The sequence below is a fragment of the Kitasatospora sp. NPDC094019 genome (genome assembly GCF_044764505.1).
GTDB lineage: Bacteria > Actinomycetota > Actinomycetes > Streptomycetales > Streptomycetaceae > Kitasatospora.
Window position 1 is genome coordinate 1 of the sequence record NZ_JBIWIF010000022.1, and the last position, 115343, is coordinate 115343.

At 75.1% G+C, this 115343-nt stretch carries 93 protein-coding genes and 1 pseudogene (1 of these 94 running past the window's edge); 42 read left to right on the top strand and 52 right to left on the bottom strand.

The window, feature by feature from the left end:
* Window positions 1-539, bottom strand: a 539-nt coding sequence (locus ACIQ9P_RS33545; RefSeq protein WP_402364917.1) for a cupredoxin domain-containing protein, incomplete at its 3' end; no start/stop codon positions are given.
* Window positions 540-852: 313 nt separating this feature from the next.
* Entirely contained in the window at window positions 853-1731 is an 879-nt protein-coding gene (locus ACIQ9P_RS33550) for an ABC transporter ATP-binding protein (RefSeq protein ID WP_402364919.1), read from the bottom strand.
* A 291-nt stretch (window positions 1732-2022) separates the two neighbouring features.
* Here ACIQ9P_RS33550 and ACIQ9P_RS33555 point away from each other — a divergent pair, with 291 nt between their 5' ends.
* Complete coding sequence (locus tag ACIQ9P_RS33555; protein WP_402364922.1) at window positions 2023-4185, top strand: AMP-binding protein; 2163 nt, start codon at window positions 2023-2025, stop codon at window positions 4183-4185.
* Window positions 4186-4267: 82 nt separating this feature from the next.
* On the opposite strand, the gene ACIQ9P_RS33560 is transcribed toward ACIQ9P_RS33555, so the two are convergent.
* Window positions 4268-5707, bottom strand: coding sequence for a hypothetical protein (locus tag ACIQ9P_RS33560; RefSeq protein WP_402364925.1), 1440 nt, complete (start codon window positions 5705-5707; stop codon window positions 4268-4270).
* A 198-nt stretch (window positions 5708-5905) separates the two neighbouring features.
* Between ACIQ9P_RS33560 and ACIQ9P_RS33565 the strand changes: the two genes are divergently transcribed.
* Complete coding sequence (locus tag ACIQ9P_RS33565; protein ID WP_402364928.1) at window positions 5906-7498, top strand: M4 family metallopeptidase; 1593 nt, start codon at window positions 5906-5908, stop codon at window positions 7496-7498.
* Window positions 7499-7625: 127 nt separating this feature from the next.
* Here the strand turns inward: ACIQ9P_RS33565 and ACIQ9P_RS33570 are convergent, their stop codons facing one another.
* A complete protein-coding gene (locus tag ACIQ9P_RS33570; RefSeq protein WP_402364931.1) occupies window positions 7626-8588 on the bottom strand; it encodes a D-2-hydroxyacid dehydrogenase family protein in 963 nt (320 codons plus the stop codon).
* Window positions 8589-8733: 145 nt separating this feature from the next.
* Between ACIQ9P_RS33570 and ACIQ9P_RS33575 the strand changes: the two genes are divergently transcribed.
* From ACIQ9P_RS33575 to ACIQ9P_RS33590, 4 genes are all read left to right on the top strand, one after another.
* Window positions 8734-9468 (top strand): response regulator transcription factor, encoded by a 735-nt coding sequence (locus ACIQ9P_RS33575; RefSeq protein WP_402364934.1) that lies wholly within the window; start codon window positions 8734-8736, stop codon window positions 9466-9468.
* The gene (locus ACIQ9P_RS33580) at window positions 9465-11030 is read left to right on the top strand and encodes a sensor histidine kinase (protein WP_402364937.1); all 1566 of its coding nucleotides are present in this window, start codon (window positions 9465-9467) and stop codon (window positions 11028-11030) included. The genes ACIQ9P_RS33575 and ACIQ9P_RS33580 overlap by 4 nt, the downstream gene beginning before the upstream one ends.
* 125 nt (window positions 11031-11155) lie before the next feature.
* Entirely contained in the window at window positions 11156-11608 is a 453-nt protein-coding gene (locus ACIQ9P_RS33585) for a hypothetical protein (RefSeq protein WP_402364940.1), read from the top strand.
* Window positions 11605-11814, top strand: coding sequence for a hypothetical protein (locus tag ACIQ9P_RS33590; protein ID WP_402364943.1), 210 nt, complete (start codon window positions 11605-11607; stop codon window positions 11812-11814). The genes ACIQ9P_RS33585 and ACIQ9P_RS33590 overlap by 4 nt, the downstream gene beginning before the upstream one ends.
* 145 nt (window positions 11815-11959) lie before the next feature.
* Here the strand turns inward: ACIQ9P_RS33590 and ACIQ9P_RS33595 are convergent, their stop codons facing one another.
* The 4 genes from ACIQ9P_RS33595 to ACIQ9P_RS33610 all read right to left on the bottom strand — a co-directional run bounded on the left by ACIQ9P_RS33595 (window position 11960) and on the right by ACIQ9P_RS33610 (window position 18889).
* Window positions 11960-16468 carry a caspase family protein gene (locus ACIQ9P_RS33595; protein ID WP_402364946.1) on the bottom strand — a complete coding sequence of 1503 codons (4509 nt, stop codon included), beginning with the start codon at window positions 16466-16468 and terminating at the stop codon, window positions 11960-11962.
* Between the two features lie 9 nt (window positions 16469-16477).
* Complete coding sequence (locus ACIQ9P_RS33600; protein WP_402364949.1) at window positions 16478-16630, bottom strand: hypothetical protein; 153 nt, start codon at window positions 16628-16630, stop codon at window positions 16478-16480.
* A gap of 192 nt (window positions 16631-16822) precedes the next feature.
* Window positions 16823-18304, bottom strand: coding sequence for a glycerophosphodiester phosphodiesterase (locus ACIQ9P_RS33605; protein WP_402364952.1), 1482 nt, complete (start codon window positions 18302-18304; stop codon window positions 16823-16825).
* A gap of 120 nt (window positions 18305-18424) precedes the next feature.
* Window positions 18425-18889 (bottom strand): MarR family transcriptional regulator, encoded by a 465-nt coding sequence (locus tag ACIQ9P_RS33610; RefSeq protein WP_402364955.1) that lies wholly within the window; start codon window positions 18887-18889, stop codon window positions 18425-18427.
* Between the two features lie 63 nt (window positions 18890-18952).
* Between ACIQ9P_RS33610 and ACIQ9P_RS33615 the strand changes: the two genes are divergently transcribed.
* Window positions 18953-19954 (top strand): alpha/beta fold hydrolase, encoded by a 1002-nt coding sequence (locus ACIQ9P_RS33615; RefSeq protein ID WP_402364958.1) that lies wholly within the window; start codon window positions 18953-18955, stop codon window positions 19952-19954.
* A 209-nt stretch (window positions 19955-20163) separates the two neighbouring features.
* Here the strand turns inward: ACIQ9P_RS33615 and ACIQ9P_RS33620 are convergent, their stop codons facing one another.
* The 4 genes from ACIQ9P_RS33620 to ACIQ9P_RS33635 form a co-directional block, all read right to left on the bottom strand.
* The gene (locus tag ACIQ9P_RS33620; RefSeq protein WP_402364961.1) at window positions 20164-20403 is read right to left on the bottom strand and encodes a hypothetical protein; all 240 of its coding nucleotides are present in this window, start codon (window positions 20401-20403) and stop codon (window positions 20164-20166) included.
* Window positions 20404-21671: 1268 nt separating this feature from the next.
* Window positions 21672-23849, bottom strand: a complete 2178-nt coding sequence (locus ACIQ9P_RS33625; protein ID WP_402364964.1) for an acyltransferase family protein — start codon at window positions 23847-23849, stop codon at window positions 21672-21674.
* Window positions 23850-23993: 144 nt separating this feature from the next.
* A complete protein-coding gene (locus tag ACIQ9P_RS33630; protein WP_402364967.1) occupies window positions 23994-25838 on the bottom strand; it encodes a glycosyltransferase family 2 protein in 1845 nt (614 codons plus the stop codon).
* 162 nt (window positions 25839-26000) lie between these two features.
* Window positions 26001-26588: a GNAT family N-acetyltransferase gene (locus ACIQ9P_RS33635; protein WP_402364970.1), complete on the bottom strand. Its 588-nt coding sequence runs from the start codon at window positions 26586-26588 to the stop codon at window positions 26001-26003.
* Between the two features lie 266 nt (window positions 26589-26854).
* Here ACIQ9P_RS33635 and aroA point away from each other — a divergent pair, with 266 nt between their 5' ends.
* Window positions 26855-28099, top strand: coding sequence for a 3-phosphoshikimate 1-carboxyvinyltransferase (gene aroA, locus ACIQ9P_RS33640; protein ID WP_402364973.1), 1245 nt, complete (start codon window positions 26855-26857; stop codon window positions 28097-28099).
* A 33-nt stretch (window positions 28100-28132) separates the two neighbouring features.
* Here aroA and ACIQ9P_RS33645 read toward each other — a convergent pair whose 3' ends face one another.
* Window positions 28133-28918 (bottom strand): DUF4239 domain-containing protein, encoded by a 786-nt coding sequence (locus tag ACIQ9P_RS33645; protein WP_402364976.1) that lies wholly within the window; start codon window positions 28916-28918, stop codon window positions 28133-28135.
* Between the two features lie 310 nt (window positions 28919-29228).
* Here ACIQ9P_RS33645 and ACIQ9P_RS33650 point away from each other — a divergent pair, with 310 nt between their 5' ends.
* The 3 genes from ACIQ9P_RS33650 (at window position 29229) to ACIQ9P_RS33660 (ending at window position 34212) form a co-directional block, all read left to right on the top strand.
* Window positions 29229-29576: a rodlet layer protein gene (locus ACIQ9P_RS33650; protein ID WP_402364979.1), complete on the top strand. Its 348-nt coding sequence runs from the start codon at window positions 29229-29231 to the stop codon at window positions 29574-29576.
* 549 nt (window positions 29577-30125) lie between these two features.
* Window positions 30126-30998, top strand: coding sequence for a lysozyme (locus ACIQ9P_RS33655; RefSeq protein WP_402364982.1), 873 nt, complete (start codon window positions 30126-30128; stop codon window positions 30996-30998).
* Between the two features lie 181 nt (window positions 30999-31179).
* On the top strand, window positions 31180-34212 hold the full coding sequence (locus ACIQ9P_RS33660; RefSeq protein WP_402364984.1) for an NACHT domain-containing protein: 3033 nt from the start codon (window positions 31180-31182) through the stop codon (window positions 34210-34212).
* A 117-nt stretch (window positions 34213-34329) separates the two neighbouring features.
* Here ACIQ9P_RS33660 and ACIQ9P_RS33665 read toward each other — a convergent pair whose 3' ends face one another.
* Window positions 34330-34920, bottom strand: a complete 591-nt coding sequence (locus ACIQ9P_RS33665) for a TetR family transcriptional regulator (protein ID WP_402364987.1) — start codon at window positions 34918-34920, stop codon at window positions 34330-34332.
* A gap of 291 nt (window positions 34921-35211) precedes the next feature.
* On the opposite strand from ACIQ9P_RS33665, the gene ACIQ9P_RS33670 reads away from it, so the two are divergent.
* Complete coding sequence (locus ACIQ9P_RS33670) at window positions 35212-35958, top strand: ScbR family autoregulator-binding transcription factor (protein WP_402364990.1); 747 nt, start codon at window positions 35212-35214, stop codon at window positions 35956-35958.
* On the opposite strand, the gene ACIQ9P_RS33675 is transcribed toward ACIQ9P_RS33670, so the two are convergent.
* Complete coding sequence (locus ACIQ9P_RS33675) at window positions 35929-37161, bottom strand: MFS transporter (protein ID WP_402364993.1); 1233 nt, start codon at window positions 37159-37161, stop codon at window positions 35929-35931. The genes ACIQ9P_RS33670 and ACIQ9P_RS33675 overlap by 30 nt on opposite strands.
* A 187-nt stretch (window positions 37162-37348) precedes the next feature.
* Here ACIQ9P_RS33675 and ACIQ9P_RS33680 point away from each other — a divergent pair, with 187 nt between their 5' ends.
* Window positions 37349-37732, top strand: coding sequence for an ArsR/SmtB family transcription factor (locus ACIQ9P_RS33680; RefSeq protein WP_402364996.1), 384 nt, complete (start codon window positions 37349-37351; stop codon window positions 37730-37732).
* Window positions 37733-37882: 150 nt separating this feature from the next.
* Window positions 37883-38782: a class I SAM-dependent methyltransferase gene (locus ACIQ9P_RS33685; RefSeq protein WP_402364999.1), complete on the top strand. Its 900-nt coding sequence runs from the start codon at window positions 37883-37885 to the stop codon at window positions 38780-38782.
* A gap of 33 nt (window positions 38783-38815) precedes the next feature.
* Here ACIQ9P_RS33685 and ACIQ9P_RS33690 read toward each other — a convergent pair whose 3' ends face one another.
* A complete protein-coding gene (locus tag ACIQ9P_RS33690; RefSeq protein ID WP_402365002.1) occupies window positions 38816-39445 on the bottom strand; it encodes a TetR/AcrR family transcriptional regulator in 630 nt (209 codons plus the stop codon).
* 305 nt (window positions 39446-39750) lie between these two features.
* Between ACIQ9P_RS33690 and ACIQ9P_RS33695 the strand changes: the two genes are divergently transcribed.
* Genes ACIQ9P_RS33695 through ACIQ9P_RS33705 form a run of 3 tightly spaced genes read left to right on the top strand, consistent with a single transcriptional unit; the run spans window position 39751 to window position 42424 of the window.
* Window positions 39751-40509 (top strand): SDR family oxidoreductase, encoded by a 759-nt coding sequence (locus ACIQ9P_RS33695; protein WP_402365005.1) that lies wholly within the window; start codon window positions 39751-39753, stop codon window positions 40507-40509.
* Window positions 40506-41417, top strand: coding sequence for an SDR family oxidoreductase (locus tag ACIQ9P_RS33700; RefSeq protein WP_402365008.1), 912 nt, complete (start codon window positions 40506-40508; stop codon window positions 41415-41417). Before ACIQ9P_RS33695 ends, ACIQ9P_RS33700 begins: the two co-directional genes overlap by 4 nt.
* Entirely contained in the window at window positions 41414-42424 is a 1011-nt protein-coding gene (locus ACIQ9P_RS33705; protein WP_402365011.1) for an NADPH:quinone oxidoreductase family protein, read from the top strand. Before ACIQ9P_RS33700 ends, ACIQ9P_RS33705 begins: the two co-directional genes overlap by 4 nt.
* A gap of 113 nt (window positions 42425-42537) precedes the next feature.
* Here the strand turns inward: ACIQ9P_RS33705 and ACIQ9P_RS33710 are convergent, their stop codons facing one another.
* Both ACIQ9P_RS33710 and ACIQ9P_RS33715 read right to left on the bottom strand, forming a co-directional pair.
* A complete protein-coding gene (locus tag ACIQ9P_RS33710) occupies window positions 42538-43197 on the bottom strand; it encodes an NPCBM/NEW2 domain-containing protein (RefSeq protein WP_402365014.1) in 660 nt (219 codons plus the stop codon).
* 394 nt (window positions 43198-43591) lie between these two features.
* Window positions 43592-44458: an NAD(P)H-binding protein gene (locus tag ACIQ9P_RS33715; protein WP_402365017.1), complete on the bottom strand. Its 867-nt coding sequence runs from the start codon at window positions 44456-44458 to the stop codon at window positions 43592-43594.
* Between the two features lie 123 nt (window positions 44459-44581).
* Here ACIQ9P_RS33715 and ACIQ9P_RS33720 point away from each other — a divergent pair, with 123 nt between their 5' ends.
* The gene (locus ACIQ9P_RS33720) at window positions 44582-45007 is read left to right on the top strand and encodes a winged helix-turn-helix transcriptional regulator (RefSeq protein ID WP_402365020.1); all 426 of its coding nucleotides are present in this window, start codon (window positions 44582-44584) and stop codon (window positions 45005-45007) included.
* 42 nt (window positions 45008-45049) lie between these two features.
* On the opposite strand, the gene ACIQ9P_RS33725 is transcribed toward ACIQ9P_RS33720, so the two are convergent.
* The 3 genes from ACIQ9P_RS33725 to ACIQ9P_RS33735 all read right to left on the bottom strand — a co-directional run bounded on the left by ACIQ9P_RS33725 (window position 45050) and on the right by ACIQ9P_RS33735 (window position 48868).
* A complete protein-coding gene (locus ACIQ9P_RS33725) occupies window positions 45050-46375 on the bottom strand; it encodes an alpha/beta hydrolase family protein (protein WP_402365023.1) in 1326 nt (441 codons plus the stop codon).
* Between the two features lie 177 nt (window positions 46376-46552).
* A complete protein-coding gene (locus ACIQ9P_RS33730; RefSeq protein WP_402365026.1) occupies window positions 46553-47764 on the bottom strand; it encodes an acyl-CoA dehydrogenase family protein in 1212 nt (403 codons plus the stop codon).
* A 3-nt stretch (window positions 47765-47767) separates the two neighbouring features.
* Window positions 47768-48868 (bottom strand): phosphotransferase family protein, encoded by a 1101-nt coding sequence (locus ACIQ9P_RS33735; protein ID WP_402365029.1) that lies wholly within the window; start codon window positions 48866-48868, stop codon window positions 47768-47770.
* A 153-nt stretch (window positions 48869-49021) separates the two neighbouring features.
* Between ACIQ9P_RS33735 and ACIQ9P_RS33740 the strand changes: the two genes are divergently transcribed.
* Window positions 49022-50119, top strand: a complete 1098-nt coding sequence (locus tag ACIQ9P_RS33740) for a hypothetical protein (RefSeq protein WP_402365032.1) — start codon at window positions 49022-49024, stop codon at window positions 50117-50119.
* A 223-nt stretch (window positions 50120-50342) separates the two neighbouring features.
* Here the strand turns inward: ACIQ9P_RS33740 and ACIQ9P_RS33745 are convergent, their stop codons facing one another.
* Window positions 50343-50759, bottom strand: a complete 417-nt coding sequence (locus ACIQ9P_RS33745) for a VOC family protein (protein ID WP_402365034.1) — start codon at window positions 50757-50759, stop codon at window positions 50343-50345.
* 10 nt (window positions 50760-50769) lie between these two features.
* Window positions 50770-51234: a helix-turn-helix domain-containing protein gene (locus ACIQ9P_RS33750; protein WP_402365167.1), complete on the bottom strand. Its 465-nt coding sequence runs from the start codon at window positions 51232-51234 to the stop codon at window positions 50770-50772.
* Between the two features lie 49 nt (window positions 51235-51283).
* Between ACIQ9P_RS33750 and ACIQ9P_RS33755 the strand changes: the two are divergent.
* Window positions 51284-51445 (top strand): annotated as a pseudogene (locus tag ACIQ9P_RS33755) (DUF2199 domain-containing protein); the annotation flags it as partial.
* An 82-nt stretch (window positions 51446-51527) separates the two neighbouring features.
* Here the strand turns inward: ACIQ9P_RS33755 and ACIQ9P_RS33760 are convergent.
* Window positions 51528-52427, bottom strand: a complete 900-nt coding sequence (locus ACIQ9P_RS33760; protein WP_402365036.1) for a Gfo/Idh/MocA family protein — start codon at window positions 52425-52427, stop codon at window positions 51528-51530.
* A 220-nt stretch (window positions 52428-52647) separates the two neighbouring features.
* Window positions 52648-53322 carry a DedA family protein gene (locus tag ACIQ9P_RS33765; protein WP_402365168.1) on the bottom strand — a complete coding sequence of 225 codons (675 nt, stop codon included), beginning with the start codon at window positions 53320-53322 and terminating at the stop codon, window positions 52648-52650.
* A 489-nt stretch (window positions 53323-53811) separates the two neighbouring features.
* Here ACIQ9P_RS33765 and ACIQ9P_RS33770 point away from each other — a divergent pair, with 489 nt between their 5' ends.
* Window positions 53812-54768, top strand: coding sequence for a hypothetical protein (locus ACIQ9P_RS33770; protein ID WP_402365038.1), 957 nt, complete (start codon window positions 53812-53814; stop codon window positions 54766-54768).
* A gap of 110 nt (window positions 54769-54878) precedes the next feature.
* On the opposite strand, the gene ACIQ9P_RS33775 is transcribed toward ACIQ9P_RS33770, so the two are convergent.
* Window positions 54879-55712 (bottom strand): class I SAM-dependent methyltransferase, encoded by an 834-nt coding sequence (locus ACIQ9P_RS33775; protein WP_402365040.1) that lies wholly within the window; start codon window positions 55710-55712, stop codon window positions 54879-54881.
* 137 nt (window positions 55713-55849) lie between these two features.
* Window positions 55850-56791 (bottom strand): spermidine synthase, encoded by a 942-nt coding sequence (locus ACIQ9P_RS33780; protein ID WP_402365042.1) that lies wholly within the window; start codon window positions 56789-56791, stop codon window positions 55850-55852.
* Between the two features lie 170 nt (window positions 56792-56961).
* On the opposite strand from ACIQ9P_RS33780, the gene ACIQ9P_RS33785 reads away from it, so the two are divergent.
* On the top strand, window positions 56962-57921 hold the full coding sequence (locus tag ACIQ9P_RS33785) for an alpha/beta hydrolase (RefSeq protein WP_402365043.1): 960 nt from the start codon (window positions 56962-56964) through the stop codon (window positions 57919-57921).
* Between the two features lie 147 nt (window positions 57922-58068).
* A complete protein-coding gene (locus ACIQ9P_RS33790) occupies window positions 58069-59502 on the top strand; it encodes a selenium-binding protein SBP56-related protein (RefSeq protein WP_402365045.1) in 1434 nt (477 codons plus the stop codon).
* A gap of 60 nt (window positions 59503-59562) precedes the next feature.
* Here the strand turns inward: ACIQ9P_RS33790 and ACIQ9P_RS33795 are convergent, their stop codons facing one another.
* The gene (locus ACIQ9P_RS33795; RefSeq protein WP_402365047.1) at window positions 59563-60888 is read right to left on the bottom strand and encodes a globin domain-containing protein; all 1326 of its coding nucleotides are present in this window, start codon (window positions 60886-60888) and stop codon (window positions 59563-59565) included.
* A 394-nt stretch (window positions 60889-61282) separates the two neighbouring features.
* Window positions 61283-62242 (bottom strand): helix-turn-helix domain-containing protein, encoded by a 960-nt coding sequence (locus ACIQ9P_RS33800; RefSeq protein ID WP_402365049.1) that lies wholly within the window; start codon window positions 62240-62242, stop codon window positions 61283-61285.
* A gap of 127 nt (window positions 62243-62369) precedes the next feature.
* Between ACIQ9P_RS33800 and ACIQ9P_RS33805 the strand changes: the two genes are divergently transcribed.
* Window positions 62370-63533, top strand: a complete 1164-nt coding sequence (locus ACIQ9P_RS33805) for an NAD(P)-dependent alcohol dehydrogenase (protein ID WP_402365051.1) — start codon at window positions 62370-62372, stop codon at window positions 63531-63533.
* 163 nt (window positions 63534-63696) lie between these two features.
* On the opposite strand, the gene ACIQ9P_RS33810 is transcribed toward ACIQ9P_RS33805, so the two are convergent.
* From ACIQ9P_RS33810 to ACIQ9P_RS33820, 3 genes are all read right to left on the bottom strand, one after another.
* A complete protein-coding gene (locus tag ACIQ9P_RS33810) occupies window positions 63697-64197 on the bottom strand; it encodes a DUF6114 domain-containing protein (RefSeq protein ID WP_402365053.1) in 501 nt (166 codons plus the stop codon).
* A 113-nt stretch (window positions 64198-64310) separates the two neighbouring features.
* Window positions 64311-64967 (bottom strand): DUF6230 family protein, encoded by a 657-nt coding sequence (locus ACIQ9P_RS33815; RefSeq protein ID WP_402365055.1) that lies wholly within the window; start codon window positions 64965-64967, stop codon window positions 64311-64313.
* A gap of 138 nt (window positions 64968-65105) precedes the next feature.
* Entirely contained in the window at window positions 65106-65855 is a 750-nt protein-coding gene (locus ACIQ9P_RS33820; protein ID WP_402365057.1) for a TetR/AcrR family transcriptional regulator, read from the bottom strand.
* A 515-nt stretch (window positions 65856-66370) separates the two neighbouring features.
* On the opposite strand from ACIQ9P_RS33820, the gene ACIQ9P_RS33825 reads away from it, so the two are divergent.
* The 3 genes from ACIQ9P_RS33825 (at window position 66371) to ACIQ9P_RS33835 (ending at window position 69698) form a co-directional block, all read left to right on the top strand.
* A complete protein-coding gene (locus ACIQ9P_RS33825) occupies window positions 66371-67045 on the top strand; it encodes a Tat pathway signal sequence domain protein (protein ID WP_402365059.1) in 675 nt (224 codons plus the stop codon).
* 236 nt (window positions 67046-67281) lie between these two features.
* Window positions 67282-68154 (top strand): AAA family ATPase, encoded by an 873-nt coding sequence (locus ACIQ9P_RS33830; RefSeq protein WP_402365061.1) that lies wholly within the window; start codon window positions 67282-67284, stop codon window positions 68152-68154.
* The gene (locus tag ACIQ9P_RS33835; RefSeq protein ID WP_402365063.1) at window positions 68151-69698 is read left to right on the top strand and encodes a VWA domain-containing protein; all 1548 of its coding nucleotides are present in this window, start codon (window positions 68151-68153) and stop codon (window positions 69696-69698) included. Before ACIQ9P_RS33830 ends, ACIQ9P_RS33835 begins: the two co-directional genes overlap by 4 nt.
* 151 nt (window positions 69699-69849) lie before the next feature.
* Here the strand turns inward: ACIQ9P_RS33835 and ACIQ9P_RS33840 are convergent, their stop codons facing one another.
* The 3 genes from ACIQ9P_RS33840 to ACIQ9P_RS33850 form a co-directional block, all read right to left on the bottom strand.
* Window positions 69850-70845, bottom strand: a complete 996-nt coding sequence (locus ACIQ9P_RS33840) for an alpha/beta fold hydrolase (protein ID WP_402365065.1) — start codon at window positions 70843-70845, stop codon at window positions 69850-69852.
* A gap of 143 nt (window positions 70846-70988) precedes the next feature.
* Window positions 70989-71204 carry a hypothetical protein gene (locus tag ACIQ9P_RS33845; RefSeq protein WP_402365067.1) on the bottom strand — a complete coding sequence of 72 codons (216 nt, stop codon included), beginning with the start codon at window positions 71202-71204 and terminating at the stop codon, window positions 70989-70991.
* Between the two features lie 10 nt (window positions 71205-71214).
* Window positions 71215-72570, bottom strand: a complete 1356-nt coding sequence (locus tag ACIQ9P_RS33850; RefSeq protein ID WP_402365069.1) for an MFS transporter — start codon at window positions 72568-72570, stop codon at window positions 71215-71217.
* A 428-nt stretch (window positions 72571-72998) separates the two neighbouring features.
* On the opposite strand from ACIQ9P_RS33850, the gene ACIQ9P_RS33855 reads away from it, so the two are divergent.
* From ACIQ9P_RS33855 to ACIQ9P_RS33890, 8 genes are all read left to right on the top strand, one after another.
* Entirely contained in the window at window positions 72999-74378 is a 1380-nt protein-coding gene (locus ACIQ9P_RS33855) for a D-alanyl-D-alanine carboxypeptidase family protein (protein WP_402365071.1), read from the top strand.
* Between the two features lie 51 nt (window positions 74379-74429).
* Complete coding sequence (locus ACIQ9P_RS33860) at window positions 74430-74855, top strand: PPOX class F420-dependent oxidoreductase (protein ID WP_402365073.1); 426 nt, start codon at window positions 74430-74432, stop codon at window positions 74853-74855.
* Window positions 74856-75113: 258 nt separating this feature from the next.
* On the top strand, window positions 75114-77477 hold the full coding sequence (locus ACIQ9P_RS33865) for a lamin tail domain-containing protein (protein ID WP_402365075.1): 2364 nt from the start codon (window positions 75114-75116) through the stop codon (window positions 77475-77477).
* A gap of 273 nt (window positions 77478-77750) precedes the next feature.
* A complete protein-coding gene (locus ACIQ9P_RS33870; protein ID WP_402365170.1) occupies window positions 77751-79865 on the top strand; it encodes a TerD family protein in 2115 nt (704 codons plus the stop codon).
* Between the two features lie 227 nt (window positions 79866-80092).
* Entirely contained in the window at window positions 80093-80251 is a 159-nt protein-coding gene (locus tag ACIQ9P_RS33875) for a hypothetical protein (RefSeq protein ID WP_402365077.1), read from the top strand.
* A 62-nt stretch (window positions 80252-80313) separates the two neighbouring features.
* Window positions 80314-82590, top strand: a complete 2277-nt coding sequence (locus ACIQ9P_RS33880; RefSeq protein ID WP_402365172.1) for a heavy metal translocating P-type ATPase — start codon at window positions 80314-80316, stop codon at window positions 82588-82590.
* A complete protein-coding gene (locus ACIQ9P_RS33885; protein ID WP_402365078.1) occupies window positions 82587-83096 on the top strand; it encodes a copper chaperone PCu(A)C in 510 nt (169 codons plus the stop codon). The genes ACIQ9P_RS33880 and ACIQ9P_RS33885 overlap by 4 nt, the downstream gene beginning before the upstream one ends.
* Window positions 83097-83435: 339 nt before the next feature.
* Window positions 83436-84656, top strand: a complete 1221-nt coding sequence (locus ACIQ9P_RS33890; RefSeq protein ID WP_402365080.1) for a hypothetical protein — start codon at window positions 83436-83438, stop codon at window positions 84654-84656.
* A gap of 115 nt (window positions 84657-84771) precedes the next feature.
* On the opposite strand, the gene ACIQ9P_RS33895 is transcribed toward ACIQ9P_RS33890, so the two are convergent.
* Together ACIQ9P_RS33895 and ACIQ9P_RS33900 are read right to left on the bottom strand one after the other, a co-directional pair.
* Entirely contained in the window at window positions 84772-85818 is a 1047-nt protein-coding gene (locus ACIQ9P_RS33895; RefSeq protein ID WP_402365082.1) for an Acg family FMN-binding oxidoreductase, read from the bottom strand.
* A 1071-nt stretch (window positions 85819-86889) separates the two neighbouring features.
* Window positions 86890-87762, bottom strand: coding sequence for a universal stress protein (locus tag ACIQ9P_RS33900; RefSeq protein ID WP_402365083.1), 873 nt, complete (start codon window positions 87760-87762; stop codon window positions 86890-86892).
* A gap of 779 nt (window positions 87763-88541) precedes the next feature.
* Here ACIQ9P_RS33900 and ACIQ9P_RS33905 point away from each other — a divergent pair.
* Window positions 88542-90239 carry a GAF domain-containing protein gene (locus ACIQ9P_RS33905; protein WP_402365174.1) on the top strand — a complete coding sequence of 566 codons (1698 nt, stop codon included), beginning with the start codon at window positions 88542-88544 and terminating at the stop codon, window positions 90237-90239.
* 501 nt (window positions 90240-90740) lie between these two features.
* Here the strand turns inward: ACIQ9P_RS33905 and ACIQ9P_RS33910 are convergent.
* From ACIQ9P_RS33910 to ACIQ9P_RS33945, 8 genes are all read right to left on the bottom strand, one after another.
* The gene (locus tag ACIQ9P_RS33910; RefSeq protein WP_402365085.1) at window positions 90741-91118 is read right to left on the bottom strand and encodes a hypothetical protein; all 378 of its coding nucleotides are present in this window, start codon (window positions 91116-91118) and stop codon (window positions 90741-90743) included.
* 118 nt (window positions 91119-91236) lie between these two features.
* Window positions 91237-91692: a pyridoxamine 5'-phosphate oxidase family protein gene (locus tag ACIQ9P_RS33915; RefSeq protein WP_402365087.1), complete on the bottom strand. Its 456-nt coding sequence runs from the start codon at window positions 91690-91692 to the stop codon at window positions 91237-91239.
* Window positions 91693-91785: 93 nt separating this feature from the next.
* Entirely contained in the window at window positions 91786-92532 is a 747-nt protein-coding gene (locus ACIQ9P_RS33920; protein ID WP_402365089.1) for a response regulator, read from the bottom strand.
* A 232-nt stretch (window positions 92533-92764) separates the two neighbouring features.
* Window positions 92765-93208 (bottom strand): nuclear transport factor 2 family protein, encoded by a 444-nt coding sequence (locus ACIQ9P_RS33925; protein ID WP_402365091.1) that lies wholly within the window; start codon window positions 93206-93208, stop codon window positions 92765-92767.
* Between the two features lie 107 nt (window positions 93209-93315).
* Window positions 93316-93855: a hypothetical protein gene (locus ACIQ9P_RS33930; RefSeq protein ID WP_402365093.1), complete on the bottom strand. Its 540-nt coding sequence runs from the start codon at window positions 93853-93855 to the stop codon at window positions 93316-93318.
* A 121-nt stretch (window positions 93856-93976) separates the two neighbouring features.
* The gene (gene ctaD / locus ACIQ9P_RS33935) at window positions 93977-95854 is read right to left on the bottom strand and encodes a cytochrome c oxidase subunit I (protein WP_402365095.1); all 1878 of its coding nucleotides are present in this window, start codon (window positions 95852-95854) and stop codon (window positions 93977-93979) included.
* 364 nt (window positions 95855-96218) lie between these two features.
* Window positions 96219-96644 carry a pyridoxamine 5'-phosphate oxidase family protein gene (locus tag ACIQ9P_RS33940; RefSeq protein ID WP_402365176.1) on the bottom strand — a complete coding sequence of 142 codons (426 nt, stop codon included), beginning with the start codon at window positions 96642-96644 and terminating at the stop codon, window positions 96219-96221.
* Between the two features lie 110 nt (window positions 96645-96754).
* On the bottom strand, window positions 96755-97558 hold the full coding sequence (locus ACIQ9P_RS33945) for a sigma 54 modulation/S30EA ribosomal C-terminal domain-containing protein (protein WP_402365178.1): 804 nt from the start codon (window positions 97556-97558) through the stop codon (window positions 96755-96757).
* Window positions 97559-97874: 316 nt separating this feature from the next.
* On the opposite strand from ACIQ9P_RS33945, the gene ACIQ9P_RS33950 reads away from it, so the two are divergent.
* From ACIQ9P_RS33950 to ACIQ9P_RS33965, 4 genes are all read left to right on the top strand, one after another.
* Window positions 97875-98519, top strand: coding sequence for a class I SAM-dependent methyltransferase (locus ACIQ9P_RS33950; RefSeq protein WP_402365096.1), 645 nt, complete (start codon window positions 97875-97877; stop codon window positions 98517-98519).
* A gap of 627 nt (window positions 98520-99146) precedes the next feature.
* The gene (locus ACIQ9P_RS33955; RefSeq protein WP_402365098.1) at window positions 99147-102224 is read left to right on the top strand and encodes a type 2 lanthipeptide synthetase LanM family protein; all 3078 of its coding nucleotides are present in this window, start codon (window positions 99147-99149) and stop codon (window positions 102222-102224) included.
* Between the two features lie 220 nt (window positions 102225-102444).
* Window positions 102445-102636 (top strand): hypothetical protein, encoded by a 192-nt coding sequence (locus ACIQ9P_RS33960; protein WP_402365100.1) that lies wholly within the window; start codon window positions 102445-102447, stop codon window positions 102634-102636.
* 323 nt (window positions 102637-102959) lie between these two features.
* Complete coding sequence (locus ACIQ9P_RS33965) at window positions 102960-106061, top strand: AAA family ATPase (protein ID WP_402365102.1); 3102 nt, start codon at window positions 102960-102962, stop codon at window positions 106059-106061.
* A 103-nt stretch (window positions 106062-106164) separates the two neighbouring features.
* Here the strand turns inward: ACIQ9P_RS33965 and ACIQ9P_RS33970 are convergent, their stop codons facing one another.
* Window positions 106165-107085, bottom strand: coding sequence for a virginiamycin B lyase (locus tag ACIQ9P_RS33970; RefSeq protein ID WP_402365104.1), 921 nt, complete (start codon window positions 107083-107085; stop codon window positions 106165-106167).
* Between the two features lie 132 nt (window positions 107086-107217).
* On the opposite strand from ACIQ9P_RS33970, the gene ACIQ9P_RS33975 reads away from it, so the two are divergent.
* Window positions 107218-107790 carry a hypothetical protein gene (locus ACIQ9P_RS33975; RefSeq protein WP_402365106.1) on the top strand — a complete coding sequence of 191 codons (573 nt, stop codon included), beginning with the start codon at window positions 107218-107220 and terminating at the stop codon, window positions 107788-107790.
* Here ACIQ9P_RS33975 and ACIQ9P_RS33980 read toward each other — a convergent pair.
* The 6 genes from ACIQ9P_RS33980 to ACIQ9P_RS34005 form a co-directional block, all read right to left on the bottom strand.
* Window positions 107781-108995 (bottom strand): AI-2E family transporter, encoded by a 1215-nt coding sequence (locus ACIQ9P_RS33980; RefSeq protein ID WP_402365108.1) that lies wholly within the window; start codon window positions 108993-108995, stop codon window positions 107781-107783. The genes ACIQ9P_RS33975 and ACIQ9P_RS33980 overlap by 10 nt on opposite strands.
* Before the next feature lie 250 nt (window positions 108996-109245).
* A complete protein-coding gene (locus ACIQ9P_RS33985) occupies window positions 109246-110421 on the bottom strand; it encodes a winged helix DNA-binding domain-containing protein (RefSeq protein ID WP_402365110.1) in 1176 nt (391 codons plus the stop codon).
* Window positions 110418-111131: a glycerophosphodiester phosphodiesterase gene (locus ACIQ9P_RS33990; RefSeq protein WP_402365112.1), complete on the bottom strand. Its 714-nt coding sequence runs from the start codon at window positions 111129-111131 to the stop codon at window positions 110418-110420. Before ACIQ9P_RS33990 ends, ACIQ9P_RS33985 begins: the two co-directional genes overlap by 4 nt.
* Window positions 111132-111266: 135 nt before the next feature.
* On the bottom strand, window positions 111267-111716 hold the full coding sequence (locus tag ACIQ9P_RS33995) for a hypothetical protein (protein WP_402365114.1): 450 nt from the start codon (window positions 111714-111716) through the stop codon (window positions 111267-111269).
* Between the two features lie 177 nt (window positions 111717-111893).
* Window positions 111894-112310 carry a molybdopterin-binding protein gene (locus ACIQ9P_RS34000; protein ID WP_030398575.1) on the bottom strand — a complete coding sequence of 139 codons (417 nt, stop codon included), beginning with the start codon at window positions 112308-112310 and terminating at the stop codon, window positions 111894-111896.
* Window positions 112311-112723: 413 nt separating this feature from the next.
* Entirely contained in the window at window positions 112724-113932 is a 1209-nt protein-coding gene (locus ACIQ9P_RS34005; protein ID WP_402365116.1) for an ROK family transcriptional regulator, read from the bottom strand.
* 263 nt (window positions 113933-114195) lie between these two features.
* Between ACIQ9P_RS34005 and ACIQ9P_RS34010 the strand changes: the two genes are divergently transcribed.
* Window positions 114196-115343: the 5' portion of an MFS transporter gene (locus ACIQ9P_RS34010; RefSeq protein WP_402365118.1), read on the top strand. Its footprint extends 142 nt past the window's final position; 1148 of the gene's 1290 nt are visible here — the first part of the coding sequence; its start codon is at window positions 114196-114198; its stop codon lies off the right edge, out of view.

A 115343-nucleotide genomic window follows, 5' to 3' on the forward strand; every position in this document is an offset into this window, starting at 1 on the left:
AAGAGGGACTTGGCCTTCTCCAGCTCGCCGGCCTTGATCGCGGCGGCGAACGCCTCGACGGCGGGGATGGTGGCGTCGGCCTGTTCCTGGGCGTACTTGCGGTAGGCGTCGACGGCGGCGGTGAGGCGGGGGTCGCCGGGGGCGGCGGAGGCGGAGGTGTCGCCGGTGACGGTGATCTTCTGGCGGATGCCGTCGCCGACCATGCCGGGCTTGCAGGCGACCTCGTAGGAGCCGGCCTTGATCTCGGCGGTGATGGTGGCCCTGGTGCCGGGGCCGATGTTCTCGCGCTCGGTGACGATCTTGTCGCCGGCGGCGTAGACGTAGACCTCGGTGACCTTGGATCCCTTGTTGGCGATGTCGATGCTGACGTGGCCGGCCGGGAAGGTGGTCTTCGAGACCTCGCAGGCGGTGTCGGTGGCGTTGACCTTGACGGCGTCGGCCGCGGCCTTGTCGTCCTTCTTCTGCGAGCAGCCGGCCAGTGCGGCGGTCGCCACGGCGAGGGTGAGCAGCGTGGCTGCGGTGGAACGACGGGCGGACATGCGGGCTCCAGCGGTCAGGACAGGGCGTTTCAGGGCAGGGCTGAGCGCGGACAGGGAGCAACGACGCCGTCGGTACCCCCGTCCACTTAGCTAAGGCATACCTTAGGGATATCTTTTTTTGCCGTCCACCCCGGGGTCGGTCACGAAACGGTGCAGGTGGGACAAGGGCTCCGGCGTCCCGGTGGTCGGTTCACCGACGATTTCAGGCCACTGGCGGCTCGGTCGGAGGTGGCATGAATGGCAAAGAAGTGGTAAAGGGGCACGCACTGGTGGGTGCGCGCCCCCGAGCAGGCGCCTTCCGGCACCGTGGGACTCAGCCCGCCGGGGTGCGCCGGGCGGCGGCCCGCGCCGTCCAGCGGCCCTCGTGGCGGGTGATCCGGATCGGGTGGCCGAAGGTCGCGCTCACCAGCTCGGTGGTCATCACCTCGTCCACCGGACCGGCCGCGACCGTCTCCCCGGCCCGCAGCAGCAGCGCGTGCGTGGTGGACTCCGGCAGCTCCTCCAGGTGGTGGGTCACCAGGACGCTCGCCAGCTCCGGGTGCTGATGGCGGAGCAGGTCCAGGCTCTCCAGCAGCAGCTCGCGGGCGGTCAGGTCCAGCCCGGTCGCCGGCTCGTCGAGCAGCAGCAGCCGCGGACTGGGCATCAGGGCCCGGGCGATCAGCGCCCGGCCCCGCTCGCCCTGGGAGAGCGTGGTCCACGGGGACTCCGCGGCCGGCGTCATGCCCAGGGTCCCGATCAGCAGCTCGGCCCGCTCCAGTTCCTCCGGGGCGGGCTTGCGGTGCAGGTCCGGCTCGATCGTGTTGGTCACGCCGGTGAGGACCACCTCGCGCACGGTCAGCGGCGAACGCAGCGGGTGGCGCGGATTGACGTGGCCGAGGTGCGCCCGCAGCTCGCGGATGTCGACCCGGCCGAGCCGGCGGCCGAGCACGTCGACCTCGCCGCGGGTGGGGTGGGAGACGGCACCGAGCAGGGCGAGCAGGGTCGACTTGCCGGCGCCGTTCGGACCGATCAGCGCCCAGTGCTCACCGGGGTGGATGGCGAGGTCGATCCCGCGCAGCAGGTGGCGGCCGTCCCGGACGACATCCACGGCCCGGGTGCGCAGCAGTGGGGCGGTCGACTCCGAAGGCCCCGAAGGCTCCGGCGGTGCGGCGGACAGGCCGGTGGCGGGCGGGCGCGGGTCGGACGTGCTCATGCGGGCGGGCCTCCTGGGGTCCGGTGCCGGGCAGGGTCGCGGGAGCGGCGCCGCACCGGACGGGCCGCCGCCGACCGTCCGCGTGCAGAGTACAACCGTCGCCTCCGGCAACGGGTCCGGCGTCCGAGCCGTGGACAGCCGCCCGGCGCGGGCTCCGTGCGTACTCCTCTTTCGCCCGGCGGCAGTTGACGCCATCATCGGTGCGCGAACCGTGGAACCGGGGCGGACCGGCGGCTCGTGGAAGCGGTGCGGGGGCCACAGCCAGGTGGATGCGGGTGGAGGGGACGGGTCATGACGGGAACGGACACACCGCCGGAACTCGGCACCGGACGGGCCGGGACGCTTCCCGGACGCTTCGAGGAGCACGCCCGCGCCGCGCCCGGGGCCGTCGCCCTGCGCTGGGCCGGAACGGAGCTCGGCTACGGCGAACTCGACGCCAGGGCCGACCGTCTGGCCCACCACCTGGTCGAACGCGGGCTGCGGCCCGGCGACCTGGCCGCGGTGGCGCTCGGCCGGGGCGTCGAGGTGTACGTCGCCCTGCTCGCCGTGCTCAAGACCGGCGCCGCCTACCTCCCGCTGGAGCCCGGCGCCCCCGACGGGCTGCTGCGGCACGTTCTCGCCGAGGCCGGGCCGGTCCTGGTCGTCACCGAGGAGGCGCACCGGATCCGGCTGACCGACGCCGGGGCCCGGGAGCTCGTCTGCCTCGACTCGGCCCGGTCCGCCGTGGCGGCGGGGCCCGCCGGCCCACCCCGGATCGACCTCGACCCGGACGGCCCCGCGGTCGTCCTGACCACCTCCGGCACCACCCGGGCGCCGCGCTGCGCGGGGCTCTCGCACCGCAACCTGCTCGCCGTCCACCACGGCTGGCGCACGGTGTACGGCCTGACGCCCGCCGACCGGATCCTGAGCACCGCGAGCCTGGAGTTCGACGTGTTCACCGCCGACTGGGTGCGCGCGCTCTGCTCCGGCGCGACGCTGGTGGTCGCTCCGCGCAACCTCACCCTGGACCGCGCCGCCGACATCGCCGACCTCCCGCCACTGATCGCCGCCGAGCGGATCACCGTGCTGGAGCTGAACACCCGCACCGCGCGCAGGCTGACCGCCCACCTGGCGCCGACCGCCGGACAGAGCGCGCACGGCGGTGGGAGCCCGCTCGCCGGGGTGCGGGTGCTCACCGTCGGTGCCGAGAAGTGGTGGCTGGACGAGCACCTGGCGCTGCAACGGCTGCTCGGCCGGTCCACCCGGGTGATCAACGTCTACGGCCTGGCCGAGGCGGGCGTGGACAGCACCTGGTTCGAGGTCGGGGAGAAGAACCAGGTCCTGCGCGGAACGGCGTCGTCGCTGATCGGCGCGCCGTTCCCCGGCGCCCGGGTGCTCGTGCTCGCCCCGGACGGCACCCCGTTGCGGGACGGCACGGTCGGCGAGATCGCGCTCGCCGGCCCCGGACTCGGCCGCGGCTACCCCGGCCGGCCCGAGGAGACGGCCCGTCGGTTCGTGCACTCGGCCCACGACACGGACGGCCGGATACTGCTGACCGGCGACCTCGGCCGGTTCACCGCCGACGGCACGCTGGAGTTCACCGGACGGGCGGCGGGCGTGGTCGGACCGACCGACGTCCGGCTGTCCGCCACCGTCGCCAGGACCGTGGCCCTGGCCGCCCGGGCCGAGGCCCGGCTGCGCGCCCGCCCCGGGATCCGGGAGGCGGCGGTCGCCGAGGTGGAGGTGGCGCCCGGACGGCGCGAGCTGGTCGGGTACGCCGTCGTCGGGCCCGACGCGCCGGACACCGACGGCTGGTCACTGACGGCCGCACTGAGAGCCGTGCTGCCGGACGGGGAGGCCCCCGCCGCCGTGGTCCCGGTGCCCGAGCTGCCGCGCACCCGGGCCGGCAAGCTCGACCGGGCCGCGCTGCCGCTGCCCGCGCCGGCCGACCACGCCGCCCCGCCCCGCCGGTCGGGCGGCGGGAAGGGCGGCCGGAGCTGGAAGGGCGGCGGGAGCGGCGGCTCCGCCGGGGTGGACTCCGCCCTCGGCTGCGGCGCGATCGCCTTCGGAGTGCCGGCGGCGGTCGTCGCCGGGCTGCTCACGAACAGCCTCTGGCCGGGTTCGACGGACGTCTCGGCCGTTCCGGCCCCGTACGACGACCTCTTCCGGGTGCTCTACTTCTTCGAGTGCGCCTCGTTCGGACTCGGCGTGGCCTGGCTGCTGTTCGGGGCCGGGACGACGGCGCGGATGCGGCGGCCGGCCGGTCTCTCGGTCGCCGCGCACCTGGCGGTGTTCTGGCTGCTGGCCTCCTGGTGGCCGCAGGACAACCTGTACCGGACCACCCGCCCGCACGACTGGCACGCCCAGGCGTGGCTGGTCTTCGTGTTCAACATCGCCCTGATGGTCTCGGCCGCGATCGTGGTCCGGTTCCTGGCCTGGCGCCCGAAGCCGTCCCGACCGCCGAAGCGGCCCTGAGCGGTGGGGCACCGAGCGGTGGGACTCCGGGCGCCGGGGCCCGGAGTGGTGAGGCTCCGAGCGGTGGGGCCGGTCCGGAGGCTCAGCGCAGGGCTTCGAACATCCGGCCCAGCGCGTGGTGCGCCGCCCTGAGCAGGGCCTGCGCCGCGTCCAGCGCCTCGGTGCTCCGGGCCGCGAGCGCCAGGCCGACGGCCGGCTCCGGCTCGTGGCCGGCCGTCACGATCAGCGGAAGCAGCGTCACGCCGAGCCGCGCGCAGGCCGGGCGCAGTCGGTCCAGGTGGCTGTGCAGCGCCTCCTGGGAGAGCCGGGCGCCGAGCGGCATCGCGTCCACGGTGCGGACCAGATGGCCTGGGCCGCGCACCTCGTCCAGCCGGTGGCGCAGGACGAAGGCGACCGCCGGGCCGGTGAGCCGCAGATTGGCCTCGGTCGGGGCGAGCCGGCGTTCCCGGTCGGTGACGAAGTCCACGTCGTACCAGCCGCGGTGGCCCGCCGCCGCCAGCCGCTCCCCCACCGCGAGGCCGAAGCGTTCGGCGGTCGCGGCGGCGCCGGGCGGCACCACGCCCGGTCCGACCGTCACCCCCTGGTAGCGGGTGCCGTCGACCGCCATCTCGCCGACGCCGACCGGGTTGACCCGGCCGTCGGCGCCGATCACGGCGTCGAAGGTGAGGTCGCGCAGCCGGCCGCTGCCGGCCGGGCCGCCGTCCACGTACTCCTCCAGCAGCAGCGGGCCACCGGGCGGCAGGGCGTCCTCGCGCACCAGCCGGCGCAGCAGTGCCCGGGCTCCGCCGGCCTCCGCCAGCTCCGCCGGGGTGATCACGACGGTGCCGTGACCACCCACTCCGTGCGGGGACTTGAGCACCGTGGTCCGGTCCCGGGCGGCGCGGGCGGCCAGCTGCCGGGCCGCGGCCCGGGGGCTGTCGGCGAGCTCCTGCCGGGGCACCCGGACGCCGGGGTGGTCCTGCGCGAGCGCGGTGAAGAGGCCGTGCGTGGCGTCCTTGGCCTCGTAGCGGCGGACGGCCGCGAGTTCCGGACCCTCGCCCCGGTCGGGGGTGCGGCCCCAGAACAGCACGGGGCCGGGGCCGGTGGCGAGCCGTTCGGCGAGTGCGGGACGGGCGGACAGGGCCTCGGCGACCGTGCCCCCCGGGGCGATGCCGTCGAACAGCTCGACCGGGCCCCAGTCCAGTTCGCGGGCGAGCCAGTCGATCCAGGCCCGGTCGACCTCGGCGGGCAGCACCAGCGCGGCGGGGTCGGGGCTGTAGCCGACGGCGAGTCCGGCGTAGTGGTGTGCCCGGCGGAGGCGGTCGGCGCGCCGCTCGGCGGCGGTCGGCGCGGGGGCGGACCCGCCGCGGGCCGACGTCCCGACGGCCGACCTCCCGGCAAGGGGTCTTCCTACGAGGGGTCTCCCGGCGAGGAACCACCCGGGAGCGGACGGGGCGGGAAGGAACTGCTCGTTGAAGTCGGCCACGTTGCCGACGTGCACCGCACGGTGTCCGCCGGTCCAGGCCCCCACCCATCCGTCCATCCCGCGAGGGTACGGCAACCGCGTCGACGGGCCCGGTTCAAGCGTGAACAGACAACTCAAAAGTGATCACTTTTGATCAGTACAGGACACGAATTGGCAAAGTTCTGACGTTCGCTCTAGCCCTGGATGACTGCGCACCGTCAATCTCAACCCAGCTCTCATCCCTGCATCACGCAGCATCCCCCGACTGGAGTCAGAGTGAGCCCCACCTCCTCTTCTCGCCGCTACCTCGCGGCCGGAGCCATAGCGGCCACCGCCGCCCTCGTCGCCGCCACCGTCACCGCCGGGACCGCGTCCGCCGCCCCCACCGGCCGCGACGCGGCGATCGACCGGGCCCGCGCCAACGTCGCCCACAACGCGTCGGTGTTCGGCTTCGCCGACGGCCAGGACCTCCTCGTCAAGGACGTCGTGCTGGACGCCGACGGCACCCAGCACGTGCGCTTCGACCGCACCTACCTCGGCCTGCCGGTGGTCGGCGGCGACCTGGTGGTCCACCAGGACTCCCGCGGCCGGCTCAAGGACTCCTCCCGCGCGGCCGCCCACGACGCCGCCGTGCGCACGATCGTCCCCAAGATCCCCGCCCAGCTCACCGCCGGCCGCGCGCTCGACGCCGCCCCCGGCGTCGGCAACGCCACCAGCAGCCCCGAGCTCGTCGTCTGGGCCGCCGACGGCACCCCGCGCCTCGCCTGGCGCACCACCGTCGAGGGCACCGGCGACCACGGCCAGCCAGCCGGCCGGATCGTCGTCACCGACGCCAACACCGGTGACCAGATCGAGGCGTACGACGCCGAGCACCAGGCCAGCGGCACCGGCCACTCCGAGTACACCGGTGACATCACCATCGACACCACCGCGCAGAGCGGCGGCTTCTCGCTGAAGGACCCGACGCGCGGCCACATCACCAAGGACGCCCGCAACGTCGCCGCCGGCTCGCTCAACGCGAACTCCGGCACCCTCTTCACCGACACCGACAACGTCTGGGGCGACGGGAAGAAGTTCTCCACCGACCGCGCCACCGCGGCCGTCGACGCCCACGCCAACACCGCCTGGACGTACGACTACTACAAGAACACCTTCAACCGCAGCGGCATCAAGAACGACGGCAAGGGCGCCACCGTCTTCGTGCACGTCGGCACCAAGTGGGACAACGCGCAGTGGTCCGACAGCTGCTTCTGCATGATGACCGGCGACGGCGACGGCGTCACCGACCCGGAGCAGGTCGACCTCGACACCATGGGCCACGAGATGACCCACGGCGTCACCAGCGCCACCGCCAACCTCCGCTACAGCGGCGAGTCCGGCGGCCTCAACGAGTCCACCTCGGACATCTTCGGCACCATGGTCGAGTTCTACGCCCACAACCCGGTGGACAAGGGCGACTACCTGTTCAGCGACCAGTCCACCCCGCCGTGGCTGCGCCGCTTCGACAAGCCCTCGCTGGACGGCCGGTCCGCCGACTGCTGGACCAGCAAGGTCGGCCAGCTCGACGTGCACAACTCCTCGGGCGTCGGCAACCACTGGTTCTACCTCGCCAGCGAGGGCAGCGGCGCGAAGACCATCGACGGTGTCAGCTACAACAGCCCGACCTGCAACGGTTCGACGGTCACCGGCATCGGCAACCAGAAGATCGCCAAGATCTGGTACCGCGCGCTGACGGTCTACATGACCTCCACCACCAACTACAAGGGCGCGCGGGCCGCGTCGCTGAGTGCCGCCAAGGACCTCTACGGCGCCACCAGCACCGAGTACAAGGCCGTCGCGGCCGCCTGGGGCGCTGTCTCGGTCTCCTGACCGCGGCGCCCGCACCGCGGCCCGTCACCCCCGGCGCGGGGGTGACGGGCCGCTCGCCGCTCGCCGATCGCTGCTCGCCGCCGGCCGCTCGCCGATCGGAACCGGGGCCGGGGCGGGGCCGGGGCCGTCAGTCGCCCAGGACCCGGACCGGCGCCCCGGCCAGGAAAGCCGCGATGTCCTCCACCGCCTCGCCGTAGTAGCGCCGGTAGTTGTCCCGCGACACGTATCCCAGGTGCGGGGTGGCGAGCAGCCGGGGCGCCGTCCGCATCGGGTGCCCCGCCGGAAGCGGCTCCTGGTCGAACACGTCCACCGCCGCCCCCGCGATCCGGCCCGCCGCCAGCGCCGCCAGCAGCGCCTCCTGGTCGACGATCGCCGCCCGGGAGGTGTTGACCAGGTACGCGTCCGGCCGCATCAGCGCGAGTTCGGGCGCGCCGAGCAGCCCCCGGGTGCGCTCCCCGAGCGCGAGGTGCACGGAGACGAAATCGCTCTCCCGCAGCAGTTCCTCCTTCGACCCCGCCCGCCGCACACCGACCTCGGCCGCCCGCTCACCGGTGAGGTTCCGGCTCCACGCCACCACGTCCATGTCGAAGGCCAGCCCCACCCGGGCGACCCGGGCGCCGATCTTCCCCAGCCCCAGCAGCCCCAGCCGGCGCCCCGCCAGATCGGCGCCCACCGTGCTCTGCCACGGCCCGCCGGTCCGCAGCGCCGTGCTCTCCTCGACCAGCCCCCGGGCCAGCCCGAGCAGCAGCGCCCAGGTCAGCTCCACCGGCGGCGTCGACGAACTGGCCGTCCCGCACACGGTGACCCCGTGGGCCCGGGCCGCCGCGTGGTCGATCACCGAGTTCCGCATCCCTGAGGCGACCAGCAGCCGCAGCCGGGGCAGTCGCTCGAACACCTCCGCCGGAAAGGCGATCCGCTCCCGCAGCGTCACCACGATGTCGAAGTCGGCTACCGCCGCGACGAGTTCGGCCACCGAGGCCGGATGCTCGCGGAACGCCACCACCTCGACCCGGTCGGCCACCGGGGACCAGTCGGCGATCGTGGTGGCGACGCCCTGGAAGTCGTCGAGTACGGCGCAGCGGAGTCTCATGCCCCGCACTCTTCCAGATCCGCCCGGCGGCGCCGGGCCCGGCTCCCCGCTCCCTCGTCGGCCCCCGCGATCGGGTCCGGACACCCCCGGCGGCCGTCCGGCACCCCGGTGTGAGAGGGTCGGCGCCCGGACGGAGGAGGCGCCGATGCGGGTGAGTGGGACCGGGGACGCGACGGGGACCGGCGGGCGGGTGCTGGTGGTCGACGACGACGCGGCGATCCGGCGCGGGCTGGAGCGCGGACTGCGGCTGAGCGGCTTCGCGGTGGACCTCGCCGAGGACGGCGGGGCGGCGCTGGCCCGGATGACCGCCGAACCACCGGACGTGCTGGTGCTCGACGTGTCGATGCCCGGCCTCAGCGGCGTCGAGGTGTGCCGCCGCCTGCGCGCCCGGGGCGACGACCTGCCGGTGCTGATGCTGTCGGCCCTGGACGAGGCCGCCGACCGGGTCGCCGGGCTCCAGGCGGGCGCGGACGACTACCTGGTCAAGCCGTTCGCCCTGGAGGAACTCGTCCTGCGGCTGCGGGCCCTGCTCCGCCGACGGCCGCCGCAGTCGGACGACCGGGTCCTCGCCGGGCCTCTCCGCCTCGACCCCGGCACCCGTCGGGCCGACCTCGACGGCGAGGAACTCACCCTCACCCGGCGGGAGTTCGAACTGCTCACGCATCTGGCCCGGAACGCCGGACTGGTGCTCTCGCGCGAACTGCTGCTGGAACGCGTCTGGGGCTACGACGCCGAGGTGCGCAGCGACGCCGTCGACACCTTCGTCAGCTACCTGCGCCGCAAGACCGAGGCCGGCGGGAGGCCCCGGCTGATCCACACCGTCCGGGGCGTCGGCTTCGTCCTGCGCGTACCCGACGGAGCGCGGCAGGCACCGCGATGAGGCTCTCCACCCGGATCGCGCTCTGGGCGGCGGCCGTGGTGCCGCTGCTGGTGGTGCTCGCGGGCCTGCTGCTGCTGCCACTGGTCGGCCGGGACCTGCGGCACCAGCAGGACGCCCGGCTGAACGACCGCGCGGCCGCGCTGCTGCCGAGCGTCCGGGCGCTGGTGGCCGCCGACAGCAAGGGCCGGCCCAAGGTGGAGCAGAACCAGCAGCGCAAGGTGGTGGACGCCGCCCTGGACCTGGGGGTGCGGGTGACCGGGACCGACGGCGGCGTCCTGCTGTCCGTCGGGCCGCAGCCGGACGACGCGGCCGTCCTCCCGGACGGGCCGGGCGGCGGGCCGGTCACCGTCCGGGACCGCGGCACCTCCTGGCGGGTCCTCACCCGGGCGGTCGGCGCGAACGGGAACGGCGGCGGGAGCGGTGCGGGCGCGAACGGGAGCGGTGCGGGCGCGAACGGCAAGGGCGGTGGCGCGACCGGCTCCGGCCTGCTGCAGGTGATCGCCCCCACCGGGCCGGCGGACCGGCAGGCCGCCGCGGTGCGGCGGCGCGTCCTGCTCGTCGCCCTGGTGTCCGCCCCGGTCTCCGCACTGCTCGGCTTCGTTCTCGCCGAACGTGCCACCGCCCCGCTGCGCCGACTCAGCCGCCGCGCCGCCGTACTGGACCCGGCGGCGCCCACCGGGCCGACCGGTACCGGCGCCGAGGACTCACCCGGCGGCCACGGCTTCGTGCCCGAGCGGACCGGGACCGCCGAGGTCGACGAGCTGTCCTCGGCCCTGGTCCTGCTTCTCACCCGCTACGACGAGCAGGCCCGGCGGACGGCCCAGGCGCTGGACACCGCCCGGGCGTTCTCGGCCGACGCCTCGCACGAGCTGCGCACACCGCTGATGAGTCTGCGCACCAATCTCGACGTGCTGGCCGCCCACCCGGACCTGCCCGCCGCCGACCGGGCCGAGGTGGTGACGGAGCTGCGGCAGGACCACGCGCGGCTGCTCGACCTGCTCACCGCGCTCAGCACCCTGGCCCGGGGTGACCTGGTCCAGTTGGACGCGTTCCAGCCGCTCGACCTCGCCGAACTCGTCGACGCGGCGACCGAGGAGGCCCGGCGCCGCCACCCCGGCACCGTGTTCGCCGTGCACGCTCCGGCCGAACTGCGCTTCTTCGGCTGGGAGTCCGGGCTCCGGATCATGCTCGCCAACCTCCTCGGCAACGCCGCCGTGCACGGCCGCGCCGACGGCCTCCCGGCCGGCGTCACCGTCCGGCTCACCGCCGAGGGAGCGCGGGCCCGGCTCACCGTGGACGACAGCGGCCCCGGCGTCCCGCCGGAGGACCGGGCGGCCGTGTTCCGGCGCTTCCACCGCGGCCGGGACAGCCCCGGTTCGGGCCTCGGGCTCACCCTGGTCGCCCAGCAGGTCGCGCTGCACCGGGGCACCGTGGCCCTCACCGCGCCCCCCGACGGCGCCGCCGGCTGCCGGGCCGAGGTGATCCTCCCGCTCCCCCGGCCGGACGCCCCGACCCTCGAACTCCCGGCCCGCCGGGACTGGCTCTCCGGTCCGGGACGCTGAGCGGTCCGCGGGCCGGGCGGACCGGGCCGGCCGTTCCACAGGGATTCCACAAGAAGGCGTCCTACCGTCCGGTCCGACCGCACCGCACCGGGCCGTCCGGGCCCGGGCCGAAGAGAGGACGTCCCATGCCCGCAGTCAACCGCCTCCCCTCCGGTCGCCGGGCCGGCGCGCTCGGGGCCCTGGCCCTGACCGGCGCGCTGCTGGCCACCGCGCCCGCCGCCCAGGCCGCTCCGGCCGCCCCGATCTCCGCCCCGGCCGCCGCCACGTCGCCGACCGCCCGGCCGACGCCGACCGGTGACGGCGCCAGGAGCATCTGCAAGCGGCTGCCCAGCACCGAGGGACATCTCACCAAGGCCCTGAACCGCCTCGACGGGGACGCCACCGTGGCCGGCTCCGTCGCCCGGCTGGAGCAGCGGGCCGCGAACGCCAGGACCGCCGGCCACACCGAGATCGAGACCTACCTCAATGGCCGGCTCACCACCCGCAAGGCCCTGGTCGGCACCCTGAAGGCGCGGCAGGACGACCTCAAGTCCGTGGCCACGTGGTGCGCCGCCCACGGCCGCGGCGCCGGCAAGTGACCCGCCGCCCCGCCGGAGCGCTGCTCGCCGCCGTCGTCCTGGCCGGAGCGGCGCTGCTCACCGGCTGCGGTCCCGTCGTCACCCACGGACCGGCCGCACCCGGCGCGGCCGACAGCGCCCCGCCCGCGGACCTCCAGCAGAAGCTGGACGCCGCCGAGAGCGCCGCCGCGGCGGCCGACGCCGACACGGCGTCGGAGAACGGCTGATCCGGGCGGCCCGACGAGCGGTTCCGGGGAACGGCGGCGGAGGCAGTGTCGAGGTGCGCCGGGCCGGTCGTGGGGGCCGGCCCGACGCCCTTCCCGTCCTCGGGCCCCGGACGCACCCCGGTCGGCCGCCCCTCGGCCGTCGGTCTCAGGGACCCCGGCGGTCCCACCGCCACAGCCGCCGGTGGGACGGCTCCGACGGCCCCGGCAGCCGGGCCGACAACTCGCGGTCGCCCCACTGCTCCAGCCACCGCCGGACCTCGGCCACATCCTCCGAACGGCCCGAGGCGACCGTTTCGATCGCCTGCCGGAGCGTCGTCCCATCACCGGCCAGGGCCAGGTGCTGGAGGAACTCGGCGACGTGCTCCGGCGGCCGGTGGCGGCAGACCGCCACCGTCATCCGGTGGCCGAGCTCCGGCGGCATCTCCGCCTCGACCAGGCTGACCACCGCCCCGGCGATGTCCGCGGCGCTCAGGTCGCGGGAGGAGAGCGCGGTGACCAGTGTCCCGGCGCTCCCGGGCCGGTCGATCCGCAGCAGACGCCCGATCACCCTGGCCACCGAACCGCCGGCCAGCAGCCGGCGGGCCACCAGCTCGGCCACCTCGTCCGACTCGCCGGCAGGGGCTCGGTCCCTCGGCCCGTCGGCCGTCGGCGGGACCTCCAGCAGCGCGGCGACCCGGTCGGCGGTTTCGTCGGCGAGGACGTGGTCGACGATCCGCTCCGCCTCCGCCGGACGCCCGCTCTCCAGCAGGGCGCGGAGGATCGGGGCGAGTTCCGGCGCGGGCCGGGCAGCCGCGAGCAGCCGCCACAGCTCGGCCCGCTGCTCCGTCACCTCGGTCCGGGGCTCCCCGATGGGGTACGGCACCGCACTGATCCACGTCGGCGGTGGCGGCGGTGGCGCCTGGTCCGCGAGCGCCGCCAGGAGGCCGACGACGTCCGCGGGCTCCCGGTAGAGGGCCGCCGCCGTCAGGGCCGCCCTCGCCGCGCCACCCCGGGCGGCGCGTTCGGCGAGTCCACCGACCGGGCCGTCCGCGCCCGCCGCGCGCAGCAGGGCCGCGCCGTCGAGGCCGGGGACCCTCCGGTCCAGCTCCCGGTACCAGGCCACGACGGGCGTGTCCGCCGGGGCCTCGGCGACCAGGGCGGCCGCGTACCGGAACCAGCCGCGCTCGTTGCAGTGGACCCAGAGGGCGTGGCGCTCGACCGTCCGCGCGAGCACGCGGAGCACGGGCAGGCCGAACTCCTCGGCGCCCCGCCGGTGGAGGTGGTCGAGCACACCCAGGGCCAGTGGGGGCGACAGCTCCGGGGCCAGCGCGTCCAGCGCGTGTTCCACTTCCCCCCGCGCTTCCAGCGCCAGGAACAGCCGGTCGAGTTCCTCGGCCGCCCCGGTCCAGCGGGCGGCCCGCAGCACGGCGCCGGCCAGGACCTGCTGCCGACCGGCGAGCAGTTCCACCACCAGGTCCCGGCACCGGTCCGGCGCGGTCTCCCGCGCGACGTGTTCCACGAAACGCTGGACCGCCAGCCCCGGTCGCAACCGCTCCCGCCGGAAGCTGCCCAGCACCTCGGCGAGTTCCGGGGCGGGCCGCTCGGCCGCCCCTCGGCACAGCACTTCGAACGCCGCGTCGTCCCGGAGGGCCTCCAGCAGACCGGAGACGGTCCGGGGCGGGAGGAAGCGGCCCGAGCGGTCCAGCAGGAGGTCGGCCTCCAGCCGCGCGCCGGTCCGGTTCAGCTCCACCACCAGGTCGCGGAACTCCTCCACCCGAACGGGCGGTTCGCGCACGAAGGCGTTCAGCAGATAGGCCGTTCCCGCCGTGGAACCGCTCGCCCGGGCCGCCGCGAACAGCGCGGCGGCGTGCACCCGAAGCGCCTCGGTCAGCCGTTCACCGGGGCGCCGGGAGCGCAGAGCTTCGATCAGCGCGCCGGTCCGCTCCACCGGTCCGGCGTCCAGAGCGGCGCCCAGCAGGCCGGTGAGGTCGGCCGCCGCACTCGTCTCCGGCCCCCGGGCATCGAGGGCGAGGATCAGTCCGGCCAGCTCGTCGGGCGAGCCGTGCCGGGCCGTCTCGAACGGGAGGTCCCGGACCTCGGCGGCCGACGGGATCCGCACCTCGTACCGGGGCACGGGCACGGGTGTGGGTGTGGGTGTGGGTGTGGGTTCCAGTGTCGGTGTCGGTGTCGGTGTCGGTGTCGGTGTCGGTGGCGTTGGCGCCACCGGCGGGCCCTGGGGGGTCAAGAACCGGTCGAGCAGTCGCTCCCCCGGCCCCCGGTGCCCGGCCTCGGGGTTCCCGGCCCGGAACTCGGCCCGCAGAGCGTTCAGTTCCGAGCGCCGGAGCCCGGTGACGAAGGTCAGCGCCACCTCCGCCCCCACCTCCGCGAACTGCTCGCCGCCGCACACGTCGAGCAGTTCGACGAGCTGGGCCGGGTGTCGGCGCAGCCGGAGGAGCCGATGGAGGAGCGCCGGGCGGGTCGTCACCGGGAGCCCGGCCAGCGCCGTCAGCAGCTCCGCCACCGGCCGTTCGTGGACCATCGCCTCCCAGACGTCGAAGAGGACACGGGTCAGGTTTCGTTGCTCCAGCGCCCCCAGCAACGGCGCCAGCCGATCCGCCGGGTACCGCGCGCCCAGTACCGGCACCGCGGCCGCGACCGGGTCGCCCTCCGGCCGCCACGGGCGCGGAAGTTCACCGGCCCGGAGGAGGAAGGAGGCCACCCGCTCCGGTGCCCCCTCGCACAGCGCCAGCAGGAAGGGCTCGAACAGGTGGCGCGGGCCCGGGCCAGGGCCGCGGAGCAGGACGGCCAGCTCCACCGCCGCCTCCGGACGCATCAGGTCGGCCGCGCGGCGGACGACGGCGATGGCGTCCTCCTCGGGCGCCAGACCGTCCAGCAACCGGTACAGGGCCAGAGGATCCCGCAGGGCGCACATGGTGTGGAACACGTCGAGGTGCCGCGACAGGCCGGCCGCGCGGAGCGCGCTCGGAAGGCGCCGGACCTTCTGGTGCTCGGCCACCAGGGCCTCGACGACAACGGCCGCGTCCCGGTCGATGCCCTCCCGCTCGTCCCCGGACCGCAGCCAGGCGACGACCGCCTCCACCCGCCACTCCGCCACCGCCGCCAGCGCCGTCGCCCTGGCCTCGGCCGACCCGGCGCGGGACAGCACCGCCAGGAGGCCGTCCACCGACCGGGCGCCGAGCCGGGCCACCGCCGCCCGCACCAGTCGCCGGGCCTCGGCCGGCAGACCCTCCGTCTCCAGGGCGGCCAGCAGCGGCGGCAGGTCCTCGACCGGCCGCCGCTCCTCCGCCACCCGGGCCGCCTCGGCGGCGAGTCCGGCCCGGTGCAGCTCCAGTACGCAGGCCACCTGGGCGCCCACCGGCAGCGCCGCAGAAGCGCGGAGCAGCGTCACCCGCAGCGCCTCGACCGTCTCCTCCGGCAGCCGGACGGCTCCGGCGGCTCCAGCGGCTCCGGTGCCGTCGGTGCTGGCGGTGCTGGCGGTGCGGTCGGTGCGGTCGGTGCCGACGGCGGGCGGATCGGCCAGCCCCGCCAGTCCGCTGAGCACCAGCGGCAGTTGGGTCGCCGGGCGGACGGCCGCCGCCGCCAGGATCCGGTGGGCGACCTCGCCCCGGCCCGCCGCGCAGAGCGCCGCGACCAGCTCCACCAGCGGGGCGACGGGGCGGCGACGGGCGGCCGCCTCCCACATCGCGGCCACCGCCGGAGCCTCCAACCGGCCGCCGACTTCGAGCAGTTCGGCCGGCGGCCCGAACACGGCACAGTCCGCCAGCGGTCCGGTGCGCCCGTACGCCTTCCACTGGTGGACGGCACGGTCCAGCAGGCCCTGGAGGTCCGGGGCGTCCGCGAGCTCCGGAACCTCCCGAGTGTCCGGGGCATCGGCCGACCGCACGGCCGCGTCGCCGGGCGGCCCGGGCGCGGGCTCCACGCGCGGGCCCGCGACCAGGAACTCCGCCTGGTCGGCCTCGGTGAGGACGCGGATCTCCTGTGCCGGGCCCGCCTTGCCGTACTCCGTGTGGAGCGCCTCGATCCGGCCCTGGACGGCCTCGCTCAACTGCTCCAGGGTCAGTCGACCGTCGTGTCCGAGCAGCACCTCCAGGAGCGCGCGCGAGAACAGGCTGAACGAACCGCTCTCCGAGGCGACGAAGTGCGCGTACCCGCCGGGGGAACAGGCGTACAGATGGGCGGTCCGACGGCCCTCGACCGCCGCCGCCCGGCTGGTCCCCCAACCGGCCGCCCCGCCCATGGAGTCGCCCCCGACGGCCTCCCGGCCGGCATCGATCAGGAACAGCACCTGGGCGGCGCGGGTGTTCTCGACCTCCTCGCGCCAGTCGATGGCGACGCAACCCGACCAGAGCGGCTTGCGGTAGCGGTGCAGGTCCTCGGGGACCAGATAGTCCACGCCCCGCGCGTGCAGGCCGTGCCCGCTCAGGCAGATCAGCAGCGTCTCGCCCCGGCGCGCCTTCTCCAGGAAGCGGGAGACCTCGCCGTTCACGAAGTTCCAGCTGATCTGCCGGCCCGCCGCGGGCCGCTCGACCCGGAAGCCGCGCGCCCGCAGGGCCGTGTCCAGGCGTTCGAGGTCCTGGAGGACGAAGGGCAGGGGGGTGAACCCGACCCGTTCGTAGGCACTGGCGCCTATCAGCAGTGCGGCGAACCCGCCCATCCGGGCCCGCTAGTCGCCGAGGACGAAGGTGATCCCGCGGGTGCCCCGGACCTGCGACGTGCCGACCAGCTGAACGAGGACGCCCATCGCGTCGGCGTCCTCCTCGTCGTCCTCGGTCACCCGGAACTCCAGCGAGTCCAAGGACTCCACTTCGTCCGCCACTGCTCCCCCACCCCGCGCGGTCCGCGCGCGATCCACTCCCCGGGCCGACCCCGGTGTGATCCACCGCAGGGCGAGGATAGCCGCCGCAGGCCGGTGATTGAAGCGGATCCGGCGATTGGTCACGGTTGTTGACGGTGGGTCGGGAGGCGTCTTCCGTGACACCCGGGGCAGCACCGGGAACGTTCCCCGCGGCTACTGGCGGGCGGCGAGCCAGCCGGTCAGCTCGGCCGGGCGGTCGGTGATGATGCCGTCCACCCCGGCAGCGTCCAGGGCCTTCCAACGGGCGGGCGCGTCGACCGTCCAGACGTTCACCGCGACGCCCGCCGCGTGCAGGGCCGCCACCACCTCGGGGCGGGCGGCGAGGGCGGCGTCGGCGGGGTTGTAGGCGGACAGGCCGAGGTCCCGGGCGACGGCCACCGGGTCGGCGTCCAGCGAGGCGCGCAGCAGGCCGAGCGGCAGTTCGGGCGCCAGTTCACGGGTGTAGCGGAGGGCGTCGGTCTCGAAGCTCTGGACGAACACCCGGCCGGTCATGCCGCGGTCACGGACGTCCTGGACGATCCGGGCCACCTCGTCGCGGGTGTGCGGGCCCTTGATCTCCAGCAGCAGGCTGCCCCCGCGGCCGCGCAGGTCGTCGAGCTGGGCGGCCAGGGTCGGCACGCGCGCGCCCGCCGCGGCCGGGGCGAACCAGGAGCCGGCGTCCAGCGCGCCCAGCTGGGCGGCCGTCAGGTCGCGGACCCGGCCGCTGCCGTTGGTGGTGCGGTTCACCGTGTCGTCGTGCAGGACGTGGGGGACACCGTCCCTGCTGGGCTGGACGTCGTTCTCGATCCAGTCCGCGCCCGCGCGCCGGGCCACCTCGTCGGACAGCAGGGTGTTCTCGGGGGCGGCGGAGGAAGCGCCGCGGTGGGCGAGGACGGTGAGCGGCGCGCCGGGCTGCCGGAGGAAGGCGCCGGGGGCGAGCGCGGTGACCTTGAGGTCGTCGAAGGAGACCCTGGCGCCGTTGACCAGCAGGGCCTGGCCACCGTCCGCGCTCCGGGCGACCTGGGTGGTGCGCATGACCTCGCGGCCGTCGAGGATCCAGCGGGCCGCGCCGCCGTGCACCTCGACGGCGAGCCGGACGTCCCGGCCGGTGCCCGCCGCGGTGGGCGCGACGGCGGTGTCGGTGACGTTCCAGGCGTCGGCGGGGGTGCGCCGGGCGAACTCCAGGCCGTTGGCGGCGGTGCTGCCGGAACGCACGGTGGCGATCGACCAGGGGGTGGCGCCGTTCGCCGGGACGTCCAGGCCGAGGGCGGTCCAGCGGGCGGCGTCGACGACGCTCTCGAAGCGGGCGGTCACTTCGAGGCGGAAGTCGGTGAGGTGGCGGCCGAAGGTGATCCGGGTCTGCTGGTTCCAGTCGGCGGAGGCTCCGACCAGGCGGCCGTCGGCGATCCGCCACGTCCCCTCGACCGCCGTCCAGCCGGCGGGCAGGGCGGGGCCGTCGAAGTGCTCGTCGACCACGACCTCGCCGGGCGCGGGGGCTCCCGGGGCGGCGCCCGGGGCGGCCGAGGCGGCGTGGGGGGCCGTCAGCGCGACGGTGGTGAGGCCGAGCGCGGCGGCGAGCAGCGCGGCGAGCAGGCCGGAACGAGGGACGCGTCCGTTTCGCGACCGGTCCGGGCCGGCGGAGTGACTGTCGATCATGCGCGGCACGCTAGGCGATCGCGGGCCGGAGCGGAAGCCACGACGTACGAACGACCGTTCCGCCGACCGGTCCGGGGCGGTACGAGGTCACCCCGTCGGCGGGAACGGGACAGTCCGGTGTCACCCCGTCGGCGGGAGCGGGCGGCCGGGAGCGAGGTGCAGGGCGAGGGTGGCCAGGGCCTCGGTGACGGCCCGCAGGACGGCCGGGTCCGGGGCGGCGCCGTCGGGCCCGGCGAGGGCGGCCGCGAGGGCGTCGTCGACGGTGGCGGCCCGGACCTCGGCAACCCGGGCCGACGGTGCGGCGGCGGGCCGGACGAGTCGGCGGCGGCGGTCGGCGGGGTCGGGCTCCGTCTCGACCGAACCCGTCTCGACCAGGCGCGCGACGGCGGTGGAGACCTGACTCTGCGGCAGGCCGGTGCGGACGGCGATCTCGCCGACGGTCGTCCCCGGGCGGGCGACGATCTCGCCCAGGGTGACGAGGACCGAGCGGACCGAACCGCGCGAGCCGGTGGCCGGTTCGGGCATGGCCTGCTCGCCGACCTTCATCAGCGTGCGGCCGAGGAGGAAGAGCTCGACTCCGTTCATGGCCGCCAGGCTACATCGGCATCGATACATTGAAGAAGATGCATCAGATTAGATACATCTCTATTGATACATCTTTCTCGATGCTCTAGCGTCGTCACTCGGATCACCGGACGCCGGACGCCGGACGCCGGACTGCGGCACAGCCACCGAAAGGACACCCACCACCATGACCACCACCGTCGTCCCTCCCGCCCCGCCTTCGAGGGCACGCTCGCCGCCCCCGGCGCGATCCTCCACTACCGGGTCGCGGGCAGCGGCCCCGTCCTGCTGCTCTCCCAGAGCGGCGAGGGCGACGCGGACCGCACCGTCGACCTCGTCCCGCACCTCACGGACACCTTCACCGTCGTCACCTACGACCGCCGCGGCCTCTCCCGCAGCGCACTCGACCACCCCACCCGGCCGGTCACCATGGCCGACCACGCCGACGACGTCGCCCTGCTGCTCACCGAGGCCGCCCGGATCAGGGGCACCGCCCGAACCGGCGTGGCGGCCCCCGAACCGGCCCTGATGGCGGGCTTCAGCATGGGCGCGGCGATCGGCCTCCAGGTGCTGGTCCGCCACCTGGGCCTCCTCGGCACCCTGGTCGCGCACGAGCCCGTGCTGCCGAACCTGCTGCCCCCGGCGGACCGCGACGAGCACGTCGCGGAACTCCTCGCCATCCAGAACGCCCACGCCGTCGGAGGCACGGCGGCGGCCTTCCCCGCGATCACCCGGCACCTGGGCATCGACCCCCGGCACGACGCCACCGAGGAGGGCCTCACCCCGCAGCCGATGACGCCCCGCCGGCGCGCCAACTTCGACTTCTTCATCGGCACCGAGTTCACCGCCGTCACCACCGACGGACTCGACCCGGCCGAACTGGCCGCCGCCGCACGGCACTCCGGCACCCGCGTGCTGCCCGCCACCGGCCGAACCACCCGCCCGGACGTGCACACCCACCGCTGCGCGCTGGCCCTGGGCGAGCTGCTCGGCACCGAGCCGGTCGCCTTCCCCGGCGGGCACAACGGGAACACCGCCTTCCCCCGGGCCACCGCGCGGACCCTGAAGGCGCTGCTCGGCCGGTGACCACGACCGCCCGGTGACCACGAACACGACGACGACCACGAACACGACGACGACCACGAACGCGACGGCGACGGCGACCGCAACCGCTCGGCGGGCACCGTCCGGGTCGGCGGGCCGGGACCGCTCGCACGAGGTGCGGGCTCCCCGGCCCGGCCCACGGCGTCAAGGGGCCGCGTCAACATCACCCCTGCCGCGCTTCACCCCTGCGGTCAGGCTTCGCCCGGGTGCCGGGCGGGCCATTCCCACGGGCGGTCGACCCACTGGACACGGTCCGGATCGCGCGGGTCGAGGTCGGGGAAGAGCTGGTGGATCCGCGGTTCGAGTTCCTCCGGGGCGAGCGGCTCCCAGCCGTGCCCCTCGAAGCGGACCAGTCGGTACCGGCTGTCGGTGCGGAACTCGGCGACCTCGACCAGGCTCGTCGCCGTACCGGACGTGCTGTTCGTTTCCATGCCCTCAGCATGTGTCCGACCCCCGGTCGCCGCACCCGGGCTGCGGCAGCCAGCGTACGGCGGCGGCCCGGTTCCGGCGGGCGCGCTCGCGGGACCGCCGTCCTGGTCATGTCCGGCCGTCGGCAGGCTCGTTGAGCAGCGCGAGCGGGGCCCGCGACGGCCGCCGCGCGGAGCGAACCGTCCGGCCCGCCCGGCACACCCCGGCCCTCCCGGCAGGCCACGCGCGGACGGGCGGCGGTGGACGACGGCAGGAGGACGAGGACATGGGCGGACAGGCGGCAGACGGCGGTACCCCGCCGGACGGCGGACCGGCGGACAACGCACCGGTGACCGGCCCGGTGGCGGGCGCACCGGTGACCGGCCCGGTGGCGGCGACCGGTCCGGTGGCGGGCCCCGGCGCGGGCGCCGCGCCGTGGCAGTGGCCGACCCCGGCCTGGCAGCCGCCGCCGGTTCCGGTACCGCCCCCGGGCCCCGTCCCGGCACCGCCCTGGGAGGCGATGGCGGAGGCCGCCGAGGCGGACCGGCGACGACGACGCCGGACCTGGGCGGCGAGCGCCGTCGGGATCGTCGCCGGGCTGGCGGCGGTACTCGCGATGTGCGGGCCCGGGTCGGGCGAGGAGTCGTCCGGGGTCGTGGCCTTCCCCGGCCCCTCGACGCCACCGCCGCTCGCGCCCTCCCCCGCCGCCTCACCGACCCCCGGCCTGCGGCCGGTCCCGGCGCCCTCCCCCTTGCCGTCGCCGACGAGCAACGAGGGCCCGGCACCGGCCGCACCGGCACCCGCCGGGCCGGACCCGGGCCCGGTCGTCGCGGGCGGCCCCCCGGCCGGCGCCCCGCCCGGCACCGACGGCGGCGACCTCACCGGCGGCACCCGCCCGAGGCCGAACCGTTCACCGCGCCCGGCACCCACCCGGGCCACCCGCGCCCCCGCCACCCCGCCCGCACCGGCGTCCGCACCGGCACCCGCGGCAAATACCCCGGCCCCCGCGCCCGCGCACTCCCCCGCCGCCGCAGCGCCGGACGCCGCCCCGGCACCGGGAGCGGGCGGCGGCACGATCTGCGACCAGGCCGAACACTTCGGCCGCTGGCCCGCCGGCTCCGAACAGGCCCGCATCTGCCGGGGAATCTACGGCTGATCCCTCGCTCCCGCACCCGCCCGGGCGCCGTTCGACGCGCCTCGTTCCGGCATCCACGTCACCGCCGACCCGGACCGGGAACGACGGCCGCCCGCCCACCGGGGACGGTGGGCGGGCGGCCGGGTGCGGCGGGTGTCAGGAGACGGGCGCGGGCGCGGGGTCGGGGCCGAGCAGGGCGTGGTCGAGGCGCGGAGCGAGGACGCGGGCCAGCGTGTCGGTGATGTGGCCGGTGTCGCGGTAGAGGATCACGCCCTCCAGGACGGCCGGGCAGTCCGGGCCGGTGCCGGGGCAGAGCAGCGGGCCGACGTCGAGGGACCGGACCCGGTAGCGCTCGGCGAGGCCGCCGTCGAGCAGCGGGTCGCGTTCGAAGGCTGTGGCCCGGGGGAAGAAGCATTCGTCCGAACGGCCGTCGGAGCCGGCCAGGCAGGTCGGGATGTCCTTGCCGGGCATCGGGGTGTCGCCCAGGTAGGCGAGCGGCGCGCCGAGGGCGGTGAGGCGGTCGAGGGTGCGGGTCCAGCCCTCGGTGCGCTCGTCCTGGCCGCCGTACCGGTTGAGCCCCGCCATCAGCACCAACCGGGGCCTGGGACCGGAGGTGAGGCGGGTGAGGGTGTTCTCCCGCCAGCGGTCGCACTCCTCGAAGGTGCGGCCGAGAACGTTGTTGCGCACCGTCAGGGTGGCCAGCGGACAGCCCGGCTTGACCAGCACCTCCAGCGCCCACTGGCGCTGTTCGGCCATGGCCAGGGCGGCGGAGATCCACTGGCCGGCGTGGGAGTCGCCGAGGAGCACGATCCGGTCGGGGCTGGACTCGGTGCCGAACAGGCAGCGCGGGCTGTTCTCGGCGCCGAGCGGGATCTCGCACCCCTTGCCGGGCGGGAAGTCCTCGCGGGCCCGGGCCAGCGAGGGGGTGAGTGTGAGCACCCGGGCGCCGGGGGCGAGGAGGCCGGGGCCGTCCACCGCCCCGGCGGGGGCGACGGTCGCCCGGTCGGGGTCGCCGAGCGCGCGGACCGTGCCGCCGCCGAGGGTGAGTCCGGCGATCAGCGGGATGACCAGGGCGCTGGCGCCGACGGCGAGGCCCCGGCGCGGGGCCGGGCTGCTGCCGTAGCGCAGCGGCTGCTCGACCAGCCGCATGGTGAGCCAGGCGGGCACGGCGGCGGCCGCGGTGAGGGCGACCAGCGTGGGCCAGGACAGGGCGCCCCAACGGGCCTGGGCGATGGTCAGTACCGGCCAGTGCCACAGGTACCACGCGTAGGAGAGACGCCCGGCGGCCCGCAGTGGGCGGGTGGCGAGCAGGCGGCCGGCGTCGCCGGGGCCGAGCGCGCGGTGCGCGGGGCCCGCCAGCAGCACGGCGGCGGTGCCGAGGACGGGCAGCAGGGCGGCCGTGCCGGGGAAGGGCGTGTCGCGGTCGAAGCGGAGGACGGCGGTGAGGAGCGCGGCGACGCCGGCCCAGCCGAGGACGCGCAGCAGGCCGCCGCCGAGCCGGGCGCCGGGGCCGCCGCGCGCGAGCCGGGTGCTGAGGGCCGGACCGGCGAGGGCGACGCAGCCGCCGGCGGCGAACTCCCAGAGGCGGCTGGCAGTGGAGAAGTAGCCGAGCGGCGCGGAGCCGGCCGTCCAGCGGACGCAGAGCAGCAGCGAGACGCCGCCGACGGCGAGGGTGGTCAGGGTGGCGGCGGTGACGGTGCGCCGGCGGTGTCCGGCGAACAGCCGGGCGAGGCCGAGCAGGAGGACGCCCCAGAGCAGGTAGAACTGGTTCTCCACCCCCAGTGACCAGAAGTGCTGGAGCGGGCTGGGGTCGTGTTCGGCGGCGAGGTAGTCGGTCTGCTGGCCGACGAAGCGCCAGTTGGAGAACTGTCCGGCGGCGGCGATCAGGTCCCGGGCGAGATCGGTGCCGCGCAGCGGGTCGAGCAGGGCGCCGCCGGCCAGCGCGGTGGCGACCAGGACCACGGCGGCGGCGGGCAGGATGCGGCGGGCCCGGCGGGCGGCGAAGTCCCACAGGCCGAGCGGGCGGGCGAGGAGGAGGCCGGTGATCAGGAAGCCGGAGACGACGAAGAAGACGTCGACGCCGACGTAGCCGCCGGTGAGACCGGGGACGGCCGCGTGGAAGGCGAGCACCGAGAGCACGGCGACACCGCGCAGACCCTCGATGTCGGGGCGGAAGGCGCTCCGGGGGCGCGCGTCGGCGGTGGCGGGTCCGGCCGGATCGGGTTCGGCGACAGCGGGCCCGGCAACAACGGGCCCGGCGGACGAGGAGGAGAGGATGTCGGTCGGGACGAGGGCGCGTGACGGCTCGGCGCCTGGTGGTACGGCCGTGGGCACGGCGAAGCTCCTTGCAGGGGCTGGCAGCGGTGGTCGGGGCCGGCGGGCCGATGGGGCGGCCGGCCGGCAGTCCGCGCCGGTGGGGCGACGCGCAAGGAAGGGTGAAGCGGAACTATCGGGGAAGAGCGCTGAATCGACGAGACGTCAGAACATCAGCGGGTCGGCCCAGCCGGACGCCAGCAGGCCGCAGAGCAGCAGCACCGCGGTGACGGCGACGGCCTCGGCGGGCCCGAAGCGCAGGTCGGACGGGCGGCCGGGCCGCCGGTCGGACGGCCGGGCGAGGTCCGTGACGGTGGCGCCGTTGCCACCGCGGACCAGCGGCCACAGGGCCCGGATCAGCGGAACCACCGTGTAGGTGGTGAGCGCGAGCAGTCCGGCGAGCGCCCAGAAGGGCTGCCAGCCGTAGGAGTTGACGGCGCGGACGAGTCCGGCCGCACCCGCGACGACCACGAGACCGAGCCAGCCGACGCCGATCCGGGCGACGGTGCGGGCCAGCGCGGTGCCGCCGGAGACGGCGCCGGTGGGCACCCAGTCGGCGCTGCGGCGGCGCAGCGCGTGCGCGATGGCGACCACATGGCAGAGCCCGCCCAGGAGTTGGACCCGGGTGACCTCGAAGCGCCAGTGGGTGCGGGACATCGCGGGGAGCAGCACGAGCGCGACCCAGATCGGCGGCAGGAACGGCAGCACCTGCCAGGGGGCGATCTCGTCGGGGCGGAAGAACAGCATGATCAGGGCCGGCAGCGGCACGGCGAAGACGTTCACCGCGCTGGTGAGGTAGCCGAGGATGCCGTTCCAGAAGCAGAGCCGGGCCGAGCGGGGCAGCGGGCCGCGCCGGAAGTCGGGGTCCCCGACCAGGGCCAGCGAGCCGAGGCACCAGCGGTACTGCTGGCTGATGAAGGCGGGCAGGCCGGTGGGCGACATGCCCTTGGCGAGCAGCGCGGGCACGTACCGGGTGGTCCACCCGGCGCGGGCGAGCGAGAGGCCGGTGTAGAGGTCCTCGCTGTGGTCGATCTCGGCGAAGCCACCGACGCGTTCGAGTGCGGCGCGCCGGTAGAGCGCGTTGGTGCCGCAGCAGACGGTGCCGTCCTGGGCGTCCCGGGAGGGCTGGATCCAGCGGTAGAAGATCTCCTGGGTGGCGCCGGCCGCGCGTTCGAGCCAGGACATCCCGGCGTCGGTGTCGAAGCACTGCGGACTCTGCACGATGCCGATGTCCGGATCGTCGAGGTAGGGCACCAGGTGCTGCAGGAAGTCGGGACGTGGGCAGAAGTCCGCGTCGAGGACGGCGATGATGTCGCCGGTGCCCTCGACCAGGCCGTGGTTGAGGTTGCCGGCCTTCTTGAAGCGGCCCCGGTCGGGGCGGCTGCGGTACTCGAAGCCGTAGGACTCGGCGAGTTCGCGCACCTCGGGGCGGGCGGCGTCGTCGAGGACCAGGACGGTCAGCTCGCCGGGCCACTGGACGGCGGCGGTGTGCCGGTAGGCGTTGTCCAGAACGGTGAGCGGTTCGCCGGCGGTGGGCAGCAGGAGGTCGACGCCCGGGTGCCGGACCGGGCGCCAGGCCCGGACCAGCAGGTCGTGCGAGTCGCGGGTGAAGCGCCGGGAGCGCTGTCCGTCGACGACGGAGAGCAGCCAGGTGGCGGCGTTGAGCACGGTGAGGACGAGGAACGGCCAGAGCAGCGGACGGCTGAGCGCGAACAGGCCGAGTGTCGCGGTGGCACCGGCGTAGGAGAGGGTGGCGCAGAGCAGCACCCAGCGGCGCTGCGGGCCGAAGTACCAGTAGAGCTCCTCGTCGTCGGGCGGGCTCGGCAGGCGCGACCCGTCGTCGTCGGATCCGTCGGAACGCGGGTCGGGGCGCGGGTCGGGGCGGGCGCCGGGGCGCCGCTCGGGACTCCCGCCGGAGCGGCTGTCGGGTCCGCCGCCGGGTATTCGGAGACGGGGGTGGAGCGGTTCCCGGTCGGGCGCGGACACGGCGTTGCCGTGGTGTACGGGCATGCGGAATGGCCCCCTGAGCTGGGACGGAACGTGGCCTTTCGTCGGCCAGCCTCTCACGCTGGTCTGGACCAATCGATCATCGGCGGTGACCTTCGCGCATCGCCCCAGGTCAGGGAGTTGACATTGCGTCAGATTCGTACACCACCTGACGCCGCGTCACCACTACCGGACGGTAATCTCCTTGATCAGCTTCTCGAACCGCAGATCCGGACGGAGCGGGATGCCGAAGCGCTCGTTGCCGTAGGGGAACGGCGAGTAGTCGCCGGTGCGGCGGAAGCCCCGGCGCTCGTACCAGGCGATCAGCTCCGTGCGCTGCTCGATCACCGTCATCTCCATCTCGACCACCCCCCACTCCTCGGCCGCGTAACGCTCGGCCCGCGCCAGCACGGCCCGCCCGAGGCCGCCGCCCTGACGGCCGGGGCGGACCGAGAACATGCCGAAGTAGGCGCGCGTGCCGCGGTGTTCCAGCTGGCAGCAGGCGAGCAGCTCGCCGTCCAGCTCCGCGAGCAGCACCACGCCGTTCTGGTGGGTGACGGCCGCGGTCACGCCCTCGGCGTCGGTGCGCTGCCCGGCCAGCAGGTCGGCCTCGGTGGTCCAGCCGGACCGGCTGGCGTCGCCCCGGTAGGCGGACTCGACCAGGTCCAGCAGGGCGGGCACGTCCGCGGGGGTCGCGGCACGGAAGTCCGGCCGGTCGGTGCCGGCGGCCTCGGGGGCCGCGCCGGTGGTGCTCTCGGGCACGGGGATCCTCATCTCTGGCTGCCCGGACGGCAACGGCCCGGGCGGGGAGCGGCGGCCGTTCGGCCGATCCCTCGCATCGTGCCACAGCCGCCCCCCGCTCCCGACCTGCGCGGACGGCCCGCCCCGGCCGTCGCCGCCCGACCCCGCCACCGTCCGCCCACACCGCACGTCCGTCCACTACCCGGACACCCTCGCCCGGGCCGTACCGCCTCCGGCAGGATGGCGGGAGGACCACGAACCCCGCCCGGCACGCCCGGACCGCCCACCCCGGAGGCCCCATGACGACCGTCGAGATCCCCGGCTCCAAGTCCGTCACCGCCCGCGCGCTGTTCCTGGCCGCCGCCGCCGAGGGCACCACCACCCTGCTCCGCCCGCTGCGCTCCGACGACACCGAGGGCTTCACCGAGGGGCTGCGGGCGCTCGGCTACACGCTCACCGCCGGGCCGGACCGGTGGACCGTCGAGGGCCGCCCGCAGGGCCCCGCCCACGACGCCGAGGTCTACTGCCGCGACGGCGCCACCACCGCGCGCTTCCTGCCCGTGCTCGCCGCCGCCGGCCGCGGCCGCTTCCGGTTCGACGCCTCCGCCCAGATGCGCCGCCGCCCGCTCGGCCCGCTCACCGGGGCCCTGCGCGACCTCGGCGTCGACCTCCGGCACGAGGAGGCCGAGGGCCACCACCCGCTGCGGATCGCCGCCGCCGGCGTCCGGGGCGGCGCGATCACCCTCGACGCGGGCCTGTCCTCGCAGTACCTCACCGCGCTGCTGCTGCTCGGCCCGCTCACCGAGCAGGGCCTGCGGATCACCGTCACCGACCTCGTCTCCGCGCCGTACGTGGAGATCACCGTCGCCATGATGCGGTCCTTCGGCGCCACCGTGACCCGCACCGGCCGGGTCTTCGAGGTCGCGCCCGGCGGCTACCGGGCCGCCGAGTACCCGGTCGAACCGGACGCCTCCACCGCGAGCTACTTCTTCGCCGCCGCCGCGCTCACCGGCCGCCGACTGACCGTCCCGGGGCTCGGCAAGGACGCGCTCCAGGGCGACCTGCGGTTCGTCGACGTGCTGGCCCGGATGGGCGCGCGGGTCGAGGTCGGCGACGACCGGACCACCGTCGAGGGCCCCGCCGGCGGCCGGCTCTCCGGGCTGACCGTCGACATGCGCGACATCTCCGACACCATGCCGACGCTGGCCGCCCTCGCCCCGTTCGCCGACGGACCGGTGCGGATCGAGAACGTCGCCAACACCCGGGTCAAGGAGTGCGACCGCCTGGACGCCTGCGCGGAGAACCTCCGCCGGCTCGGCGTCGACGTCGCCACCGGGCCCGACTGGATCGAGATCCGCCCGGGCACCCCGCGCGGCGCGGCCCTCGCCTCGTACGGGGACCACCGGATGGTGATGTCCTTCTCCGTCACCGGCCTGCGGACGCCCGGGATCACCTTCGACGACCCGGGCTGCGTGCGGAAGACCTTCCCCGAGTTCCACGAGGTCTTCGGCCGGCTGCGCGAGGAGTGGACCACCACCGGCTGACCCGCGGCGCGACCTCCGGGAGGGGTGCCCTCGCTACCAGAACCGGGCGAGGGCACTCTCCTTGAACGGCTGTGGGGACACGCTCAGGTCCCCCGAGAACGGCCGGTCCAGCACGACCACCAGCAGCAGGCTGAAGCCGATCAGGGTGGCCGCCGTGCCGACGAACAGCAGCCGGACCCGCCGGTCGCGCACCCCGTACACGAGGGCGAGCGCGGTCATCACCACGGCACCGCCGAAGATCAGCGCCTGCAGCAGCTCGGGCAGACTCCCCCGGCTGTCGGCGAGGCGGCTGCGGCGGAGGCCGGCGACCTCGTTGAGGCTGTCCAGGGCCTTGGCGTAGAAAGCCTGCTCGGAAGCCGTTTCCGGCTGGTAGCCGACGAACACCCGGTACATCCCGTCCACCGCCCGCGTCGTCACGGCCGAGTCCCCCTGCCCCGCCCGCATCAGCGGCCACTGGTCCTCCACCACGGCGTGCACGTAGTCGTGCACGGCCGTGAGCACCGCCGCGCGGGTGGCGGGCGGGAACGCCTCGGCGTCACGCACGATCTGGGAAACGGCGCTCGCCTCGGCGGCCACGGTGTGCCCGGCGTCGTGCAGGTCGGTCCACAGGTTGACCACGACGAACGCCAGGATGATGCCGTAGATCGCGCCGAACATGCCCAGCAGCACCCCGGCCATGTCGTTGTACTCGCCCTCGGCCAGGCCGGGGAACCGGCGCAGGGCCAGCACACTGGCCGCCACTGCCGCCAGCACGAATCCGCCGACGACCAGCACGGCCAACGGCACGGTCGGCACGTGGTTCAGCAGCCACAGCTCCACCGCCTCGACTCCTCGTGGACCGGGCCCCCGACGGGCCTCCCGCAGCCATCATGGGCGCTCCCCCGGCGCCCGCCCCGCACATCCACCGCCCGGGAACGGCGTGGCGGCCCCGGCGGCCCGGGCCGGATCAGCCGTGCGGGTGTCGATGGCGGCCGATTCCGCCGGAACTCGTAACTTTCCGGACCGCCGTTCTTTGGTCAGGACAGCAGTGACTGCAACCGGTTCAGGGCGTGCACCACCTTCAGCCGGCGCCTGATCGATCATCAAGTGATCGACCAGTGCTTCGATTTCATCTTGAGAGGAATGCGAAATGTTCAAGAACTCCCTCGCCGCCGCCGGCCTGGCCGCCGCTTGCATCGCGATGTCCGCCGGTTCGGCCTTCGCCATCGCCGACGCGGACGGCGCCGCCACCTCCGTGCAGGGCAACGGCGGTACCAACCAGACCGGCACCCACGGCGACCACAGCGCCAACTTCCACACCCTCGACAACCCGAACATCTGCCTCCCGGAGGTCCACAACATCGCGGTCGGCGCGGTCATCGGCGTGGCCGTCCCGATCGAGGTCCCGGTCCTGAACAAGACCCCGAAGCAGATCTGCAACGTCGGCCACAACACCCAGTCCTCCGGCGACGGCGGTGTCTCCCACCTGATCGGCTGATCCCGCGGCATCCCGCCCGGCCCCGGTGACACGTCCCGGGTGCCGGGTGCCGATGTCCCTCGACGGACGCCGAACGCCCGGCCCGGTCTCCCGGCCGGGCGTTCGGCGTGTGCGGGCGGAGCTGGCGACATCGGGACCCGGCGACGCCCGGGCGAGTCCGCAGGTCCCACCGCCGCCCGCAGGTCCCACCCCCGCCCGGCGGCCCGCCGCGGGCCGCCGGGGTCACGCCGGTCGCGCGAAGACTGGACGACCAGTGGCCGACCGGCACGGGAAGGCCGGGCGGCGCGGGAGCGCGGACAGGCGCGTTCCCGCAGGACCCCGCCGCCCCGCCCCAGGGGAACACCCCCAGGTGACCACGGGTCCTCCGGGCACGGAGGCATCCCGATGGTCGGAACCATCCTCCTGGGACACCCGGTCGGAATGTGCCCACCGGTATCTGGCGGTGCTGGCACGTACATGGCTACCCTGCTGGCGCCGGACGCCGTCACCGGCCGTCCCGGCAGTCCGCACCCACCCCACGGGTCGTCAGCACCGGACCAGAGGAGTGTCATGCCCAGCACTTCCCGCTCCGCCAGCCCCTCCCGCACCACCGGCCTCCGGCAGCGCCCGCGACGCCGGCTCGCCACGTTCGCCGCCGTCGCCACCGCCGCCGCCCTGGCCGTCGGCCTCGCCGCCCCCGCGCACGCGGCCGGCGGCCACCTGCCGCCGATCCACCCCGAACTCGACTTCGCCGGCTCCACCGTGGCCGTCCACGAAGGCCGCGACGGCACCGCCCCTCTCGCCGCCCTCGCCGTCACACAGACACCCGGACTCGACGTCGCCAGCTACCAGGGCAACGTCAACTGGTCCTCGGTACGCGCCAACGGCGCCCGCTTCGCCTACGTCAAGGCCACCGAGGGCACCACCTACACCAACCCGTACTTCGCCCAGCAGTACAACGGCTCCTACAACGCCGGCCTGATCCGCGGCGCCTACCACTTCGCCCTGCCGGACCGCTCCTCCGGCACCGCCCAGGCCAACTGGTTCGTCGACCACGGCGGCGGCTGGTCCCGCGACGGCAAGACCCTCCCGCCGGCCCTCGACATCGAGTACAACCCCTACGGCGCCACCTGCTACGGCCTCACCCAGAGCGCCATGGTCAGCTGGATCCGCTCCTTCAGCAACACCGTCCACACCCGCACCGGCCGCTACCCCACCCTGTACACCACCACCAACTGGTGGAGCACCTGCACCGGCAACAACGCCTCCTTCGGCGCCACCAACCCCCTGTGGGTGGCCCGTTACGCCTCCGCCGTCGGCACCCTCCCGGCCGGCTGGAGCTACCAGACCATCTGGCAGCACGCCGACTCCGGCACCTTCCCAGGCGACCAGAACCTCTTCAACGGCGCCTTCGACCGCATCCAGGCCCTCGCCAACGGCTGACGCCCGGTACGGGTGCACCTGCGGCTCTCAGGGGCACCCGTACCACCCGACCACCTCGACACTCGACGGTCCCGCCCGCCTCCTCCGTGAAGCCGCACACCGTGCGCACCGGCAGCGTAGTGCTAGCTTCTCCGGAGCAGACGGTGAACGGCAGTTCCGTACATAGGCGTTGAGGTGATCGGTGACCAATTCGGCAGCAGCGACGTTCCACCGCATGGAAGGGTTCTACGCAGCGGGCGGCACCCGGAGCGTTCAGGAGAGCTTCTCGGCGCTCGACTTCGAGGTTCGCTTCCTGGCCCTCCTGGCCGCTTCCACCCTTCGTGCGACCGGCCTGCCCATGCCACCCATAGGTCGTTCACCCGGCCTGGGTGAGTGGATCTCCCTTCTTCGCGACCTCCGTTCGCGCCTCGACGGCGCCGAAGCCGGTGGCACGGCGAGCCGTGTGAGACATGCCGTGACCAGTGCGCTGGCCCGATATGACGAAGGGATACCGGGCGCTCCCTCCGGACTGCGGGCCACCAAACAACTCCGTGACCACGTGAGCCACGGCGGAGCGATACCGCCGGGCCTGTCGCACACGGTGGACGCGCTCGTCCGCGCGATCTCCGACATCGTCGCGGCCTGCCTGGCGGACGCCACGGTCTCGCTCACCGACACGGGCGACACGGAGTTGCGCCCGGCCTTCGTCTGGCCCGACACCGAGGTCGGGCTCTGGCCATTCCTCTACGTGACGACGGACGACAGTTGGCATGTGTTCTCCAGGTTCGTCGGCGACGATCCGTCGTTCCTCGCCTTCGGGACTCCGGGCTACCGGTCCACCCTCAGCGCGGGACCGATTCCGACCTCGCTCAACCAACTTCTCAAGCCTCGACACCAGTCGGACTCACAAGATCCCTTCCGGAGAAATGCCGAGAGGGACCTCAGGGCCTTTGCCGATCTGATCGCACCGCCACCGGAGTACTTCGATCACGGGCAAGGGTTCGGCTACGAATGGGGCAAGTCGACCAGCGGGGGCACGGAGCACCGAAGGGACTACTTCCGTCATGGCCCCGACGGCCCCCAGTGGCGGGACGAGAACGCCTGGGTCCCTTACCGCGACTACCTCCGACGGCTGGCCAACTGGCCCGTCGTCGCCGGTCGGCTGTCGCGCACCCTGGACCAGATCGAGCGCCGGATCACTGAGGAGGAGAGCGAGCAGCTCGGCTGGAAGCCGCAGATCGCCGCGCAGCGCGAGGCACACGTCAAGGTCACCGATTACGACGGTACGAACGCGCAGCAACAGCGCTTCGCCGAACTGATCGACGGCGTGGACGACGACCTCGGCGTGGAGAAGGGCACGACCCAGGTCGTCTTCATCAACGGCGAGGCCGGGATCGGAAAGACTCGCGCGATGGTCAAGGCCGCACGGGATCGAGCCCGAGAGGTGGAGCAGAACGAGGGCAACGCGACCGGCAACCTTCCGCTCTTTCTGTACGTGCGGTCTACCGGACGGGTCCTGGACGGTCTCGACGCTGCGGTCAACGATGCCGTGATCAGAACGGAAAACCTCAACGAGGAGCGCGTCAAGACTCTCTGCCGCAACGGCCTGGTGGCTCTGCTCATCGATGGCTTCGACGAGTTGCTCGGCGGAGCCGCCTACAGCGACGCACTCGACTCCCTCAAGGACTGGCTCAACGCGCTGGGCGGCCGGGGAGTCCTGGTGGTCTCCGCCCGCTCGTCCTACTACGTGAACCAGTACCGGTCCAGTGTCCAGCGCGCCAAGAAGCAGGGCGCGGCGGTCCGCCACCGGGTCGCCGAGGTCCTGCGCTGGACCCCCGATCAGATCCGTTCGTTCCTCGACGACTATGGCGTCCCTGCCACCCGCTTCCAGAATCTGTCGCCTGCCGACAAGGAACTGCTCGGTCTCCCCTTCTTCACCCGGGCCTTCGCCGAAATGTGCCGCGCGGGGGACTACGACCAGGAGTCCGGTACTGTCACCTCGTTCACCGAGCGACTGCTGGACCACTACATTCTGCGGGAGGAACGCAAGCTCACGCCCACCTCCGGCAACGCAGCGGGGCTCCTCGACCGCGGCGAACTGCGGCGCACGTTCGAGTATGTCGCGGAGATCATGGCCGAAAGCCATGAACGTGAGGTCGACTCCGATGAACTGGAGATGGCTGCGACGATAGCGCTGGATCTGGCCGACGTGGAGGAACTGGACAATCGGGAAGGTCTTCGGGACCGGCTTCAGGTGCTGTGCGGGCTGGCGGCCGGCGCGACGAGCAACGGACCCACCCGATTCCGGTTCCAGCACGAACTGTTCTTCGACTACTTCCTTGCCGGGATCGTCACACGTCACCTGGACGAGCGTCGGCTCGCGGCCTTTCAGCGGCTCCTGAGTCGGTCGGAGTGGCGGACGGCCACAGTGAACGCCGTGGCCGCAGCGGTCGACCCGACATGCATCGTCGAGGCACTGACCGACTTCCCACCGAAGGCGACACGCCAGGACGATGGCTTCCACGACAGCGTCCTCGCGACCAACCTCGGCAGCCTGTGGTCCGCGTTGATCCGGCACACTCGGGAAATTCCGTCGACGCCGATCCTCGGCGCCACGTTCACCGACCCGCTCGACCTCACCGACGTCAAGGCGGACAGCGCCAAACTGGTCGACTGCCAGATGGAGAAGCTGATCCTCCCGGAGACCGACGGTTGGCGCATCAAGCTCGACGGAACTCATGTCAAGAAGATCACCACAGGAGTGGGCAGGACCGACCTGACGGGGCTGAGCGGAGTCGTGCACAAGGAGGTCGTGGAACTCTACCTACGGCCCGACCGCTACTGGTCCCGTCGTCAGGAGATCCTTGAGGCACTGTTGACGTGCGAAGCAGCCGTCGTCGACGCTCCGGCACCGTCCAACGGCACCGACTCGGTGCTGGCGGAGGCATCACGCCATTACCTCAGGCATCTCATGGAGCACGCCCAGTCCACTCTGATCCTCAAGGACGACCATCAGCCCGAGGACCACCGCCTGAAGTGGACGCAGGAGTACGAGGGTGAATGGAAGCGCTTCATCAGCGCGCTTCGTGACTCCGACCTGGCCAGGTTGGAGAATCTCGCGGCCAAGGGATCCAAGAAGGTTCGACTGAGGCTCAATCTCGGCGCCGCTCTCATTCTCGACGAGTCCTCGGAAGAGCCAAGGATCCGCGCGTTCTGGGAGAGCGTGGAACGGTAGCCGTTCGCGTCACCCCCGGGCGGGGGTGACGCGAACGCCGTCACGATCCTTCGTCCCTCCGCCCCGGGAAGCCGCCCAGGGCGGAGGGAGTGGCACGGGATGGTGCGGCAGCGCGGTTCACCGGGCGGTGGTGAGGGAGTCCAGGAGGATGCGCCAGGCGGCGGTGTAGGCGGCCGGGTCGTCGGGGGTCGTGTCCGGGGGGCCGAAGGTGACGTGCGGGGCGCCGTGGAGGACGGCGAGGAGGAGTTGGGCCACCAGTTCGGGCGGGCGGGGAGCCATCGTGCCCTCACCCTGGGCGCGGCGGATCAGGACGACCAGGCCGCGCTGGACGTCCGAGAAGATGTCGGGCACCGGGGCGTCCTGGTCCGGGACGTCGGCGGCCAGGCGGAGGGCCGCGCGCAGGCGGACGTCCTCCTTCACCCGCTGCGCGAGGTCCAGGACGAGTGTCTCCAGAACGGTGGCGGCGCCGACGCCCGGGACGTCGCGGGTCAGCCGCATCTCCTCCCAGACCTGCCGGGACTGGGACATCAGGGCGCCGGCGAGTGCGAGTTTGGAGTCGAAGTGCCCGTACAGCGCGCCCTTGGTCATGCCGGTGCGCTGCGCCACCGCGTTGAGGGTCGCCCGGCTGTAGCCCTGACAGGAGAACTCCTCGGCCGCGGCGTCCAGCACCTTCTCCCGCGTCCGCCGGGCCCGCTGCTGCTTCATCATGCGTCCTCCTCGGGATCCGGAGAACATTCCGTTGCTCAGGAATGTTCTCGGGGCGGCACGGTGGCCGCCCGGTTCTGCTCAGATCCGACCGGGAACATTCATGGATGCTTCCTCCCCCGAGGTCGCGAACTCCCGCGCGGGACCGCTACATTGCGGTGCCCCCACGGGCGTGACAGCTCAGGAACCTACCTTCCGGAAGGATTGGCGTCGAGGCGGGCTTCCCGCCGCCCTGTCCGAAACGCCGTCACCCGGCGGGAGTTGCCAGCCCACCCCACCACCGAGGAGCCGACCGTGCCCGAGCTCGAATCCCAGGCCGGACCCGAGACCGGACCCGAGCACCGAGCGGAGAACAGAGCGAAGAGCAGAGCGGAGGACAGAGCGGCGGCCGGACCCGGGGGCGTCGAGGCCGCCCCGTTCCGCGTCCGGCCGATCAGCACCCGGCGGGGCCCCGACCCCAAGCAGGACCGGGCCGCCCGCACCAGGCAGCTGGTGCTCACCGCCGCGGCCGAACTGTTCGCGTCCGGGGGCTTCCGCCGCACCTCGGTGCAGGAGGTCGCCGACCGGGTCGGGATGACCAAGGGCGCGGTCTACTTCCACTACCCGACCAAGGAGGCGCTGGCCGTCGCCGTGGTCGAACAGCACTACGCCCGTTGGCCGTTGCTGCTGGCCGCGGTCACGGCCGAGGGACACGGGCCGCTGGGGACCGCGGAGCGCCTGCTGGCGGGCGCCGCCCTCGCCTTCCGGGACGACATCGTGGTGCGGGCAGGCACTCGGCTCCAGGTCGAACGCCCGCAGATCGACGCGGAGTTGCCGACCCCGTACGTGGACTGGACCGACCTGCTGGCCGGACTGCTGGCCGCCGCCGAGGCCCTGGGCGAGCTGCGCGCGGAGGTCTCGCCCCGCGCCGCGGCCCGGTCGCTGGTGGCCGCGCTCTTCGGCACCCAGCACATCTCGGACGTCCTGCACGAACGGGCGGACCTCGTCGAACGCTGGTCCGAGACGGCCGGGTTACTGTTCCGGGCGATCCGCGCCGAGTGACGCGACCGGGCGGCGGCCGGGTGCCGCTCCCGGCCGACCGGCCACCGGGGCACGGGTGCCGACCCGTACACCGGCCCGCGTACCGACCCGGGCGGTAGCGGCGGCGACCAGGGCGAGCACGGCCGCCGCGAGCGGGAACCAGCGCTCGCCGAGCAGCGCGACCGCCGCACTGCCGACCGCTCCCCCGGCGGCCGTACCCAGGTACAGGGCGCTGCTGTTGAGCGAGATCAGCAGCTGCGCGTTGCCCGGGTCGAGCGAGGCGAGCCGGTGCGGCAGCGCCACCGAGACCGCCCAGCCCGCCAGCGGGGTGACGACGGCGTAGGCGAGCGCACCGGGCATGGAGCGCCCCGCCCACGGCAGCGAGGCGAAGGCGACCGCCGCCACGGTGCTGCCGGTGAGCAGCACCCGGCGGACGCCGACCCGGTCCACCAGCCGGCCGCCCAGCCAACTGCCCGCCACCGAGGCGAGGCCCGAGACCAGCAGCACCAGGCTCAGCCGGTCCGCCCGGCCGCCGGTGGCCGGGGCGACGGCGGTGGCCAGGTAGATGTAGACGGTCTGGAAGGCGAGGAAGAAGAGCAGCGTGGTCGAGGCAGCGCCGAGCACCCGCCGGTCTCGCAGCGGCGCCAGCCGGTCCCGGAGGCCGGGGGCGGCGGCGGGTGCCGACAGGTCGCGCAGCAGCAGGGCCAGTCCGGCCAGGGCGGCCGCACCGAGTGCCGTGACCAGCCACATCGTCGCGCGCCAGTCGGTTCGCCCGATCCAGGTGCCGAGGGGCACCCCGAGCGCGGTGGCGACCGTCATGCCGCCGAGGACGGTGGCCAGCGCCCGACCGCGCCGCTCGGGGGCGACCAGGGTGGTGGCCACCGCGTTGGCGGTCGGGGTGTAGAGCGCGGCGCCGGCGGCGGCCAGCACCCGGGTGGCGAGCAGGGTCCCGTAGGAGGGGGCGAGGGCGCTGAGCGCGTTGGCGGCGGAGAACACGGCCAGCGCGGTGAGCAGCAGCCGACGGCGTGGCCAGCGGGCGGTGAGCGCGGCGAGCGGCGGGGCGAGCAGCGCGTAACCGAGGGCGAAGACGGTCACCAGCTGGCCGGCGGCGGCGACCGTGACGTCGAGGTCGTCGGCGATCGGGCCGAGGATGCCGGCCATGACCATGGTGTCGGTGCCGACGGCGAAGGTGCCGAGGGCGAGCAGGAGCAGGCGGACGGGCACGTGGATCCCCCAGGGGCGGACGTCGTGGAACCGGATCGTTGGACGGAGGTCGTCGGAAGGAGATTGTTGGACGAACGGGCAACTGTTTGACGCTCGCCAAACAGTACGGATTGGTGGATGATTGTCAAACCGTCCCGTCCCGTCGCGTCGCACCAGCGCCGCCCGAGCCCCGAGGAGGCCGCCGGCCATGACCGCCGACGAGCGGCTGCCCCAGCCCGCCGCCACCGAGATCGACCTGGTCACCGTGCTGCACGCACTCGGCGACCCGGTCCGGATGCGCCTGCTGACCAGCTACGCCGACGGCGCCGAGCACTCCTGCGACCCGCGCCACCTCGGCCTCGACCACCTGCACAAGTCGACCGTCTCGCACCACATGCGGGTCCTGCGCGAGGCCGGTGTCACCACCACCCGGGTCGCCGGCCGCAACCGCTTCGTCTCCCTGCGCCGGACCGACCTCGACGCGCGCTTCCCCGGACTGCTCGACGCCCTGCTCGCCGCGGCCCCGGGCACGGCCGTGACCCCGAGCGCGCCCCGGACCACGACCCCGACCCCGATCCCGGCCGCCGACTGAGCCGCACCCGGCCCCCGGCCGTCGACCGGGCCGCACCTGCCCCCGGGGGGCCGCCCGTCCGGCCGCATCGGACCGGCGGCCGCGGCGGCCGCTCGGTAGCGTGGCCGGGACGGCGAGGGCGCGGACCAGCGGAGAGGCCGGACGGGCGCGATGATCGGTGAGGTCGGCGGACAGACCGGCGGCGAACGGGCCGACGGCGGACGGCCGAGCGGCGGGCTCGACCTGGACGGGCTGCGCCGGGTCTACGGAACCCCCGGCCACCGCGCCTTCTACACCCTCGTCTGCCGGCGGGCCCGGCACTGGGGCTGGACCGAGCCCGGCCAGTCCAAATGGCGCTGCTGGCGGGCGCAGCGGCAGCTGGAGGGGGTGCTCGGGCGCAAGCTCGCCCTGCCGACCGGTTCCCGGGTGCTGGACGCCGGCTGCGGCGAGGGCGTCGTCGCCCGCCAGCTGGCCGCCCGCTTCGGCCTGCGGGTCACCGGGGTCGACCTGATGGACTTCCACGTCCGCGAGGCCCGCCGGCTCAGCGCCCGGGCCGCGCTGGAGGACCGCACCGCCTTCGCCTGGGGCGACTTCCACGAGCTGGACCTGCCCGCGGGCTCCTTCGACGGCGTCTACTCGATGGAGACACTCTGCCACGCGCACGACCCGGCGCGGGCCCTAGCGGAGTTCCACCGGCTGCTGCGGCCGGGCGGGCGGCTGGTCCTGCTCGGACCGGCCGCCGTCCCGCGCGCGGAGATGCCCGACACCCAACAGGCGCTGCTGGAACCGTACCTGGACGCGATGGTGCTGCCGGGCGCCCGCCGCTACACGACCCGCACCCTGGGTCCACTGGTCACCGGGGCGGGCTTCCGGCTGGAGGAGGAACTCGACGCGACCCGCTTCTACCTGCCCACCACGGAGGCGCTGTACGCGTACTTCCGGGTGCCCTACGCCGTGCTGCGGCGCCTGGGCGCGAGCGAGCACTGGCTGGGGCTGCGGTCCACGGTGGAGATGTACGAACTGCGCCACCACGTCGCGTGGATGGTGCACACCGCCGTCAAGGACGGGTGAACGGCGCCTCGTTCACGGGCCGGCCGCCGGGGGTCAGCGCCCGGCGCCCAGCATGCGGAGCACCAACTCGCCGTAGCGGCGGCCGAGTTCCTCGGGAGTCTCACTGCTGCGGTCGGTGTACCAGCGGGACACGTCGATCCCGAGCGAGGTCACCGCGCGGGCGGCGGTGCGCACCTCGGCGACGTCGAACAGCCCGGCCGCCCGCCCCTCCTCGATCAGCGCCGTGACCTCGCGCTCGATGTCCAGCCGCAGCCCCGCGACCGCCGCGTAGTCGTCCTCCGGGAGCGCGTGCAGCTCGTAGTTGACCACCCGGCCGACCGTCCGCGCCCGGGCGTGCCAGGCGGTGAAGTCTTCGACCAGGCGTCGCATCCGGGCCACCTGGTCGCCCTCGCCGGCCGACGCGGCCCGGACCAGGCCGAGCGCGGCGGCGTGGCCGGCCCGGCTGATCTCGGCCAGCAGGGCCGCCTTGGAGGGGTAGTGGATGTAGAGCGCGGCGGGACTCATCCCGGCGCCGGTGGCGATGTCCCGGGTGGTGGTGGCGTGGAAGCCTCGCTCGGCGAAGGACTCGACGGCGGCCCGGAGCAGCCGGTACGCCGCCTCCGGGCGGGTGTCGGCGCCGCCGGGCAGGGTCGGCCACAGCTCGGCGATGGGCGTGCTGGTCATGGCGCCATCCTCGCAGACAGGTCGTCCGGCGGTCGTACGGGCATTCGCCCCTGGCGGGGGCGCCCTTGCCGGGGCCCCGCCGGACAGGGTCCCCGCCGGACAGGGCACCGGGCCCGGCTCAGCGTCCGGACGAACACCCGGAAGCGCGCCCGGAGGCACACCCGACCCCGGCCCCGGACACCGCCCGAGGGACTGTTGACAGGGTGTCGCACCGACAGCATGCTGAGCAAGCGCTCAGTCAGCAGCCAGTTCCACCGGCCGCCGGGCCCCGTCGGCCGGCCGCTGTCCACGCCGAGAGGATCCCCGTGGTGCACTCCTTCAAGGGCCGGGTGGCCGTCATCACCGGGTCGAGCCGCGGCATCGGCCTCGGCATCGCACGCGAGCTGGTCGCCCGGGGGGCCAAGGTCTGCCTCACCGCCCGCACCCCGGAACCACTCGCCGAAGCGGTCCAGGACCTCGGCGGCCCCGAGGTCGCCATCGGCGTCGCCGGCCGCGCCGACGACCCGGCCCACCAGGAGGAAGCCGTCACCCGCACCCTGGCGGCCTTCGGCCGGCTCGACCACCTGGTCAACAACACCGGCATCAACCCGGTGTACGGCCCGGTCCTGGGCGTCGACGAGGCCGCCGCCGCCAAGATCCTCGCCGTCAATGTGCTCGCCCCGCTCGCCTGGACCAGGCGGGTCCACGCCGCCTGGATGGGCGAGCACGGCGGCTCGGTGGTCAACGTCGCCTCGGTGGCGGGTCTCCGATCATCGCTCGGCATCGGCATGTACGGGGTGTCCAAGGCCGCGCTGATCCGGCTCACCGTCGAACTCGCCGCCGAACTGGGCCCCGAGGGCATCCGGGTGAACGCGGTCGCCCCCGCCGTGGTCAGGACGAAGTTCGCCGAGGCCCTGTACGAGGGCCGCGAGGAGGAGGTCGCCGCCGCCTACCCGCTCGGCCGCCTCGGGGTGCCCGAGGACGTCGCGGGAGCGGTCGCCTTCCTGCTCTCCCCCGACGCGGCGTGGATCACCGGCCAGACCGTCGTGCTGGACGGCGGCGTGACCCTCGGCGGCGGGCTGTGAGCACCCCGGCCGCCACCCCGAACCACTGCCCCGCCGACGGCCCGGAAAGCACCCCCGCCACCAGTACCGCCACTCCCGGCGCCACTGCCGCCGCCTCCGCCACCCACCCGACCGCCCCGCCGTTCGCCGGCCAGGGCGTCGTCGTCACCGGCGCCGGCCGGGGCATCGGCGCCGCCGTGGCCCGCGCCTTCGCGGCCGCCGGGGCCCAGGTGGTGGTGAACGACCTGGACGGCGCCGCGGCCCGCGCGGTCGCCGCCGACTGCGGCGGCTCCGCCGTCCCCGGTGACGCCGCCTCCGCCGACGGGCTGGCCGCCCTGGTCCACTCCGCCCGGGGAGCGCTCGCCCGGCACGGCGCCGAACTCGACATCTGGTGCGCCAACGCGGGCGTCGCCCCGGTCGGCGGCGCGGACGCCGCGCCGGAGGCATGGAGCGCCGCCTGGGAGGTCAACGTCCTCGCCCACGTCCGCGCCGCCGAACTGCTGCTCCCCCACTGGCTGGAGCGCGGCAGCGGCCGGTTCGTCGCCACCGTCTCCGCGGCCGGGCTGCTCACCATGCTCGGCTCGGCCCCGTACTCGGTCACCAAGCACGGCGCGCTCGCCTTCGCCGAGTGGCTCGCCGCCACCTACCGCCACCGCGGCCTGCGGGTGCACGCGCTCTGCCCGCAGGGTGTGCGCACCGCGATGCTGGCGAGCACCGGCGCGGTCGGCGAGGCCCTGCTCGCACCCACCGCGCTGGAACCGGCGCAGGTCGCGGCGGCCCTGCTGGACGCCATGGCGGCGGACCGCTTCCTGGTCCTGCCGCACGCCGAGGTCGCCGACCACTACGCCGCCCGCGCCGGGGAACCGGACCGCTGGCTGGCCGGGATGAACCGCCTCCAGCGGCAGTTGGAGCAGGAGGGGGCGTTGTGAGGGCCTGGCAGGTACCGACGCCGGGCGAGCCGCGCGCGGTGCTGCGGCAGGTCGGGGACGCGCCGCGGCCGGTGCCGGGCCGGGGACAGCTGCTGGTCCGGGTCCGGGCGGCGGCCGTCAACTTCCCGGACGCGCTGCTGGTCCGGGGCCAGTACCAGGTACGGCCGCCGCTGCCGTTCACCCCCGGGGTGGAGCTGTGCGGCGAGGTCGTGGAGCACGGACCCGCCCCGGCGGAGCCGAGGGACCCGCCGGACGAGAAGTGGCGGCCCGGCGACCGGGTGATCGGCACCCCGGTCCTCCCGCACGGCGCGTTCGCCGAGTACGCGCTGCTCGACGCCGCCGCCACCTTCCGCGCCCCGGACGCCCTGGACGACGCGGAGGCCGCCGCCCTGCACATCGGCCACCAGACCGCCTGGTTCGCCCTGCACCGCCGGGCCGCCCTCCGCCCCGGGGAGACCCTGCTGGTCCACGCCGGGGCGGGCGGGGTCGGCAGCGCCGCCGTCCAGCTCGGCCGGGCCGCCGGGGCCCGGGTGATCGCCGTGGTCGGCGGCGCCGCCAAGGCGGCCGCCGCCCGCGCGCTGGGCGCGGACCTGGTGGTCGACCGCACCTCGGAGGACTTCGTCGCCGCCGTCCGGGCCGCCACCGGTGGCCGGGGGGCCGACGTGGTCTTCGACCCGGTCGGCGGCGCGGCCTTCACCGGCTCCACCCGCTGCGTCGCCTTCGAGGGCCGGATCGTCGTGGTGGGCTTCGCCGGCGGCGAGATCCCGTCGCCCGCGCTCAACCACGCCCTGGTGAAGAACTACGCGATCCTCGGACTGCACTGGGGCCTCTACCAGACCCGCGACCCCGGGGCCGTCCGCGCCGTCCACCGGGAGCTCTGCGCACTCGCCGCCAAGGGCGCGGTCCGCCCACTGGTGACGGCCCGGCTCCCGTTCGAGGCCGTACCCGACGCCGTCCAGCGGGTCGCCGAGGGAACCACCACCGGACGGCTGGTGGTGCTCCCGTGACCGGGCGGGGCCGCGACTGACGGCCCGAGCCCGTTCGCGGCGGCCGTCGAACCCGTGGCCCCGTTGAACACCGAAGGACCCTGCCGCATCAGCGGTGCGACAGTGGCTGCCGTTCAGGGATGCAGGACGGCGTCCGCAAGCGCGGGCACGATGCCGTCACAGGAGCGGTCGGTGTCGAAGTCCGTGCCGACGTCGAGCTTGGCGACACCGGTCAGGTCGACAGTCACGGTCTGCGGGTTGTTGATCTCCAGCATGACGTTCTTGATCTCTTTTCCGTCGCCCTTGATCGACAGCTTTCCGTGCTCCGCCACACCGTTGTCGTCGATCCCGGCGATGAGGGTGAGCGATTTGTAGTGCTGGTTGATGCTGTACTCGTAGCCGCCCTGGCAGGGGTAGTGGAACACCATCGAGTTGGGGTAGGTCTTGCCACCCATCGTCACGGACCTCAATTGGAGCCCCTGGTCGGCGAAAGGACCGCCCACTGGCCGGAGGTCCCGCAGTGCCACCTCGCCGGTCGGCAGCGGCGCGGGGCTCCCGGAACCGGGCGTGTCGGAGGGCCTGGCAGCGGTCGGCGACGCGGTAACGGTCACGGTGGCTGTCGGGCGAACGGTCTCCGTGGTCGTCACGAGCACCGTCTCGGTAGTCCTCACCGTTTTGGCGGTCGGGGAGTCGACCACGGCCGGAAGTCCGAGGAAGCCGAGCATGAGGCCGACCACGGCCGTGCCGGCGGAGACCAGCGCCGCGACCTCACCCAGCCGGCGGGGGGCTGGCACCGGAACCGCTCCCGCCCGGCGTGACGGCGGCTCGCCCGGCGCCGCCGGCGGTGGCACCGCCGGCGGCTCCTGGGGGCTGGGTGGCGGGGTTGATGCACTCACGGAGGAACCCTCCTACGCACTCGGACCGGGCATGGGACTCACTGCATGGCAGCCGCCGGCGTCCGATCCGTGCAGTGTTCCCCGGCCCCCCGCGGCACACGCAGTGCACCGTTGATCCGATGGCCCGTCAATACCGCCTCGCGCCGGCGGGCCCTGGCCAGCTCGTTCCGCGACGCGGGAGGAGTCGGCCGGACCCATTTCGAGCTGCCGGTCGTCCCCTCCCCGACCAGGGAGGAAGGGCCCGCCCCGGGCCAGATCTGCACAGTCCGTCCAGCCGGACAGCTCCTGAGCGTCACCACGAGGCGTCCGTTCCGGCGGTGATCACCTCCAGGGCCGGGCGCGGGGCCCGGCCGAGGAGCTCGGCGAGGTCGCCGGGCTTGCCCGGGCCGGCCAGGAAGCCGTGGGCGATCGACGAGAGGGTGCCCGCCACCATCGGCACCTGGAACGACTCCGCGCCCGAGGCGGCGACCGCCGCCCGCGCCTCGGCGAGGGTGCCCGGGCGGTACCCGACCGGACGGCCGGTGCTCCGGGTGAGCGCGGCGGCGACGTCGGCCCCGCCCACCGCCTCCTCGCCGACCAGCTCGTAGACCCGGCCCGCGTGCTCGGCCGGTGCCGAGGCGACCTTCGCGGCGACCTCGGCGAGGTCCGCCCGGGCGACCGCCGCCAGCCGGCCGTCGGCGAGCGGGGCGGTGATCACGCCGTCCGCGTCGGGCCGGGCCAGGAAGGCCAGCAGCTCCGCGTAGAGGCCGTTGCGCAGGATCGTCCAGCGCAGGGTGGCGGACTCGCGCAGCCGCCGCTCGGTCCAGCGGTGGGCGAGCGCGTAGGCGAGGTGGTCGCCGTCGCCGGAGAGGCTGGTGTAGACGACGTGCTCCACCCCGGCGCGCTCCGCCGCCTCGATCGCGGCCCGGTGCCGCGCGATCACCACGTCGTCCTCGCCGTAGCCGGCCGAGACCAGCAGCAGGGTGCGGACTCCGGTGAAAGCCTCGGCCAGCGTCTCCGGCCGGTCGAAGTCCACCGTCCGCACCGGCACACCGGCGGCCGCCGTGCGCTCCGGCGTCCGGCTGCCCGCCACCACGCCCTCCGGCCCGCCCGGCCGCGCCGCGAGCCGCTCCAGCACCAGCGAGCCGAGTCCGCCGTTGACACCCGTCACGAGAAGCATTGTTCCTCCGGAAATCCCGTACCGGCCGGGCGGTCCGTCCGCCCCACCCCGTCCGGCCGCCCTGCTCGGCGGCACGTCCTCCATCCTCGATAACCTGGGCGTTCGACGTAAGGAGGCACTTCGATGTCAGTGGGGCACACCGAGGTAACCACCCCGGCCGGCACGGCTCGTCCGGTGCTCTGGTGCGAGGACGGCGAGGACTGCGGCATCCGGGATCTGCTGAACCGCCTCGGCGACCGCTGGACCGTCCTGGTGGTGGTCGAACTCGCCAAGGGGGTACGGCGGTTCCGTGAACTCCAGCGCGGTGTGCCGGGGATCTCGCAGCGGATGCTGACCCTGACGGTCCGCCGGCTGGAACGCGACGGCCTGGTCTCGCGCACCGTCCACCCGACGATCCCGCCTCAGGTGGACTACGAACTCACGCCGCTCGGCCACAACCTGACCCGTCTGGTGCGCGCGATGGCGGACTGGTCCTACGACCACCACGACGCGATCGTCGACTCGCGGCAGAGCTGGGACGAGGCCAATCCGGGGTCCGAGATCCGCTGATCCGCTGGTCCGCGCGGAGCCCGGAAGCGGCTCGACCTCGCCTCAGCGCTCGAACCGCATCTCCGGGAAGAGCGCCGAGGGCCCGTCCAGCAGGTGGTCGTCGTGCCCGCGCAGCCAGCGGTCGAGGAACGAGCCGACGTAGGCCCGGGTGGCGAGCACCGCCCGCTCCGGCCGGACGTCGCCGATGTCCGCGCGGACGACGTCGGCCGGCACGGCCCCCTGGCGGGCGAGCTGCGGCAGCAGCGACTGCGCGTCGGTGTACGAGCCGTGCCGCGAGCCGAGCAGGGTGACATCGGCCTTCCAGCCCCGGGTGTGCCGCCAGAACGCGGCCCAGCCGGGCTGGCCGGAGTAGGGGCCGGAGTCCTGGTCCTCGGTGCCCATCAGCAGGAACGGCCGGTCCACGCCGTCCTCGGCGACGCTGCTCAGGTGCACGCCGGTGCCGTCCGGGCCGGGGAAGTGCAGTTGGCCGTCCAGGTTGACGCCGGCCTTGATCCGGGGGTCGTCGTGCATGGCCTGGGCGGCCGTGAAGCCGCCGGCGGAGTGGCCGACCATGCCGATCCGGTCGAGGTCGAGCGAGCCGGCCAGCGCGGGCGGGAGCCGGCGGTCGGTGCGCAGCGCGGCCAGCTCGTCCAGGACGAAGCGGGTGTCGGCGACCCTGGTCGCCAGTGCCTTGCGGAGCAGTGCCCCGACGTCCAGGCCGGGTTGGCCGGCCAGGACGGGCAGGACGGAGGTGGTCAGCCGGCCGTCCGGGAAGGCCACCTCGGAGGCGTCGGAGGGGTGGTCGACGGTGACCACGACGTATCCGCGCGAGACGAGGTCCTCGACCAGCGCCGTTCCCCAGGTGCGGGGGTCGCCGAGCCCGGCCGAGTAGAGCACCACCGGGCGCGGCCGGGCGGCGGGCAGCGCCGGGGCGTCCTGTCCGGCGTGGGTGCGAACCCCGGACCAGTCGGTGCGGCCCGGGTCCGTCCGGTAGTTGAAGACGCCGGCGCCGTCGGGGCCGCCGAAGTGCCCGGCGGCGCGCGGCTCCATGTAGCGGGCGCGCCCGTCGCCCTGGACGGGTCGGGTGGCCGGGTACCAGATACTGATCATCAGTTCGCGGGCCCGCCCCGGCTGCCAGGGGTCGTCACGGCCGTGGTCGACCAGGCGCAGCGCGGTGGTGCCGATCGCGTACGGGCCGGTCGGCTGCGGCAGTCCGGCCCTGGCCTGTCGTTCGGCCACCACCGGGGCGGCCTCGGCGGGGACGGCCGCCGCCCCGACGCCGCCCAGCACGGCCGTGGCCGCCAGCGCCACGGCGACGCCCGTCCGCAGACCCCGTCCGTGGATCCGTGCGACCCGGACCCGGCCCCGCTCCTGCACCCGCTCGCGCATGCTCCCCGACTCCCCGTACCGTGCGGCCCGCCGCCCTCCGGCCGGCCCGTACGGCGACAGTACGGGCCGGGCGGTGCGTGGACGTCATACCCCGGAGCCAACCCGCCGGGTGCTACCCCGGTATGACCCGGGCGGGCGCGTCGCACGGGGCGCGGCGGCCGCACCGGGAGCGGCCGGTCAGCGGTGGCGGCGCAGTTCGCGCCGGGCGAGCGAGCGCTTGTGGACCTCGTCCGGTCCGTCGGCGATCCGGATCGTGCGGTTGAACGCCCAGAGGGCGGCGAGCGGGGTGTCCTGGCTGACGCCGGCGGCGCCGTGGGCCTGGATCGCCCGGTCCAGGATCCATTGGACGGTGCGGGGGGTGGCGATCTTGATGGCCTGGATCTCGGTGTGGGCGCCGCGGTTGCCGACGGTGTCCATCAGCCAGGCGGTCTTGAGCACCAACAGCCTCAACTGCTCGATGCGGACCCGGGATTCGGCGATCCAGTCCTGGACCACCCCCTGGTCGGCGAGCGGGCCGCCGAAGGCCGTGCGGTCCAGGACCCGGCGGCAGGTCAGTTCGAGCGCCCGCTCGGCGATGCCGATGGCCCGCATGCAGTGGTGGATCCGGCCGGGGCCGAGCCGGGCCTGCGCGATGGCGAAGCCGTCGCCCTCCCCGCCGATCAGGTCGGCGACCGGGACCCGGACGTCCTCGAAGGTGATCTCGGCGTGGCCGCCGTGGTCGGCGTCGTCGTAGCCGAAGACCGTCATGCCCCGGCGCACCGTGACGCCGGGGGTGTCGCGCGGCACCAGGACCATGCTCTGCTGCCGGTGCCGTTCGGCGGAGAGGTCGGTCTTGCCCATCACGATCAGGAGGCGGCAGTCCGGGTTCATCGCGCCGCTGATGTACCACTTGCGGCCGTTGACGACGTAGTGGTCCCCGTCGCGCTCGATCCGGGTGGTGATGTTGGCGGCGTCCGAGGAGGCGACGTCGGGCTCGGTCATGGCGAACGCGGAACGGATCCGGGCGTCCAGCAGCGGCACCAGCCAGCGTTCGCGCTGTTCGGCGGTGCCGAACTCGGCCAGCAGCTCCATGTTCCCGGTGTCGGGGGCGGCGCAGTTGAGGGCGGGCGGAGCGAGGTGCGGGCTGCGGCCGGTGACCTCGGCCAGCGGCGCGTACTGGAGGTTGGTCAGCCCCGCGCCGTGCTCGCCGGGCAGGAAGAGGTTCCACAGGCCCAGCTTGCGCGCCTCCACCCGCAGGTCGGCGACCACCGGCGGGATCTCCCAGCGCGGCCGGGCCGGGTCGGCGAGCTCGGCGGCCAGCACCGGTTCGGCCGGGTACACCTGCCGGTCCATGAACTCCTCCAGCCGTTCGCGGAGTTCGAGAGTGCGACGGTCGTAGGAGAAGTCCATCGATCAGTATCCCTTCAACGTGGTGAGGCCGTGCTCGATCAGGACGGGCGCCGCCGTGCCCGCCCGTTCGAAACCGGCGCCGAGGGTGCGGCCCTGGCGGAACCGGTAGTGGATGCCCTCGGCCACGACGGCGAGCTTGTAGGCGGCGAACGCGACGTACCAGTCGAGTTCGGCGGCGTCGCGTCCGGTGGAGCGGGCGTAGCGGTCGACCAGTTCGGCGCTGCGCGGGAAGCCGGGAGCGGTGGCGGCGGCCGGGACGAGCCCGCCGCCGACACCGGCCAGTTCGGTGTACATCACCAGCAGTCCGACGTCGGTGAGCGGATCGCCGAGGGTCGACATCTCCCAGTCCAGCACGGCGCCGATGACGTCCCGCCCGGCGCGCTCCTGGAGCAGCACGTTGTCGAGCCGGTAGTCCCCGTGCACCAGGGCCGGGGCCGGGGAGGTCGGCCGCCGGGCGGTGAGCAGTTCGTGCAGCCGGTCGACGCCGGGCAGGTCGCGGCTCCGTGATGCCTCCAACTGCGTGGACCAGCGACGCAGTTGACGCTCCAGATAGCCGTCCGGGCGGCCGAAGCCGGCCAGCCCGACCGCCGCCGGGTCGATCCGGTGCAGCGTCGCGAGGGTGTCCACCAGGGCCTCGCCGACCGCCCGCACCCGGGCCCGCCCGAGCGCGCCGAAGGCCCCGGCGTCCCGGTGCACGACACCGGGCACGAAGGCCATCAGGTACCAGGGCGCGCCGAGCACCTCCGTACCGGGATCGAGGTGGACGGTGGCGGGCACCGGCACTCCGGTGCCGCGCAGCGCCGTCATCACCCGGTACTCGCGGCCCATGTCGTGCGCGGTGGCGAGGACGTGCCCGAGCGGCGGCCGGCGCAGCACCCAGTCGTTGACGCCGTCGGTGAGCCGGTAGCTGAGGTTGGAGCGGCCGCCCTCGATCAGCCGCGCCCGAAGCGGACCGGCCACCGTACCCGGCAGGGCGCGTTCCAGGTGGTCGCGCAGTCGCTCCAGGTCCAGCCCCTGCGGCGAGTCCGCAGCGGGCTCCGGACATGGCTCCGCACCTGGCTCCGGAGCGGGCTCCGGCGTGCTGTCCGACCTGCTCTCCGGCACGGGCACTCTCCCTTCGTCCGCCGACCGCGTCGTCGGCGACCAAGCACTGACCGAGCGTCGGCCGAGCGCCGACCAAGCCTGACTGAGCGCTTGCTCAGCATTCAGCCGACGGCGGTGCCGTGTCAATGCCGACGGGACGTCACAATGATCGCCATGAGGTTGATCCACACCGTCGCGGGCGTCCTGCTCCTGCTGCTCACCATCGGCAGCATCCTGCGCACGCTCGTCGTCCCGCGCGGCCTGTACAGCTCCCTGGTGCACGTCCTCTGGCGCGGCCTGCGCACCGTGCTGCGGCTCGCCGCCACGCCTTTCGCCACCTACCGCGCGCAGGACCGGGCCCAGACCTGGCTGGCCCCGCTGATGCTGACCGGCATGCTCGCCGTCTGGCTCGGCGGGATGCTGATCTCCTACACGCTGATACTGCACGGCACCTCGGAGCTGGACTGGTCGGTGTCCTTCCGCGAAGCCGGCTCCAGCCTCTTCACCCTCGGCTTCGCCAGCGGCGACCGGCTCCACCTCTCCGTGATCGACTTCGTCGCCGCCGCCAGCGGCCCCCTGGTGATCGCCCTGCAGATCGCCTATCTGCCCACCCTCTACGCCGCCTACAACCGGCGCGAGCTGGAGGTCACCCTGCTCCAGTCCCGGGCCGGCGAGCCCGCCTGGGGCCCGGAACTGCTCGCCCGGCAGTCCCTGGTCGACACCGAGACCGCCCTCCCGCAGCTCTACCGGGACTGGGAACGCCTCGCCGCCGACCTGGGCGAGAGCCACTCCAACTACCCGGTGCTGATCTCCTTCCGCTCCCCGCAGCCCAACCGCAGCTGGGTGGTCGGGCTGATCGCCGTCATGGACGCCGCCGCCGTCCACCTGTCGATCTGTCCGCGCACCGCACCGCCGGAGGCCCGGCTGGTGCTCCGGGCCGGGTTCACCGCGCTGCGCGACATCGGGCGCTCGATGCGGGTCGACTTCGACCCGGACCCGGCACCGGACACGCCGATCCGGCTCAGCTACACCGAGTTCGACGCGGCCGTCGCGCTGATCGCCGCCGCCGGGTTCCCGCACGAACGCCCCGCGCCCGAAGCCTGGCCGCACTTCCAGGGGTGGCGGGTGAACTACGAGCCGCTGGCCTACGAACTGGCCCGGCGCAGCGACGCCGTCCCGGCTCTGTGGAGCGGCCCGCGCGACTTCCGGGCCCCGGTGATCCCCCCGGCCCGGCCCGCCGACCGCCGACCGCCCGGCGGCCACGCGGGCTGACCCGCGAGCGCACCACCGCACCGCCGCGCCGAGGCACAGAGACAGAGAGACAGAGAGGTACAGGGTCACAGGGGCACAGAGCAACCCCTCCTCGCCCGTCGGGCGAGGAGGGGTTCGGGGTGAGCGCCGAGGGCACTTTGCAAAGTCCTGGCGTACTTTGCAAGGTGCGCCAGGACTTTGCAAAGTACGGGTGGGCAGCCTCCACCCCCCACGGGGCGCCGCCCTACTTCGGCTTCCGCTGGGTGAACCGCAGCATGTTCCCGGCCGGGTCGCGGAAGGCGCAGTCGCGCACGCCGTACGGCTGGTCGATCGGTTCCTGGAGTACCTCGCCACCCGCCGCGCGGATCCGCTCGAAGGCCGCGTCGCAGTCCTCGGTGGCGAAGATGACCGCCCGCAGCAGCCCCTTCGCCAGCAGCTCCGCCATCGCCTGCCGGTCGGCGGCGGAGGCGTTCGGGTCCGCCAGCGGGGGTTCGAGCACGATGTCCACGTCCGGCTGCGAGGGCGCGCCGACCGTCACCCAGCGCATGTTCTCGAACCCGACGTCGTTGCGCACCTCCAGGCCGAGGATGTCGCGGTAGAAGGCGAGCGCCTTGTCGTGGTCGTCGACGGCGATGAAGCACTGTGAAAGCTTGATGTCCATGCGATCCACGCTACGGGCGGGGCGGACGGGATGCTTCTCCGTTCCTGACCGGTTCGCTCGTGACGCTTTCGCTCGTGACCCGTTCGCTCCTGACCGGTCTGGTGTACAGCTTCGCGTAGCAGGCCGGGATCGCGGCACCGTGCTCGTGGCCCCGGGCCCGGTAGGCGCTGGGGCTCTCCCCGACCAGCTCGGTGAAGCGCGAACTGAACGAACCCAGCGACGTGCAGCCGACCGCGAAGCACACCTCCGTCACCGAGAGGTCCCCGCGCCGCAGCAGGGCCTTGGCCCGCTCGATCCGCCGGGTCATCAGGTAGCTGTACGGGGTCTCCCCGAAGGCGGCCCGGAAGCTGCGCGAGAAGTGGCCCGGCGACATCAGCGCCACCCGCGCCAGCGCCGGCACGTCCAGGGGCAGCGCGTAGTCGCGGTCCATCGCGTCACGGGCCCGGCGCAGCCGGACCAGGTCCTCCAGTCTCACCACTCCACCCTCGCACAGGGCGCCGACAGCCGCTCCGACCAGCTCCTTCATGCTCTGCGCCACGTCCCCCGCACCCACCTGGCCGGTCCCCGAGCCGTCGGTCCACCCCGAGCCCACGCTGCCGCTCAGGACGGATGTGCGCACCCGGGCCGTCGGCCCGCGCCCGCTGATCGAGCCGGAGCCGACCGACCACCCGCTGGCGGTGGAGCAGCGCGAGGGCGTCACCGCGGAGCGGGTGCGGGCGTTCGCGGAACAGCTGCTGGGCGGCCGAGGGGGGCGGACCGGGAGCCGCCTCAGACCTCGACGGTGGCGCCCGCCGCGAGCGAACGCTCGGCGGCGGCGAGGATCTCCACGGTGCGCAGGCCGAACGCGGCCGAGCAGGGGTGGGCCTCGCCGGTGCGGGCGGCGGTCGCGAGCGCGTCCAGGGCGCGGTGGAACGCCGCGTGCGGGCCCTCCCCGCGTTCCGGCAGCCGGACGGTGCCGGTCTCGCCGCGCAGCTCCATCGCGGTGCCGCCTCCGGCGACCGGCGCGGTCAGGCTCAGCGCGAGGGTGCTGGAGGCGCCGCCGACGTGGCGCAGCACCAGGTGCACGGTGTCCAGCGGGCCGGGCACGGCGGTGACGGCGGTCGCGTCGCCCAGTACGGGCAGCAGCACGGAGAGCGCGTGCGGGCCGACGTCCCAGAGCGCGCCCTTGTCCTTGCGCCACTGCGAGGCCGCGTAGGCGCTGGTGGAGTCGGGGACGAAGACCGAGCCGAGCCAGTCCGAGCGGCCGGTGAACCAGCCGCCGACGGCGGCCTGCTCCTCGATCCACGGCAGCTGCTCGCCGCCGAAACGGACGGTGAAGAACACCACCGAGGCCACCCGGTGCGCCTCGGCCGCCTCGACCACCCGGCGGGCGTCGGGGACGGTCAGCGCGACGGGCTTGTCCAGCAGCAGGTGGCGACCGGCCTCGGCCGCGCGCACCGCGAGGTCGGCCTGCACGGTCGGCGGGAGGGCGATCGACACGGCGTCGACCTCGGCGAGCAGCCGGTCGAGGTCACTGTGGCCGGGGACGCCGTACTTCTCCCCGAGCGCGGCGGCCGCCTCGGGGCGACGGCCCCAGACGCCCGCGAACTCGACGCCGGGATGGTCCGCGAGGGCGGGCGCGTGCACCCGCTCCGCCCAGGTGCCGGTGCCCAGGAGGCCGATCCGCATGGTGCTCCTACTTCCCTCTTCGCGTGCTGTTCCGTCGTACGGGTCATACGGGTCGTACTGTCCTACAGGGTCGTGCGGGTCCTACCGGGTCGTGCGGGTCCCACAGGTCGTGCGACCCGTTCGGTCGTCCGCTCCTACCGCCCCCGCACGGACGCCGCCGCCCGGAGCGGGCTCCGGGCGGCGGCTCGCGCGATCGGCTTCCGGGTGGACCCGGGGCCCGTCAGTCGGCGGCGGGCGCGGGGACCGTCGGGGCCGTGTCCACGGTCTTCGCCGCGCCCTCGGCCTCCAGGGCGTGCGCGGCCTTCGCGGCCCGGCGCTTCATGAACCAGGCCGAGAACGCGCCGACGGCGACGGCGAGGAGCAGACCGATCCAGGAGAACTTCGACAACCACTGCTCGGCGACCTTGCCGACCTGGTAGACCAGCCACGTCGTGCCGCCGGCCCAGACCACGCCGCCGAGGACGTTGGCGATCAGGAACTTCCAGTACGGCATCTTCAGGGCGCCCGCCAGCGGACCGGCGAAGATGCGCAGCAGGGCGATGAAGCGACCGAAGAAGACCGCCCACATGCCCCACTTCTGGAACGAGCGCTCGGCGCTCGCCAGGTGGCTGGGGCCGAAGTGCTTGGGGAACTTGCGGCCGAGCTTCTCGAACAGCGGCTTGCCGCCCTTGCGGCCGATCGAGTAGCCGATCGAGTCGCCGATGATCGCGCCGGCGATCGCGCAGACCGCCACCCAGACCGGGCTGACCACGCCACGGGCGGACAGCAGGGCCGCGGAGACGAGGGCGATCTCTCCGGGGAGCGGGATGCCCAGCGACTCCAGTCCGATGATCAGCGCAACGAGGGCGTACACCGCGCCCGGTGGTACGCCTTCGATCCAGGCGTCGATGTGCAGCAAGGCCAGTACCTCCGTGGCAGGACGAGACGCGTGGCGGGGCCCGCCCAGGTCCCGATCAGGTCCCCGCGGTCCGCGCTCCGGTCTCGACAGTCGTCCGAATGGCGGCACCAGGCCGCTCCCCGAGAGGGCAGCCTAACGTGCCGGGCGGCCTGTCCCCCTGGCCGATCACCCCTGCGTACGACGTGCGGGGCCGCCCGGCGGTTCCGCGCCCCGGGCAGTCCGCCGGCCCCTCCTCCCGGCGCGGACCCGCGGGGGCGTGCGCCGGAGCGCCCCACGGGCGCGCGACGCCGGCCACCGGCCGGCCGCCGCCCCGCTGCCGCCCACCCGCGGCCCGACTGCCGCCCGCCCCCTCTTGACGTGCTCGCGCACGCCACCGAATCGAATTGGTCACGGTTCACCGAACGGCGGCCGAACCGCCCCCGTTCCACCCAAGTGAGGCTCTAACCTCCAGGGCAATCAAGGCAGTTGACTCCATCGGGGGACGCCGTGACGATCCGTGCCCGCAGCATCCGCAACCGCGCCGCCCTCGCCGCCGGCTCCACCGGACTGGTCCTGGCCCTCGTCTCCGGCTGCGGAGGCGGCGGGTCCGCCGAGTCCCTCGCGGCCGCGGCGGCCGGACCGCCGGTGACCACCACCGGGACGGCCGACCCGACCGCTGACCCGACCACCGACCTCACGCCCTCCGTGCCGGCCCCGACCCGGACTCCGCCCCGGACCTCGGCCCGGCCCTCGGCCCCGAGCCCGACCGGATCCGCCGCACCGAGCACGGTCCGCCCGAGCAGCAGACCGTCGGCCGACCCGGGCACCGCCCCGCCCCGTGCCACACCCACCCCCACCAGGACCGCGACGCCGACCAGGACCGCGACCAGCGCGCCTCCGGCCGGGGGCGCGTCCGAGCTGTGGGGCGGCCAGTACCGGGGCACCGCCAAGGTCACGGTCCAGTTGTTCGACTACTGCTCGTCCACCGGCGCGCGGCGGCCCGCCGGCTCGAAGACGTACTCGATGTCCACCTCGCTCTCCGTGGACCGCCCCCGGGAGGCCGGCGGACGGCGCGAGACCAACCCCTTCTCGCTGCTCCTCTCCGTCGGCCCACCGGGGCAGACGGGAGCGGTGACGCTCGGCACCTCCGGCACCGTCGCGACCGGTTCCGGATCGCTCCTGCTGACCTACTGGAAGCTGTCCTGGGACGACGGCACCCTGCGCGGACAGCTCACCGACAACCACGTGCGCGAGGCCGCCGCCCTCAACCTGGTCAACTGGGCCACCTTGCTCGTCCCCTGCCGCCCCGAGCTGGGCACCCTCCCGGGCGGCATGCCGCACTCGGTCGCCGTCGGCGCGAGTCTCACCGGAAAGCTGACCGCCACCAGCACCTCGCTGACCGCCAAGGGCACCTCGGACGACGGGCTGGTCGGGTTCACCTTCGAGTTCACGGGGAGCCGCTGAGCGACCGGGACCGGGCCGGGTGCCCGCGGGCCGTCGGCGGCGGCCGCCGTTCAACCGGTCCGGCCGCCGTTCAGCCGGTCCGGGCGCCGTTCAGCCGGTCCGGCCACCGTTCAGCCGGTCGGGGCGGCGAAGTCCAGGACGGTGACCGTGGGGCGGTGGGTGGAGAGCGGGGGGACGGTGAGGGTCAGCGGGAGCAGGGTCGCGGCGAGGCTTCTGTCGGCGGTGGGGCGGACGTCGCGGACGGCGGTGACGAGCGGGCTCGCGGTGCGGAGCTTGTCACGCTCGCGGGCGTCCATCCCCCACGGCATGGGAGGTGCCTGGTAGCCGGGGGTGCGCATCCTTCCGGTCCGGGTCAGGCGGGCGAACCAGCGCGGGACGGCGTCCAGGACGAGCGAGCCGCCCGGGAAACGCTCCGCGCAGCCGGCCACGAGGGCGCGGACGCGCGGCGGGGGGAGGTACATCAGCAGGCCCTGGGCGGTGATCAGGACGGCGCGGTCGCGCTCCACCTCCCCGACCCAGGCGGCGAGGTCGGTGGCGTCGGCGGCCAGGTAGCGCTGTCGGGGTCCGGGCGGCAGGAGGCGTTCGCGCAGTTCCACGGCCTCGGGGAGATCGACGGAGAGCCATCGCGCGCGGCCGTTGTCGACCCGCCAGTACTGGGTCTCCAGGCCCTCGCCGAGGCAGACGACCGTGCCGCGCGGTTCGCGGGCCAGGAAGTCGGCCACCTCGCGGTCGAAGCAGCCGACCCGCAGCGCCTGGAGGCGGGCCTGCCATCCGCTGGTGCCGAAGCGTTCCGCGAACGGGAAGTCGATCCGGTCGACCAGGTCGACGGCCTCGGGGTCGTGCAGCAGCGCGTCCGGTCGGCGGGCCTCGACGGCCCGCTGCCAGAGGGTCCACAGTGCCGTTTCGGGCACCGCCGCCAGGTCCGGACGCTCCGCGCCGCTCATCTCTCGCTCGCTCCCTCGGGTGGTGGGGCCGGCCTCCGACGGCCGTGCCCCCTACGACCCGCCGATTCTGACACCGCCGGGGGCGTGAACCGGGGGTGCGGCGACACGGCGCGCCGGGCCGAGCTCCCGCGCGCCGGTCAGCCGACACCGAACGCGCCCTCCGGCGGGGGCGGGGAGTCGGTGGCGGTGGCGTCGGTGACCGGCGCGGTGCGGCCGGTGAAGGCGGCGAGGTCGGCGCCGTCGGTCAGCCGGGCCGGGAAGATGTCCCCGGCCAGCCGCCGGACGAGATCCGCGACCGGCAGCGGTTCGGCGGAGCCGACCAGCAGGATGTTGCCGTAGCGGCGTCCGCGCAGCACCGGCGGCTCGGCGATCAGGCAGGTGTGCGGGAAGACCGCGCGCAGCGTCGCCGCCTGACCGCGGGCGAAGGCGAGCGGGGCGCCGTCGGCGAGGTTGGCCGCGTAGCAGCCACCGGGGCGCAGCACGGCGGCGGCCAGGCGCAGGAACTCGACCGAGGTGAGGTGGGCGGGGGTGCGGGAGCCGTGGAAGACGTCCGCGACGACGAGGTCCAGGCCGGCGGGCGCGGTCCGGGCGGCGGTGGCGAGGGCCTCGCGGGCGTCACCGACCTCGGCGGTGATGTCGACGCCGGGCCCCTGCCAGGGGAGGTGCCGCTCGACCAGGTCGAGCAGCGGGCCGTCGACCTCCACCACGCGCTGGCGCGAGCCGGGGCGGGTGGCGGCGAGGTAGCGGGGCACGGTCAGGGCGCCGCCGCCGAGGTGGAGGGCGTCCAGCGGCCGCCCGGGCCCGCCCGGCCCGTCGACCGGGTGCCCCGGCCCGTCGGCCCCGTCGAGCGCGTCGACGAGGTGGCCGAGGCGCCGGGTGTACTCGAACTCCAGGTGGGTCGGGTCGCCGAGGTCGACGTAGGACTGCGGGGTGTCGTCCAGGGTGAGCAGCCAGCCGCCGTCGTGGTCGACGTCGGGGAGCAGCTTCGCCCGCCCGAGGTCGGTGTCCCGCAGCACGGGTACGGGTTCGTCGACCGGGTGGTCCTGCGGCGGGGCGGGCTGGTCGGGGAGTTCGGGCATGTCCGCAGCATAGGCGCCGCGCCGGAGGTCACCGTCACGCCCGAGTCGCCGTCACACCGGAGGCTACCGGCCGGTATCGTCAGGGGGTCCGGGTGCCGGGGTTCCGGCGGCCCGCGATTGCGACCCGGAGTCCGACCAGAGATCCGACCAGAGATTGGGTGCGAGTGGCCATGGAGTTCCGCGAAGACATCCTGGGTGCCCCCTACGAGGCGGCCGAGCTGCCGCTGCGTCCGGACGAGGAGGGCGAGGTCACGGCGACACTGGTCCGCCGGTTGGTCCCCGGTTCGGACCAGGCCGTCCTCTACATCCACGGCTACAACGACTACTGGTTCCAGACCCACCTCGCCGACCACTACACGGCCGCCGGCTTCTCCTTCTACGCGATCGACCTGCGCAAGTACGGCCGCTCGCTGCGGGCGCACCACTCGCCGAACTTCGTCCGCGACCTCACGGCCTACGACGAGGAACTGGACCAGGCGGTGCGGATCATCCGCGAGCAGGACGGTCACGGCCGGCTGCTGGTCAACGGGCACTCCACCGGCGGGCTGATCGCCGCCCTCTGGGCGGGCCGCCGGGCCGGGCGGGGCCTGGTCGACGGGCTGTTCCTCAACAGCCCGTTCCTGACCATGCCGGCCTCCCCCGCCGTGCGCACCCTCGGTGCCCCGGCCCTGGAGGCGATCGCCCGGATCTCGCCCACCCGGGTCCTGCCGTCCGCGCTCAACCCGCACTACGTCCACAGCCTGCACCGGGACTTCCGCGGCGAGTGGGACTTCGACCTGAAGCTCAAGCCGGCCGAGGGCGTGCCGCTGTTCGCCGGCTGGCTGGCCGCGATCAACCGCGGCCACCGCGAGGTGCGGCGCGGGCTCGGCATCGACGTGCCGGTGCTGCTGATGGCCTCCACCGCCTCGATCGCCACCACCCGCTGGCACGCCGCGCTGCACCACGCGGACGCCGTCCTGCGCGCCGACGACATCGCGGCCGCCGGGCCGCACCTGGGCCGCCATGTGACGATCGTCCGGATCAAGGGCGGGATGCACGACCTGGTGCTGTCGGGCGAGACCGCCCGCGCCCAGGTGTTCGCCGAGCTCGACCGCTGGTTGGGCGCGTACTTCCCGCTCGCGGTGCACTGATTCGAAGATCCGTTCGGGGGGTCGGGGGTGCGCCGCCCCCGGCCCCCCGATCGCTCCCCGTGCGCCTGCTGTGCGCCCGTGAGTCCGTGCGAGGCTACCCGGGCCCTTGTCACTTACCTTGCCGAGAAGGCGAGTTGAGGAGCCAGCATGACGCATGGACACGGCCCGCAGGACGACCGGCCGTCCGGCCCCGGCGATCCCTCCCTCTACCGCACGCCCGCCGAGGCGATCGCCGCTCCACCGGAGAAGCTCGCCTACGTCGCCGGGTTCGACCGGTCGGCGCGGCGGCCGGACGCGCTGATCACCGTCGACACCGACCCGGAGTCGCCGAGCTACGGGCGCGTGCTCAACTTCACCGACATGCCCGACGTGGGCGACGAACTGCACCACTTCGGCTGGAACGCCTGCTCCAGCGCCCTCGCCCACGCCTGCCACGACAGCCCGGAGCGGCGCTACCTGCTGCTGCCGGGGCTGCGGTCGTCCCGGCTGCACGTCCTGGACACCCGGCCCGACCCGGTCCGGCCGAGACTCGTGAAGACGGTGCAGGCGGAGGAACTGGCCGCGAGAGCCGGGTACTCGCGCCCGCACACCCTGCACTGCGGGCCGGAGGGCGTCTTCCTGTCCTGCCTGGGCGCGGCCGCGGGCGGCGACGGGCCCGGCGGGGTCGCCCTGCTCGACCACACCACCTTCGACGTGCTGCGCCCCTGGGAGACCGAGCGCGGCTCGCAGAACTTCTCCTACGACGTCTGGTGGCACCTGGGCAGCAACGTGGGTGTCACCAGCGAGTGGGGCACCCCGTGGATGGTCGAGGACGGCGTGGTGCCGGAGCTGCTGCTCGGCCGCAAGTACGGGCACGCGCTGCACTTCTGGGAGCTGGACACCGGTCGGCACCTGCAGCGGATCGACCTCGGCGACCAGTACCAGATGGTGCTGGAGCTGCGCCCGGCCCACGACCCGCAGGCCGAGTGGGGCTTCGCCGGGGTGGTGACCAACGTGGAGGACCTCTCGGCCTCGGTCTGGCTCTGGTACCGGCAGGGCGAGGCGTTCACCGCGCGCAAGGTGATCGAGATACCCGCCGAGCCGGCCAAGGCCGAGGACCTGCCACCGGTGCTCCAGCCCTTCGGCGTGGTGCCGCCGCTGGTGACCGACATCAATCTGTCGGTGGACGACCGCTGGCTGTACGTCTCGGCCTGGGGCACCGGGGAATTGCTCCAGTACGACGTGTCGGACCCGTTCCACCCGCTGCTCACCGCCTCGGTACGGCTGGGCGGGGTCGCGGCCAGGACCCCGCACCCGGCCGAGCCGGGCCGCCCGCTGAGCGGCGCGCCGCAGATGGTCGAGGTCAGCCGGGACGGGCGGCGGGTCTACCTCACCAACTCGCTCTACGGCGCCTGGGACGACCAGTTCTACCCCGACGGCATCGAGCCGTGGATCGTCAAGCTGGACGCCGATCCGGAGACGGGCGGGATGACCGTGGACACCCGCTTCTTCCCGCACGGCGCGGAGTTCCGGGGGCTGCGGGTGCACCAGACGCATCTGGCGGGCGGGGACGCCTCCTCGGACTCGTACTGCTACCGGTAGCGGGCCGGACGGCACCGGGCGGTCGCGGGCAGCGGGACGGGGCGGCCCGTCCTCCGGGGCTCAGCACCGGCCGAGCACCGGGTCGTGGTGGATCCGGGCGGCCGGCATTCCGGCGGCGGCCAGGCGGGTGCGCACCTCGTCGACCAGGCCCGCCGGTCCGCTGACGCAGGCCAGGTGCTCGGACCAGTCGGCGGCCCGCCCGACCGCCTCGGCCAGCCGCCCGCCCGGCCCGGCCGGTCCGCCCCCGCCGGCGTCCTCGGCCACCGGAACCAGTTCCAACCACGGCTTGCGCAGGCAGAGTTCGGCCAGCGCCGGCCAGTCGTAGAGCTCGTCCCGGTTCCGCGCGCCGACGAAGAGGTGGACCCGCTGCCCGCGCGGGCGGTGCTCCGCCAGCCGCTCCACGATCGCCTTCATCGGGGCGAGCCCGGTACCGCCCGCCACCAGCAGCAGGTCCCTGCCCTCGTCGGCCGGCATCAGCGTGCCCCGCGGCGGCCCCAGCCGGAGGCGGTCGCCGACGGCGGTGGCGCCGACCAGGGCCGCGCTCACGCCGCCGGGCCCGGTCCGGCGGACGTGGAACTCCACCTCGTTGTCGGCGCGCGGCGCGCAGCCCATCGAGTACTGCCGCCAGGTGTGCGGAAGCGCCGGGTGCTCGACCGTCCCGTACTGTCCGGCCCGGTACGGGTACGGCTCTCCGGTGCGGACCCGGAGCACGGCGAGGTCGGGGCGGCGGCGTTCGTGGCCCACCACCGTGGCCTGCCAGTACGGGGGTTCGGTGAGCGCCGACTCGGCACCCGCCACCATCGCGCGGACGGCGAAGCGCAGCATCCGCACCCAGGCCGCCTCCAGTCCGGTGTGCCACCGCGCGCCGGCCCGGTGCCGGATCGCCTCCCGGAGCGCTTCCTCGAAGGCTTCGTAGTGGACCGGCCGGACGCCGAGCTTCCGGTGGTCGCGGCCGAGCCGGGTGAGGGTGTCGGCCAGATCGGCCGGCCGGTGCAGCCGTGCCACCAGGTGGTCGAACATCCGCTCCAGGTGGGCCTGCTGGAACTCCATGGACTCCGGGAACAGCGCGCGCAGGAACGGGCGGCGGCGGAACATGCAGGCGTAGAGGTGGTCGATCAGCTCGCCGAAGGGGGCGACCAGGGCGAGGTCCCGGAGGATCACCCGCTGGTCGGCCGCCCCGTCGTAGCCGTCGGCGCCACCGGCGGGCCCGGCCGGACCGGACGGCGCGGACGGACCGGCGGGCCCGGCCGGACCGGCGGGCGCGGACGGATCGGCGGGCGCGGCGGAGAAGGACGGCGCGGGGGCGAGGATCTGCCGACGCAGCAGCATGGCGTGATGACGCGCGATCAGCCGATCGTATTCGCCGGTGGCGCTGGTGGTGTGCATGACGAGCAGCCTAACCAGCGGTGATGATCGCTCAATTGTCCGCCGCACCAACGCCGTTCACAGATCGGGCGAGCCGTCGACCGGTTCCGGGCAGGGAGCGGCCCGGTCCCGGCACGGATCCAGTCAACGGCCTCGCCCGGGGATACGGCCAGGGCTGTTGGACCCCGGCCGAGCGGGACCACCGGCCCGACGCGCGGACCGAAAAGAGGACTGACGACCCGTCGACGAAGCGGCACCCGGATCGCCGGGAGGAAGGACGGCTCGCCGATCCCGTGGCCCTGCGAGGAACCGGAGCGCGTGGACGCACGTCGTGCGGAAGTCGGGATCCCGCCCTTCGCCGAGGACATCGCTCGGTTCTCGATCGCCTGAGCCGGTCCGGTCCGCACCCGGCGCATCACGCCCCGTCCGGTTCGCCGGACAGACCCCGGCCCGGGTGCGAACCGGAGTCGGACGGGGCCCCGGACACCGCCTCCTGTTCGGGGCGGCGCGGCGACTCGGCGCCCCCGGGCGGCCCGGTGGCGATCCAGCTCGCCAGCAGCCGCAACGACTCGGCCGAGGGCGAATCGGGCTCGGCGTGGTACGCGACCAGCACCTGGTCCGGGTCGCCGGCCGGCCGGAAGGTCTCGTAGCGCAGGGTCAGCCGGCCGACCACCGGATGCCGCAGCTCCTTGACGCCGTGCCCCTTGTCCAGGACGTCGTGCGCCGCCCAGAGCCGTCGGAAGTCCTCGCTCTTGACCGAGAGTTCGCCGATCAGCGAGGCCAGTCGGGGGTCGTCGGGATCGCGGCCCGCGTCGAGCCGGAGCATCCCCACCAGGTCCGCCGCCTTGCGCTCCCAGTCCAGGTAGAGCTTCCGGGTGCCCGGGTCGAGGAACACCTGCCAGGCGAGGTTGCGCTGCTCCGGCGGCAGCGCCGCGACGTCGCCGATCACGGCGTTGCCGAGGCGGTTCCAGGCGAGCACGTCGAGCCGACGGCCCAGGATGTAGGCCGGGACACCCTCCATCGCGTCCAGCAGCTGCGTCAGCTCGGGGCGGACCTGCTGGGTGCGCGTGGGACGGCCCCGCCCGGGGCGGCGGCGCACCGGCCGGGTGATCCGCAACAGGTGTTCGCGCTCGGCCGGTTCGAGCCGCAGTGCGCGGGCTATCGCCTCCAGGACCGCCGTGGAGACGTTGTCGCCGTTCCCCTGCTCCAGCCGGACGTAGTAGGCCGTGCTCACCCCGGCGAGCTGGGCCAGCTCCTCGCGGCGCAGCCCCGGGACCCGGCGGCGGCCGCCGTAGTCGGGCAGGCCGACATCGGCCGGCCGCAGCCGGGCCCGCCGGGACCGCAGGAATTCGCTGAGCTCGGTGCGCTGGTCCATGCCAGCAGTATGGGCCCGGCCGACGCGGCCGCCGGGCGCCGTGGGTGATACTGCCAGTGGTAGGACCGGCCGTCGTACGACCATCACTGGCCTGGCCCGCGCCGAACGGCGGGCCGAGTCTTGGGGCATGACGAACACGACGACCACGACGATCGCCGCGAACTCCACGACCGGTACGACCGGTACGACCGGCGAGGACACCGCCGGCACCGGGAGCGCCGCCGCGACGGAGGCCCCCGACCGCCCGGGCCGGATCGCGGTCTACGCCGCCCCGGCCCCGAAGGCACCGCTGGAGCTCACCACCGTGCCGCGCCGGGCCCTCGGCGCGCACGACATCCTCATCGACGTCCGCTACGCCGGCATCTGCCACTCCGACATCCACCAGGTCGACGAGGACTGGGGTCCGGGCATCTTCCCGATGGTCCCGGGCCACGAGATCGCCGGCGTGGTCGCGGCGGTCGGCTCCGCCGTCTCCCGCTGGTCGGCCGGCGACCGGGTCGGCGTCGGCTGCTTCGTCGATTCCTGCCGGGAGTGCGACAACTGCCGCGCCGGACTCCAGCAGTACTGCACCGGCGGGGACGGCATCGTCCTCACCTACAACGGCCGCGGCCGGGACGGCGCCCCCACCTACGGCGGATACGCCAGGCAGCTGGTGGTGGACGAGCACTACGCGCTGCGCATTCCCGACGCGCTGCCGCTGGACAGCGCCGCGCCCCTGCTCTGCGCGGGCATCACGGTCTACTCGCCGCTCAGCCACTGGGGCGCCGGGCCGGGGCGGAAGGTCGCCGTGGTCGGGCTCGGCGGGCTCGGCCACCTGGGGGTGAAGCTCGCCCGGGCCAAGGGCGCGGAGGTCACGGTGCTCAGCCAGTCGCTGGGCAAGCGGGAGGACGGACTCCGGCTCGGCGCCCACGACTACCGCGCCACCTCCGACCCGGCGACGTTCACCGAGCTGGCCGGACGGTTCGACCTCATCCTCAACACCGTCTCGGCCGACCTCGACCTGAGCGCCTACCTCGGCCTGCTGCGCACCGACGGCACGTTGGTCCAACTCGGCGCGCCGGCAAGGGCGGTCAGCGTGTTCGCGCACTCGCTGCTGATGGGGCGGCGCTCGATCGCGGGCTCGATGATCGGCAGCCTTGCGGAGACCCAGGAGATGCTGGACCTCTGCGCCGAGCACGGGATCGGCGCGGAGATCGAGGTGATCCCGGCCGAGCGGATCAACGAGGCGTACCGGCGGGTGCTGGCGAGCGACGTGCGCTACCGCTTCGTCATCGACGCGGCGACGATCTGACGCCGGCCGACCGGCCGACCGGCCGACCGGCCGACCGGCCGACCGGGACGAGCCGACGGCGCCCCGCCCCCGGCGCTCTCCCTTCGCCGGGGGCGGGGCGCCGGCCCGGTGGGCCGTGGCGCGCGTCGGTCACCGGCCGCGACCGACGCCCACCACGGCCGCCTCAGACGCCGGCCGGGTCGGCGGCCTTGCGTCCGCTCCGGTCCCTGCGCAGCCAGCGGCGGCGCGGGGGCTGGTCGGGCAGCCACCCGAAGGCGAGGCAGCTGCCGATCACGCCGAACAGCATCCCGAGCAGGAAGCCGCCGAGGTTGGAGGTGAGCCAACTGCCCAGCGAGGCCAGCACGGCGAGGATCGAGTAGAACAGCCGCTGGGCCGGGTTGAAGAGGATCAGCAGGCCGCAGAGCACCATCACCGCCGGAACGAGGTAGCCGGCCAGCCCCTGGATCCCGATGTGCAGGACGACGGGAAGCGGCGCGCGCACCGTGAAGAGGATCTCGGCGCCGCCGAACAGGACCAGCACGCCGCCCCAGAACGGCCGCCGGCCCCGCCAGCCGCGCCAGGACCTCCGGGCCCGGGCGACCGCACCCGCCCGGGCCTTCGGCGGCGCCTGTGCCGCAGGCCCCGCCTGTCCTTCGAGCGCCGCCGCCGGTGCTCCGGGGGGCATCCGTCCATCGGGCCCCGCCTGTGCTCCAGGGCCCGCCTGCGCTCCGGGCTCCACCTGTGCCTCCGCCTGCGCCTCAGCCTCGGCCGGTGCCCCCGGCTCGGGTGCCGCCACCGTCAGCAGCCCTCGGAGCTGAAGCTCAGCCGAAGGTTGGGCAGCTTGAAGGCGCCCGCGGTGGTGGCGTAGTTGTGCTGCCGGAGGTTGACGATCCTGACCGTGTCGGCCTGCTGGCCGAAGACCCCGGGCAGGCCCTGGACGCCGGCCTTGGTGTAGGTGCTCGCGTCGCCGCCGATCTCGATGTTCTTGAACTCCGCGTCGCCGGAGAGCAGATCGGAGTCGGTGGTGAGGTCGGTGGCGGTGACGGGCGTGCCGGCGTCACCGGCCCTGATCAGCAGGTTGATGCCGCCCAGTTCGACGCTCTGGCACAGCTTGGTGAGCGATGCCTGCTTGATCGCCGAGACCGCGACCAGCACCTGTCCGCCGGTGTCGCCGGCGTTGGGGCTGTCCTTGATCATGTGGTCCAGGCTGCCGAACTGCTCGAAGCCGACGCCGTCCAGACTGTCGGCGGTGACGACGAAGGGCATGCCGGAGATGTCGAACTGGGCGGCGAGCACGCCCTGCGCGGTCAGGGCCATCAGCACCGCCCCGGCGGCGACGGCGGGAACGGCCATCAGCGCGGTGCGCCTCAGCCGGACCCGGCCTCTGTCCTGAACGGGTGACGCGGGGGCCTCGGTGGCCTCGGTCGGGTGGGCGGCGTCCTCGGACGTGGCCATGTGTGCTCCCTCGGGTGATGGGGACGGGCAGGCACTGGCACGTTGTCCTGGCGCGGACAGCGTTCTGCGGCACGGCAGCGGCGGACCACCCCTCGGCAGCGGGGCGGACCGGTCGGGCCGCAGTGGGTAACTGGGAAGCTACTGCCCGGTATTGACCGGGTCAATACGGGTGCACGAAGGATCATCGTCCGCTCCCCGACCCCGGTCCGGGGGCGGCGCCGCCGAGGCCAGACGGCGTGCGGACTCGACCGGACCGAGGAAGGGCGCCAGGCAGAACAGGCTCAAGGCGGGCAGCAGGTCCGGCAGTTCGGCCGTGCGGTCGGTGTCGATGCAGCGCTGGAGGGTGGAGTAGACGCCACCGACCACCGCGTCGACCATCGCCTCCGAACCGAATCCGTCGGGGAGTTCGGGAATCTCGGCGAAGAACGCGCGGAACCGGATCAGGAGTTGTTCCCGCTCACGGCGCCCGGCCGGGCCGACCGCGTCCAGCTCGATCACCGCCATGGTCGCGAAGGCCGGTACCCCGGCAAGCAGTTCGAGCATCGCCCGGAGCGCCTCGCGGATCCCGCCGCACCAGTCCGGTGCGGCGGCGAACGCCCGCGCCATCCGCCGGACCACCACCCCGGTGCCGTGCCGGTGGGCGGCCAGGAAGGCGTCCTCCTTGCCGGTGAACAGCTCGTAGAAGACCGGCCTGGTCACCCCGGCGGCGCGGCAGATGTCGCTCACCGTGGCACGCTGGTAGCCGTGTTGCGCCACCGTGTGGACCAGCCCGTCGAGCAGGCGCTCCCGCTGGGTCGCCGCGACCACCCCCGGCGGCAGCCGGCTCGGACCGCGCTTGATCGAGCGCGCCGGATCGCGCCCGGTGCGCGCACCGGGGATCAGGACCACGTCGGCATTCCCACGGAGATCCGGGTCCATCGCCATCTTTCGTCCCCAACTCCTGTGTACTGCCTTGACATTGGCGCGACATCAGGTTTACAACACTGACGGGTTTCCAATCCGCGGCCGAGGCCGCCGGAAACCCGCACGCGTTCCGACTGCTCAGTATGGCGAACGCATGCCCGGCGGTGGCAGCCGCCGACCTGCACCCCGCACCGCACGCGTCCCCGAGGTGCCGCGTTCCCGCTCCACCTCCGCTCCACCCTGCCGTACCCCGCCGTACTCAGCCGTACCCGGCCGGTTCGTTCCGGCCGGTCCAGGCCGTGTCGTACCCGCCGCACAACGTCGTGCCGCCGGTACCGCGCCGTACGGGCGGGCCCGTGGCGCCGGGCCCGCCGAGTCGCCGTTCGCGGCGCCCCACCCCGCATGCTCCCCGTCCCGGCCGGGCGCGGCCGACGATGCCGCGCGCACCCCCACACCGACCGCACGGGCCCCACCCGACTCGCCCGGAGAGGCACACCCTCATGCGCATCCGCCGTACCCTCGGAGCCACCGCCCTCGCCGCCGCCGCGGTGCTGGCCGCCGGCACCACGACCCCCGCCCAGGCCGCCGGCTCCGCCGTGCTCACCCACACCTCGGTGGGCGGGCCCGACATCGCCGTCGGCGACGTGCTCACCGCCGACCTGGTCTCCGGCAGCTTCGCCACCTTCTACTCCACCGCCACCGGGACCAGCGGCATCAAGTGCGCCGCCTCCTCCTTCTCGGCGAAGGTCACCGCCAACCCGGCCGCTCCCGGTGTCGCCACCGAGCAGCTCAACACCCAGACCTTCGGCTCCTGCACCGCCAACGTCATCGGCGTCACCTCCGTGCAGAGCATCACCGTCAACAACCTGCCCTACACCAACTCGGTCAGCGACGCCCCGGGCAACCCGGTCTCGCTCGACCCCACCGCCGTCGGACCGCTCCAGACCACCGTGGTGCTGAAGACCATCCTCGGCACCATCACCTGCGTCTACCGCGCCCCCGCCGGCATCAGCGGCACCACCAGCAACGTCGGCCAGACCATCGGGTTCACCGCCCAGGCCCTGCCCAAGGTCTCCGGCCCGAGCACCTGTTTCGCGACCGGGTACTTCAGCGCCACCTACGGGCCGGTGAAGGACAGCTCGGTGGCCGGCAGCCCGCACGTCTACATCAACTGACCCTCCCGCCCGACCACCGGCCCCCGCCGGAGCCGGGACGACGGCACCCGGCGGGGCCGGTACGACACCGGTCGGGGTGCGGCCGCCGCCGCATCCCGACCGGCCCTCCGCCGCCCGGCACCGCATCTCCCGGACACGGCGTCACCGGCGCCGGTGACGCCGTGTCCGGGACAGCGAAGTGACCCACGGGTAGGGTGCTGGCGACAGACACCGGACCACGGGGACACGGGGCAGACATGGTCGGCGAGGGCACGCAGTTCTTCGAGTCGGTGGCCGACACCGCCGCACGGCTGGCCGAGGTCGGCTACCTGGCCTCCACGGAGGTCGCCACCACGGTCTTCCTCGCCGACCGGCTCGGCAAGCCGCTGCTGGTCGAGGGCCCGGCCGGCGTCGGCAAGACCGAACTCGCCAAGGCCGTCGCCGCACTCGGCCGGGCCCGACTGGTCCGGCTCCAGTGCTACGAGGGCATCGACGAGTCCCGCGCCCTCTACGAGTGGAACCACGCCAAGCAGCTGCTGCGCATCACCGCCGGGCGGGACGAGGGCTGGGACGCGGCCCGCACCGACATCTTCGGCGAGGAGTTCCTGCTCACCCGGCCGCTGCTCACCGCCATCCGCGGCGACGAACCGACCGTGCTGCTGATCGACGAGATGGACAAGGCCGACGTCGAGGTCGAGGCGCTGCTGCTCGAAGTGCTCAGCGACTACCAGGTGACCGTGCCCGAACTGGGCACCATCACGGCGAGCCGCCGCCCGTTCGTCCTGCTCACCTCCAACGCCACCCGGGAACTCTCCGAGGCGCTGCGCCGCCGCTGCCTCTTCCTCCACCTCGACTACCCCGAGGCCGAACTGGAGCGCCGGATCGTCCGGTTGCGCGTCCCCGGCCTGGACGCGGCACTGGCCGACTCGCTGGTCCGGGTGGTGGGCGCGCTTCGGGCGCTGGAGCTGCGCAAGGCCCCCTCGGTCGCCGAGACGGTCGACTGGGCCCGCACCCTGCTCGCACTCGGCGCCGACACCCTGGACGAGACGGTCGTCCGGGCCACCCTCGGGGTCGTCCTGAAGCACCAGGACGACATCCTGAAGGCCACCCGGAAGCTCACCCTCGCATGACCGTACCGACTCCGTCGGCTCCGGCCGGCCCGTCCGGCGGCCCGTCCCCCGACAGCTCCCCCGGCACCTCCCCCGGCTCGTGCGATCCCGCGGACCTCGCCGCCCGGCTGACCGCCTTCGTGCGCGCGCTGCGCGCCCACGGCCTGCGGATCGGGCCCTCCGAGACCGTCGACGCCGCGGCCGTCCTGGCCGTCCTCGGCCTGGCCGAGCGCGAACAGGTCCGGGCCGGACTCGCCGCCGCGCTCCTGCGCACCGACGGGCAGCGCACGGTCTTCGACACCACCTTCGACCTGTTCTTCCCACTCGGTGTCGGCGACCCGGAGGCGGTGCGCCGGGCCTCCGCGCAGCAGGCCCCGGAGCCGGCCGACGCCGCCGCTCCGGGCCCCGCCGACCTCGCGGACCCGGACCGGACCTCTCTGCGCGAGGACCTCCGGGCGCGGCTGGTCGCGGCCCTCGCCGCCGACGACCGGGCCGCCCTGACCGGGCTCGCCGGCGAGGCGGTGGCGGCGTTCGGCCGGTACGGCGGCGGCGGCGCGGCCGGGCGCCCCGGCAGCGACGGCTGGTCCGCCTACCAGACCCTCGGCCGGATCGCGCCGGAGACCCTGCTGGCCCGCGTGCTCGCGGCCCTGCGCGCCGGGCCCGCGGCCGAGGCACCCGCTCCCGACCTGGCCGATCACGTCCTGCCCGACGAGATCCGCCGCCGCATCCAGGGCTTCCGCGCCCTGGTCGCCACCGAGGCCCGCCGCCGGGCGGCCGAGCTCCGCGGCACCGAACACCTCGCCGAACGGGCCGTCGCGCCGAGCCCCGACCGGATCGACTTCCTCACCGCCGGCCGCGACCAGCTCGTCGAACTCCGCCGCGCCGTCCACCCGTTGGCCCGAAAGCTGGCCACCCGACTGGCCGCGCGCCGGCGCCGGGCCGCGCGCGGGCGGATCGACCTGCGCCGCACCCTGCGCCGCTCGCTCTCCACCGGCGGCGTCCCGCTGCGCCCCGCCCACCGGCTGCGCCGTCCGGCCCGGCCCGAACTCGTGCTGCTCTGCGACGTGTCGGGCTCGGTGGCGGGCTTCTCCGACTTCACGCTGCTGCTGGTCCAGGCGATGCGCGACCAGTTCAGCAAGGTCCGGGTGTTCGCGTTCGTCAACCGCACCGCCGAGGTGACGGACCTGCTCACCCGCGGCGGCGGCGACCCGGCCGCGCTGGCCCGACGGATCCTCACCGAGGCCAAGGTGATGGGCCACCACGGCAACAGCGACTACGGCTCGGCCCTCGGTGAGTTCGCCGAGCACCACCTGGACGCCGTGGGTCCGCGGACCGCCGTGCTGATCCTCGGCGACGCCCGCAACAACTACCGGGACCCGCACCTGCCCGCCCTGCGGCTGATCGCGGCCCGCGCCCGCCAGGTCCACTGGCTCAACCCGGAGCAGCCCGCCCTCTGGGGCACCGGCGACTCCGCCGCCCCCGCCTACGCCGAGGTGGTGCCGATGCACTGCTGCCGCAACGCCCGCCGGCTGGGCGAGTTCGTCGCCCGCCTGCTCCCGGTCTGAGCCGACGGGCGGGGAGGACGGTCTGAGCCGACGGACGGGGACGACGGGCGGGGACGACGGGCGGGGACGGCGGGCAGGGACGGCGGGCGGGGACGGCGGGCGGAGCCGAGGAGCCGCCCCCGCCACCGCCCGCCTTCACCAAAGCCCCGTCTCAGCCGTCCAGTCGGCCGAGGAAGTCGATCAGGGCCGCGTTGACCTCCGCCGGGCTCTCCTGCTGGGTCCAGTGACCGACACCCGGAAGCGTCACCCGCCGGTACAGCTTCGGCGCCAGTCGCTCCAGCAGCCCGCGCATCGCCTCCTCCGGGATCAGGGCCATGACCATGTCCTGGTCCCCCGCCACGTAGAGGGCCGGGACCTCCACCGGCCGCCCGGCCAGCCCGACCAGCAGCTCGTTGTTCCGGTCGATGTTGCGGTACCAGTTGAGACCACCGGTGAACGCCCGCTCGCCGTGCTCGGCGTAGTCGGCGACAAAAGCCTCGATGTCCGCCTCCGAGAGCCAGGCCGGCAGCTTCTCGGGTTCGGGGAGGCCGTCCAGCAGGGCCTGTCCCTCGCCGATCACCCAGGCCCGCGGTCCCCCGCCGCCCGGCCGGGCGCCCCCGCCGCCGGACAGCATCCGGCGGAACGTCGAGTGGAGGTCCCGGCCGAGCTCCGCGTCCGCGACCCCGGGGCGCTGGAAGTAGATCTGGTAGAAGCCCTCACCGAACCGCTCCCGGGCCTGCGCCAGCGGCGGCAGGCCGAGGGTGGCCAGCGGCGGGACGCTCAGCCCCGCCACACCGCGCACCAGGTCGGGGCGCAGCGCGGCCGTGCTCCAGGCGACCGGGGCGCCCCAGTCGTGGCCGACGAGGACGGCGCTCTCCTCGCCGAGGGCGCCGATCAGCGCGGTGACGTCGCCGACCAGGTGCAGCAGGGTGTACGCGTCGACCGAATCGGGCTGCTCGCTGCGGGCGTAGCCGCGCTGGTCGACGGCGACCACGCGGTAGCCGGCCTCGGCGAGCGGGGCGAACTGGTGCCGCCAGGAGTACCAGCTCTCCGGGAAGCCGTGCAGCAGCAGGACCAGTGGTCCCTCCCCCTGTTCGGCGACGTGCAGCCGGACTCCGTTCACCTCGACCTGACGGTGCGCGATCTGTCCGTACGCCTGCTTCGTCATGCGGCCCTCCTCGTCGACGACGCGTCACCCGGCAGAACGGGCGGCGGCGGACCGTTCGTTCCCCGCCGACGGCCCACCGCCCGGCCGGGCGCTCGACCCGCCGCCCGGGCCCACCGCCCGGCCGGTGGAGGCCCGCCACGCGTTCAGTCCCGGCCGGACCGCCGGTCGAGCAGCGCCGTGCCGGCGGCCAGCAGGACGCCCACGGCGATCAGCGCCAGGTAGCCGACGGTCCGGTGGTCGGCGGGGACGAGGTAGCGCACGAACCCGAAGAGGTGCAGGCCCCACAGATGGTCGACGAGGAGGCCGTTGATGCCGCCGACGACCAGGACGAAGCTCACGAATCCCAGCAGGTTCTTCATGGCCCCGACGTTAGGCAGCCGGGCCGCCGGCCGGATCCGACTTTCGGCGCGGCCCGGGCCCACCAAAGTCGCGCATCCGCAGCAGCGCCGGCGCGGCGGCCAGCGCCGGGGCGGCGGACAGGGCGAAGCAGAGCGGCAGCGGCAGGTGCCCGACCAGCAGGCCCACACCCGCGCCGCCGACGGCCGAACCGGCGTTGAAGGCGGTGTTCACCCAGGCGCCGGCCCTGGTCCCGGCCTCCGGGGCGACCGCCTCGTCCGCGACCAGGTAGGCGGTGGTGAGGGCGGGCGAGACGAAGAACCCGGCCGCACCGACGGCCACGCCGAGCAGGACCGGACCGGGTGCCAGCCCGGCCACCGCCAGGGCCAGCCCCAGGCCGGCGGTGAACAGCGGCAGCCGGGCGGCGTTCGGCACCGGGCGGTCCAGCGCGCCCAGCCCGAGGCCGCCGACCGCGCTGCCGGCGGACAGCGCGGCCAGGATCCAGCCCACCGCCTGCGGCCGGCCGCGGTCCTCGGCGAAGGCGAGCACCATCAGGTCCAGCGCGCCGAGCGCCAGCCCGGTCACCGCGGAGGCGAGCACGGCGGCGCGCAGCGCCCGTCCGCCGCCGAGCGGTGTCCGGCGACGGCGCCCGACCGGCGCTGCCCCGACCCCGGGGCCGTTCGCGCCGTCCGCCGCACCCCGTCCGCCCGGTCCGCCCGCTTCACCCCGTCCGTCCGCTTCCCCCGGTCCGTCCGGTCCGCCCGCCGCCACCGGCGAGGCGACCAGCAGCAGGGCCCCCGCGACCAGCAGCCCCGCGCCCACGACCACGGCGCCACCGGGGCCGACGACCGGAAGCAGCAGCCCGACCAGCAGCGGACCGGTGACGAAGAGCAGTTCCTCCGCGACGCCGTCCAGGCCGAACGCCCGGCGCAGCAGCGCCGGGTCGGGCAGGAGTCGCCGCCAGAACGTCCGCATCACCGGACCCAGCGGCGGAGTGCAGGCGCCCGCCGCGACGACGAGCGCCCCGACCAGCACCGGGGCCGTACCCGGCCGGGCCGTGGCCGCGACCACGGCGAGCAGCAGGACGCCGTACAGCACGGCCATCGGCGGCAGTACCCGCCGGGGACCGTGACGGTCGACCAGCCCGGCCCGGACCGGCGAGAGGAGGACGCTGGCGAGCGCGAACACCGCCATCGCCGCGCCGGCCGCGGAGTAGGAGCCGGTGGCCTCGCGGACGGTGAGCAGCAGGGCGAGCGGAACCACCCCGTAGGAGAGGCGGCCGAGCAGCGCGGCGGCGAAGGTGCGCCCGGCGTGCGGGGCACCGAGCACGGCGCGGTAGCCGGGGCGTGCGGACGGGCCGCGCGGAGGCGCGGAAACGGTGGAAGGCATGGGTGGACGTCCTCAGGGAGGTCCGGTCCGCGGGCCGGGAAGGTCACGGCGGGCGGCACCGGAGGTGTGCGTGCGGGGACACCGGAGGACCGCGCGGCTCCCGAGCGGTCGGGGCGCGGTCGCGTCGGGTCGGCTACGCACAGAGGAAGGTCATGCGCCGCACCGTACCAGGCCGCCCGGCGGCCCGGTAGGGCCCGGACGGAGCAGCGGGCAGGGCGGGGCGGCGGCCGTCCGGGTACGTTCGCGGTGTGCAGCAGAGGTCACTCCACGTCAGCAGGCGCGTCCGGGCCGGGAGACCGGCGGCGGCCAGCGCCGTCGCCGTCCTGGTCCTCGCGGCCGGCGCGCCCGCCGCGTTCTCGGCCCCCTCCCCTTCGCCGTCCCCTTCGCCGTCCCCTTCTCCGGCGGTCTCTCCGACGGTGTCTGCGGCGGTGTCCCCTTCCTCCTCGTCCCCCGGAGCAGGGGCGGCGGCGGGCGGGGCCGGTTCCGCCCAGGACGCGGCCGCCGTGGTCGGCGGCGAGCGCCTGGGCCGGCCCGCCGTCCAGGTCGCGCCCCGGACCGGGGCACCCGACCTGCCGGCCACCCTCACCGGACGGTCCTGGCTGATCGCCGACGCCGCGACCGGCGAGATCCTCGCCGCGCGCAACGCCCACCTCCCGCTGCCGCCCGCCAGCACCCTGAAGATGCTGTTCGCCGACACCGTGCTGCCGAAGTTCGACCGCGCCCTGGAGCACAAGGTGGCTCCCGCCGAGCTCGCCGCGCTCGGCGCGGGCAGCAGCCTGGTCGGGATCAAGGAGAATCTGCCGTACCGGGTCGAGGACCTCTGGCGGGGCGTCTTCCTCGCCTCCGGCAACGACGCCGTGCACGTGCTGTCCCACATGAACGGCGGCCTGGCCCGCACCGTCGCCCAGATGCAGGAGCGGGCGACCGCCCTCCAGGCGAAGGACACCCGGGTGGTCTCCCCGGAGGGCTACGACCAGGACGGCCAGGTCTCCTCGGCGTACGACCTCACGCTGTTCGCCCGCGCCGGACTGCGCAACCCCGACTTCCGCGGCTACTGCGCGACCCGCACCGCCCGCTTCCCCGGCGCGATGGACAAGACGACCGGGCAGCGGTCCGCGTTCGACATCGCCAACACGGACCGCCTGCTGGGCAAGTACCCGGGCCTGATCGGGGTGAAGAACGGCTACACCACCAACGCGGGCGCCACCTTCACCGGTGCGGCCGAACGCGACGGCCGCACCCTGCTGGTGACGGTGATGCACCCGGAGCAGCAGTCCAAGGTCTACGACGAGGCGTCCGCGCTGCTCGACTGGGGCTTCGCGGCGGCCGGCAAGGTCGAACCGGTCGGCCGACTGGTCGAGGAGACCGTCGCCGAGGCGACCGCCGCCCCCGCCGCCGAGGAACCGGCCTCCGGCGTCCTGCCGCACGCGATCCAGCAGGCCGACCACGCCCTCGGCCCGGCCGGCTGGACCGCCCTCGCCTTCGGCACGGCCCTCGCCCTCTGGGCCGCCGGCCGGCTGCGCACCCGTCGACGCCCGCACGCCGCCGGGTCCACCGCGCTCCCCGTTCTCCCCGGCGGCCTCCCGGTCCCCCCGCGCCCGGACTACGCCCCGCACATCGCCTACTCCGTGCCCACCGGGGCGGCACCCACCACTCCCGCCCACCGCGGCTCCACCGCCAGCGGCGGCGCCACCGCCGTGGGCGGCCCCGCCCGCCACCGCCTCACCCGCCGCGCCCGAGCCCTCGCCCACTCCACCGCCGCCCGCTTCCGCGGCCCGGCCACCGCCCGCCGCCGGCACCGGGGCTGACCCCCGCCCTCCCGGCGGCCGGGCCCGTCCCGGCCACCTAGAATGCCCCGCATGAGCACCACTCCCCAGCCCGACCCGCGCCGGCAGGAGCGGCTTGAGCGCCTGGTCGGCCTCTCCTCCGGCAGCTACCTGCTGGTCACCACCTTCAAGAAGGACGGCACCGCCGTGCCGACGCCGGTGTGGGTGGTGCGCGACGGCGAGGCGCTCGGCATCTGGACCGTCACCGACTCGTGGAAGGTCAAGCGGATCCGCAACCGCCCGGACGTCCTGGTCGGTCCCTGCGACCTGCGCGGCAATCCGACCGGGGAGTCCGTCCCGGCCACCGCCGAGATCCTCGGCGCCGAGCGCACCGCCGCCTACCGGACGCTGCTGCGGCAGAAGTACGGGCTGGTCGGCGTCGTCACGGTGCTCGGCAGTCGGCTGCGGCGCGGCACGCGCGGCACGATCGGCATCCGGATCACCCTCACCGAGGGCTGACGCCCGGCCGCCGTCACGCCCCGCCGCCACACCCCGCCATCGCACTCCTTCCGCTCGCCTTCCACTCGCCTTCCGCTCCCCTTCCGTCACGTCCCGCCCCACGGACCCCTCGCGTCCTTCGCCCCGTGCATGCCAGGCTGAACGTTCTTCCGTTGGACGCCTGGCCGTTCGCCGGAGCGCGCGGTACGGCATGGGTGGCGCTGCTACAACACACAGCGCCCGCCCATCCACTGCTGCACGCCCGTCAGGAGGACGCCCATGCGGCGAACCGATCGAGTCCGGCTCCGCGCACTGGCGGTGGCCACGGCCGCCACCGTCGTCGGAGCGCTCACCGCGCTGCCCGCCGGCACCGCGCAGGCGGTGTCCCCGGACCTCGTCATCAGCCAGGTGTACGGCGGCGGCGGCAACTCCGGCGCGCCGTACGCCAATGACTTCGTCGAGCTGTACAACCGGGGCACCACCCCGGTCAGCGTCACCGGCTGGACCGTCCAGTACGCCTCGGCGGCCGGGTCCTCGTGGTCGAGGACCACCCTGTCGGGCACCGTCGCCCCCGGCAAGTACTACCTGGTGCAGGAGGCGGCCGGGGCCGGTGCCGGCGCCGCCCTCCCGACGCCGGACGCCACCGGCACGATCGCGATGGGCGCCAACGCCGGCAAGATCGCGCTGGTCACCAACTCCACCGCGCTGACCTGCGCCACCGGCTGCGCCGGCCAGCCCGGGGTGAAGGACTTCGTCGGCTACGGCACGACCGCCTCGTCCGCCGAGGGCTCGCCCACCGGGAACCTCGCCAACACCACCGCGGCGGTGCGGGCCGGCGGCGGCGCCACCGACACCGACAACAACGCGGCCGACTTCGCCGTCACCGCGCCCACCCCGCGCAACTCCACCTCGGGCGGCGGGACGGGCGGCACCCGGATCCGCGCCGTCCAGGGCGCCGCCCGGACCTCACCGCTGGCCGGCCAGTCGGTCACCGCCGTGCCCGGGGTCGTCACCGCGGTCGGCCCGAGCGGCTACTGGTTCCAGGACCCGCAGCCCGACGCCGACCCGGCGACCAGCGAGGCGCTCTACGTCTACACGGCGGGCGCCCCCGGCGTGGCCGTCGGCGACTCGGTCCAGGTCGGCGGCACCGTCAGCGAGTACCGCCCCGGCGGCACCGGCGGCACCACCAACCTCACCGTCACCGAGCTCACCGCGCCCACCACCGCCGTGCTCGCCCACAACGCGCCGCTGCCCGCCGCCACCCTGGTCGGCGCCGGCGGCCGGGTCCCGCCCGCCGCCGTGATCTCCGGTGTCACCACGGGCGACGTCGAGACCGCCGGCGGCTTCCAGCCGGCCACCGACGGCCTGGACTTCTGGGAGTCGCTGGAGGGCATGCGGGTCCAGCTGAACAACGCCGCGGTGGTCGGGCCGAGGGCTTCCGTCGGCGAGATCCCGGTCGTCCCGCAGGGCTCCGGCACCAGGACCGCCCGCGGCGGCATCCTGCTCCAGGCCGCGGACGGCAACCCCGAGCGGGTCCTGCTCGACGACGTGCTCGCGCCGACCCCGGCCGCCAACGTCGGTGACACCCTCTCCGGCGCCACCGTCGGCGTCGTGGACTACTCCTTCGGCAACTTCAAGCTGCTGGTCACCGCCACCCCGACCGTCCTCCCCGGCGGCCTCGCCCCGGAGACCACCGCCGCACCGGCCGCCGGCGAGCTGTCCACGGCGACGTTCAACGTCGAGAACCTCGCCCCGGGCGACCCGCAGAGCAAGTTCGACGGCCTGGCCGCCGCCGTCGTCACCAACCTGCGCTCGCCCGACCTGGTCGCGCTGGAGGAGATCCAGGACAACTCCGGCGCCACCGACAACGGCGTGGTCGCCGCCGACCAGACCCTGGCCAAGCTGACCGCGGCCATCACCGCGGCCGGCGGCCCGGCCTACTCCTACCGCCAGCTCAACCCGGTCAACGACCAGGACGGCGGCCAGCCCGGCGGCAACATCCGCCAGGTGTTCCTGTACCGCACCGACCGGGGCCTGAGCTTCACCGACCGCCCGGGCGCCGGCTCCACCACCGCCGACTCCGTGGTCAACAACGGCGGCGTCCCCGCCCTCGCCTACTCCCCCGGCCGGATAGACCCGACCAACACGGCCTTCAACGCCAGCCGCAAGCCGCTCGCGGGCGAGTTCCGCTGGAACGGCCGCCCCGTGTTCGTGATCGCCAACCACTTCAACTCCAAGGGCGGCGACCAGCCCCTCTTCGGCCGCTACCAGCAGCCGTCCCGCCCCTCCGAGACCCAGCGCCACGCCCAGGCCACCGCGGTCAGGACCTTCACCGACCAGATCCTCGCCGTCGACCCGAACGCCGCCGTGCTCGTCCTCGGCGACCTGAACGACTTCGAGTTCTCGCAGACCGCCGACCTGCTCACCGCCGGCGGCGCCCTGGTCGACCTCCCCCGCACCCTCCCCCTCGCCGAGCGCTACACCTACGTCTACGAGGGCAACTCCCAGGTCCTCGACCACATCCTGATCTCCCCCGCCCTCGCGGCCCGCGCCTACAGCTACGACATCGTCCACCTCAACAGCGAGTTCGCCACCCAGCTGAGCGACCACGACCCCCAGGTCGTCCGGATACCCCTGCCGTAACGCGCCCACGCTCCACCGTCCTCCCGCTGCCCCGGCGTCACCTCCCCGACGCCGGGGCAGCCTCGCCCCCGCCGCCCAGTGCGCGCCGCCCTGTGCCCGCGAAGGTGACAATCCGATTGCGTGCACACAATCTGCTCGAATTCCGATCACACCAGCAGGTCAAACGGCTAGGCTCCCTGCTGGCCGGACCGGGCACAGACCGACGGCACCACTCGCGGCTGCGCCCACGCCGACGGCACAGCCCTGCTCCTCTGGGGGACATTCGTGCAGGAAATGGTCAAGGGCGCCAACGTCGGACTCGCCGCGCTGAGCGAGGGCGACGGGAGCGTCGACGCCGTCACCGTGATCCTGGGCTGGAGCAGCCCGTCGGGCGACGGCGACGCGGACGTCTCGGTCCTCCTCCTCACCGACGAGGGCAAGGTCCGCGACAACGCCGACTTCTTCTTCTACAACAACCCCACCGCCGCGGACGGCAGCGTCCAACTGCTCGGCCAGAGCCCCACCGAGGTCGGTACCGAGGACCGCATCCAGCTCGACCTCACCGCCGTCCCGGACGGCATCGAGCGGCTGGTGATCGCCGCCAGCAGGCACCAGCGGGCGCCGTTCGGGCAGTTGGACAACCTCCGACTCGAACTCGCCGACCTGGGCGGCGAGCGGCTGCTCGGCTTCTCCATCACCGACGCCGAGTCGGAGAGCGGCTTCGTGTTCGGCGAGATCTACCGCCGCAACCAGGAGTGGAAGTTCCGCGCCATCGGCCAGGGCTACGACACCGGCCTCGCGGGCCTCGCCACGGACTTCGGGATCGAGATCGAGGACGACGCCGCCGAGGAGGCCGCCGACGCAGAGACCGCCGACGACGGCCTCGCGGCGGACGAGGCAGCGGGCACGGCGGCGGGGGCAGCCACAGCCACGAAGGCCCTGGACACCCCCGCCGCCGCCACCACCGAACCACCGGTGACGACCCCCGCTCCGGCCGATGGTCCGACCGCCGACAGTCCTCCGGCCGCAGTCGGGCCCGAAGCCGCCGCACCCGGCGCCGACACCGACACCGCTGCCGACGTTGCCTCTTCCGCGCCCAAGCGGCTGCGCACGGCCAGGAAGAAGGTGACGCTCCCCAAGGCCGCCAAGCCCTCGCTCGCCGAGAACGACGCCTGGAACACCGCCCGGCTCTTCCCCGCCACCGCGCTCAACCGCGACCGCGAGCGCGAGGTCCGCGCCACCTCCGTCCTGCTCTCCGTGATGGCCCAGGTCCCGGAGTTCGGCCGACGGCTCACCGCCGCCTTCGGCGCCCCCGCCGGCCGGATGGAGACCTTCACCGAGGTTTCGCTCCCGCACGGGGAGACGCCCAAGCGGCCGGACGGCGTGATCCGCGTCGAGCGGGCCGGACGGCTCTGGACCGCGCTGGTCGAGAGCAAGACCAACGGCAACCCGCTGAAGGCCGACCAGGTCCAGGACTACATGGACATCGCCGCCCGGCGCGGCTACGAGGCGGTCATCACTCTCTCCAACGACGTCGCCCTCGAAGGCAGCCCGCTCGTCCAGGTCAAGATCGACGGTCGGCGCAAGCACAAGGTGCTGCTCGCCCATCTCTCCTGGGCCGAGGTCGCGTACCAGGCGAAGATGCTGATTCGGCACGAGGGCGTCGGCAATCCCGCGCACGCCTGGCTGCTCCAGGAACTGCTGCACTACCTCCAGCACGACAACTCCGGCTGCCACGGCTTCCAGAACATGGGCCCCGCCTGGGTGCCCGTCCGCAAGGGCATCGACGACGAGACGCTCGCCGCCGGAGACGAGCGCGCCACCCAGGTGGTGGAGAGCTGGGAACGGTTGGTCCGCCAGGTCTGCCTCCAGCTCGGCGGCGAACTCGGGGTCAAGGTGCTGCCCGTCCAGCGCACCCGGCGCGGCGAGGACGCCCGGGCCCGACGGACGGAGCTGGCCGACCGGCTGTGCGCGGACGGGCGGCTGGCCGCGGAGATCAGGATCGAGGACGCGCCCGGCACCATCGTGATCGCGGCGGACCTGCGGGTCGGCAAGCTGCGGACCTCCGCCGAGATCCCGGCCCCGGAGCAGGGCTACCCGCTCAGCTGGGCCAAGCGGCTGGTCCGTCAGCTCGCCGAGGCTCCGGCCGACCTGCACATCGAGACCCTCACCGACGGCACCGCCGCCGGCCCGCGCGGCACCCTGGAGAAGCTGCGGCCGGAGCCGGGCGACCTGCTGCCCAAGGACTCCGCCCGGATCACCGGCTTCCGGCTCTCGCTGACCAAGGGCATGGGGAGCACCCGGGGGAACGCCGAGAGCGGCTTCATCCGGAGCGTCGACGCCGCCGTGGAGCGCTTCCGCGCCGGGGTCCTGGTGCACCTCGACCAGCGGACGGCGCGCCGGCCGTAGTGCCACCCGGGGCCGGGGTGCGCGGGCCGCCGCGTGCCCCGGCCCCCGTCGCGCCCGGCGCCGCCGGGCACGGGACCGCCGGGAACGGGACCGCCGGGCACAGGACCGCCGGGCCGGTGCTGGGCCGGACGGGTGTGTGATCCGGGTCATTCGGGGTGCGCGGGAACCCGGCGGGGTGGGGGCACGACTGGTGGGGCGTGAGTGGGATGTCGCCGGGTGCCCGGCCGTTGAGTGTGCTCGCGGGGTTCGCCCTGCTGCTGGTAGTGGTGTTCGTCGTGGCGTTCGCGGTGGGTCGCGGCGCCGGGCCGGTGACGCCCGGGCTGACGCCCGGCGGCGGAGGCGGCGGGAAGGCCGGGACGGGCCACGTCATGGGGGCGGGCCGGTGAGGGCCGCCGCGGAGTCGGAGGAGTCCGAGGCGCTGGTGAGCACCGACCTGGCGGTCGGCGGGATGACCTGCGCGGCCTGTGTGAGCCGGGTCGAGAAGCGGCTGGCCCGGATCGAGGGCGTGAGCGCCGGGGTGAACCTCGCCACCGGGCGGGCCCGGGTGCTGCACCCGGCCGGGGTGGGCCTGGACGATCTGGTCGCGGCGGTCGAACGGGCCGGCTACACCGCCGAGTTGGCACCGCAGGGCGTTCCGCCCGCCGGTCCGGCGGCGGAGGAGGCCGGGGAGCGGTGGCGGCTGCTGGTGACGGCGCTGCTGGCGGTGCCCGTGCTGGTGCTGTCGATGGTGCCGTCCGCGCAGTTCCCGGCCTGGCAGTGGGTCTGCTTCGGGCTGGCGCTGCCGGTGGTGAGCTGGGGTTCGGCCGGGTTCCACCTGCGGGCCCTGCGGGGCCTGCGGCACGCGGCGGCGACCATGGACACCCTGGTGAGCCTCGGTGTGGTCGCCTCCTTCACCTGGTCGGCGTACGCGCTGCTGTTCGGCGGGGCGGGCGAGATCGGCATGCGGATGCCGTTCTCGCTGACCGCGGACGGCGGTGGCACCGCGCACGTCTACCTGGAGGCGGCCGTCGGGGTGCCGCTGTTCGTGCTGGCCGGGCGCCTGCTGGAGGGCAGGGTGCGGCGGCGCAGTGGTTCCGCGCTGCGGGCGCTGGCCGAGCTGGGCGCCAAGCAGGTGTGCGTCCGCGATCCCCGGACCGGCGAGGAGAGGATGCTGCCGATCGAACAGCTGCTGCCGGGACAGGAGTTCGTGGTCCGTCCGGGTGAACGGGTGGCCACCGACGGCCTGGTGGTGGAGGGCGGTTCGGCACTCGACCTGAGCCTGCTGACGGGCGAGTCGGTGCCGGTGGAGGTCGGACCGGGCGACCGGGTCGCGGGCGCCACCGTGAACGTCGGCGGCGCGCTCGTGGTGCGGGCGACGGCGGTCGGCGCGGACACCCAACTGGCCCGGATCACCGCGCTGGTGGCGGACGCCCAGGCCGGCAAGGCGCGGGCGCAACGGCTGGCGGACACCGTCGCCGGGGTGTTCGTGCCCTGTGTGCTGACGGTGGCGGTCTGCGTGCTCGGCTTCTGGCTGGGCGCGGGCGCCGACCCGCAGGCGGCGGTGACGGCGGCGGTCGCCGTGCTGGTGGTGGCCTGCCCGTGCGCGCTGGGTCTGGCGACGCCGACGGCGCTGCTGGCGGCGACCGGGCGGGGCGCCGAACTGGGCGTCCTGGTCCGCGGCCCGGAGGTGCTGGAGAGCCTGCGCCGGGTCGACACCGTGGTGCTGGACAAGACGGGCACGTTGACCACCGGCCGGATGGAGCTCGCGGCGGTGGCCGTGGCCTCCGGCGTGGGCGTCGACGAGGAGCGGGTGCTGCGGCTGGCCGGAGCCGTCGAGCACCGTTCGGAGCACCCTGTCGGGCGGGCCGTCGTGGGGGCGGCCCGAGCCCGGTGCGGCTCCGACCCCCTTCCGGTGGTGGCCGGTTTCGCGGCCACCACCGGAGTCGGGGTGTCCGGCGAGGTCGAGGGGATCCGGGTCCGGGTGGTCCGCCCGGACGAGGTCGCGACCCCGCTGCCGGCCGAGCTGGCGGCGGCGCTGGCGGACGCCTCGGCGGCGGGCCGCACGCCGGTGGTGGTGGAACTGGACGGACTCCCGGTGGCGGTGCTGGCGGTCGGCGACACGCTGCGCTCGGGCAGTTGGCGCGCCCTGCACCGGCTGCGCGGCATGGGCCTGGAGCCGGTGCTGCTGACCGGCGACGGCCCCGGGGCGGCGCGCGCGGTGGCGGCGGAGCTGGGCATCGAGCGGGTGCACGTCTCGGCCTCCCCGGAGCGCAAGGCGGAGGTGGTGGCCGAGTTGAGGGCCGCCGGGCGGACCGTCGCGGTGGTCGGCGACGGCGTGAACGACGCGGTGGCGCTGGCCTCGGCGGACCTCGGGGTGGCGCTCGCCTCGGGCAGTGACGCGGCGATCGGCGCGGCCGGGCTGACCCTGGTGCGCGGGGACATCGAGGCGGTGGTGGACGCCGTCCGGCTGGCCCGGCGCACCCTGGGCACGATCCGCTCCAATCTGGTGTGGGCCTTCGGCTACAACGTGGTGCTGATCCCGCTGGCGGCGGTGGGGCTGTTGAACCCGATGCTGGCGGCGGTGGCGATGTCGCTGAGCTCGCTGCTGGTGGTGGGCAACAGCCTGCGGCTGCGGACCTGGCGCCCGGGCCGGGGCGGCGCCGACGAACGCGGCGGCGGGGGCGGGGGCGGTGGTCGGGCCTCGCGGCCGGCCCGGACGCGGCGCCCGGCGGGTGCGGCGTGGTGAGCGGCCGGCCGAAGGCCGGGAACAGGGCCGTCGAGCGGCTGAAGGTGGCCGGACCACCGGTCGGGGCCGCCCTGGTGGCGCTGGCGCTGCTGTCCGGCTGGACGGCGATCGGCGGCGCGGGCACCGCACGGCCGGTCGAGGCCGGACCGGGCTGGCTGCTCCTGCCCACGGCGGGCGGGGTCCCGTCCACCGCGGCCTTCTTCACCGTCCGAAATCCCGGCGACATCCCGGACGAACTCACCGGAGCCAGCTGGCAGTTCGGTGGCAAGGTGACCCTGAAGCGCCACCTCCACCATGGCGCGGCGGGCACCTGGGCACCGGTCACGGCCCTCGAAGTCCCCGAGCGCGGCGAGCTCGCCATGTCCCCGGAGGACGCCGATCTGATGATCGTCAATCCCCCGCCCCTGAAGGTCGGCCAGTGGGTCGAGTTCACGCTGACCTTCCGCAACAGCCCCGACCTGCGGGTCGAGGCCGAGGTCCGCCCGCCCGGCAGCCGGCCCCAGTAGCGCCCACCCGGTAGCGGCGCCCACCCGGCAGCGGCGCCCACCCGGCAGCGGCGCCCACCCGGCAGCGGCGGCCCGGGCGTTCGACGCGCTTCGGGTCGGGGCGCCGCTCGACCCCCGCCCCGTCCTCGTACCCGTCCCGTCCCCTGACCGGTGCCCCCGGCCGGTGGGGGTGTCGGTCGGGGGCGGTAGTTTGTGGGCGGTCCTTCCCGGGGCCGTGGGAAATGCGGGTGCCCTCACCTGAGGCTTTGTGCTTCGCTGTGACGCATCGCCACGGCGCCGGTCGCGTCCGTACGCCCCACAGCCCTGCCCCGCACACCCAGGAGTCACCCCATCAGTACCGTGATACGCCGGTCCGCCCGCACCGCGCTCGCCGCCGCTGCCTGTGGCGCCGTCCTCGCCACCGGCGTCGCCGCGTGCGGCACCGTCCAGCAGTTGAGCGCGGCCGACAAGGTGTCGAAGGCGTTCAAGACCTTCGGCAGCGCCAAGTCCTTCAGCGCCAAGCTGTCGGTCGACGCCACCCCCGCCCAGATCGAGGCGTTCGGCGCGGCCACGGGCGAGGAGATCGACAAGGACAGCGCGGCCGCGCTGTCCGCCGTGAGCCTGGCGATCGCCTTCAGCGCGGACAAGCCGCTGAAGGACGTCAAGCCCTCGAAGAGCGCCGGCAGCGGTGCCGGGTCGGCCGCCGACCCGTCGGTCTCGGCCTCCTACACGCTCAGCGGAAAGGGCGGCGCACCGCTCCTGGAGCTCCGCCAGGTCGGCGGCAGGGCCTACGCGCGCGGGGACCTGGCCGGCTTCGCGCACCTCGCCGGTGAGAACGCCGCCGAGGTCGAGGGGCTCGCCGAGGGCCTGCCCGCCGTGCTGGGGAACGCGTTGAAGGGCCAGTGGGTCGCCTTCGACACGAAGACCGTCGAAGGCACGGCCGGCACCGGCGCGGCGGGCGGGAGCGCGAGCGCCGCGCCGACCCTGGCCCCGTCGGCCTCGGCGCACCTCGACGCGTCCCTGCGGAGCATCCTCACCCAGGACCTCTCCTTCGAGGACAAGGGCAAGCAGGACGGCAAGGACCGGATCACCGTCACCGCCCCGGCCCGCAAGCTGGCGGACGACCTGCTGAAGGCCGTCGAGCCGCTCGCGAAGGACGTGCCGAGCCTCGCCAAGCTGCCGAAGTCCGCCCCGACCGACGTGCCGGACCGCCCGCTGGCACTGGACCTCTACCTCGACGGCGGCGCGCTGTCCGCCGTGACCTTCGACCTGGCGCAGCTGGCGGAGAAGGCCGGTCCCGGCACGCCGCTGCCGCTCCGGATCGCGTTCGGCCACGACACCCCGGCCGTCCAGGCGCCCTCGGGTGCCACCGAACTGACCGCCGGGGACATCAGCGGCCTCTTCGACGGCCTCGCCGGCGGCGGCGCGGACGGCACCGGCGCGCCGGCCACGCCGCTCACCGACGCCCAGGTCAAGGAACTGACCCGGAACGGCGCCATGAACGAGGAGCAGGTGCGGCTGTACAACTCGATGGGCCTGGACTACCAGGACATCAAGGACCTCGCCGACCTGAAGTCCTGAGGTCCTGAAGTCCTTAGGTCCTCGGGTCCTGAAGTCCTGGGGCCCTGAGCGTCCGCCGAACCGGCCCCGGCCCCGACCCCGGCTCTGTCCGCGGTCGGGGCCGGGGCCGGTTCGGCTACACCGGTGGCGGGCCGGGGCGGGCCGACAGGTCCAGCACGTCCTCGACCGGGCGGCGCGGGGTGGCCTCGCCGGCCGGGCCGTAGCCCGTCCGCAGCACCAGCTGGACGTGGCCGGGCCCGGCCGCGGGGTCGCGCAGGCGCCAGCGCAGGTCGGGCCACTCCACCGGCTGGTGCCACACCGTCAGCCGCAGTCCGTGCACGGTGGCCAGCAGCCAGACCCGCTCCAGCGCCTGCCCCGCCCGGAGCCAGTCCGCCGGGCCGTCCCCGGGCGTACTCAGCGTGCACAGGCGGGGTACCTCCTCGAAGCGTTCGGACGGCCGCGCTGGCCCCTCGTGGTGCGGCGGCCGGCCCGCGTACTCGCGTGTCGGCACCCGGGCGCCGCCGTCCTGTGGGCCGAGCACCGCGTACGGCAGGCCGTCGACGGCGGCGGGCGCGGTCGGGTCGGCCCCGGCGTCCGGCCGGAGCCAGGACCGGGTCTCGGCCTGCCGCGCCGGGTCGTGGACGATCCGGTCCTCGGCCTCCGTGGTGACCGACCGCACCCGACGCACCCCGGCCTCGTCCAGAACGGCGAGGGTCACGCCCTCGCTCGCGGCGGCGGCGGCCAGCTCGGCGGCGACCGCCCCCGGGACCTCCCGGTCGGTGAACGGCCGCCGACTGGAGTGCCGCTCGGCGATCGCCGGGTAGAGGTCACGGCCGAACGACGCGGCGACGACGCCGACGGGATCCGCGGGCGCGGCGAGGTCCAGGACCGCGAGTTGCCGCGGGTCCGCCGGATCGGGCAGCAACCGGACGGCGCCCGCGCGGCCGAGCCGGGCGGCCGCGACGCGCAGATTGAACAGGGCCGCGCCCACCGCGACGTGCAGGGCGGCCCCGTTGGCGTCGGCGAGCGGCACGGCCCGGTTCTGATCCGCGTGGACCTCGACACCCCGGCCGTCGGGGGTCGGCCGGAAGCGCCACGGCTGGCTGTTGTGCAGCGAGGGCGCCGCGCCACCGGCGGCGGCGAGCATCCGCAGATCGGCCGGAGTGAGAGCTGACTCGGTCATGGTGATCCTCTCCTGGCCTCGGAACCCCGGGCCCCGGCCGCAACGGCCGCACGCCCCGGTACCCCCGAGCGTGCCCCGCCGCCGACCCCGCCGAAAGGGCCCAACGGCCCGCTTCCGCACCCGCGCCCCGGCACTGTCGGCGGCGGCGTCACGCTCCGTACCCGTCGTCGGACCGGGGGAGCACGACCACGCGTATCGACCGGTCGGAGGGCCGGGACCGGGGCGTCGTGCTCGAAACGGCCGAGCTCCGGACGGGCGGGCCCGTCCCCGTCCCCGTCCCCGTCCCCGGCCCCGGTCATCGAGCGCGTCCTGCCCCCTGGCGAGATCGCCGAGGTGGAGGCCCGGTACGGCGTCGGGCTCCCCGGCGGGTACCGGGTGTTCCTGGCCGAGGTCGGCACCGGCGGCACCGGCCCGGCGCTCACCCTCACCTCGTTGCGCCGGATCGACGGCCGCTGGGGTGGCCGCTGGGGCGGCCGCTGGGGGTGGATCCGGGACGACGACGAGGCCGTCCCTGCCCGCTCGACCCCGGCGCGCCGTTCGTCGCAACCGGCGACCGGGGCGCACGGCAGGGGGCAATCCACCGTACCGCCGGATACGAGCCCACCGGCCGGAGCGAGGAGGGAACCACCCGGTCGGCCACCTCGCCGGCACCTCGCCGACGACCGCGCCGCCTTCGGCGAGGCCGGCGACGAGTTCTGGCACCTGGAGCGCGGGCGGGGTGCGATCCGCATCAGCGACGACGGGTTCGGCATGACCACCTGGCTCGTCGTCGGCCCTCACCGGGGCGCGCTCCCGTCACCGGGGCTGCGCGCTCGACCCGCCCTTCGAACCGTCCGCCGACACCTTGGGCAACCGACGCGGTTTCGGGCCCTGGTACCTGGAGTGGCCGCAGCGGCGCGAGCGCACGGTCCGCCGATCGACGGCGGCCGCGGCGCCGCCCGGCCAGGACCGCCCGGAGAGTGCCGGGACCGGCCGGGTGGTGCCGGGACCGCCCGGCCGGTGGCGGGAGTCGGGCGTAGGCGTCAGGCGTCAGGCGTCAGGCGTCAGGCGTCAGGCGTCAGGCGTCAGGCGTCAGGCGTGGGGAACGACGGCGACCGGGGGGTGGGCGTGGTGGAGGACGGCGTGGGTGGTGCGGCCGAGGCGGGGGGCGAGGTCGTGCGGGCGGCGACGGCGGCCCACCACCAGCAGCACCGCGGCGGCGCTGTCCTCGACGAGGGTGCGGGCCGCTCCCAGCCGGACCTGTTCGACCACCTCGATGTGCGGGTGCCGGGCGCGGTGCTCGGCCAGGGCGGCGGCCAGCGCCTTCTCCTCGGCGGCCTGGAGCCGCGCCGTCTCGGTGCCGGACGGCAGGAAGCCGACCACCGCGAAGGCCGCCGGGAGGTCCCAGCCGTGGACCGCACGGACCCGGGCGCCGCGCAGTTCGGCCGCGCGGAAGGCGAAGTCGAGCACCGTGTCGCTCGGCGCGCCCGCGTCGACACCGACCACCACCTCGGGCACGGCCCCCGCGTCGGCCTCCGGCGCCGGCTGCCGGACCACCACGACCGGGACGGCCGCGCGGCCCGCGACCGCCATGCTCACCGAGCCGACCAGCAGCCCCTTGAAGCCGCCCAGGCCGCGCGAGCCGAGGACGAGCAGATCCGCGTCCGCCGGGTCCTCGGTGGCGGCGACCAGACCGTCGACGGCGGCGTCGAGCACCACATCGGTCTGCACGGTGAGGCCCGGATGCCGTGCGCCCACCTCCTCGGCCACGGCGGCCAGCATCCGCTGGGCGGTCAGCGGCAGGTCCTCGGGGTCGGCGAACGAGGCGCGCCCGTCGGTGAGCCAGGGCCAGGCGTGCAGCAGCCGCAGCGGGGCGCCCCGCCGGAGCGCCTCCCCGGCGGCCCAGTGGGCGGCGACGGTGCTCTCGGGCGAGCCGTCGACTCCGGCCAGGACTGCGGGCGTCATGGATGTTCCTTCCGCTGTGGGTCCGCGGTGCGGGGCGCACCGCGGGAGGGCACTGCCGGAGCAGCACGTCCGGGCGCCGATCGGGCCGCCACGATTGGCCACTCGACCAACAATTCAATTGGTCAAACGGCCAATTACCCGGGCGGGCAATTGGCCAGTTGACCAATTACTGAAGCAGTCACAGGCGGTCCAGGCTATTGGCCACTCAACCAATAGTGCTTCTCGCCAGGGCTGACGCACCGTCGGCACCCTCCCCCAACCCTGGTCGGCGGACCCGTCCGGCGACCAGGGGCCACAAGGCCCTGTCCGCCGGGCCTTAGGGCCTGGATCATGACTGGGGGACGCGGGAGGCGCGGGGAGTGGTTACCGACCGGCGCTCGGACGGCCGTACACACCTTTCCCCACCCGCTCGCGACCGACCCCGGCGTGCCCCGCGCATGCCTGCGGCACTACCGTGAATCCGACAAAGCACCTGATCGGACCATATGCCTGTCAGGCCGTCGGACTGCCTCGGGCGGTCCGGACCGGAGCAGCACGAACACACGAGGAGGACGCCGGTGGGCGGCGCGGAGGACACGCGGACGGGCACCGGCGGCGACCGGCCCGGAGGGGCGGCGGCCACCCCGCCGCCCGGCTGCCCCGCCCACCACCCGGGGCCCCCGCAGCAGTCCGGCCGGCCCCGACCGTCCGCACCGGTGGGAGAGGCGGCACAGGCCGGACAGGCCGGGCAGACGGGCGCGGCACCGCGGCCCCGTGCGTCGGCCGGCGCCGGCCCGCGGATCCCGCACCTGCGCCTGGACGAACTACTGGAGGAGCTCCAGTGGCGGATCGACGCGGCGCGCGGCACCCGGGACCGGGTGCACAGCCTGCTGGAGGCGGTGCTCGCGGTCGGCCGCGAACTGGACCTCGCCCAGGCGCTGCACCGGATCGTCGAGGCCGCCGCCGACCTGGTCGACGCCCGCTACGCCGCGCTCGGGGTGATCGGTGCGGACGGGCACTCGCTCTCGCAGTTCCTGACCGTCGGCCTGAGCCCCGGGGAGATCGAGGCGATCGGCCCGGAGCCGACCGGCCGGGGCATCCTCGGCGAACTGATCCGCGACCCGCAGCCGCTGCGCTGCCCCACCCTCTCCGAGCACCCGGCCTCGGCCGGGTTCCCGCCGAACCACCCGCCGATGCACACCTTCCTCGGAGTGCCGGTCCGGGTGCGCGGCGAGGTGTTCGGCAACCTGTACCTGACCGACAAGCGGGGCGGGCTGGACTTCGACGCCGACGACGAGGCGGTCATCTCGACCCTGGCCGTCGCGGCCGGGGTCGCCATCGACAACGCCCGGCTGTACGAGGAGGCGCAGCGTCAGCAGCGGTGGCTGCGGGCGAGCGCCGAGATCACCCGCAGCCTGCTCTCCGGTGCGCCCCGTCTGGAGGTCGTGGAGCTGATCGCGCGCCGGGCCCGGGAGATCGCCGGCGCCGAACTGGCCGATGTGTCGGTGGCGTCGGCCGATCCGAGCGAGCGGGCGGCCGAACTGACCGTGGAGGTCGCGCTCGGCGGGAGGTCGGAGGCGCGGCTCGGGGTGACGGTACCGGTGGACGGCACCCTCTCCGGCGCCGCCTACGCCTCCGGTTCACCGGCGACCAGCGACGAGTTGGAGCACGACGAGCGGTTCCCGGCGGGGCCCCCGGGGCGGTTCACCGGGCTGGGTCCGGCCGTCGCGGTGCCGCTGGGCACCGGCGAGGGGTTCGGGCGGGGCGTGCTGCTGCTGGCCCGGGCACCCGGGCGGCCGCCGTTCACGGCCGAGGAGACCGGACCGCTGCTGGGTTTCGCCGACCAGGCCGCGCTGGCCCTGGAGCTGGCGGAACGCCGCCGGGACGCCGAGCAGTTGACACTCCTGGAGGACCGGGACCGGATCGCCAGGGACCTCCACGACCTGGCCATCCAGCGGCTGTTCGCGACCGGGATGACCCTGCAGAGCGCGGGGCGGCTGATCGAGAGCCGGAATGCGGCGGACCGGGTGGGCCGGGCGGTCGCGGACCTGGACGAGACCATCAAGATCATCCGCTCGACCATCTTCGGCCTGCGCGCCCACAGCGAGCCCGACCGGGGCCTGCGCGCCCGCGCCACCCGCGCCGCCGGCGAGGCCCAGACCACCCTGGGCTTCGCGCCGCGGCTCAGCATGGAAGGGCTGCTCGACACGGATGTGCCGCGGGAGTTGGCCGAGCACGTCATGGCCGTCCTCGGCGAGGCCCTCAGCAACGCCGCCCGGCACGCCCGCGCGAGCCGGGTGGAGGTGGCCCTGCGCGCGGCCGGCGGCACGGTGACACTCACGGTGACGGACGACGGGGTGGGCGTCCCGTCCGCCGGGCGCCGCAGCGGGCTCCGCAACCTCGCCGAACGCGCCGAACGCGCGGGCGGCACCTTCGACGTCCGGTCCGCCGAGGACGGCGGCACCCGGCTGGTGTGGGAGGCCCCGCTGGGGCTGTGAGCGGCGGGGCCGCAGCCGCCGCCCACAGCGCCGCGGACCGCCTCGGACCGGCGGTCCCTGTGCTGCCATCGGCCCATGAGCCACTTCATGTGCGACATCACGGGCGTGACGGTCGACGAACCGGATCCGGCCACGATGGCGCGAGTGCTGGACGGTCTCGCCGGCGCGGACGACGAGCACCCCGATGTCCCGCTCTCCCACGAGAGCGGGTGGTGCCTCGGCGCGTTCCGCAGCGGACTCCTCCTCCGGGAGCGCTCGGAGGAGGAGGACACGCCGACCCCCGGGGAGATCGACGAGGTCGCCCGCGAGGAGATCCTCCGGCTCTTCGCCCTTCCGGCCGCGGGCGGCACCGCGCCTGTCCAGGCGCTGCCCTGGCGGCGCCGAACCGCTCTCGTGCCACCAACGGACACCGGGGCGGGCGCCGGGCAGAAGCAGCGCGGTGACGCCGGCGCAGCACCACCGAGCCCGGCGTCCGCGCGGGCGCCGTCCGGGCGCACGCACTCAGCCGCCGACGGGCTTCGCGAAGATCTTCACCGTGCCGACGGCGGCCGCCGTGGTCAGGGAGACATGGTCCGCGCCGGGGCCGCCGGCCGTGACGGTGAGGCACATCGGGGCGCCGAGCAGGGTGTAGCCCTCGATCCTGGTGATCGTGTAGCCGGGATAGCTCGCCTCGGTCCTGCTCCCCGCCACGACGCGGACCTGCATCAGCATGTCGCCCGGCTGGCGGGTGCCGACCTCGTTGCAGGCGGCCGCCCGGGGCGCGGCGGCGGTGACCGGGGCGGCTGCGACCGGAACAGCGGCCGCCGCCGGTGCCAGGGCCAGGACGGCGAGGGCGGCCGCGACCACGGGACGAGCACTTCGTGTACGCATGGCTGTCATGCGGCGATCGTCCACCGCGCCCCGCCCACGCGCGAGCGGACCGGGCGGCCGACTGCTCCGAACGCGCGGACTTCCGACGCGCGGACACCGGGTCCCGCCGCGTTCCCGCGCCCCGTCCTCAGGCGCTCCCGGGCCCGCGCTCCCAGGCCGCGTCAGGGGCCAGGTGGCGGCCGACGACCAGTTCGGGAACGATGCGGATCTCCGCGCGGACTCCCGCCCCCGGGGGCGCCCGGCGGACCTCCGCGCGGCCGAGGACGGTGACGCACCAGCCCGTGCCGTCGGCGCCGTCCACCTCGTCGGCCTCGAAGGCGATCACGGCGCCGTCGACGGCGCGGGCCAGTTCGGAGCCGGACGCCGTCGCGAGCAGGACGCCGCCGAGCGGGTCGAGCCGGAAGCGGACCGGGAGGACGGCCGGCAGGGCGTCGACCGTGTAGACCACACGACCCACTCCGGCGCCGCGCAGCAACTCCAGCGCGCGGGCCTCGTCGAGGCCGGACTCCGGCCCGGTGACTCCCGGCCGCCGCGCGACGGGCGACTCGACCTGCACGGACGCGGCTTCACGATCGGCGTTCATGCGAGCGATCGTCACCCGCCGGACGGGGGCGGGACGAGGGCCGATGGTCCCGCCGAGGGTCCCGCCCGGCCCGGCCGACAGTCGGGCCGGACCTCAGCCGCGCGTGCCGTGACCGAGGAGGCGCGCATGGTGGGCCGACCGCTCCGGCACCCGCTCGGCGGACGCCGACCGGCTCTGCTCGGTCGCGATCAGCGCGGCCTGGACGCGGCGCTCCACTCCCAGCTTGGCGAGCAGCCGGGACACATGGTTCTTGACCGTCTTCTCGGCGAGGTAGAGCCGTTCACCGATCTGACGGTTCGTCAGACCCTCGCCGATCAGCGCGAGCACCTCCTGCTCGCGGGCCGTCAGCTCGGGTCCCGTCGGGGCCGGCCGCTGGGGTTCGGCCTCGCTGCGCAGGCGGTTGAGCAGGCGGGTCGCGGCGCCCGGGTCGAGCATGGAGCGGCCGGAGGCGACCGTCCGGACGGCGGTGACCAGGTCGGTGCCGCTGATCTGCTTCAGCACATAGCCCGCCGCGCCCGCCATCACGGCGTCGAGCAGTGCCTCCTCGTCGTCGAAGGAGGTCAGCATCAGACAGGCCAGATCGGGCATCCTGGAGCGCAGTTCGCGGCAGACGGCCACTCCGTCACCGTCCCCGAGGCGCACGTCCAGCACGGCGACGTCGGGGCGGAGCGCCGGGACCCGGACCAGGGCCTGTTCGGCGGTGGCGGCCTCGCCGACCACCTCCAGGTCGGGTTCGCCGTCCAGCAGGTCGTGCACCCCTCGACGCACCACCTCGTGGTCGTCCAGCAGGAACACCCTGACCGGTGCCGGTGCGGCGGTACCGGTCGTCTCGCTCGCCATGTCGCGACTCCACCCTCTGCCTGCCCGGCACACCACACGCCGGGTCCACCGCATCATCCCCCGCGACCCGCGCCCGCCCCAGGGCCGAACGACCCCATTCCGGGCGGACGGGCAGCGGGCAGCGGGCGGACGGGCAGCGAACGGACGGCGGCGGACCGACGGGCAGCGAGCCGGGCCGGACAGGATCGGTCCGGTACGGTCCGATCCGGTCCGGTCCGCCGGGGCTCGCGCCCTACTCCGCCGGGCGGAGGGCGCCGAGCAGCCGCTCGACGGCGCCGAAGGCGACCGCACCGTCGAGCGGGTTGGTGTACACGCGGGACCAAGTGATCAGGCCGCCCCGGACCCGGGCGAACATCACCGAGTCGAGGGTGTAGCGCTTCCCGGTGGCCAGCACCTCGCCGTGCAGCCGGTACTCGGCGACGGCGAGTTCGGGATCGGTCGTGCCGTGCACGTCGATGTGGTCGACGGCGTCGAAGCGCTGTATCGCGGCCCCCCGCTGGAGGTGAGCGAGGAAGGCGTCCCGGCCCGGCTGCTGCTGCGGGACGCCGGGCGTCAGGTAGGGCAGCTCGAAGACGGCGTCGGTGGTGACCAGGTCGACCACCGCCAGGTCGGGGCCCTTGCCCATCAACTGGACGAACTGGTGCAGAACTTCGCTCGGGGAGGCGGTGGCGGTCATCGGACGTTCCTCTCGACGGGGCCGGGGGGCGGTCCCACGGCGGACTGATGGACATCCGGGCCCGGAGTTCCTCGGAAAGGGTACGGCGGGCGGACGGTGACGATGCGTCAGGGTCGGTGCCGATGGGATTCGCCGAGGCCGAGGAGCAGGAACACGGTGGAGACGGCGAGCGCGCTGCCCACCGCGGCGGCCAGGCGCGGTGCGAGCGGGCCGCCGCCGGAGAGCAGGATCGAGGCGGCGGCGAGCGAGGAGGTCACCAGGCCGACGAGCAGCCAGCCGAGCAGGGCCCGCGCGGCCGGGGGGCGGGCAGTCGTCCGGGGTACCGGGAGCGGTTCGAGCAGGGCCCAGCGTTCGGCCTCCTCCCGTTGTTCGGAGCGTTGTTGGAGCTGGGAGCGGATCCGGATCAGGACGCCGACGACGAGGCCGGCGAGCGCGACCTGCGCGGCGGGCTGCCAGGCGGGCACGGCCAGCAGCAGTCCGCCGGCCAGGGCCAGGCAGGCCCACCAGGTGACACAGGCGGCCGCGGCGGTGCGGGCCGAACGGGGGCGGTCCTCGCCGGCCTGGAGGTCGGCGATGGCGGGCAGATACCAGACGCAGCCGGACGCGGTGATCGCGGCGGTGCCGATGGCCGGGACGAGATGGGACACGGTTCCGTCCACTCCTTCTGAACGTCGGTGGGAGGGAGCCGCTCCCGCCCGCCCGGGGGTGGCGACACGCGGGCGGGAGCGGCGTTCGGGGGCCGGCACGGCGGCCGGACCGGGTGAGCCGTCAGTCCGAACGGCCGGCGCTTCCGGCCCGGTCGCCATGATCGACCTGATCGACCTGATCGGCCAGATCGGCTCGGTCGGCATGATCGACCCGGTCGGTGCGGCCGCCCTGGTCGGCGGAGCGCCCGCGACGCGGCAGCGGGGCGTCGTACACGACCGGGGCGACGCCGACCAGGTGCTTGGCGGGCTCACCGTGATAGTCCAGGTGGTCGCGGGCGGCGATGTCCGGGTGGTGCAGGTCGAAGGCCGGGGATTCGGAGCGGATCCGGGGCAGGGAGGCGAAGTTGTGCCGCGGCGGCGGGCAGGAGGTCGCCCACTCCAGCGAACGGCCCCAGCCCCACGGGTCGTCGGACTCGACCTTCTCGCCGTACTTCGCCGTCTTCCACACGTTGTAGAGGAACGGCAGGATCGACAGGCCGAGCAGGAACGAACCGATGGTGGACAGCGTGTTGAGCGCGGTGAACCCGTCGGACGCCAGGTAGTCGGCGTAGCGGCGGGGCATGCCCGCGGCGCCGAGCCAGTGCTGCACCAGGAAGGTGGTGTGGAAGCCGACGGTGAGGGTCCAGAAGGTGACCTTGCCGAGGCGCTCGTCGAGCATCCTGCCGGTCATCTTCGGCCACCAGAAGTGGAAGCCGGCGAACATCGCGAAGACGACGGTGCCGAACAGCGTGTAGTGGAAGTGGGCGACGACGAAGTACGAGTCGGAGACGTGGAAGTCGAGCGGCGGGGCGGCGAGCAGCACGCCGGTGAGGCCGCCGAAGAGGAAGGTGACCAGGAAGCCGACCGTCCACAGCATCGGGGTCTCGAAGCTCAGCGAGCCCTTCCACATGGTGCCCACCCAGTTGAAGAACTTCACCCCGGTCGGAACGGCGATCAGGAAGGTCATGAACGAGAAGAACGGCAGCAGCACCTGTCCGGTGACGTACATGTGGTGCGCCCACACCGTCACCGACAGGCCCGCGATCGCGACGGTGGCCGCGATCAGACCCGCGTAGCCGAACATCGGCTTGCGGCTGAACACCGGGATCACCTCGGAGACGATGCCGAAGAACGGCAGCGCCAGGATGTAGACCTCGGGATGGCCGAAGAACCAGAACAGGTGCTGCCAGAGCATCGCGCCGCCGGAGGACGGGTCGAAGACGTGCGAGCCGAACTTGCGGTCGCACTCCAGCGCCAGCAGCGCGGCGGCCAGCACCGGGAAGACCAGCAGCACCAGGACCGAGGTGAGCAGCACGTTCCAGCAGAAGATGGACATCCGGAACATGGTCAGGCCGGGGGCCCGCATGCAGATGATCGTGGTGATGAAGTTGACGGCGCCGAGGATGGAACCGAAGCCGGAGAGCGTCACACCCATGATCCACATGTCGGCGCCGACACCGGGCGAGTGGACCGCGTCGGACAGCGGCGCGTAGAGGAACCAGCCGAAGTCGGCGGCGCCCTGCGGGGTGGCGAAGCCGGCGGCCGCGATCAGCGAGCCGAACATGAACAGCCAGAAGGCCAGCATGTTCAACCGGGGGAAGGCGACGTCGGGGGCGCCGATCTGCAGCGGCATGATCCAGTTGGCGAAGCCGGTGAACAGCGGCATCGCGAAGAGCAGCAGCATCACCGAACCGTGCATGGTGAAGGCTTGGTTGAACTGCTCGTTGGAGAGGATCTGCGTCCCCGGCCGGGCGAGTTCGGCGCGCATGACCAGGGCGAGGACGCCGCCGATCAGGAAGAACCCGAACGAGGACACCAGGTACATGGTGCCGATCGTCTTGTGGTCGGTGGTCGTCAGCAGCCGGACCAGGGCCGAGCCGGGCCGAGCGGCCCCGGTCTCTCCCGGTCGGACGGCGGACGGCGGCGGCGCGCTGTCGCCCTGTGCCTCGATGGCGCTCAAGGACGCACTCCTTCGAAACTTCTGCGGATGGATGGCGATCCATGATCGGAACCCAGCACCCCTGCGCCCCAGGGCCGTTGGACCCGGTGGACGGGGGCCGGTGGGCCCCGGTCCCGGGCCGCCGGGCGGGACCACCTGCCAGGACCGCCGGCCAGGACCACCACCGGCCCGGCGGCCGGGCCCGGACCGCCGCCCGCCCGCGTGCCCGCGTCCCCGCGTCCCCGCGTCCCCGCCCGGCCGCATGCCCGCCCTCCGAGCCGCCCGCCCGGCGCGGTGCACGCCGAACGGCCGGTGCGGCCGGGAGAGTCGACGCTCCCCCGACCGCACCGGCCGCACCGGACCCGGACCCGGACCCGCCCCCGGTTCAGGAGGCCGCGGCAGTCCCCGCCACCAGCCGGTACCCGGCCACCAGGTCCGGCTGGATGGCCACCATGTGGTCCATCGAGCCGTCCACCCAAGGGCTCAACAGCGCCCGGTAGCGGTCGAGTCGGGCCGGCTCGGTGACCGGCCGGGCGAAGCCGGTGACCACCACGCTCCAGCCCAGCCTGGTCACCGGGTCGATCGCGTCCGCCTCGTAGGCGACCACCACGCCGATGTCCTCGTCCCCCAGGACTGCCGCCGTGAGCGCGGCGCCCTCGTGGGTGCGGATCACCACGGTGTCGTCGACCAGGAGGTGGTTGACCGGGCGGATCGCGGGCAGCGCCCGCACCGTGAAGACGACCCGGCCGAACGGCGCGCCGCCCAGCAGCCGCAGCGCCTCGGCCCGCTCCAGCGGCACCAGTTCGCGGATCGGCGCCTCGGCCGGCGGTCGGGGGCGGACCGGGCCCGGCCGCCGGAGCGGCGGTGGCGGACCGGCGGCGCGGCGCAGCGCCCGCAGTCGGTGGCGGACGGACTCGTCGCTCACAGGGCGGCCCCGATCAGGCCGAGACCTCCGTCGAAGCGCCGGTAGAGCACCCGGCCGCGCCCCGAACCGGGCTGGGCGAAGAACAGATGGGGCAGTTCGGCGAGGGTGAGCCGTTCGACGGCCTGCTCCTCGCTCAACTCCGGCGCCCCGCAAGGGCTGAGGGTCATCGGAACGGCCGGCCGGGTGGGCGGTCCGGCGGCCACCGTGCGGGCCAGCCGGTAGCCGGTCGGGCCGACCCGGAAGACGACCGCGTCGGTCTCGGTGGCCGGGTCGGTGAACAGGTGGATGTCGTAGTCCATCGCGTCCATGGTGCGGGCCGCCGCGTCCGGGGAGCACCAGACCAGTTGCGGCCGCTTGCGCCGGACTATGCGCCCGGGGCCGGCCGGGGAGGGCGGGTCGAGTCGGGCGGCGGCCCCGGGACCGCCCCGGCCACCGGCTCCGGCGGCCGCCGGCAGTCCCCGGGTGCGCGTCCGGCGCGGCCACGGCCGGGGCGTCCACCCGGCGGTGACGGCGGTCATCCGGGTCCGCAGCCCGTCCGCGAGTCGGTCCAGTGCCTCGCCGAGGTCGGCAGCGGCCTCCTGGACGCGGATCCGCCGTCCGTCCACCTCGGCGTTCACCTGGGCCAGCACCCCGGGCGCGCCCGGGACCCAGGGCACGGTGCCCGGGGAGGCCGCCGTGCCGAGCGTCCCGATCCGGAGCCGCAACGACTCCACCAGGGCGTCCGCCCCGCCCACCACGGCGGCGATCCGGGCTCCCGCCTCGGCCGCGAAGCCCCGCGACATCCCCTCGCACACCCTCATCGTGACCAACTCGCCCACCTCAGGCCCTCTTCCCGTTCCGCCGCGCTGTCGTCCTGCCCGCGCCGACCCGCTCCCGGCGGGCCCGCACACCGGCGCGGCGCTCACGATCCCCCGCCGCCGGAGGAGCGGGAAGGGCCGAACGGCCCCATCGGCCCGCGCCCACCGGCCCGGGTACCGACCCCGCGCCCACCCCCGTCTCCCCCTGCCGCCCGGCCCCGCCGCTCCGGACTCCGGGTGCCGCCCTCGTACCGCGCCGCACGCACGCCCCACTCACCCCAGGTGCACCACCGTCACCCGGGCGTGCCATCATCGGGCCATGTCGGCACCTGACGACCAGTCCGCGTACTGGAACTCCACCGGGACCACCAAGACCTTCGGCCACCCGCTCAACGCCTCCTGGGCGGCCCGGACCGACCCCGCGGCCGCCGTGCTCGACTACGGCTGCGGTTACGGCCGGCTCGTGGGCGACCTGACCGGCCTCGGCTTCCGCGACGTCGAGGGTGTGGACGTCGCCCCCGAGCTGATCACCCGGGCCCGCACCGAACAACCCGCCGCCCGCTTCACCGTGCTGACCGACCCGCCCCGGCTCGACCGGCCGGACGGCGGCTACGACGCGGCCTTCCTGTTCGCCGTCCTCACCTGCGTGCCCGACGACGACGCCCAGCGCGCCCTGGTCGCCGAGCTGCACCGGGTCCTGCGACCGGGCGGGCTGCTGCACGTCAGCGACTACGTGCTCCAGCCGGACGAGCGGAACCAGGAGCGCTACCGGCGCTTCGAGCCGCGCTTCGGCCGGTTCGGCGTGTTCGAGACCGACGACGGGGCGGTCTGCCGCCACCACACCCGGGACTGGCTGGACGGGCTGTTCGCCGGCTTCGCCCCGGTGGACGCGCGGGAGCTCCCGGTACTCACCATGAACGGGCGCCCCGCCACGGCCACCCAACTCCTCCTCGCCCGCCGTTAGCGGACGTCCGGACCCCCGGGCGGGGTCCGTCCGAGGTCCGTCAGGGCTCCGGCCGGACCGGACCCGGCTATCCGGAACGCCCCCTCCATCGGCGGGGGTCCGGCGGATCGTGCGGGCCGAGCGGCACAAAGATGGGGGCACGTCCCCCATGCCCCGGCAACCGCCCCAACGACAGGATCAGCAACGAGGGCAGCGCCTTCGACGGCAGCGCGGCCCTCTCCCGGCATCGGAGGTGCGGTGGTGGCAGAGGTGAACGCCGTGCGCAGCACGCGCCCCGACGGGGGCGCAGGACCGGTTCAGGGCCCGGTCGCAACGGCGGTTCCCGCGGCCATACCGTTCCCGCACACTCCGATGCCCGGCGACTTCCCCGCACCGGTCCCCGGAGCCGCACGACCCGCAGGAGCCGCACGATCCGCCGTCCCCGCCGCACCCGCCCCGACGGCGGAAGCGGCGGGGACGGCGGCACCCGAACCGAACCAGCCCCACCCCTCACAGACTCCCCGCTCCCACCACGCCCGTCTCCGGTCCCCCCGTGCCGGCGGCCCGCCGTGGTGGGAGCGGGGACTGACACCGGGCCGGCCCGCGCCCGCCACCCGCCCGGACTGGGCCGCGTTCACCGAGGCCGCGGTGGCCGCCGCGCCCGTCCGCCCGGTCGTGCCGCGCGCCGCCTACCCGGGCCTGAGCGGCTTCGCGCTCGTCCTCCAGCCCTTCGCCGACCGCGCGCAGGTCCGGCTGCTGACCGCGCTCACCCCCGCCGTACGGGCGGCCGACCAGGCGGGCCGGATCGACCTGCCCGCGCTGCGCGCCGAGTTCACGGCGCGGCTCACCGAACGGCTGGCCCGGACCGCCGCCCGCACCCTCGTCCTGGAGCTCCACACGGCCCGGGCGGCCGGACGGCTGGCCGGCGGCACCCCGCAGGAGCGGTTCCGCTCGTTCCTCGCGCTCACCGCCCGCCGCGAGGGCCTGGCCGCGCTGTTGCGCGACTACCCGGTCCTGGCCCGGTTGCTCGCCCGCGCCTGTCTCGACGCCGCCGACGCCCACGCCGAACTGCTGGACCGCTTCGCCACCGACCGGGCGCTGCTGGTCGCCGGGCTGCTGCGCGGCCGCGACCCGGGCTCACTGCTGGCGGTCACGGCCGACGCCGGCGACCGCCACCGGCGCGGCCGGGCCGTCGCCCTGCTGCACTTCGCCAACGGCGCCGCCGTCGTCCACCGCCCCCGGCCGGCCGCCGCGCACCGGCACTTCAACACCCTCCTCGGCTGGTACGCCGCCCAGCCCGGGGTGCCCCGGCTGCGGGCGCTCGGCCTGCTCGACCGGGGCACCCACGGCTGGACCGAGTTCGCCGAGGCCCGGCCCTGCCTGACCCACTACGACGTCGAGCGGTTCTACCGGCGGCAGGGCGCGCTGCTCGCGCTGCTGCACGTCCTGGACGGCACCGACACGCACTTCGAGAACCTGGTCGCGTGCGGGGACCATCCGGTCCTGGTGGACGTCGAGACGCTGTTCCACCCGCCGGCGGGCGAGCCCCGCCCCGGCCCGGACACCGACACCACTGGCACCGCCGGTACCGCCACCGCCGATGCCGCGGACCCCGACGAGGACCCGGCGGCCCGCGCGCTCGCCGAGTCCGTCCACCGCGTCGGCCTGCTGCCGCAGCTGCTGATCGGCGACGACGGCGCCGCTGACGTCTCCGGCATCGGCGGCGGCGCCACCGGACGGCGGCTCTCCCCGGTCGACGGCGTGGACTGGGCCGGCGCCGGCACCGACGAGATGCGGCTGGTGCGCCGCCCGCGCCCGTTCGGCGCCGCGCACAACCGGCCCTGGCTCGGCGGCGCCCAGGTCGAGCCCGCCGAGCACACCGAGGCCCTGGTGGCCGGCTTCCGCGCCGGGTACGCGGCGCTCGCCGCCGGCCGCGACGACCTCACCGGCCCGCGCGGGCTGCTGCGCGCCTTCGCGGACGCCGAGGTGCGGGTCGTCCCCCGGGCCACCAGGGTCTACGCCCGGCTGCTGGACGAGTCCACCCACCCCGACGTGCTGCGCGAGGGCGGCGCCCGGCAGGCCGTGCTCGACCTGCTGCGCACCGACGCGGTCGACGACCCCGGCCGCCCCGGGCTGGCGGAGCACGAGATCGCCGACCTCTGGACCGGCGACGTGCCGCTGTTCACCGCCCGGCCCGGCACCCGCGACCTGTGGACCTCCGGCGGCCGCCGACTGCCCGGCGAGCTCGCCGAACCGGGGCTGGCCCGGGTCGAGGCCAAACTCGCCGCCCTCGGCGCCGTCGACCGCAAGGACCAGGAGTGGATCGTCCGCGCCGCCATGGCCGGCGCCGCCGACACCCCCGCGCACCGGCCCGGGCGTCCGGTGCCGGACAACGTCTGGGCCACCGCGCCCGAGCCCGAACGGCTGCTCGCCGCCGCCCGGGGGCTCGGCGACCAGCTCGTCGCCGCCGCCTACCAGGGCCGGTCCCGCACCAACTGGCTCGGGCTCGAACTCCTCGCCGACCGCCACTGGCGGGTCCGGCCGCTCGGCGCGGACCTCGCCGGCGGGTACACCGGCACCGCGCTCTTCCTCGCCCAGCTGGCCGCGCTCACCGGCACCGACCGCTACGCCGAGGTCGCCCGCCGGGCCCTCGCGCCCGTCCCCGGACTGCTCGACGCCCTCGGCGCCCACCCCGGCCACCCGGCCGCCGTCGGCTCAGGCGCCTTCGCCGGACTGGGCGGCATCACCTACGCGCTCGCCGAACTCGCCCGGCTCCTGGACGATCCGGCGATCGCCGCGTGGGCCGGGTCGGCGGTCGCGCTCACGGTGGCGGCGGCCGAGGGCGAGGCCGACCCGGGTGTGCACAGCGGCACCGCCGGCGGGCTCGCGGCCCTGCTCGCCGTCCACGCCGGGGCGCTGTCCGCGACCGGGGCCGCCCAGCGGGCCGGGGACGACCAGCGGACCGGGGACGACCGCGCCGGATCGATCAGCCCGGCCGAGGCGCGGGACGCCGCCGAGCGCTGCGCCGAGCGGCTCGCCGAGCGGCCCCTCCCCGCCACCGCCGGCTTCGCCCACGGATCCGCCGGCATCGGCTGGGCCCTGCTGCGCTACGCCGAGGCCACCGGCGAGCCCGCCGAGGGCCCGCACCACCGGGCCGGCCTGGCCGCCCTGCGCGCGGCCACCGCCGTCCGCTCCCGCGAGGGCTCCTGGTGCCGGGGCCGCCCCGGGATCGCGCTCGCCGTCCTCGACAGCCCGCTCGCGCTCGCGGACCGGGATCTCGCCGACTGGGCCCAACGGGCCGTCCGGAACACCGCCCGCGCCACCGCGCTCGGCGACCACAGTCTGTGCCACGGCGAGCTGGGGGTACTGGAACTGCTCGGCCGGCACGGCCCCGCCGCCGGCCGCACCCCGTGGGTCCGGCGGGCCGGCGCCCTGCTGGCCGCCGTCGACCAGGACGGCGCGCGGTCCGGCACACCCGACCACGTCGCGCACCCGGGACTGCTCACCGGCCTGGCCGGGATCGGCCACGGGCTGCTCCGCCTCGGCTTCCCCGAGCAGGTCCCGTCGGCCCTGCTGCTCCGCCCGCTCGCCCCGGCGGCGCCCCGACCCGACCGGGCGGCCCGCCGCACGGCGCGGCTCTCCGACACCGGGCTCCCCGGTCCCCCGGCCGCCGCCGGCTCCCTCCGTACCCCCGGCGGACCGCGCAGCCCGGTCGCGCTCCGCTGACCGCCCCGGCGGGCCGCCGCGGCCCCCGGTGCCCCGACCGCCCCCACATCCGCCCGGACGCTCCCCCCACGGCCGCCCGGGCGTACCGCACCGACGCACCATCAGCAGTACTGTCAGCAACCGCAGCACCCGTCCCGGCCATCCCGACCGAACCGGCGCCGCCCGCACGACGTCCTCGTTCCCGAACCATCGATCACCGTCACGAACGGAGCTCCCACCCATGCACAGCCACGACGAGCGGCTCACCCTGCCGCAATCCGCCGTCCGCCCCGGCGAGACGGCCGACCACCCGGCCGGCGAGATCCGCCTGCGCGCGGGCGGCGGTCTGGGCCTGCGTTCCCACCTGCTCGCCGGGACCGGCGGCGCCATCCCGCCGATCGTCGAGTTCCCGACCATGACCACCCCCTTCTGATGCCCCATCGGGTCTCCTGACCCGTCACCGCTCCCGTCCCTTCCGTTCGGACCCTTTCGGACTCGCTCGGACCCGTGCGGGAACGGCCGGACCCTGTGTGCCACCACCGGCCCGACCGGCCGGACCGTCCGCCGCCGAGGACCGGGCAGCCCCTCGGCGGCGGACCCCGCCACCCCGCCCCACCGCCCGCGCCCGGACCGGCCGGTGGCGGCCCCGCGCCCCGATTGTGGTCGTACGGCAACCACCCGGTGTTGACACGGTGTCTGCTTCGTGACCGATTCACCGCACTTCAGAACGGAATCCCGGTCAAGTAGCCTGCGCCCATGCGCACCACGTCGTCGATCACCGTCGGCCGCGCCGCGGAGCTCGCGATGCTCGGCGGCGCGCTGGCCGCTGCCCGGCAGCGGGCCGGCGGAGCGGTCTTCCTGCTCGGTGAGGCCGGCATCGGCAAGTCCCGGCTGGCCGGGGAATGCGCCTACCACGCGTACGGGCTGGGGCTGCCGGTGCTGCGCGGACGGGGCAGTTCGACCGGCACGGTGACGCCGTTCCGCCCGTTGATCGAGGCGCTGTCCTCACGGTTCCGGGCCGCCGGACCCCCCACCGACCCCGAACTCGCCCCCTACCGCCCCGCGCTCGCCCGGCTCGTCCCCGAGTGGCGGGACGCCGCACCGGCGGCCGGCGCGGGCGCCTACCCGGAGACCGTGGTCGAGCTGGCCGAGGCCCTGCTCCGACTGCTCGCGGTGCTCGGCCGCGACCAGGGCTGCGTCCTGCTGCTGGAGGACCTCCACGACACCGACGCCGAGACCGTCGCCGTCCTGGAGTACCTGGTCGACAACCTGGCGGGCCTCCCCGTCCTGCTGCTCGCGACCCTGCGGGCCGAACCGGGCCCGGCCCTGGAGCTGGTACGGGCCGCCGAACGCCGCCGCGCCGCCACCGTCGCCGAACTCCCGCCGCTGCCGCCCGCCGAGGTCGCCGCACTGGCCGCCGCCATCCTGGAGGACGGGCCCGGTGACCTGCCGGCCCCCCTGGTCGAGCACCTCGTCGAACGCGGCGACGGCTGCCCCTACCTGGTCGAGGAACTCCTCTCCGACCTGCTGGACCGGGGCGCGCTGCGACGCGCCGAGGACGACCGCTGGCTGCTGGCCGACGGCTCCCGTCCCGGCGTGCCGAGCACCATCGTCCGCAGCTGGGGCCACCGGATCGACCAACTCGACCCACAGGTGAGGGAACTGCTGCTCACGGCGGCCACCCTGGGCAGCCGGTTCTCGGTGACCACCGTCCAGCTGATCACCGGCTACGACGACCGGACCCTCTTCAGCCACCTCCGCTCGGCCTCCGAGGCCAATGTGATCGTGCCCGACGGCTCCGCACCGGACCGCTACGCCTTCCGGCACGCGCTGACCGCCGACGCCGTGACCGCGGCCCTCGCCCCCGCCGAACGCGCCGCCCTGGCCCGCCGCGCGGCCCGCGCCATCGTCCGCGCCGACCCAGAACTCGCGGACGAACGGCGCCAGTTGGTCGCCTCACTGCTCCTGGCGAGCGGTGATCGGGCCGGGGCGGCCGTGCATTTCGCGGAGGCCGGCCGGCGGGTGCTGGAGGCCGGGGCGGCCGGCTCCGCCGTGGTCCTGCTGGAACGCGCCCACGAACTCGCCGCGGACGCCGAACGGGCCCGCGTCACCGAGCGGCTGCTCCCGGCACTGGCCGAATCCGGGCAGCTGGACCGGGCGTTCGAGCTGGCTCGCACCCTGCCGCCGGTCCCGCAGCCCGGACCGGCGGCCTCCTCCGGGCCGGCCTCACCCACCGCGCCCGGTGCCGGCGAGGCGCGGCGGCCGCTCCCCACCCCGGCCGTGGAGCGCCGGATCGAGCTGCACACCCGGCTCGCCTGGGCGGCCGTGATGGCCGAACGCGGCCCGGACGCGGTGGCCCAGGTGGCCGCGGCGCGAGCGCTCACCGCGGGCCGGCCGCTCCCCGAGCAGGACGCCGCGCTGGCGGTGGTCGAGGGCCACCTCGCCCTGCTGCCGGACCACGGCCCGGCACCGACCGACAGTGGCACCGGCGCCGAAACCCCCGAGCCCGCCGCGCCCCCGGGACCGACCGCGCCCCCGGGTCCGACCGCGCCCGCCGGACCCACCGTCGCCCGCCTCGCCGAGGCCGAACGGCGCGCCCGCCGCGCCGCCGAGGTCGCCGAACGCTCCGGCCTCCCGGTGGTCGCCTGCCAGGCGTGGCAACTGCTCGCCCTGCTCGCCCGCGAACAGGGCTTCGACGCCGCCGACGCCTGCCTCGAACGCATGCTCGCCGTCGCCGAGGCCAACGCCCTGCCCGTCTGGCGGGTCGAGGCGATGCTCCGGCTCGGCGCCAACGCCTTCATGCGCACCGGCGACGGCACCCGGCTGGAACGCGCCCGGGAGGCCGCCGCCGGGCTCGGCGCGATCGTCCTCACCCAGACCCTCGACGGACTGCTCGCCATGAACGCGGTCATGCGCGGCGAGTGGCACACCGCCCGCAGCATCGTCGACCGCTGTCTCGACGCCACCGCCCGGCTGCACAACCTCGCCGCCCACCGCTACCTGCTGCTCTCCTCCGCCACCCTCGCCGCCCACCTCGGCCGCACCCGCGAGATGGAGCGCGAACTCGCCCGGTTCCGGCAGGCCGGCGGCGAGGAGTCCTTCCTCACCCCGCTGCGCTACGGACTGTGCCGGGCCGTCGGCGCGCTGCTGGCCGAGGACCGCACCGGCGCCCGGGCCGAGCTCGCCGCCGGGCTGGCCTGGGAGGAGGAGCACCCCAGCGTGTTCTACCTGGCGGGCCGGCACGGCCTGCACCCGCTGCTGGAAGTGGTCGAGGGCCGCTGGGACCGCGCCGCCCTCGACCGGGCCGCCGCCGCACCCGCCGCCGACCTGGCCTGGAACCGCCAGTTCCTGCGGTTCGCGGACGCCGTACTGCTCGGCCGCGAGGGCCGCCCCGCCGACGCAGCCCGCGCCGTCGCCGAGGCCGGCCCGGGCGCCGCGTCCTTCCCGCTGGCCCACCACCTCGCGCTGCGGCTCGCCGCCGAGGCCGCGCTCGCCGACGGCTGGGGCGACCCGGTGACCTGGCTGCGCACCGCCGAGGAGTACTTCCACCAGTTGGAGGTCCAGCCGGTGGCCGCCGCCTGCCGGACCCTGCTGCGCCGGGCCGGCGCCAGCGTCGCCCAGCACCGCGGCGGCCGCGACGCCGTCCCGGCCGGACTGCGCAGCTGCGGGGTGACGGTCCGCGAGTACGAGGTGCTCGTCCTGCTCGCCGAGCGTCCGGGCAACCAGGAACTGGCCCGCAAGCTCTCCATCTCACCGCGCACGGTGGAGAAGCACCTGGCCAGCCTCCTCGCCAAGACCGGGCGCCCGGACCGGGCCGCCCTCTGCGCCCTCGCCGGGGAACTCCGCACCGACCCGTGACGACCGGCCGGGTACGCGGTGCCCGCCGTCGTGCCCTGGGCAGTGCCCGCCGCCTTGTCCGCCGTCGTGCCCGCCGCCGTGCCCGCTGTCCTGTCCTGCGGAGCTAGCCGACCAGTCGGGCGATCGCGCCCAGCTCCAGGGCGACGTGGACGGTGCCGTCCGGGGTGACGGCGATGCCGTGCGGTTCGGCGGCCGGGCCCCCGCCGTCCGGCTCCGAGCCGCCGTCCGGACCGGAACCGCCGTTCAGCCCGTACCCGGTGTACGCGCCGTCGGACGTGAGGGAGCCGATCCGGCCGGCGGCCCACTCGGTGAACCAGAGCCGGCCGTCCGGGCCCGTGGTGACGGCGTGCGGGCGGGCCTCGCGATCGGGCAGCGGGTACTCCGTCACCTCGCCGTCCACGCTGATCCGGCCCACCTGGCCGGCGCCGATCTCGACGAACCAGACGGCGCCGTCGGGGCCCGCCGTGATGCCGACCGGGGCCGCGCCCCCGGTGGGCAGCGGGTGCAGGCTCGTCCGGCCCTCGACGGTGATCCGCCCGATCGCGTTCCCCTGGTTGAGGGTGAACCACAGCGCGCCGTCCGACCCGGCGGCGATCATCGAGGGGAAGGCGCCCGCCACCGGCAGCGGGTACTCGGTGACCTCGCCGTCGACCGTGATCCGCCCGATCCGGTCCCCGCTCATCTCCGTGAACCACAGCGCGCCGTCCGGTCCGGCCGCGAGGCCGTAGGGCCCGCAGTCCGCGGTCGGGAGCGCGAACGAGGAAGCCTCGCCGTCCACGGTGATCCGGCCGATCCGGTGGTCCCGCATCCGGGTGAACCAGAGGGCCCCGTCCGGCCCCGCCACGATCACCGCGGGACCGCAGTCCGGGCGGTCGAGGGGGTAGCGGGTCACCGTCCCGTCCGCCGCCAGCCGCCCGACCTCCCCGGCGTGCACCAGCGTGAACCACACCCCGCCGTCGGGCCCGACCGCCACCCCGTACGGCCCGGCCGCACCGTCCGACACCACGACCCGTTCGATCACCATCGGCTTTCCCACCCCGTTCTCTTGACACTTCGACAGTAGAACCGTGCGCGAAGCACTCTCCCCCACCCGTCCCGCCAGGGGCAAGCCACCACCCGCGGCCCACTGTCGGTGGGGTGGCCTACCGTCCTCGGCATGGGTATCTATCTGGTGAGTGTCGAGGCCGACGACTGGCTCGACGAGGAAGTCCTCGGGCCGGTCGCCCGGGAGCTCGACGCGGTTCTGGCCGGGCGGGGGCTGTCGCCGTTCGTGTGCCCGCCGACGAGGGATTTCCGGGCCGGATCGGGGCAGCACTTCGAGGAGAAGCTCTACCGGCCGATAGCCGGCTTCGAAGCGTTCTGCCGGCAGTTGGGGGACGGCACCCTGGAGGCCCTGCTCGGCTGGGACGTCCTGCTCCCGATGGAGCTGGAGACGCCGGTGCTGCTGCCGGTGGAGTGCGCCTACAACGACATGACGGCGGTCGGCGACGCGCACCGGACGCTCGCCGCCGCCCGGCAGCTCGCCGACCTGCTCGCGCTGCCGCCCGGCATTCCCGAGCACTGCGACAACCTGGAGATCGGCCGGTGGTTCGACACCCGCGCGGCCGCCGTGGCCGCCGTCTCCCCGGGGCCCTGGACGGCGGACCTGGACACCGCCTTCCACGCCGCGGTGTTCCTGCGCGCCGCCGAGTACACGCTGCGGAGCGGCCGTCCGCTCGCCTACTCCTGACGGACCTCCGGGCCCGTGGCCGGGGTCGGCGCGGGTGTCGGGGCCGGAGCGGGGGTCGGGGGCGGAGCTGAGTCCGGAGGCGGGCCGCCGCCGGGTGACGCCCCGCCGTCCCGGTCCCCTCGGCGGCCCCGCCCGGGAGCGCCGCGCAGCACGGAGACGACACCGAGCCCGGCGGCGCAGACCGGCACCGCCAGCAGGGCGCCGATGATGCCGGCGATCCCCGCGCCCGCCACCACCGCGACCATGATGGTGCCCGGGTGGAGCTCCACGGTGCGGCTCTGGATCACCGGCTGGAGGATGTTGCCCTCGATGGCCTGGACGGCGACGACGACGCCGAGCGCCCACAGCGCCGTGCCGAGCCCGCCGTCGGCGAGGGCGACCAGGACGGCCACGGCCCCGGACAGGAAGGCCCCGACGAACGGGATGTAGGCGCCCATGAAGACCAGGGCGCCCAGTCCGGGCGCGCCGGGGACGCCGAGGACGAGCAGGCCGACGGTGATGCACAGGGCGTCGATCAGCGCGATCAGGGTGGTGCCGCGCATGAAGCCGGCCATCGCGTCGAAGGCGCGCTCGCCGCAGAGCACGACGGTCTCCGCGCTGCGGGCGGGCAGGTAGGAGCGGATCACCTCGCCGGTGCGGTGGCCGTCCCGCAGGAAGAAGAAGACCAGGGCGAGGGCCAGGACGCCGCCGGTGGCGATCTGGGTGGCCAGGCCGAGACCGGAGAGCACGCCGTTGGTGAGTGTCGAGACCAGTTGGTCGGTCTCGCCCTGGGCGTTGTCCAGCACGTGCCGGAGCTTCTCGCCGAACGGGCCGAGCCACCCGGCGAGGCGGTCGCCCGCCTCCTGCAGCGCGTCGGCGATCTGTGGGGCGCTGTGCACCAGCGAGTTGACCAGCAGGGCGATCACAGCGCCCACGGCGGTGACCAGGACGGCGCAGGTGAGCCCGGCGGCGACCGAGCGGCTGACCCCGCGCCGGACCATCCACGGCATCACCGGGTAGAGCAGCGAGGTGCCCAGCAGGGCCAGGATGACGGGCACGGTCGCGGCCCGCAGTTCGACCAGGGCGAAGACGACCAGCGAGGCGACGGTGATGAGCAGTACGACCGCCGCGGACCAGGCGGCGGCCGCCCGGACGGACGGCGGCAGCATGAGGTAGGGGCGGCGGTGGTCGACCGGCCGCGGCTCGGGTGGGTTCTCCCCCGGCATCCGTTCCTCCCGTCATCCGCCTTCCGCCCCCGTCGGGCGATCGGTGCAGGTGAGCCCCATCCCAACAGATGATCAGATCGAACGCGCGCTGTGCGGCCGCCGCCCGGGGCCTGGACCGATTGAAGCCAGCCCTCCGGTGCGGATACAGAGCACTCGCCGTCGAACCACCCCATTGGGTCACCCCGCCACGAACGGCCGTCCGGGGACCGGACGCCAGCGCTACCGCCGCTCTGCGCGGCCCTGCTCCCCGCTACCCCGCGGCGTCGAACCGGACCTCGCCGTCGCCGCCCGCGAAGGCGAGCACCCGTTCGGCCTCGGCCAGGGCGGCGCGCCGGTCGGACGGGTCCAGCGGCCCGCCGAACGGGCGGACCGTCAGCGACCGGGCACCGGAACGCTCCTCGACCAGCCGCCAGCTGCCGGCCACCAGGCCGTCCACCAGCAGGGAGCCGAGCACCATGCCGTTCTGGGTCATCACCCGCGGCCGGTACTCCTCGGGCAGCACCCGGGTGCGGTCGGCGTGCGACAGCAACAGGTTGTCGAACGGGGCGATCAGCCGGACCGGGGCCGACGTGTCCGGGTCGGGCCGGGGCGCCTCGGGCAGGTCGTGGAGCAGTCGGCCGTGTTCGTCCCGGAAGGTGACCAGGCGGGGGGCGAGCCGCTTCAGGACCGGGCCCAGTCCGCTGAGGCCGCACCACTTCTGCAGGTCGGCGGCGGTGGCCGGGCCGAAGGCCGCGAGGTAACGCAGGGCGAGGTCGTCGAGCGCGGGTCCGGGATCGAGCGGGAGCCCGGAATCGAGCGAGGGCCCTGGGTCGAGCGACCGGCCCAGCCAGGACTCGGCGGTGGTGTGGGCGGCCGGGCCGCCGCGGCCCCAGAGGCCGCGCGGCGGGACCTGCACCAGCGGCAGCAGGGCCCGCGCGGCCTGGGCGAGCGCGGCCGGGTCGCGGTCGGGGCGGGTGGCGGCGAGTTCGGCACCGAGCCGCTGGAAGGTGCGCGGCTCCTTCTCCACCAGGACGCGGGCCTCGGCGGCGAGCGCGTCCAGGTCGAGGCCGACCAGCCACTTGCCGAAGGCGGTGCGCAGGGTCTTGTCGAGCACCGGCTGCAGCAGCGGACGCAGGGTCAGGCAGTCCTCGGCGGTGACCAGGTGGATGGTGCCGCGCTGGAGGGCGATCCGCACCACCCGGCGGCTCTCGATCAGCTCGGTGAGGGCCTCGGGGGCGAACCCGTCGAGGCGGGACAGCAGGCCGAGGTAGGGCGGCTGCGGGGCGGCCTGGGCCTGGAGGCCGCCGAGGTGCCCGATCATGGCGATCGGGGTGACGGTGGTCCGCTCCAGCAGGTGCTGGCGGGCCAGCAGCGCCCGTCCGAGCGCCCGCTTCCCCAGTACCCCGCCCTCGGCCGGCGCGCCGCCGGGCCGCTCCCGTGCGCTCACCGGCGGCCGTCCAGGACGGCGCGCAGCAGGGCGATCCGGTTGCTGGTGATCGAGTCGACACCGGCCGCGCCCAGCTTGCGCATGGTGCGGCGCAGGTCGGCGGTCCAGGTGGAGACCTCCAGCCCGGCCCGGTGGGCGGCGGCGGTGAACTCGGGGGTGGCGAGGCCGAACGGCGGATTGACGTAGCGCGGGCGCAGGTCGTCGAGCAGCGCGCGGGCGGGCAGCCGGGGCTGCTTCCAGGTCAGCGCGATCTCGGCGCCGGGCGCGAGTGCCCGGACGGCCAGCATCGCGGTGGCCGGGCCGCAGAAGCCCACCCGCCGCTCGGCGCCGAGGCCGACGACCACCTCCCAGGTGGCGGCGACCGGGCCGGCGTCGTCGAGGTCGATGAGCAGCCGGCCGCCGGGGGTGGCGGCGGTCGTCTTCAGCGCCTCGGCGAGGGTGGGGACGCGGTACCGGCCGCCGCCGATCCCGTCGAGCTGGTCGGCGGTGAGCCGGGAGAGCGGGCGCGGGTCGTCCCAGAGCCGTTCGAGGGTCTCGTCGTGCAGCAGGACCGGGACCCGGTCGCGGGTCAGCCGGACGTCCACCTCGACGGCGTCGGCGCCGGCGGAGAACGCGGACTCGACGGAGGGGAGGGTGTTCTCGCGGTGGCGGTAGGGGTCGCCGCGGTGGGCGACGGCGAGCACGGGGCGGTGGGCGGCGGAAGCGGTCATCGGTCCGTTCATCGTTCGGCTCGTCGGCGGGAGGGGCGGGTGCGGGAGGGGCAGGTGCGGGTCGGACGGGTGCGGGTCGGACGGGTGCGGGTCGGACGGGTGCGGGTCGGACGGATGCCGGTCGGACGGGTCCGGTCAGCGGAGTCTGGCGGCGAGCCAGGGCGTCAGGGTGAGCGCGGTGACGGCCTCGCGGTAGCTCGGCTCGCCCGGCACGGTGACGATCATGGTGCAGGAGGGCGGGAAGGTGCGCTGCCGCAGGTGGACCAGGCCGGTCCAGACGGCGTCCAGGAAGGCCGGCACGCTGTCACGCGGGACGTCGAACGGCACGTGCTCCACGGTGACCACGGCCTCGTCGTGGACGAAGAGCCGCACGGTGACCTCGGGCCGACCGGCGATCTCGACCAGCGCCTCGTGCGGTATCGCGGCCAGTTCGTCCGCACCGGCGCCGTCGCCGCCGACGAATCCGGCGAAGGTTCGGTCACGGCCGATGTCGTGGCTCGTCCGCACCTCGCGGCCGTGCCGGGCGGCCGTCGCCTCGATCGCGAGGACGGCGCTCTGGGTGGACGGCAGCGGCGGGTGGGGCATCGGGCGGTCCTCTCGTCGGCGGGTGCGGCTCGGTCGGTGTCGGTCGAGGTCGACCGATGGCGGTCGATGTCGACCGGGCTCGGTCGGGCTCGGTGACCCGGACCCGGCCGATCGGGACTCGACCGGCCAGGCTCGACCGATCGGGCTCGACCGGCCGAGTGACCCCGACTCAGTCGATCATCGTCGTTCGATCATCACATTGGTCGATTTGATGACAGCCGTCGCGGGGGCACCGGGCACCAGCTCCAGTTCCTCCGCCGACTCCCGGCTGATCAGCGACACGACCCGGAACGGCCCGGCCTGGATCTCCACCTGGGCGGCGACGTCGCCCAGCACCACGGCGGTGACGATGCCGGGGAAGCGGTTGCGGGCCGAGGAGGGACGCCCCTCGGCCGCGGCGGTCTCCGGGCGGGCCAGCTCGCGCGCGAACGCGGCCAGTCGGGCACCCGCGATGATCCGGTGGCCGTGCTCGTCGCGCTCGGCGACGACCCGGCCCGCGTCCACCCAGCGCCGCATGGTGTCGGCGCTCACGCCGAGCAGCGCGGCGGCCTCGCCGATCCGGTACGGGTTGGCCGGTGCCCCTGGGTGGCCCATGGTTGCGACTCCTGACGGTGGTTCGGACGATCCGGCGGGCAAGCGGACCGACGGGCGGTCCGCCGGGAGAGCGCACCGCCGGTCGGACCGACCGGCGGTCGGACGGCCCCGGCCCGCCGCCCATCCTGCCGCACCGGACGCCCACCCCGTGAAGGCCCGACCCTTCCGGGCACCCGTCCCCCCGAGAACCCGCGCCCGGAGCCATTTTGCAAAGTGCCATCGACCCGCCTTGGAAGCCCTACCGCCCCACCCGGAGCCATTTTGCAAAGTGCGTCTTTGCAAAGCCGCCCGCTCGCCCCACCACCGCCCCCCACCGACCCCGCGAGCTTCCCCGAGCCCCCGAGGCCCGCTGCCCTCCGTCGCTCCGTCCCCCGGCCCCCGGCCCCCGGCCCCCCCGAGGGTCCCCACACCCCCTACGGCTCGCCGAACAGGTCGCGCCGGACCGCGTCGCCGGCGGTGAGCACGGCGCCGCCGAGTACCGCGCCGCCGCCCGCCTCGCCGGCCCGGACTTCGGTGCGCACCGGGGACAGGCGGGCGAGCCGCCGTTCCACCCGGGCGGCCAGTTCGGCGCCGCCGGCCCGACCGATCTCGCCACCGAGGACGACGCAGCCCGGGTCGAGGACGACGCAGACAGTCGAGGTGCCGAGCGCGATCCGCTCGGCCAGCTCGTCCAGGAACGCCTCACCGGGCCGCCCGTCGCCGAGCGCGTCGAGGGCGGCCCGGACAGCGCCCTCGGCGGCGGCCGCGTCGTCGGCCGGGTCGGCGGGCAGTCCGTGGGCCCGGGCCAGCGCGCAGACGGCCGCACTGCCGACCAGGCTGTGGAAGCCGCCCTCGCAGCTGCTCGCGCTGGGCAACGCCGTGGTGCCGGGTACGGGCAGGAAGCAGATCTCGCCCGCGCCGCCGCCGACACCCCGGCGCAGCCTGCCGTTCAGGACGACGGCGGCGCCGACGCTGTGACCGAGCCAGACGAGCACGAAGTCGTCCCGCCCCCGGGCGGCGCCGGTCCGGTACTCGGCCCGCCCGGCGAGGTTGACCTCGTTCTCCAGGATGACCTCGGTGCCGGGCAGCTCGCGCAGCGCGGCGAGGAGGTCGGCGTGCCAGGCGGGCAGTTCGCCGGTGGACTGGAGCCGGCCGGTGGCGGGGTCGACCAGGCCCGGGGCGCCGACGGCGACGGTGTGCAGGTGCGGGGCCTCGGCCCGGCGGGCGGTGTCGAGCAGAGTGCGGACGATCCGTTCGGCGGCGGCGCGGTGGGCGGCGGCGTCGTCACCGGGGTCCTCGACCAGGAGGTCGGCGGCGGCCAGGGTCCGCCCGGTCAGGTCGGCGACGACGAGCGAGACCCCGCCGGAACGGACGTCGAAGGCGGCGAGGTGGGCGCGGGAGGCGACCAGCGCGTAGAGCCGGGCGTTGGGGCCGCGCCGCTGCTCGCCGCGTTCGCCGACGACGGCGACCAGGCCGCCGCGGCCGAGCCGGTCGAGCAGGTCGGCGACGGTGGGCCGGGAGAGCCCGGTGAGCTCGCGCAGCTCGGTCGCCGTGAGTGGTCCTTGGTCGAGCAGCAGATCGAGCGCCAGGCGGTCGTTGATCGCCCGGGCGGTGCTCGGCGTGGCCGTGCGCGCGGTGGTCATGGCCGGACATCCTTCCAGAGTGTTTCTATTAGGGTCCCTTCCTGATAATTTATCGAACCGTCGGCCCGGCACCTCGTCCGGACCGGCGACCGTCCCGGTACGACGACCCCGGGACGGCGGCTCGGCGGACGGCAGCCGTCACCAGGGGCCTCCCGGAGCCGGGCCGAGGAATCACCAGGGCTGACAACAGCAGCCGACAGCAGGACCATCGAAACCACCACCCGGGGCACCGCCACGGCACGCGGTGGGGAGGGAAGAGCCGGATGACCACCAGCCCGACCACAGAACCAGCACTCCTGGGCACGCCGGGCGCCGCCCGCCGGGCCCGCGTCGCCGTGGCCCTCGTCTTCGCCGTGCACGGCGCCGTCGGCGGCACCTTCGTCAGCCGGATCCCCTGGATCCAGCACCACCTCGGCCTCTCCCCCGGCCAGCTCGGACTGGCCCTGGTGATGCCGGCCATCGGCTCGTCCCTCGCGATGCCGCTGGCCGGCCGCTTCGTGCACCGCTGGGGCGGGCGGGCCGCGGTGCGCGTCCTGCTCTCGCTCTGCTGTCTGAGCGTCGCCCTGCCCGTGCTCGCGCCCTCGCTGCCGGTGCTCTGCCTCGCCCTGCTGACCTACGGGGCGACGGCGGGCATGTCGGACGTCGCGATGAACGCCCAGGGCGTGGAGATCGAGCAGCGGATCGGCCGCTCGATCATGTCCGGCCTGCACGGCATGTGGAGCGCGGGCGGGCTGGTGGCCGCCGGAATCGGCATCCTCGCGGCCCACGGGACCATCGACCCCCGGCTCCAGCTCGCCCTGGCGGCGGTCCTGCTGGTGGCCCTCGCCCAGCCCGTCTGCGCCGCCCTGCCCGACCTGCGCGCGCCCGAGCAGGCCGAGGAGCCGCCGAGGTTCGCGCTGCCGCCGCGCAGTTCGCTGCTGATCGGGCTGGTCGGCTTCTGCGCGGTGTTCGCGGAGGGCGCGTCGATGGACTGGAGCGGCGTCTACCTGCGCGACGTCACCGGCGCCTCGCCGACCGTCGCGGCCTCGGCGTACACGGCGTTCGCACTCACCATGGCGGTCGGCCGACTGGCCGGCGACGCGGTGATCCGCCGCCTGGGCGCCGTGCGGGCGGCCCGGCTCAGCGGCGCCGTCGCCACCACCGGCGGCCTGCTGGTGGTCGTGGCGGACCGGCCCGCGCTCGCCATCCCCGGCTTCGCGCTGATCGGGATCGGCGTCGCCGTGGTCGTCCCGCTGGCCTTCGCGGCGGCGGGCCGGATCGGCGACAACCCCAGCCAGGCCATCGCCGGGGTCGCCACCGTCACCTACACCTCGGGGCTGGTCGCGCCGGCGATCGTCGGCGGCCTGGCCCAGGCGTCCTCGCTCACCGTCTCCTTCGGGGTGGTGACCGCGCTCTCCTTCGCCCTGCTGCT

What these genes read in the sequence shown, in the direction of transcription:
- ACIQ9P_RS33795 (WP_402365047.1), bottom strand. Translation starts at nt 60,888, where the DNA reads ATGCACACCACCAGCGCCACCGGCGAATACGATCGGCTGATCGCGCGT.
- ACIQ9P_RS33810 (WP_402365053.1), bottom strand. Translation starts at nt 64,197, where the DNA reads ATGCCCCCCGGAGCACCGGCGGCGGCGCTCGAAGGACAGGCGGGGCCT.
- ACIQ9P_RS33895 (WP_402365082.1), bottom strand. Translation starts at nt 85,818, where the DNA reads ATGACCGAGTCAGCTCTCACTCCGGCCGATCTGCGGATGCTCGCCGCC.
- ACIQ9P_RS33580 (WP_402364937.1), top strand. Translation starts at nt 9,465, where the DNA reads ATGAGGCTCTCCACCCGGATCGCGCTCTGGGCGGCGGCCGTGGTGCCG.
- ACIQ9P_RS33950 (WP_402365096.1), top strand. Translation starts at nt 97,875, where the DNA reads ATGTCGGCACCTGACGACCAGTCCGCGTACTGGAACTCCACCGGGACC.
- ACIQ9P_RS33720 (WP_402365020.1), top strand. Translation starts at nt 44,582, where the DNA reads ATGTCAGTGGGGCACACCGAGGTAACCACCCCGGCCGGCACGGCTCGT.
- ACIQ9P_RS33945 (WP_402365178.1), bottom strand. Translation starts at nt 97,558, where the DNA reads ATGAGGGTGTGCGAGGGGATGTCGCGGGGCTTCGCGGCCGAGGCGGGA.
- ACIQ9P_RS33990 (WP_402365112.1), bottom strand. Translation starts at nt 111,131, where the DNA reads ATGACCGCTTCCGCCGCCCACCGCCCCGTGCTCGCCGTCGCCCACCGC.
- aroA (WP_402364973.1), top strand. Translation starts at nt 26,855, where the DNA reads ATGACGACCGTCGAGATCCCCGGCTCCAAGTCCGTCACCGCCCGCGCG.
- ACIQ9P_RS33585 (WP_402364940.1), top strand. Translation starts at nt 11,156, where the DNA reads ATGCCCGCAGTCAACCGCCTCCCCTCCGGTCGCCGGGCCGGCGCGCTC.
- ACIQ9P_RS33925 (WP_402365091.1), bottom strand. Translation starts at nt 93,208, where the DNA reads ATGACCGCCACCGCCTCCCCGAGCGAAGTTCTGCACCAGTTCGTCCAG.
- ACIQ9P_RS33830 (WP_402365061.1), top strand. Translation starts at nt 67,282, where the DNA reads ATGGTCGGCGAGGGCACGCAGTTCTTCGAGTCGGTGGCCGACACCGCC.
- ACIQ9P_RS33970 (WP_402365104.1), bottom strand. Translation starts at nt 107,085, where the DNA reads ATGGTGATCGAACGGGTCGTGGTGTCGGACGGTGCGGCCGGGCCGTAC.
- ACIQ9P_RS33980 (WP_402365108.1), bottom strand. Translation starts at nt 108,995, where the DNA reads ATGCCGGGGGAGAACCCACCCGAGCCGCGGCCGGTCGACCACCGCCGC.
- ACIQ9P_RS33785 (WP_402365043.1), top strand. Translation starts at nt 56,962, where the DNA reads ATGGAGTTCCGCGAAGACATCCTGGGTGCCCCCTACGAGGCGGCCGAG.
- ACIQ9P_RS33685 (WP_402364999.1), top strand. Translation starts at nt 37,883, where the DNA reads ATGATCGGTGAGGTCGGCGGACAGACCGGCGGCGAACGGGCCGACGGC.
- ACIQ9P_RS33965 (WP_402365102.1), top strand. Translation starts at nt 102,960, where the DNA reads ATGCGCACCACGTCGTCGATCACCGTCGGCCGCGCCGCGGAGCTCGCG.
- ACIQ9P_RS33800 (WP_402365049.1), bottom strand. Translation starts at nt 62,242, where the DNA reads ATGGACCAGCGCACCGAGCTCAGCGAATTCCTGCGGTCCCGGCGGGCC.
- ACIQ9P_RS34005 (WP_402365116.1), bottom strand. Translation starts at nt 113,932, where the DNA reads ATGACCACCGCGCGCACGGCCACGCCGAGCACCGCCCGGGCGATCAAC.
- ACIQ9P_RS33730 (WP_402365026.1), bottom strand. Translation starts at nt 47,764, where the DNA reads ATGGACTTCTCCTACGACCGTCGCACTCTCGAACTCCGCGAACGGCTG.
- ACIQ9P_RS33665 (WP_402364987.1), bottom strand. Translation starts at nt 34,920, where the DNA reads ATGATGAAGCAGCAGCGGGCCCGGCGGACGCGGGAGAAGGTGCTGGAC.
- ACIQ9P_RS33915 (WP_402365087.1), bottom strand. Translation starts at nt 91,692, where the DNA reads ATGAACGCCGATCGTGAAGCCGCGTCCGTGCAGGTCGAGTCGCCCGTC.
- ACIQ9P_RS33630 (WP_402364967.1), bottom strand. Translation starts at nt 25,838, where the DNA reads ATGCCCGTACACCACGGCAACGCCGTGTCCGCGCCCGACCGGGAACCG.
- ACIQ9P_RS33840 (WP_402365065.1), bottom strand. Translation starts at nt 70,845, where the DNA reads ATGACGAAGCAGGCGTACGGACAGATCGCGCACCGTCAGGTCGAGGTG.
- ACIQ9P_RS33620 (WP_402364961.1), bottom strand. Translation starts at nt 20,403, where the DNA reads ATGGAAACGAACAGCACGTCCGGTACGGCGACGAGCCTGGTCGAGGTC.
- ACIQ9P_RS33900 (WP_402365083.1), bottom strand. Translation starts at nt 87,762, where the DNA reads ATGACGCCCGCAGTCCTGGCCGGAGTCGACGGCTCGCCCGAGAGCACC.
- ACIQ9P_RS33680 (WP_402364996.1), top strand. Translation starts at nt 37,349, where the DNA reads ATGACCGCCGACGAGCGGCTGCCCCAGCCCGCCGCCACCGAGATCGAC.
- ACIQ9P_RS33555 (WP_402364922.1), top strand. Translation starts at nt 2,023, where the DNA reads ATGACGGGAACGGACACACCGCCGGAACTCGGCACCGGACGGGCCGGG.
- ACIQ9P_RS33650 (WP_402364979.1), top strand. Translation starts at nt 29,229, where the DNA reads ATGTTCAAGAACTCCCTCGCCGCCGCCGGCCTGGCCGCCGCTTGCATC.
- ACIQ9P_RS33745 (WP_402365034.1), bottom strand. Translation starts at nt 50,759, where the DNA reads ATGGACATCAAGCTTTCACAGTGCTTCATCGCCGTCGACGACCACGAC.
- ACIQ9P_RS33550 (WP_402364919.1), bottom strand. Translation starts at nt 1,731, where the DNA reads ATGAGCACGTCCGACCCGCGCCCGCCCGCCACCGGCCTGTCCGCCGCA.
- ACIQ9P_RS33740 (WP_402365032.1), top strand. Translation starts at nt 49,022, where the DNA reads ATGAGGTTGATCCACACCGTCGCGGGCGTCCTGCTCCTGCTGCTCACC.
- ACIQ9P_RS33575 (WP_402364934.1), top strand. Translation starts at nt 8,734, where the DNA reads ATGCGGGTGAGTGGGACCGGGGACGCGACGGGGACCGGCGGGCGGGTG.
- ACIQ9P_RS33835 (WP_402365063.1), top strand. Translation starts at nt 68,151, where the DNA reads ATGACCGTACCGACTCCGTCGGCTCCGGCCGGCCCGTCCGGCGGCCCG.
- ACIQ9P_RS33865 (WP_402365075.1), top strand. Translation starts at nt 75,114, where the DNA reads ATGCGGCGAACCGATCGAGTCCGGCTCCGCGCACTGGCGGTGGCCACG.
- ACIQ9P_RS33860 (WP_402365073.1), top strand. Translation starts at nt 74,430, where the DNA reads ATGAGCACCACTCCCCAGCCCGACCCGCGCCGGCAGGAGCGGCTTGAG.
- ACIQ9P_RS33815 (WP_402365055.1), bottom strand. Translation starts at nt 64,967, where the DNA reads ATGGCCACGTCCGAGGACGCCGCCCACCCGACCGAGGCCACCGAGGCC.
- ACIQ9P_RS33725 (WP_402365023.1), bottom strand. Translation starts at nt 46,375, where the DNA reads ATGCGCGAGCGGGTGCAGGAGCGGGGCCGGGTCCGGGTCGCACGGATC.
- ACIQ9P_RS33975 (WP_402365106.1), top strand. Translation starts at nt 107,218, where the DNA reads ATGGGTATCTATCTGGTGAGTGTCGAGGCCGACGACTGGCTCGACGAG.
- ACIQ9P_RS33850 (WP_402365069.1), bottom strand. Translation starts at nt 72,570, where the DNA reads ATGCCTTCCACCGTTTCCGCGCCTCCGCGCGGCCCGTCCGCACGCCCC.
- ACIQ9P_RS33995 (WP_402365114.1), bottom strand. Translation starts at nt 111,716, where the DNA reads ATGCCCCACCCGCCGCTGCCGTCCACCCAGAGCGCCGTCCTCGCGATC.
- ACIQ9P_RS33570 (WP_402364931.1), bottom strand. Translation starts at nt 8,588, where the DNA reads ATGAGACTCCGCTGCGCCGTACTCGACGACTTCCAGGGCGTCGCCACC.
- ACIQ9P_RS33760 (WP_402365036.1), bottom strand. Translation starts at nt 52,427, where the DNA reads ATGCGGATCGGCCTCCTGGGCACCGGCACCTGGGCGGAGCGGGTGCAC.
- ACIQ9P_RS33845 (WP_402365067.1), bottom strand. Translation starts at nt 71,204, where the DNA reads ATGAAGAACCTGCTGGGATTCGTGAGCTTCGTCCTGGTCGTCGGCGGC.
- ACIQ9P_RS33825 (WP_402365059.1), top strand. Translation starts at nt 66,371, where the DNA reads ATGCGCATCCGCCGTACCCTCGGAGCCACCGCCCTCGCCGCCGCCGCG.
- ACIQ9P_RS33805 (WP_402365051.1), top strand. Translation starts at nt 62,370, where the DNA reads ATGACGAACACGACGACCACGACGATCGCCGCGAACTCCACGACCGGT.
- ACIQ9P_RS33790 (WP_402365045.1), top strand. Translation starts at nt 58,069, where the DNA reads ATGACGCATGGACACGGCCCGCAGGACGACCGGCCGTCCGGCCCCGGC.
- ACIQ9P_RS33635 (WP_402364970.1), bottom strand. Translation starts at nt 26,588, where the DNA reads ATGAGGATCCCCGTGCCCGAGAGCACCACCGGCGCGGCCCCCGAGGCC.
- ACIQ9P_RS33910 (WP_402365085.1), bottom strand. Translation starts at nt 91,118, where the DNA reads ATGACAGCCATGCGTACACGAAGTGCTCGTCCCGTGGTCGCGGCCGCC.
- ACIQ9P_RS33880 (WP_402365172.1), top strand. Translation starts at nt 80,314, where the DNA reads ATGACCTGCGCGGCCTGTGTGAGCCGGGTCGAGAAGCGGCTGGCCCGG.
- ACIQ9P_RS33595 (WP_402364946.1), bottom strand. Translation starts at nt 16,468, where the DNA reads ATGGGCGGGTTCGCCGCACTGCTGATAGGCGCCAGTGCCTACGAACGG.
- ACIQ9P_RS33775 (WP_402365040.1), bottom strand. Translation starts at nt 55,712, where the DNA reads ATGAGCGGCGCGGAGCGTCCGGACCTGGCGGCGGTGCCCGAAACGGCA.
- ACIQ9P_RS33605 (WP_402364952.1), bottom strand. Translation starts at nt 18,304, where the DNA reads ATGATCGACAGTCACTCCGCCGGCCCGGACCGGTCGCGAAACGGACGC.
- ACIQ9P_RS33780 (WP_402365042.1), bottom strand. Translation starts at nt 56,791, where the DNA reads ATGCCCGAACTCCCCGACCAGCCCGCCCCGCCGCAGGACCACCCGGTC.
- ACIQ9P_RS33870 (WP_402365170.1), top strand. Translation starts at nt 77,751, where the DNA reads ATGGTCAAGGGCGCCAACGTCGGACTCGCCGCGCTGAGCGAGGGCGAC.
- ACIQ9P_RS33655 (WP_402364982.1), top strand. Translation starts at nt 30,126, where the DNA reads ATGCCCAGCACTTCCCGCTCCGCCAGCCCCTCCCGCACCACCGGCCTC.
- ACIQ9P_RS33690 (WP_402365002.1), bottom strand. Translation starts at nt 39,445, where the DNA reads ATGACCAGCACGCCCATCGCCGAGCTGTGGCCGACCCTGCCCGGCGGC.
- ACIQ9P_RS33960 (WP_402365100.1), top strand. Translation starts at nt 102,445, where the DNA reads ATGCACAGCCACGACGAGCGGCTCACCCTGCCGCAATCCGCCGTCCGC.
- ACIQ9P_RS33715 (WP_402365017.1), bottom strand. Translation starts at nt 44,458, where the DNA reads ATGCTTCTCGTGACGGGTGTCAACGGCGGACTCGGCTCGCTGGTGCTG.
- ACIQ9P_RS33920 (WP_402365089.1), bottom strand. Translation starts at nt 92,532, where the DNA reads ATGGCGAGCGAGACGACCGGTACCGCCGCACCGGCACCGGTCAGGGTG.
- ACIQ9P_RS34000 (WP_030398575.1), bottom strand. Translation starts at nt 112,310, where the DNA reads ATGGGCCACCCAGGGGCACCGGCCAACCCGTACCGGATCGGCGAGGCC.
- ACIQ9P_RS33560 (WP_402364925.1), bottom strand. Translation starts at nt 5,707, where the DNA reads ATGGACGGATGGGTGGGGGCCTGGACCGGCGGACACCGTGCGGTGCAC.
- ACIQ9P_RS33610 (WP_402364955.1), bottom strand. Translation starts at nt 18,889, where the DNA reads ATGAACGGAGTCGAGCTCTTCCTCCTCGGCCGCACGCTGATGAAGGTC.